This window comes from Bartonella sp. MF74HXZ (assembly GCF_042194445.1).
Taxonomy (GTDB): domain Bacteria; phylum Pseudomonadota; class Alphaproteobacteria; order Rhizobiales; family Rhizobiaceae; genus Bartonella; species Bartonella grahamii.
The window spans coordinates 115344-219512 of the sequence record NZ_JBHIMW010000001.1; the positions used below are offsets into that span (position 1 = coordinate 115344).

A 104169-nucleotide genomic window follows, 5' to 3' on the forward strand; every position below is an offset into this window, starting at 1 on the left:
AATAGCGGATAGGGAAGTATATACAATAATCAAAATAAAACACAAGAAAAACAACAAAAACTTTTATATTTTTTGATTAAAGAACTTATTTAAGAAAATTCTTAGAAAATTTATAAAAATGTATAACCTATTCATGCTCGTTATCAAAGCTGCTCTTAAAAGCATTCCAATAGATTGGCTTCAAACAAAGGGAGGTCTTTCTTGACAAAATGCTTGTCTGTAGTCTTCCTCCTTTTAAAAGGAATATCAGCTGTTTAAAATCCTTTGCAATAACGGCAGCCTTATGCATACTTTTTATGATAATATCTTTATTTAAAGAGAGAACTTTTTTCTTTGAACATCATGTGTATTGCACTCTTATTCATCGAATAAATTACTGAAAGATTACCTCTCTTTACATAATAATTAGCAATAAGTTTATATTAAATTTTATTTATATTCATTATAGATTGTTTCTCAAAACATAACCCGTCATATACGCTATAAAAGATTCAAAAAAATAGAAAAAACGATTGATGCCTAACACCATGAATAGCCAATTAACATCACTTTGCCCAGAACCGCCCAAAAATTGCAATTTATGTCCTAGGCTCCATCAGTTTATCGCTGACTGGCGTGTAAAAGAACCAAGTTGGTACAACGCACCGGTGCGCCCCTTTTTTCCTTATAAAGGAGCAGACACAACGCGCCTGCTTATTGTTGGGCTTGCTCCTGGATTACGCGGTGCAAATCGAACTGGACGTCCATTCACTGGTGATTATGCTGGGCACTTACTTTATTCAACTTTAAAAAAATTTGGTTTTGCCCAAGGAACCTTTGAAGAAAGAGCAGACGATACTCTTGAACTGATTGATGCAGCAATCGTCAACTCTGTTCGTTGTGTTCCCCCAGAAAATAAACCCACCGGTGCAGAAATTAACACATGCCGCTATTTCTTTTCACCTCTTTTAACAAATCTTCCCAAACTTAAAGCCGTTATTACCTTAGGCACCATTGCGCACCATTCAACGATACGTGCCCTTAATGCAAAAGTTTTAGCTCATCCTTTTGGACACGGCGAAATTAATAACATCGGCAGATTACGCATCTTTTCGAGCTATCACTGTTCTCGTTATAATACAAATACTGGACGCTTGACAGACGCCATGTTTCACCAAATTTTTCAAGCAGCAAAAACATACTTAGACCAATGCTAAAACTGTTTTAAACCAGCGCTATAAATAAAGGATATCTAAATCGCATCCGTCATCCATATCTTTTTAAAAGTCTTGCTTTTTCACGTCCCCAATCGCGTTTTTTTTCCGTTTCGCGCTTATCATGAAGCTTTTTTCCCCGCGCTAGAGCAATCTCCAACTTAACACGCCCTCGTTCATTAAAATAAAGTTTAAGAGGAACAAGTGTCATTCCTTCACGAGACGTTGCATTAAAAAAACGTGCCATCTCACGTTTTGAAAGTAATAACTTGCGCAAACGTCGCGGTTCATGATTAAAACGATTAGCCTGCGTATATTCAGGAATATAGCTGTTTACTAACCATAATTCCCCATTCTCAAAACTCGCATAGCTTTCAGCAATATTGGCATGATTAGAACGTAAGGACTTTACTTCCGCTCCCTGAAGGACAAGACCGGCCTCGAGATTATTAAGGATTTCAAAATTAAAACGTGCTTTACGATTGTCAGCAATTATTTTCCGTACGGGCGCGTTCTTTTTTTTATTCATGGCTTTGTCAATATCATTTTATGCTTTTAAAATACCAGCATGACTGAGGGCTGCATCAATAATCTTCTTTGTTCTTTCTGTTAATGGAACAATCGGAGAACGCACAGTATCACCACAAAATCCTAATTTTGCAGCAGCATATTTAATACCCGCTGGACTAGGCTCAATAAACACAGCACGATTAAGAGGCATCAAGCGATCATTTAATTCTCGTGCTGTTTTATAATCACCACGAAAACAAGCAGCTTGAAGCTCTGCACACAGCTTTGGAGCAACATTGGAGGAAACTGAAATACACCCCATACCTCCATGTGCATTAAAACCTAACGCTGTACAATCATCACCGGAAAGCTGTACAAAATCCTTCCCACACTTTTCACGTTGTTCACTAACGCGTTCAATTCTGCTCGTTGCATCTTTTACACCAATGATATTTTTAAAATCTTGATAAAGGTCTTTCATCGTTTCCACAGCCATATCGATAACAGAACGACCAGGAATATTATAAATTATAATCGGAATAGAAACAGCTTTGGCAATGGAAGAAAAATGTTTGTATAAACCAGATTGATTTGGTCTATTATAATAGGGAGTGACAACCAAAACTGCATCTGCACCAGCTTTTTGCGCGTATTGTGCAAGCTCTACAGCCTCACTTGTGCTATTTGATCCCGCTCCAGCAACAACAGGAACACGCTTTGCGACCTGCTCAACACACAATTCTATAATCCGCTTATGTTCTTCATGACTTAACGTTGCTGATTCACCGGTTGTCCCAACTGGGCTTACACCGTTAATCCCTTGTGTGATCTGCCATTCAATAAAATCACAAAACGCCTTCTCATCAATTGCGCCCTTATTATCAAACGGTGTAATAAGCGCAGTTATAGCTCCCTTGAGCATGATAAACTCCCTATAATATTCGCTTTTATTTTTTTAATAATCGCCTTTTATAAATTTTAAATAGAGCATAATCTTGCTCTATCATTGAAGCAAGATGAATTTCAAAAAAAGCCCTCATAAGATGAAAATGTCCCTCCTTAAATGTTGCACATTTGTTTAAAATAAACCGTCTATATTAACGCGTTTTTCATGCTTGTGTTCTATAAATCCTTAAGTTTTTACAAAAAGCAAGGTCTCAAGGTCTTTTCTCTATGCGTGTATTTTCCACCTCTCTTTTCGTATCAACCTTTACTGCACTTATACTGGCAATAAGCATTTTATTTTCAAGTGCATCCGCGCAAACACCTCTTTTGCACGGGAAAGCGCCAATCCCTTTGGTGCGCCCTACTCCCTTTCCCGAAAAAAGAGCTCAAGAGCCTCTTCAACAGATACACACGACATCACACAATACTGCTACACTTCAGCAACTGAAAGCTGGGCTAGATGCACTAGCAAACAACAATATTGCAAAAACAATAAACCTTCGTAATTCAATGGAAAAAAATAGCCTTGATCGTCATATTTTGACATGGGCGCTGGGGATATCAAACCAAGCTAATATACCAAGTTCTGAAATATTTAATGCAATCAACATGCTAAAAGGATGGCCCGGTATAGAAACGATGCAACGCAATGCTGAACGTGCTTTTCTTAACGAAACCAACCTCACACGCGCAATCATCCAAAAATTTTCTCATCACCCGCCCCAAACAGCGCAAGGAATGGCTCTCTTCGCTAAAGCACTTATTGCAACGGGACAAACCACTCGTGCTCGACACGTTATTGCGCCATGGTGGCATAAAACACAGCTTAATGCAAAAGAAGAAATATTTGTTCTTAAAAATGCAAGCGCTGCATTAAAACCTATTGATCATCTGAAACGCATGCAGTTTATGCTGTATGCATATCGTTTTGATTCAGCAGCACGCGTTGCAAAATTAGCCCATGCTCAATCTCTTTTTGATGCTTTTGTGGCCGTTGAAAAAAATGATCCTAGAGCTACACAAAAATTAAAAGCTGTAGAAAGATCATGGCAAAAAGATCCTCTTTTTCAGTTTGCTCGAATACGCCATCTTCGACGAACAGAGCAATATAATGCAGCTGCAGCACTCATGATGAAAACATCAAAAGATGCATTCCGCCTTATGAACCCTCATTCTTTGTGGAAAGAACAACGCGCCCTTTCTCGTGAAATGCTCGATTTAAACAAACCAAAAATTGCTTATCAACTCGTTGCAATGCACACTGGTATAACATCTGCATTAGCTATCGATGCTGAGTTTCATGCAGGATGGTACGCACTACGGTTTCTTCATAACCCTAAATTGGCAATGCAGCATTTTTCACGTATTCCTCAACTCTCTTCTTTACCTTTTTCTGCATCACGTGGATATTACTGGATGGGACGAACAGCAGAAACGCTAGAAGAACATAAAAATGCCCAGCAATACTTTCATCGCGCAGCTCATTTTGGTGCAACTTACTACGGTCAATTAGCCGCTGCACGACTCAACCAAAAAAAGCTTAAAGTTTCCTTTCCCAAACCAACAACTGCTGAGCGACAACATTTTAGTGCACGAAAAGCGATCAAAGCAATTCAACGTCTTGAAGCAGCCGGCTATGCTGATTTTGCTAAAATTTTTTATAGAGAGCTCGGAAAAAAAATAGAAAGCCCCGGCGAATTAGCCCTTCTGGCTGTTATGGCAGAAAAAAATGGAGACTATTATACCAGCCTCAAAATTGGGAAAATGGCTGTCTTTCAGGGAAAAAATGTCGGTGCACTCTCTCATCCTCTGGGAGCTATACCAGCTTCTACTAATATTTCTGTAGAAGAAAAATCGCTTATCTATGCCATTGCACGCCAAGAAAGCGAATTTAATCCAACAGCCATATCAAAAGCAGGTGCACAAGGTATACTCCAATTGCTTCCTACAACAGCAAAAGCATTGGCAAAAAAATACTCAATCGCATGGTCTCCTAAAAAATTTAGCAGTGATGCTCATTATAATGCAACATTAGGTGCCCATTTTCTCAATGAACAATTGGAACGTTTTAATGGATCCTATATACTAACTCTTATTGGCTATAATGCGGGTCCCCGTCGTGTCAATGAATGGATAAAACGTTATGGCGATCCTCGAGGACAATCTCTCGATAACGTCATTGATTGGGTTGAGCGTATTCCTTATACAGAAACACGTAATTACGTGATGCGTGTCATGGAAAATTATGGTGTCTACAAAGCAAGACTCACTGGGAAAATAGATATAAAAACCGACCTGCTTTCTGGTCGACGAAAATAATATGCCTTAACTTCCCATATAGTATTTGAAAGCGTTCATAAGAAGTATTTTTATTCCTTTTTAAATAGTATCCACATACCAACCTGCTTATGATGTATAAACAAGTAATTTTAATTGATTCAGTATCAATAAATTCAAAATGAGAAAACCCTACGCTATTAGGGTCTTTTATTTCAAATACAAAATGATGAATTATCATTATAAATCAACATGTCGTACAAATAGTTCATTTCTTCCCAACATAAACGACAATATCATAGATGATTACAAATATAAGAGAAGAGTGAAACAAATAGGTCATTCTTTTACTGTTGCTTATTAGTATCAATATTCAAATCTTGTACAATAGCATAAGCATATTTTAAGACTATTTTGTTCTGCTTATAACATTTCTATACCAAATAAGAGTACGTTATTATGTATATCGTTTGGATTATCTCTGATAACAGAAAGACAGACTCATTGAGTTAGAAAGCCTTAAAGACAAACAATTCCCTTCTACCCCTTCCCTTTTCATTCGGGTTTACGACTTTTAAATATGTCAATATCTTTTAATGATGAAGATAAAGCTTTGCTTTTTTTTCCCATTTTTACATATAAGCTCACATCCTTCACACAAAACAGAGCATCTCAAAATAGTATGTTTTTCTTATTTATATTCTTGTTTTATTTTAATGTTTCTAAGTCCATTTCACAACGGTGTATCTGAAAAGTATTTACGAAAATCCTCTCACGAATGGTATAAAAATCGATGAGACACGATTAACCTTTACTGAATAAAAGCTATAGCTCTATCATCCCTTAACTCCCAATGTTGCAACAGCCCTTTCATTTAGAACATTCATAAGAAGTATATTCACTGCTTTTTAGAAGTTTTTTACCCATACTCCCCCTTCAACTTGTGTCATAAGTAAGCGGATGGTTTTGATTGACACAACGTCAAAAAAATCGAACGAACTATATTTTAACTTTTATTCAAACTGTAAATAATTATTATAAATCAATATATTATAAGAATAAACGCCCTATATAAAAAATCAGCTAAATATCAGGGATACTCTGATTATTTTATTCACTTTTGATGGTGGTGGTGGTGGAAAAGAACCAACGCGTTGAAGTGCCGCCATCGCTAATCGATCAAGTTCCGGATTACCAGCAGAGACTGCTACACGACTAGAAAAAATACTCCCCTGCTTATGCACCATAAATTCTAACTTCACCGTTCCTTTTGCACGACTGGTACGCTGTCCCACAATATAATTTTTTTGCCTTTCTAATTGTGACTGTACCTTTGCTAACCACTCCATTAACAACATATCTTCAAGCCCTGCTGTACTGACGCCCTTGTTGGTGGAAGAAGAACGTACCGCCTTTGCATTGGAGCGCTTTACTACAGCCTTTGGCATCGGTATTGTTTTTTTGATAAACGCTTTATGCTCCACTTTTTGAGGAAGGGGTTCTTCCAAAGACTTTAAGTCATCTTGTTCTACCATATGCTGAGGCTCTTCCGATTGAACTTCATCCACGGATTCCAATTCCTCTGACTCCTTCTCTAAAAGATCAGACTGTAATACTTTTGGCTCTGTATTAATATCCGACTCTGCATGAATATCTGATAAGTCTGTATCAACATCCGGATAGATAGTTTCTTGCACAAAAGTCAGCATAATCTCCGACGAGAGCAAGCCATTACTTACACCCGTACTTTGAAAATAAAACTGCGCTCCCAATAATACATGCAAAAATAAAGCTCCAACAAATGCACCAATCCAAAGAGTTAATAATTGCGTCGTATTTTCAAAATTCATCGTTTCTTCTGCCGCTATTTTAAGCTTAATATTGGTGTGAATCTCATTAAAACAGGCTATTTTGAAATTGCAACTTTTTTCTTGACTGATTTTGTCATGTTTAATATGGTTTTCTAGTGATTTTGTCTTGTTGGCAAAATCATTTCTGCTTGGCTGGCAAGTTTTAATCAGCGGGTCCAGCCTTTTTGTATGTAAATAAAATTTCAAAACAGAGAGGGGATGTTTAAAAAGGTTGTGATGTGTTATGCAAATAAGACGAAAAAATATCTATAAAAGCTGTGTGATTTTAAGTGCATTATCGGTCTGTATACCTTCATTTGTTTTTGCACGAAATAAAGATGGAGGTGCTGTCACTGAACTCAAACCAATTGTTATTGAAGAGAAAAAAATAGGGACGGCCTTGGATTCGGTCACTATTCTGACAGATCGGAAAACCGCGAAGGATATTCGTGAGAAACAAATAACTGATGCCTATGATATTAGTCGTCTTTATCCAACCGTGGGGTATAGCCCAAGCAATAACAGTTTTGTCATTCGTGGTTTAGAAGCAAACCGTGTTCTCACAACAGTGGATGGTATTGTTCTTCCATGGTTCAATGATATATTGCGTAATAACAGTGGTAACACAATGTTTGACTTTAGTGCGCTTTCCACACTTGATGTGATTCAGGGACCGGATTCTAGTCTTTATGGATCTGGTGCACTGGGAGGAGTTGTTGCGTTGCGTACCCTTGATCCTGAAGATCTTATCACAGAAGGAAAAAATTGGGGTGGTCTTATAAGAAGTGGTTATCATTCTGTTGATAATAGTTGGCACGTAGATCAAGCTGTTGCAATGCGTGCTCAACAAACGTTTTTGCTTTTCCAAGGTTCTTATGCGGAAGGTCATGAGCGCAAAAATATGGGAACCCTAGAAGGCTATGAAGAGCGCACACGTAAAAACCCTGCTCATTTTGACCAAAACAATTTGCTCTTTAAAATTCACCAATACCTTGATGACAATCACCGACTTGGTTTTACAGCAGAGCGTTTTGGTCACAATATTGATACACATTCATTGAATGCTTCTGAAAGATATTATGCCCGTGGTTCCGTTTATGACAAGGACGACAAACTCCGTGAACGCCTTTCTCTTTCTTATGACTATAACGGCAATGAAGATGCTATTTTTGATGCGTTTCGTGGACAGATTTATTGGCAAAGACAGTCAAGTCATGATATTAGGACTTCATTTCGTGTTCGGGCACCCAAAGGGGATTTTTTGAGAGATAATTTTTTGCGTAATACCAATTATGGTTTCAATGCTGATGCTCTCAAGAAAGTTCATATTGGCACTGTAGATCATACGTTAAAGCTTGCCGCTAATGTCTTGTCATCTAAGTTTCATCATTATTTGTTCGGGAAAGATAATTGTCACTTGCCGGAAAATGCACGGGGGTGCCTCTTTGTGCCCGCTAATCGGTCAGATTCACCAGATACAAATGGCTATAATTTGGGTTTTGTTTTCGAAGATGAAATTGGCTTTGCTGATAACCATTTCCGTATCACACCTGGAATTCGTTATGATTGGTATAAGTATGTCCCTCAGAAAACGTCTTCTTATGAGAAAACTCTGCTTTCTGACAAATTTCCTCCAGAAAGAAATGGTTCACGTTTTTCTCCCAAATTACGTGTGGAGTGGGATGTTCGTGATCAAGTAACACTTTATGCTCAATGGGCACAGGCTTTTCGCGCACCACGTATTGCAGAACTTTACGTCTCTTATATGAAACCTCCTGCTTATTACTCGAAGGGCAACCCTGATCTAAAAGCAGAAACGAGCAATGGGTATGATGTTGGCATAAGGTATGGAAATGGAAATTTTGGTGGTTCACTCAGTGCCTTTTTTAATCAATACAAGGACTTCATAGATACTGTGGATATAGGGCCATCAGAGGAATACAAATTGAAACGTCGCCATTATAGAAATCTTGCAAATGTGCGTATTTATGGTGCTGAAGCAAAAATACATTTGGCTCTTAATGATGGATTCCATAGCAATTTTTCTCTTACCTATTCGCAAGGAAAGGATCTTGATAAAGATGAATATCTTAACTCAATTCCAGCTTTAAAAGTGATTGCTGGGATCGGATATGCAAAAGAAATTTGGGGAGCAGACGTCGTGCTTACCTCATCTGCCAAACGTGATAAAGTTGCTAAGGAATCGGACTATCAAAAAATTCCAGGTTATAATATTATTGATGTGTCAGGTTGGTTGAAGCCATTTGGTGAAAAGGGTCCTGTTATAAGGGCTGGTGTTTATAATCTGTTCAATCAAAAATATTGGAATGTATCAGATCTTCCTTCCGATGACGGCTCAACACCGAAGGATTATTATAGTCAGCCTGGTCGCAACTTTAAAGTTTCGTTCGTGCAAAAATTTTAGTCACTTTTGTTAATCATTAGATCAATTAAAAAGGTTATATCGATAAAAAATAAATTATTGCGTTTCTGTTCTCATTGTTCTTTAAACAACAAATTTTGAAGTTTGCGCTTTAACTCTTTGTAATTTATCGATTTTTATTGTTCTATTGTTGATAAAATAAGGGCTTTTTTGGTGGTGAGTTGAACCATTAGTTGATAGTGGTTCAACTCACTGTTTTTGAGTTTTAAAATTAAACAATTAACCTTTAAACAGGTAACATAAGGATAAGCCCATGTCATACACAGCCGAAATGATTATTCGCTTGCGTGAAGAAAAAAAAGAAATGCGTAACCGCGATTTCGCGGACTCTATTGGTATATCCGAAGCAGAACTCATTGCGGCTTATTGTACGATTGGAAAAGCAAAAAAACTACGCGCTGATGTCGCTACTCTCTTGGAAAGTGCTCCTAAACTTGGAATAGTCATGGCATTAACACGGAATGAAAATGCTGTCCATGAAATAACAGGATGTTTTGAGAAGATTGTTCAAAGTCAGCATATTCCGATAACACTCGGTGAAATTGACTTGCGTATTTTTTCAAAACAGTGGAAGTTTGGTTTCGAGCATGACGTGACTATTCTCGGAACACCTATGAAAAGTCTGCAATTTTTTGATCAGTATGGCATTGCTATTTTCAAACTCTATTCTCAAGACGCAACAAATATGGAAGAATGGGCTGCACTTGTTGAAAAGTTGCTTCATGACGATCAATCACCCACACTTGATATTTCTCCCGCTCCTACTCCAGTACAATGTGATACGGCAAAACTAGATGTTGAAAAGTTCCGAGATCGTTGGCGACAGATGACTGATGTGCATCAACTTCATGGAATTATTTCTGAACTGAAAATTAATCGACATAATGCTGTAAAACATGCCGGAGATGAATTTGCCGATGAGTTAAAAATAGAAGCTGTTGAGATGATGCTCAAACAAGTTGCACAAGAAGAGTTACCAATTATGTGTTTTGTTGGAAATAAAGGATGTATCCAAATTTTCACTGGGCAAGTAAAGAATATTAAGCAAATGGGACCTTGGCTTAATGTTCTCGATCAGAAATTTCACCTCCATTTACTCGTTTCTGGAATCAAGAAGGTATGGCGTGTTCGCAAACCTACAATTGATGGGTATGTCAACTCACTTGAAGTTTTCGATAAAGATGATGAGATGATTATTCAATTCTTTGGCGTACGCAAGGAGGGCCAAAAAGAACGTGAAGATTGGCGCTCTTTATTGAATGGTTTACCATCGTGCCAAGAAAACAGCAGTAACTAAGATAAGGTAAGGTCAGACATGTTCATATCTCTTTTGCATAGGTTATCAAACCTTTTTCTTATATGTTTACTGCTCTCTCTTACCTGTTTTTCTAAACAAGTGATTGCTGAACCCACAACCCGTTTTCCTGAAAATGCTCGTATTGTTTCTATCGGCGGAGCACTTACAGAAATTGTCTATGCATTGGGAGCCCAAGATCAACTTGTCGCCCGTGATAGTACAAGCGTCTACCCACAAGAAGCGCTCAAGCTTCCTGTGCTTGGATATATGCGTGCTCTTTCACCTGAGGGTGTTTTATCACTTGCCCCAGAGGGCATATTGCTTGTTGAAGGAAGCGGTCCCGCTTCAACAATTGATATTCTCAAAAAAACATCAATACCTCTGGTGATCATACCAGAAGACTACTCCCGTGAAAATGTGATAGAAAAGATTCGCCTCGTTGGCCAAGCTATTCATCGAGAAGTGCAAGCGGCTGCGTTAATTGAAAAATTGAAGCGTAATTTTTTAGAAAACGATGCGCTTTTGGCGAAAGTAACAACACCAAAGCGTGTTCTTTTTGTTTTCTCTGTGCAAAATGGACGCGTCATGGCATCTGGAACAGGTACTGCAGCTGATAGTATGATAAAACTTTCAGGTGCTATCAATGCTATCACCGATTATAAAGGATATAAACTTCTCAACGGCGAAGCGTTATTGAAATCAGATCCTGATGTTATCTTACTTGTAAAACATGGTGCAAGATCAACCAGCATTGATAAGATTTTAGCCATACCGGCAGTTCAAGCAACAACAGCAGCAAAAAATCATGCCATAAAACAGATGGATGCTATGTATTTTTTAGGATTTGGTCCACGCACTGCAGACGCATCAAGAGAGCTTATTGAGATACTTTATGGTGCAAATCAAAACGGTAAGAGCTGATAAAAATGGTAGACGGTACATCCATGATGCATTTGCCTGAAGCAAAAGAAGGTAAAAAAATAAACCGTTCAAAGCAGGGAAAGATTTTATTATTAAGCTTAATAATATTCCTTATCTTTAGTATTTTTGGTGGGCTCTTGAATGGTGCCGCAAAGGTTTCTTTCGTTGATCTCCTCCATGTAATGCTTACACAAGATTTTTCAGTAAGTAGTAAAACGCGTGATTACCTCGTGCTTATCGACATAAGGCTTCCCCGTGTTATCTTTGGATTGTTGATTGGAGCAGCTTTAGCTGTCTCCGGTGTTCTTATGCAAGGGCTTTTCCGTAATCCTCTTGCAGATCCTGGAATTATAGGTGTATCAGCAGGTGCTGGACTTGGAGCAGTCTTAGCAATTGTTGTCGGTATTGCTTTTCCTATTTCATTTGCACCTTTTCTAGAGCCTTACAAAGTTATCATAGGTGCTTTTTTTGGTGGACTTTTATCAACGATTATTCTCTACATAATAGCAACGCATAATAGCTTTACCTCTATTGCAACCATGCTGCTTGCTGGTATTGCTCTTGGTGCATTAAGCAGTGCAGTTGTTGGAACATTGATTTTTATCGCAAATGACCAACAACTCCGTGATATCACTTTTTGGAGTCTTGGCTCTCTTGCGGGCGCTACGTGGTTGAAAGTATGGCTCGTTCTCCCTTTCATCGTTATTGGTCTTCTTTTCTCTCCCTTTTTATCACGAGCACTTAATGCCCTTGCTCTTGGAGAAGCTGTTGCTGGCCATATTGGTTTCCATATTCAACGCGTTAAAAATATTGCTATTCCCCTTGTTGCTCTTATGTGTGGTAGTGCTGTTGCTGTCAGTGGTGGTATTGGTTTTATTGGTATTATTGTTCCTCATATTTTACGTCAACTCATTGGTCCTGATCATCGCTATCTCATTCCTTGCTCTGCTCTCTTGGGAGCAGCATTACTTATTTTTGCTGATACGTTTGCACGCTTAATTGTTGCCCCCGCAGAATTGCCAATTGGAATTGTAACAGCACTTTTTGGTGCACCTTTCTTTCTATGGATCCTTATATGCAAACGAGGAACAGACTTTTCATGATTGAAGCGACAAATATTTGTGTTCAGCGCGGAAAGAAGCAAATTCTTAAACACATTAATCTTCAAGCTAAAAGTGGTGCTTTTACCATTATTATTGGTCCTAATGGATCAGGAAAAAGTACTTTTATCAAAGCTCTGAGTGGTGAAATTCCTTACAGTGGAAAAATAACCTTAAATGGTTATAATGTATGCCAAACAAAAACTCATGAAATGGCCAAAATGCGCGCTGTACTACCACAATCAACAACGCTCGTATTTCCATTCTTAGTCCATGAAGTTGTAGGGCTTGGCCTTTCTGTAAACCAATTTACCATTGCCAAAGCCGAAGTGCAAAATCTTATCCAAAAAGCTTTAGAGTGCGTTGACCTTGCTGATTATGGCAACCTATATTATCACCAATTATCAGGCGGAGAACAAGCTAGAGTACAACTTGCCCGTGTACTTTGCCAAATCTGGAAACCTGTTCATAATGGAATTCCTCGCTGGATGATATTAGATGAACCTATTGCTAGCCTCGATATTCAACATCAAATCATCGTTATGGATATTGCCAAAAATTTTGCCCATTCTGGTGGCGGCGTTCTTGCTGTTCTTCATGACCTCAATCTCGCAGCACATTATGCAGATAACATGATTTTGCTCAAGGAAGGAGAGATTTATTGCGAAGGAAATGCAACTAACGTTTTGACAACACAAAATCTCCGCGATGTTTATCATTGTTCTTTAAACGTTTCTGAATTACCTAAAGAAGATATCCCATTTATACTCCCTCAAACGGCATCCTCCTATGAAATTAGATCTCTAAGCTATCGGTTTCAATCTAAAAACTAAAGTCCATAGAAAAATAAAACATGCAAATATTCAAGAATTTTTTTATTTTTATATGAGCTTTTTTTGTCATCTGCCATTTTAAAAAATTGTTTTTTTGACTCTCTCAAGTATCATATTAACAGTATAGATTTCCTCTTCATATGCTAGAAAATAACGCGGAATTGCTCCGCGTTAACAAAATTATCAGGGTGGATGGATTATTATTACTCAAACATACTCATGATTTTATAGCATAGACAACGGTTGCATTAACAGGGCGCGTTTCTGCCTCACCCGTATGGGAAAGAGTTACCTTGTGTGTATGTGCACCAGCAGAACCTGTTCTCCCTTTCAGGGTCGCATTATAGGTATAATGATTTGGTAGTCTCCCAATATCACCAACTGGCCATCCTACCCCTTGATACTCAAAATTATGCGTATGCTCGCCTGCATTTTCAATACTCCCAATATGCGTATGCGATTTTATGCTATCTTGTTGTTTATCTGCAAATTTTCTACCACTATCTAAACCCCGACCATTATCAAAGCCGCGTAAAAACATGCCTCTAAAATCAGGAACTTTAAAAGTTTTATTGCTGTCTTTTCCCCATTTATCACCTATTGCGTTGAATAACTGCGGATAATCTTCACGCTTATAGGCCTTACCATCACACAAAAGCCAACCATTTGGCACATTTTGCATAGCAAATGTTGCAATAAATCCAGAGGGAAAACTTTCTATCTTTGGTGGTGTAGGATTTAATAAGTACCACCCCTCATGCTCTTTTATTAAAACACCATTATTGTATACCATTTCATAAATGCCATCTGTTTGAAATTCTCCACCTTCTAATGGTATAACTCCCGCATCAGTTGCTTTATAGATAAGCTTTTCTCCTATATTATTAACAGTTATTTTTGTCGAGCCAATATTTACACCACAAGCTTTAAAACGTATGACGATATCATTGTTGTATTTCTTTATAGGCGAAACTGTCTTTAAGGTAATTAATGTTGTTTTATCTTCCACATTTACTATAAAGCTTGAATTAATAGATCCACCATTATCTGCAAGATATTCACGCACGCGCTGCATCATCGCCCGTGCACTATCATTAACAGAACTAGGCGGCTGACCTTCTGCCCAATTAATGATACTATCTGAATAAGCATTTTCATCAGCCTTTAGAGACCAATCGTAAATATTAGACATTATAAATCCCCCATTGTTTTCATAGTTTTTTTAACAAATTCTCGTTCTGTGCACTAAAATGTGCTGCCGCTGTTGATTGGTACATCATAATTACTGCACCATCCGTATTTACGCATTTTACCTCTCTTCACTCCTTACAATTTAATAACCTAAATTCACCAGATGCTTTTCATAACATTAGTATTAATGTTTTCTCTTCTAATGTGTAATGTAACTACCTCATCTGATGTTACTTAATATCTTGTTTTGTTGCTTTGCTGTTGTTATATAATTATTTTTTAAATCTTGCATCTTGTTGCAAAATTTATAAATACTGTTCAAAATTTTCCTTATTATGGATTTCATACAACCATTATCGAATGTAATAACTTATCATCCACATAGAAAGTTTCTGATTTAAACATTATCTTTTTTTATTTTTTTCAATAGTTTAAATCTATCGCGTCGATATTTTAAAACAAAGAAACTCTATCTTTTAGCTATCACTTATATTAAAATTTTAAAAGTTAGCTTCAACTTCGTTGCATGCTTCATTATGTTTTTATTCACATGCAGATGCTTTGTTCTATTTTATTCAATTTATTCCTGAAATTGTGTTACAAGGTCAGCACCAATGTTTTTTTGAACAAGCTTTTGTCTAATCTAAATGCACCATAGAAAATATATTCAATATGGACACTTCTTCACGCTTTCATTGAACTGGAAATGAAATACTTTGAAATACTAAAGAAACACCACACACCCTCACCAAATCTGAAGGTTGTATCCAATCCGGAAAATATTAAAAAACATAACCTAGCACCCTCCCCCAATTTTTATGAACAATACGCTTGTTTTTTAAACGCCCTGTAATCAAATTCTCCCCTCCCGCACTTAGCATATCTCTATATATATTATTATATGTATATTTTTTTTGCAAGAATAATAAATCATTCTCAACAACATCTTGCAATTATTGGTGCTCTTCTCTATTCTTTCCGGCGTTTACCTCATTATTTAGTATAAGTGCACTACTTAAAAATGATTTTTTTAACAAGATCTAAAAGATAAACTGTTTTTTATATCTTTCATAATGTTCATAACCAGTTTTATGGTATTAGTGGGACAATGCAAAGCGATTATAGAATGCTATAATAGTGTAGATAAAGAATTCACTAACGAATTTACCTATGAGTCTCTTGTTAACACATTTGTCTATCTCTGGAGTATACCAATCATCTTTTCCTGTATAGCTGCAGCTTTTATATGGCTACCAATTGTAACATTGCTAATAATAGCAATATTAGTGGGAATTTGGTTACTCCTCCTCATAATTCCCTACTTATTCCAAAATTAGTTTTTGGCTTTGTTAATCATTATCATAATAATTCTTTGTTTGCGTTTGTTTTATTTATTACCTATTTTAGTGTTTAAAAAAATTTTGACGCAAATTTACTCAATTTTTCTCTTGTTGTCTTATAATAATAAGAACACTTCATTATAATTAGAAAGCTTTTTGTATATAATTAGTGATTTCTTATCTGTAATATTGTTGCACGATATCACATGACTCTTGAATAACTTTACCTTGAAAACAAAGAGTTTTATGTCTCAGAAAATGAATTTTTGCCTCGTCTTAAGCTAAAACACAGCGCTTTGTGCGCATTTCTATTGCAAACTAATTAATGAATTTACGTAGTACTTTATGCTGAGATACATCCTTTTGCTTTCCTCTCTCTTCCAACTCTTTAAAAGTGTTGATGAAATTTCAAGATGAAAAGCCTTTGTTCATTTTCATCATCATTTTTTAATTCCGCTTGACGATTTTTAAAACATTCAAGGCAATTTATTTTTAATAATGAAGATTAGGTATTGTTTCACGCTTTTGTTTATTGCATTCTTAATGGGAACACCCCCTCATGAAAAATAGAATGCCCCACACAAAATATAATGGTATTGCATATCACGCACTTTTTAAAGAAATATTGCTTAAAATATACTCCGTTCATTTTACGACAGCGCACGTCAATGATACAATGGTAAGCCATTACAGATCATCATCTTTAAGCTTTTGAAGATACAAGCTGGAACCCATTATACATTTTGTAGGTCCCCACATTGCGATAGTCCTCGCATCTGAGAATCTTCATGAATGACTTTTGGCTTCCTTTCTTCAAATGTTTTGTCCCATATGCTCCCACGGATGACGTGCAAGAAGTAATTTTATATGAAAAGATGTATGATGAAAGAATCTTATGGTATTCTGAGTTATTATTTTAATATGAAAAAAATCTCGATCAGAGCTATAAACTATCTAATTTTTCCTTGATAATCCGTTTTTAACTTTATTCTTGTTTATAAAAGCTTCAGTATCATAGTTTATCACTTCATAATATCTATTTTCATTCTTAAAAAACACACCAAAATCGTTTAAATATATTTTTATGATTGACAATATAGATATTTAAGCCAACCATATTCGTATTAACAAAAATACTTTAAGTGGGAGGAGGCATGCAAATATTAGAATAGATATTGTATCAATTTTTTTAAATAAATTTTCTTAAGCTTTATTGGGTTTGCTTTGCTATAAAGCAATACTATTTCTATTCATCCGAATGCTCGTGATTGATAATTTGAATACATCCCCATTAACATAGCAACCTGTTTTTGAACTCTGTGTCTATAAGGAAAAAGTTTGTGCAGAAAAATACTCCATCAATCAGTTGTAATCCCTTTCCCGCTTCACGCAAAATTTATCAACAAAGTCCTATCTTTTCTGATGTGCGCGTACCATTGCGTGAAATTTCACTGACTGATGGCAGTGGTGAGAAACCTTTAAACGTTTACGATACTTCTGGCCCCTACACAGATAAAGATATGATCATTGATATTACAAAAGGCTTGCCAGCGATTAGCTTGCCTTGGCTCTCTAAGCGGGATGATACTGAAACTTATCCTGCACGATTAGTGAAACCTGAAGATAATGGATTGGCTTCTGATAAAAACCTTACACCAACCTTTAAACAAAAACGTCCCATTTTACGAGCAAAAAATGGCAAAGCAATTACACAAATGGCTTACGCGCGCGCAGGCATTATTACCGAAGAAATGGAATATGTGGCTATACGAGAAAATGAAGGATTAGCAGTAAAAGAACGGCAAAATGTACCATCAAATGAAACATTTGCTGGATCAATACCAGAAGTTTATACTGCCGAATTTGTTCGCAATGAAATTGCTTGTGGACGCGCCATTATTCCACAAAACATTAATCATCCAGAGTGCGAACCCATGATTATTGGGCGTAATTTTCGTGTTAAAATTAATGCCAATATTGGCAATTCAGCAGTGACTTCATCTATGGAAGAAGAAGTTGATAAAATGGTTTGGGCCATTCGCTGGGGAGCAGATACAGTTATGGATCTCTCAACAGGTCGAAATATTCATAATATTCGTGAGTGGATTATTCGAAATGCCCCTGTTCCCATCGGGACTGTTCCACTTTATCAAGCACTTGAAAAAGTACAGGGTATTGCTGAAAACTTAACATGGGATATTTTCCGTGATACCCTTATTGAGCAAGCAGAGCAAGGTGTTGATTATTTTACCATTCATGCGGGATTAAGACTACCTTTTATCCCTTTAACCGTTGATCGGGTAACAGGTATTGTTTCACGAGGTGGTTCTATTATGGCAAAATGGTGCTTGCATCATCACAAAGAAAGTTTTCTTTATGAACATTTTGATGAAATTTGTGATATTGCACGCACGTATGACATCTCTCTTTCCTTGGGGGATGGATTGCGCCCTGGCTCTATTGCCGATGCCAATGATGAAGCCCAATTTGCAGAGCTTAAAACTTTGGGAGAATTGACAAAAATTGCTTGGGAAAAAGATGTACAGGTTATGATTGAAGGTCCTGGGCATGTCCCAATGCACAAAATTAAAGAAAATATGGAGCAACAATTAGATCTCTGTCATGAGGCGCCTTTTTATACTTTGGGACCTCTTACAACCGACATTGCTCCTGGTTATGATCATATTACATCAGCAATTGGTGCCGCTATGATTGGATGGTTTGGAACAGCTATGTTGTGTTATGTAACACCTAAAGAACACCTAGGACTCCCCGATAGGAATGACGTAAAAACTGGTGTGATCACTTATAAAATTGCTGCTCATGCCGCTGACCTTGCCAAAGGTTTGCCTAGAGCACAATTGCGCGATAATGCTCTTTCGCGTGCACGATTTGATTTTAGATGGCATGATCAATTCAACCTTTCTCTTGATCCGGAAACAGCTTGTGCCTTTCATGATGAGACAATGCCTAAAGAAGCCCATAAATTGGTACATTTTTGTTCCATGTGTGGACCAAAATTCTGTTCTATGCGTATTTCTCATGATATTCGTGAGGCAGCAGCAATAAGAAAAACAAAAGGGGAAGGTATGATCGCCATGGCCGAGAAATATCAAAAAAATGGTGATCTTTATATGGAAATCGTTTCTCCTCAAAAAGAGAAAGTAAACAGTTGAAGAACATTCTTATCAAAGGTGCGGGTGTAGGCGGCTTAACGGTTGCCTTTATGTTACAGCAAAAAGGTGTTTCTGTTACTATATCGGCTCCCCCTCATTCTCCTATAGGAAGTGCTAGTTGGTATGCAGGAGGAATGCTCGCACCTTACTGTGAGAGAGAAAATGCGGAACAGATTGTTGAAGATCTTGGTATACGAGCTATACAGTGGTGGCGTAAAACACTCCCCAACCTTGTCATACAAAAAGGCACTTTAGTGGTTGCACCTACACGAGATAGAGGAGAGCTTGAACGATTTTCTGGGCGCACGCATAATCACAAAACCATAGATAATATAGAAATAGCTCATCTTGAACCAGATCTTGCGGAACGTTTTAACTGTGCGCTCTTTTATGAAAATGAGGCCCATATTGATCCTCGCAAAGCACTTATGGCTTTAAAAGAAAAACTTCTCAACAATGGAGCGTGTTTTGTTGATGTAGAGACAGCTGAAACAAATTTTGATATTGTTATTGATGCGACAGGAATAGCACGTTTAGGAAAAGATAAAAATATACGGGGCGTACGCGGCGAAATGCTTCTCGTGCGCTGCACCGATGTTAAAATTTCGCGTCCAATTCGTCTTCTTCATCCACGGTTTCCTCTCTACATTGTACCTCGACAAGATAATATTTTTATGATTGGCGCAACAATGATTGAAAGTGACTTTGATGGTGCAATCTCAGTGAGATCAATGATGGAACTGCTCAACGCGGCTTATACTTTACATCCTGCTTTTGCTGAAGCAGAAATTATTGAATCTGGCGTTGGTGTTCGTCCATGTTATCCTGATAACTTCCCTTCTGTGCATAAAGATGGTAATTGTATTTCTATTAATGGATTTTATAGACATGGTTTTCTTTTATCTCCAGAAATGGCGAAACGAGCAATGAAATTGGCATTGGAATAAAGCATGCAAATATTTGTTAATGGTGAAACAGTCCAAACAGAAGTTATGACTCTCGGTCTCTTACTTGAAGAATTGGGGTATGAAGGAAATTGGCTTGCAACCGCTGTTAACGCTGAAGTTGTTTCCATAGGTGCACGAAGCCAATTTGTCTTGCATGAAGGAGATAAAATTGAAATTTTAAGCCCAATGCAAGGAGGCTAAAATTATGCTGAATCTTTATGGACGACAATTCTCTTCCCGTCTTCTATTAGGTACAGCGCAATATCCTTCACCAGCAATCCTTCGTGATGCTATTTATAAATCGAATACGGAAATTGTGACTGTTTCCTTACGCCGTGAAACGGCAGGTGGAAAACAAGGTGGACAATTTTGGCAATTTCTTCAAGAACTTGGGGTAACAGTGCTTCCTAATACTGCTGGTTGTTATACTGTTAAAGAGGCCGTAACCACAGCGCAATTAGCAAGAGATCTCTTTAAAACAGCTTGGATTAAACTCGAAGTGATAGGAAACCCAGACACCTTACAGCCAAATATTTTTTCCTTAATCGAAGCAGCGCAAATTTTAAACAATGAAGGTTTCAAAATTTTTGCTTACACAACGGATGATCTCATTGTTGCTGAAAAACTTTTCGACATTGGTTGCCGTGTTATTATGCCTTGGTGTGCTCCTATTGGTTCTGCCAAAGGACCTCATAATACTGATGGACTGCGTTCTATCCGTGCTTACCTTCCTGACGCTACTCTTGTTATTGATGCCGGCATTGGACGCCCATCACATGCCGCCATTGCGATGGAACTCGGTTATGATGCAGTACTGCTTAATACCGCAGTTGCTAAAGCAGGTGATCCTGTCTTAATGGCTGAAGCATTTTCTAAAGCTGTTCAAGCAGGACGTATGGGATATAAAGCTGGCATGATCGAAGCACGCAATGTAGCAGTCCCTTCAACGCCAGTCATTGGAAAAGCAGTATTTTCATGAAACTGGATCCATTTTACCTCATCGTTGATAACGCTGATTGGATTGAACGTTTGCTCCCTCTTGGCATTAAGCTCGTACAATTGCGTATGAAACATGAAAATCAACAAATAATCCGTCAACATATCAAGCGCGCAAAAAACATATGCAATAAATTGGGAGCACAATTAATTATTAATGATCATTGGGAAATAGCAATTGATGAAAAGTGCAATTTTATTCATCTGGGACAAGAAGATCTAAGCAATGCTGATCTTCACGCAATTCGTAAAAGTGGTATAAAAGTTGGTCTTAGTACACATGATGAACATGAATTGGATATCGCACTCTCTGTTAATCCTGAGTATATTGCACTTGGTCCTATTTATCCGACAATCTTAAAAAAAATGAAATGGATGCCGCAAGGACTAGAAAAAATCAAACAATGGAGAAAGCGGATTGGTGCTTTACCTTTGGTGGGCATTGGTGGTTTAACACCAGAACGCGCAGTTGGTGTTTTAAAAGCGGGAGCAAATAGTGCTGCTGTTGTGACTGATATTATCCTCCATAAAAAACCTGAAGAGCGTGTCCAACAGTGGATAAAAGTGACACAAATATGGCGTTGATACCTTCCATTCTTATTGTTGCGGGCACGGATCCAACAGGAGGTGCCGGTATTGTTCGTGATATAGAAACCGCTGCATATTTTCAAATAAAAGCAAATTTAGCAATCACTTGTGTTAACGTACAAGATGATAATCGCGTTGCTGAAATCATTCCAATGCGTGAAGACCTCGTCGCTGCGCAAATGCGTGCTGCCCTAGAAGCAAATCCTATAAGCGCAATAAAAATCGGTATGACGGGGACAAAAGCAATTATAGAAGCAATCTGTAACGTACTCAAAGACTATCCCCATATCCCAGTTATTTTGGACCCCGTACTTGTCGCTTCATCAGGAGGAAAACTAACAACGGAAACAATCATCGACACCATGATCGATAAACTGCTTCCTCATGTTGATCTTTTAACACCAAATAGAGAAGAACTTGCTCTTCTTAGCCAAAGTCCATTGGCATCTCATGATAAGCAAACGATACAACAAGCAAAAAAACTTTTGTCATTGGGAGCTCGATCTATTTTAATAAAAGGGGGACATGCAGAGGGTCCTCTTGCAATTGATAGCTTCATTGACAAAACTGAAGTCATAAATATTTCTACGCCACGTTTAAAAGGAACAATGCGAGGAACAGGTTGCATTCTCTCAAGCGCTATTGCTGCGCATTTAGCATTAAATGAACCTCTCATTTCAGCTGTAAAAAAAGCAAAAGCATATATCTACACATTGCTTTTAACCCATTGCAAAAACAGTTTGTAAAGTCTTAGTATTTTCTCATATATCTAATATTTTCTCATATAAAAGTAATATTTATATATCTCATTAATATATTTAATATTTTTAATAAAAATTATTAAAAAAAAGATAAAAATATAATAATAAAAAATTTATACTTAATTTTACAAATAAAATACTATAAAAATCACTTTCATTAATTATTAAATATAGAATATAATGATCAAAAATGTTATCATGCCACTTGCATTCAGTAGAGAATTCTTTTATTATAAAGAGCTTAGTCTGTTTAAAAATTTAAAATAGCGTAATTTAAACAAATTGTACATTTAAAGATGTATATAATCGCGAACACTCGCATTTTACGATTTGCCTTTTTTGTGAAAAGAGAGAATCCTATCAGCGTTCTTGTACATTAATGGCTAGCGAATACATTTATAAAACTTGAAGGATAATTTTGTTTGATCTATAGTTGCTAGATCATTAGAAAAAATAAAATGTTAAATCAAACGCCGTGCTCAATTTCCTATGAAGAACTCTTAAACTTTTATAAAGAAAGTGGTGCGGATGCTGTTCTGACAGATTTCCCTATTAATCGTTTTAAGCAGTCTGCTTGTTCAGAGAGCAAATTAATATCTGTCGTGAACATTTCTCATAATCAACAAACATCTCCCAAAACATCTCCCACCGTAAAATCAGATCATCGTCCGCTGCATAACTCTAGCGGGGCTATACAAAATGAACCCACAGCTATAGAGAGTGCAAACAATGCAAAAACACTTGATGAATTAAAATCTGCGCTCCTTGCATTTAATGGCTGTTCACTAAAATTGACAGCAAAAAATACCTGCTTTTCAGATGGAACAGCAGGAAGCCCCCTGATGCTTATAGGCGAAGCACCAGGACGAGAAGAGGATATACAAGGAATTCCTTTTGTGGGAAAAGCAGGGATGTTGCTTAATAAAATCCTCGCATCAATTGGCTTAACAAGAAATAATGTTTACATTGCCAACACTATTCCTTGGCGTCCACCAGGAAATCGTACACCAACACCAAGAGAAGTTGCCTTGTGCCGCCCTTTTATTGAACGGCACATTTATTTAGCGCGTCCTCGTGTGCTTATAGCACTGGGAGGCATTGCTGCACAGCTTCTTACGGGATCTCAAAATGGGATTATCCGAACACGAGGGAAATGGCATATTTATGAAAGTGAGGATAATATTAAAATACCTGTTATGCCAACTTTCCACCCTGCCTACCTTCTCCGAACCCCTAGTCAAAAAAAACTTACATGGATAGACTTCTTAGAAGTAAAAAATCGCCTCGATAGCCTTTTGTAATTCTGTAATCTTCTTTGACTCTAAAATTAAACACCTTCTTTAACTCTTAAAATACGAATGGGAAAAACTATGGAACAGCCAACAACATCTATTTATCGTTTGGAAGACTATCAGCCAACCCCTTACGCTATCCCTAAAACACAACTTTCCTTCCAATTGGCACCAACAAAAACCTATGTTACAGCCATATTGTCTATTGAATCCCGTCACAATACAAAAGAATTAACACCTCTTGTTCTTTCTGGTGATGATCTTACTTTAATTTCCGTTTCTATCAATGATGAGATGTTAGCCCCAAACACTTATAAAGTGACGCCTTCACGTTTAGAAATTACAAACCCACCAGCGGCTCCTTTTACATTGAAATTGGTTACGGAACTAAATCCTGAAAGCAACCGCCAACTTATGGGACTTTATCTTTCAAATGGTGTTTATTGTACACAATGCGAATCGGAAGGTTTTCGTCGTATTACTTATTTTTACGACCGCCCAGATGTTCTTTCTACCTATAGAGTGAAAATTGAAGCAGATTCCCAAACAATCCCAATCTTGCTTTCAAATGGTAATCTGGTGGAAAGAGGAACTTTAGAGAATAATCGCCATTTTGCCATTTGGGAAGATCCTTATCCCAAACCATCTTATCTCTTTGCTTTAGTAGGTGGAGATCTTGATAAGTTAGAAGACCATTTTACAACTGTATCTGGACGACGTATCGAGCTTGGTATCTATGTGGAAAAAGGAAAAACCAAACGCGCAACCTATGCAATGGATGCTCTTAAACGTTCCATGCGTTGGGATGAACAATGTTTTGGGCGCGAATATGATCTTGATGTTTTTAATATTGTTGCTGTCTCCGATTTTAACATGGGAGCAATGGAAAACAAGGGACTTAACATTTTTAATGATAAATATGTTCTCGCAGATCCTGAAACAGCAACCGATCAGGATTATAGAAATGTTGAACGTGTCATTGCACATGAATATTTCCATAATTGGAGTGGTAATCGTATTACCTGTCGCGATTGGTTTCAACTCTGTTTAAAAGAAGGATTCACTGTTTATCGTGATCAGGAGTTTTCATCAGATCAAAATGTACGCAGCCTACAGCGAATTGAAAATATAAAAACATTAAAAGCTACTCAATTTGCCGAAGACGCTGGTCCCCTCGCTCATCCTGTACGTCCTCGTCAATATAGCCAAATTAACAATTTTTACACCACAACTGTTTATGAAAAAGGTGCTGAGGTTGTTCGCATGATACGGACTATTTTAGAACCCTCTCTATTTCGTAAAGGTACTGATCTTTATTTTCAACGTCATGATGGACAAGCTTGTACAATTGAAGATTTTATCGCCTGTTTTGCTGAAGTATCTGGTCAAGACTTTTCCCAATTCATGTTGTGGTATGAACAAGCTGGAACACCAAATGTAGAAATCGATAGTCATTATAACGATGGTGTTTTAACAATTCATGCAAAACAACATATTCCGGCAACCCCACAACAAAATACAAAAAAGCCCATGCTTATCCCTATATTATTTGGCTTGTTAGGACCTAATGGAGAAAACCTCACCTATGAAGCGGATACAGATATTCAATCAAACGTTATGCTTTTATCCAAGGAAAACCAAACGTTTACATTAAAGGGTCTGCGTGAAAAACCTGTTTTATCACTACTTAGAGACTTCTCTGCGCCAATCAATCTACAAACTCCATTCAATGAAAGCGAACTTATTTTTCTTGCACAACATGATGACAATCACATCAATCGCTGGCAATCTCTTAATCATTTAATGACGCAAGCTTTGATTCAAAGCATTCAAGATGAAACAAAAGTAAAAGAGGGTATGCCCTCTGCTTTGATAAAATTGATTGAAGCTATCATTACAGATGAAAGTCTTGAACCTGAGTTTCGTGCATTTTGTTTAAGTTTACCGAGCGAAGTTGAACTTGCCCATACACTTAGTAAAAATGTTGATCCAGAGCGTATTCATCATGTGCGCAATCAGTTTTTAGCTTCGCTCGCGCATACACATCAAGGGCTCTTCACAAAATTTTATGTGCAAATGCAAACCAAAGAGCCCTATTCATCAAACACTGTACAAGCTGGAAAGCGAGCATTAAAGAATATAATACTGGATTATCTTTCCATTACTGAGGCCAATCCAAATCGTGCTGCCACACAATATGCAACAGCTGATAATATGACTGACCGTATGGCTAGTATCGCTGTTCTCGTGAAGCGTTTTAATGAAAGTGAGCAGGCGCAAAATGCCTTAAATGATTTTGAAAACCGCTATCACCATGATCCTTTGGTCATGGATAAATGGTTCTCCATTCAAGCAATGGTTGCAGGGGCATCAACGCTCGAGAATGTTCAAAAGCTCATGCAACACCCGCTCTTTTCAAAAGATAATCCCAATCGTGTGCGTTCCCTAATCGGTGTCTTTGCCTCTAACAATCTCACGGGCTTTAACAGAATGGATGGAGCATCTTATCATTTTCTTTGCCAAATTATTTTGGAAATTGACAAAACAAATCCACAGCTCGCTTCATGGTTATTAACAACGATGCGCTCTTGGCGACAATTAGAACCCATTCGACAACAAAAACTTGAAACTGAATTAAAAATGATTGCTGCTGCGCCAAAGTTATCAAGCGATGTCGCTGATATCATCAACCGTCTGCTCACTTGAAACAAAAAATTATTTTAAATCAATATTCTATAATATTTTTTAAATAAATTCTACAGACTATTCGATCATCATTAAATCTATAAACAGGCAATCTAAGCCTGTTTATAGATCATGTTTAAAGTGCCTTTTCCTTTTCATATTCCACGTTCATAGAAGTAAAATTATTTTTTTTAAAAAAAAGACTGGACAGAAGACTCCTGTTTTGATTCATTGCACTCGATGGGGTTACTATGAATATCGAAGCAGTTTTTAAATCACATTATTCCATAATTAAAGGAACTGGAAATGGCTAAATTGGACGCATATCATGCGCCAACGGAGGTGTATGCTGATTCAAAATCGAGCGCTCCAAGTCATAAAGCGCAGAAAAAACGTATTCATCTGCTTTCTGGCTCCGCCTATCAAAAGCTTCTCTTTATTGAACCTTGGTTGCGTCGCTCACTTCCGTTTGTTATTTTAGCATTTCTTATTGTACTTGCATCAATTCGTTTTATATCACTCTATGATTGGCGTAACACGATTGATAAGAACACGCGTTCTACCATCACTCTCTTAGCTTCTCATATTACCAATACAATTAATCATGACTTACTGGCTGTTTCTCAGAAAGGAAAAGTCTCTGCCCTTTCTCATAGTCATTTGCAAAATATCCTCACCACTTTTCGTAATCAAGATCTTATTAATCCTAGCACTCTGATCGCCATTATTGATCAAAAAGGAAATGTCTTAGCTTCATCCAGTTCAGAGATTTCTTTAGGAAAACCTTTGCAAGATTTTATCTCTGACAGCATTGCTTTACAATCTCTTGGACAGCACGTTGGAATTATGAAAATCACAATAGGAAAAGATGCCCCTGCTCTTGCTTCATTTCAGCAAACAGAAAATGGGCAATATGGCGTATTCATTAGCGAAAAAATGCAAGATAGCGCCATGGAATGGCGGAAAATTCTCTCGTTAAATATAACCCTGTTCATTGGAACTAGTGGCGTTATCCTCGCTCTTCTTTATGCTTATTACAACCAAATTGTACGAGCACGCAAAACGGATCTTGTCTCAGAAAAAATTCAAAACCGTATTGATATGGCAATGATGCGTGGACGCTGTGGACTATGGGATTGGAATATGGCAAGTGGACGCGTCTACTGGTCACGAGCAATGTACGAAATGCTGGGCTATGTCCCTCAAGATGCATTGCTCTCAATTTCCCAAATTAGCGCCATTATCAATCCAAATGATGCGAATTTTTTTGATCTTGCTCAGGAATTAATGAGCGGTAAAAAAAAGCATATCGATATTAACGTTCCCATGCGCCATGCCGATGGCCATTATGTCTGGATGCGCATTCGTGCTGAAGTTACTGAAGAAGAAGAACCCCATTTGGTTGGTATTTCCTTCGATATTAGTGAACAGCAACAATTGGCTGAACAAACAGCGCAAGCCGACCTTCGTATCCGTGATGCAATTGAAAACATTTCAGAATCTTTCGTCTTGTGGGATTCAGAAGGACGTTTAGTCATGTCCAACAGCAAATTTTGCGAATATGCTGCTATTCCTAAACAAATTCTACAATCCGGTATCCAACGTGCAACCGTCGAAGCCATGGCACGCCCTGCTATCAGTGAATATCCCCTTAAAGATGATGGTACTGGTAACTTAACCAGTATTCGCCAAACGGCAGATGGTTGTTGGCTCAAAATTAACGAACGGCGAACCCAAGACGGAGGATTGGTTTGTATTGGTACTGACATTTCTGAGCTTAAACAACAACAGGAAAAATTTGAAGACAGTGAAAGGCGTCTTTTTTCTTTTATTCAAGAACTCAAACGTGCTCGAGGAAGTGCTCAACAACGTGCCTCAGAAGTTGAAAAACTTAATAAAAGTCTCAAGGCAGAAAAAGAGCGTGCTGAAAGTGCTAACAAAGCTAAATCAGAGTTTTTGGCTAATATGTCCCATGAATTGCGCACGCCTCTTAACGCTATTCTAGGCTTTTCAGATATCATGTTGCAATCGACTTTTGGACCTCTTGGCTCACAACGCTATAAGGAATATATGCATGATATTTACAATTCGGGAACCCATCTTCTAACCCTTATCAATGACATCCTTGATATGTCAAAAATTGAAGCTGGAAGATTTTCGCTTGATTGTAAAAATACCGATCTTGAGCCCATCATTAGTGAAGCTGTACGGACACTAACGCCTCAAGCTCAAGAAAAAAATATTGTTGTTACAACAAACATTACGCCAGAACTTCATGCTGAAGTTGATGGTCGTGCAATGAAACAGATTTTCCTTAATCTCATCTCTAATGCCGTTAAATTTACGCCTTCTGGCGGAAATATTGATGTCTGTGCTTTCAAGAAAAAAAACAACCTTATTTTTAAAATTACAGATACAGGTGTTGGTATTCCCCAATCAGCAATTAAAAAACTTGGGCAACCTTTTGAACAAGTTGAAAATCAGCTTACTAAATCTCACACGGGCTCAGGTCTTGGCTTAGCCATTTCACGCTCCTTGCTAGAACTCCACAAAGGAAAACTTGAAATTACCTCAAAAGAAATGAAAGGGACAACTGTAACGATTATAATGCCCATCACACAAAATTAAATTCCTCCATTTTGTTCTCGTTGTAGCAAAATCTGTTTCCGTTTGGATCCCCAACGATACCCTGAAATAAAACCATTTTTACGCACAACACGATGACAAGGAATGATAACAGCCAATTCGTTACGTGCACACGCATTAGCAACGGCACGAAAAGCGTTCGGTATACCAATACGGCATGCTAAGACTTCATATGAAATTGTTTCACCACATGGTATATCACATAATACTGCCCATACTTGTCGTTGAAAAACTGTACCATTTATATCTAAGGGAAAATTATATTTTTTGACCAACTTAGGTGTTTCTATCATGGCTATAATATGAGCAACTTCTCTCTTAAATGTATTGTCACCTACAACTTGTTGTGTATTGCCAAATCGTATCGTAAACTCCTGTAATAATTGCTCTATAGTATCTCCTAACGCTATATAACAAATCCCTTTTTGAGACCTAGCCACCAAAAGCTTTCCTATTGATACATCTTTCAGACAGAATATTCTCGTTTGGGAAATGTTCAGCATTTTAGCCTTCTTTATATTTTTAAATATTTTTGAACATCATCCATAAAGTAAAGAGAGAGTATTCACTATCTTTTAACAGCAAACAAAATCATTCTGAAATTATCTCCTTAGCCATTGTATTAAAATACACTGTCACCCTTTTATGAAATGGAAACATACATCTATTGACTTTCTTCCTACCCTAAAACGGAAAGTTCGACCAGAACCGATCTATCAACAATCTTGCTTTTTATCTAACAGATTCCAACTAAGACCATTTCATATGGTTTATTTCATAAGCTCTCTAAAAACAAATCCCGCCCTGGATTCTATCATATACTCTAACAAAAAACACCTTAATGTAGTAAATTTTCATACCTTATATCACAGCTCTAAACGGTAGTACTTTACGGAACAACAAGATAAACTTCCCATTTCATTTTACGAAATCCCATCGAACCATAAATAATGGCTTATGTTTTACAAGCAACAGAAAAAGTGCGCACCCTCTTTAGGAAAACAACGTCATAAAAACACAAAATATGCCTGCAATGGACTGGAAAGATGTTCCGGCTTTTTATTCTCCACAGTATGCTTAAATATTCTAATTTGTTGGAGCACTATTATTATTTTTTATCAAAGATCATACTTTTGATATACTGACGAGATGATTCAGCTCAAAAAAGAAATTTATCTTCAATTTTATGAAAAAAAGCATGGAAAAGGTATTTTAGTGCTTACTTTCTTTGTCACTTAACTTATAAAATGACTGTAGCCTCAGAACTGAAATATTTTACCCGCAACAATCGCGCACAGATATTTGTCATAGGAAAAAGCCATGCCCAAACGCACAGATATAAAATCTATTCTTATCATCGGAGCAGGACCTATTATCATTGGTCAGGCATGTGAATTTGATTATTCAGGCACACAAGCCTGTAAAGCATTAAAAGAAGAAGGTTATCGAATTATTTTGGTAAATTCTAATCCTGCCACGATTATGACAGATCCAGATCTAGCTGATGCAACGTATATAGAGCCCATTACTCCTGAAATAGTTGCCAAAATTATTGCCCACGAACGTCCCGATGCCCTTTTGCCCACTATGGGAGGACAAACAGCCCTCAACACTGCTTTATCATTAAAGCGTATGGGTATTTTAGACCGCTATCATGTTGAAATGATAGGGGCCAATGCTGATGCTATTGATAAAGCTGAAGATCGTGCTTTATTCCGCCAAGCGATGGCAAAAATCGGTTTAGAAACGCCACGCTCTATGTTAGCCAATGCAACAGAACTAAAAGAAGAAAATCGCCGACAGCACGCAAAAACGCGTGCTGAGCTTAAAGCAAAACTTTCTGGTGCTGCACTTGACAAAGCACTCGAAGAACTTGAGCGCAACTGGCGACATACCGAAACTGATCGCAAACAACATTATATCGCCCATGCAACAGCAAAAGCAGTTCAAGCTCTTGATGTTGTTGGACTTCCAGCTATTATTCGTCCTTCATTTACCCTTGGTGGAACCGGTGGTGGAATCGCTTACAATCGTTCTGAGTTTTATGAAATTATCGAACGCGGTCTTGAAGCTTCGCCTACAACAGAAGTTTTAATTGAAGAAAGTGTTTTAGGGTGGAAAGAATATGAGATGGAAGTTGTTCGTGATAAGAACGACAACTGTATCATTGTTTGTTCTATTGAAAACATTGATCCAATGGGGATTCATACCGGTGATTCGATCACTGTAGCGCCTGCTCTCACCTTAACAGATAAAGAATATCAATGTATGCGTAATGCTTCGATTGCTGTTTTGCGTGAAATTGGTGTTGAAACGGGGGGATCCAATGTACAGTTTGCTGTCAATCCTGAAAATGGGCGCCTCATTGTTATTGAAATGAATCCGCGTGTTTCTCGCTCTTCAGCGCTTGCCTCAAAAGCAACGGGGTTTCCCATTGCCAAAGTAGCCGCTAAACTGGCTGTTGGTTATACTCTTGATGAATTAAAAAATGATATAACGGGTGGTGCAACACCAGCATCATTTGAACCTTCTATTGACTATATTGTGACAAAAATTCCTCGTTTTGCTTTCGAAAAATTTCCCGGTTCATCACCTGTCCTCACAACTGCGATGAAATCTGTAGGAGAAGTCATGGCAATTGGACGCACTTTTCAAGAATCGTTACAAAAAGCACTCCGTGGACTTGAAACAGGACTTACGGGTCTTGATGAAATTGTTATTCCAGAGCATGCTGAAGGTGATGAAAAAAGTTCTATACGCTCCGCCATTGCAATACCAAGCCCTGATCGTCTACGCTATATTGCTCAAGCCATGCGTACAGGCTTACCCATAGATGAGATTCACCAAATTAGCAAAATTGATCCGTGGTTTTTAGAACAAATAGCCTCCATCATTGAAATGGAGCAGCGTATCCGCGTTCATGGATTACCCCAAGATGCAGATAACTTACGTATGTTAAAAGCTATGGGATTTTCAGATGCGCGATTAGCCTCCCTTACTGGAAAAGAACCCGATGATATCGCAGCTTTACGCAAATCACTGAATGTTAGACACGTCTTCAAACGGATTGACACTTGTGCCGCTGAATTTTCTTCTCCTACAGCCTATATGTATTCAACATATGAAGTTCCCTTTGCAGGTATAGAGCACTCGGAAGCACACATTTCTGAACGCAAAAAAATTGCTATTTTAGGCGGTGGACCAAACCGCATTGGACAAGGTATTGAATTTGATTACTGTTGCTGCCACGCTGCTTTTGCACTGCGTGATGCAGGCTTTGAAGCGATTATGATTAACTGTAATCCTGAAACAGTTTCAACCGACTATGATACCTCTGATCGCCTTTACTTTGAATCTTTAACAACAGAAGATGTTATCGCTATTTTAGAAGCAGAACAGGAAAAAGGAGATTTGGTTGGAGTCATCGTCCAATTTGGCGGACAAACACCCTTGAAATTGGCAAGCGCTCTAGAAAAACACAACATTCCCATCTTGGGTACTTCACCTGACGCTATCGACTTAGCAGAAGATAGAGATCGCTTTCAAAAACTGTTATTTAAACTTAACTTAACACAACCTCAAAATGGTATTGCTCACTCCATCGAACAAGCACGCCTCATTGCCCACGAACTAGGCTTCCCATTGGTTGTACGTCCCTCTTATGTTTTAGGAGGACGTGCTATGCAAATTATCCGTGATGAACGTAGCTTACAAAATTATTTACTTGAGAGTGTCCCAGAATTAATTTCAGAAGATATCAAAGTCCGTTATCCTAACGACACAACAGGACAAATCAATATATTGCTTGGTAAAAATCCGCTTCTCTTTGATACCTATTTAACAGAAGCAATTGAAGTAGACGTTGATTGTCTATGTGATGGCAACGAAACACTGATTGTTGGTATTATGGAACACATTGAAGAAGCTGGTATCCACTCTGGTGATTCAGCATGTTCTTTACCAGTCCGTACGCTCTCAAATAAAATAGTTACTGAATTAGAGCGCCAAACCAAAGCATTAGCACAAGCACTTCATGTTCGCGGCTTCATGAATGTACAATATGCTATAAAAGATGACACCATTTATGTCTTAGAAGTCAATCCCCGTGCTTCACGTACTGTCCCATTTGTTGCAAAAACGATTGGTCGCCCTATTGCTAAAATGGCTGCACGTATTATGGCAGGAGAAACACTTCATGATGCTCTTCAAGCTTATGGTGGATTACCTTCCTTGCAGAAAAAACAACATATTGCCGTCAAGGAAGCAGTGTTTCCTTTTGCTCGTTTTTCAGGTGTTGATACACTTCTTGGTCCAGAAATGCGCTCAACCGGTGAAGTTATGGGACTTGACTATGAATTTTCGCTTGCTTTTGCTAAAGCCCAACTTGGAGCTGGTGTAAAACTCCCTAAAGAGGGAACTTTGTTCGTTTCTGTAAGAGATGAAGATAAAAAACGCATCTTAAATCCTGTAAAACGTTTAGCTGAGCTTGGCTTTTCTGTTGTCGCCACAAGTGGAACACATAAATTTCTTACCGAACACCACGTTGAAGCAACAAAAATCAACAAAGTCCTAGAAGGGCATCCTCATATTGAAGATGCCATTCGTAATCGCCAAATTCAATTGATTTTTAATACAACTAGCACTGCCAGTGCCATCTCAGACTCAAAATCATTACGTTATGCAGCACTCATGCAAAATGTTCCCTATTATACAACAATAGCTGGGGCCGAAGCCGTCGTAGAAGCGATCAAAGCACTCAAAAAAAGGCGCCTTGAAGTACGTTCACTACAAAGTTATTTCAGTTGAATTTTTTCTACTCAGCAAAAGGTACACTGCTTTCTTATTTTTTTTATATAAAAATTGATTAAGACTTGCTTTTTGTTCTAAAGACTTTTATAGAGGTTTCATCGAATTTTCGGTTACGTGACTTTCTTTCCTGTGCGATCTGCACTTTTGACGAAACTTCTCCCACCTAATTTCGATCTACAACCGTATTGAAGGAATGAAAGCTTCAATACTCAATATAATTATATATTCTAAGGAGTTTCCTATGTCTACAGGAACAGTTAAGTGGTTTAATACAACAAAAGGTTTCGGATTCATTCAGCCTAGTGATGGTAGTGCAGATGTATTTGTGCACATTTCTGCTGTTGAGCGTTCTGGTCTAAACAGTCTTAATGAAGGGCAAAAAATTTCTTATGATGTTCTTCAAGATCGTCGTTCAGGAAAATTTGCCGCTGGCAACCTTGCAGCTCTTTAAGGTTTAAATTCTGCAATATTTTATTTAAAAATCTTCGTCTGAAACGACGAAGATTTTTTTATTTTGTATAAAGCATCATTTTACCTTGTTAAAATAAAAAGCTGCTTATCTCCTTTGCACAATTTATCACCCCCCCCTTATACTTCCTCTAAAACTTTCATAAAATCTAAGAATAGATTATCTTGTAAAAATCTCAAAAAAGAAGAATGTAAAGCCCGTGTAAGAGTATTTTGGAAGTTTTTTATTGCATACAATATAATCTCTTATAGAATATCCTTAAAGCAATAACTATTTGTTGATATAATATAAGGATTTAAAATTATGGCTTTTATTGCCGACAAACTGTCTCGTATCAAACCTTCTGCAACAATTGCTGCTTCCCAAAAAGCCCGTCATTTAAAAACATTAGGGCGCAACGTTATTGCTTTAAGCGCTGGAGAGCCAGACTTTGATACCCCAGACAATATCAAAAACGCGGCCATTGAAGCTATTCGAAGAGGAGAAACAAAATACCCTCCCATATCTGGAATTCCAGAATTGCGCCAAGCAATTTCTGCAAAGTTTAAAAGGGAAAATAATCTCAATTATGAACCAGAGCAAATTATTGTTGGTACCGGTGGAAAACAAATTCTCTTTAATGCATTGATGGCAACTTTGAATAAAGGGGATGAAGTCATCATTCCATCTCCTTATTGGGTAAGTTATCCAGAAATGGTTGCACTCAACGATGGTACGCCTGTCTTTTTAGAAACAAAAGCCGAATTTTCTTATAAACTCCAACCACAAGAGCTAGAAGCTGCCATTACCCCCAAAACCAAATGGTTCATCTTTAACTCTCCTTCAAATCCATCAGGTGCCGCTTATACACATAATGAATTGAAAAAACTCACAGATGTTTTAGTAAAATATCCTCATGTTTATATTCTTTCCGATGATATATATGAACATCTCACATATGAGGGTTTTACCTTTGTTACTCCAGCTCAAGTAGAACCAGCGCTTTATGAGCGTACACTCACAATGAATGGTGTTTCCAAAGCATATGCGATGACGGGATGGAGAATCGGCTATGCAGGGGGACCACAAGAATTAATTAAAGCTATGGATACCATTCAAGGTCAGCAAACATCTGGAACAAGTGTCATTTCACAATGGGCTGCTGTTGAAGCACTCAATGGGCCACAAGACTTTATCGCTAAAAATAAAAGTATTTTTCAAGCACGCCGTGATCTCGTTGTTTCCATGCTAAACCAAGCTCCTGGCATTCACTGTCCAACGCCCGAAGGTGCTTTTTATGTTTATCCTTCTTGCACAGGACTTATTGGAAAGAAAACACCCAACGGTCAATGTATTACGAATGATGAAGACTTTGCCATAGCGCTTCTAGAAACAGAAGCTGTTGCTGTCGTCCAAGGATCTGCTTTTGGACTTGGATCAGCTTTTCGTATTTCTTATGCAACATCAGAAGAATTACTTGAAGAAGCTTGTATACGTATACAGCGCTTTTGCAACAGTTTAATTTAAAATTTTTAATATCATCTATTGTGATCGTTTTTTTGCCGAATGTCAGTATATCCGAGAAAATATCGGAAACTGTATCATGGTCTGAATCAATCGATTCAGCAAAAATATCCATGAATAAACACAACAATAGAGGCTGTAGATAAAGATCAAAAAAATCTAGCGATCAAATAAATGAATCGGTTTATTATCATGAGATGATAAAAAAACTATTCTGCTTTCTCTATTCAATTTATAACTCTAAAAAAGATCGAGCGCTTTTAAACCCAATTGCCCTTACAATCAAATCTTTTCTATTTCTCGGCTTCTTCTTCGTCCTAAAATGAAGAAGAAGCCACTTCCCGTCGTTATGTAAACAATCCAGTTTCCTTTAAGTTCTATCTAATAACGACTTGATTTACTTCATAGGCTTTATGAACAAGACCTGCCTTAAATATTCACCTCTCACTCTAATAAAAAGCACCTCAATGTATAAAGTTTTAAATATTTTATATCATGCCCCTAAAAGACAGACTTTTATGCTACAACAGAATAAATCTCTCTCAAACTCCTTATTGAATTTTAGTATTCTTAAAAAATTGTTGGATATCCACAAGTTTCGAAATTTTTTCCTTATCATCCTCCCATATATTGCAATTTCTAGGAGCTCTTTCAAAAATAAAAAAAAAGCCGGACATATGTCCGGCAAATTTGGAAAATCCTCAGAGATAAAATCAATCTGATAGATCTTCGTAAGGGAACACTCAAGAAAATGCACTGGGAGGCAACATAATCAAGAGATAGCATTCTATGTCATTTTATAAGAAAAAGTACAATAAAGACTTAAGCGTATCTGCTATGCAATAAACACATAGCTTTAAATTTGTCTCCATCATGTACCACTCTTTATTAATTAAATATAAAAATGTAAGCTACACCATCACACGATTGTCCAGTTTTCAATATATAATAACTCTCACATTTGCTAGAATTCATAAAAAACATTTATCCCTTTTTTCAAAAGTATTTTTCCACACGGACTCCATCCACTTTTAATGTGCAACGAATAGTTTTAATTGATTCAATATGGGCAAATTTAAAACGAAAGAATATTAGGGGAGTCTCAAATTGTAAAACGGTTAATTATTCCTTATAAATTAAGGCATTAACATTAAAAAGACCACTGACGGGCTTTTAAAAAAATATAATCTCGAAAAGCATTTAACCTTGCCAAATTCTTTAAATTATAAGGATAACAAAAAAAAGTATCAAAAGAAGGAATATCAACCATATCAGGAAAAAGACGCACCAAATGCTCATCATTATTGACGATATAATCAGGCAGCACAGCAATCCCAAGATCACGCATAAGCGCATTCTTTATTGAGATGATATTGTTGATTTGTAGAACTGAAACGCGCAATGATCCATCACTTCTACCAGCCTTTTCCAACCAATTTAAACCAGACAAATAAGGTGGGACAGGTTCACCGAACGAAATAATACGATGCTCATCGAGATCAGACAATTTTTCCGGCTTTCCATAATTTGCAATATACTTTTCCGAAGCATAAACATGCATATGAATTGTAAAGAGTTTTCTTTGTATAAGATCAGGTTGTTGGGGTTGATGTAAGCGAACAGCACAATCCGCATGACACATTGTCAAATCAAGCTCTTCATCGGAAAGCAAAAGCTGAACCTGCATATCAGGATAAAGACTAAGAAATTCTGGCATACGCTCTGCAATCCACCCTGCCCCCATTCCAAAGGTCGAGGTCACACGCAAGTGCCCCGTTGGTTTTGCATAGCTTTCACTTAGTTGCAAACGTACACTTTCAAGCTTCATCAAAACATCATGAGCTGTACGATAAAGAGTTTCTCCCTGTTCTGTAAGAATCAAACCACGCGCATGACGTTGAAATAAGGATACCCCAACCTCTTGTTCTAAAGCCGAAACCTGTCGTGAAACTGCTGACTGAGATAAATGAAGCTTTTGAGCAGCATGCGTAAAAGATCCCGCTTCTGCGGCAGCGTGGAAAACCCTTAACTTATCCCAATCCAACGGTGGCGCCACAATTAATTCTACCTCTAGATTCTTTATGTTCTCAATGAGTTACTAACGCTTAGATATATCCAAAAACCGTTCTGCTTCCAACGCTGCCATACATCCTCTTCCCGCAGCTGTTACAGCTTGACGGAATATTTCATCTGTTACATCCCCAGCAGCAAAAACACCAGCAATGCTTGTTGCTGTTGAGTCCGGTGCTGTCCATAAATAACCGCCTCGTTTTTGTTTCAGCTGTCCTTCAAACAGAGAAACAGCAGGATCATGCCCAATAGCAATAAATATTCCCTCTGCATTCACTGTCATCTTGTGACCTGTCTTAACATTTTTCAGACGTGCCCCTGTTACAACAGCGCCCACTGCCCCCTGTGCTGGCAGCCCCACAATTTCTTCCACCACATGATCCCAAATGATACGTACGTTCTTGCAAGCAAGCAACCTATCTTGCAAAATTTTTTCTGCCCGAAACTGCCCCCGCCTGTGAACCACGCTTACACTTTTAGCCAAATGCGATAAATAAAGTGCTTCTTCAACAGCGGTATTTCCTCCTCCCACGACAATAACGTCCTTATCACGGTAAAAAAAGCCATCACATGTAGCACAAGCGGACACACCACCGCCCATAAAGGTTTGTTCACTTTCTAAACCAAGCCAGCGCGCTTGAGCTCCTGTTGCAATAATCAGTGCATCACAAGAATATTGTGTTCCTGAATCCCCATATAAGACAAAAGGATACTTCAACAAATCAGCCTTTATAATTGTATCATAGACAATTTTTGTCCCCATATTCTCAGCTTGTTTCGCCATTTGTTCCATCAACCACGGTCCTTGAATGGGATCTGCAAAACCTGGATAATTTTCAACATCAGTTGTAATTGTCAATTGTCCACCCTGCTGCAAGCCCGTCACCAAAACCGGCTTAAGCATTGCTCTTGCTGCATAGACCGCCGCTGTATAACCAGCTGGACCTGAGCCAATAATCAGCAGACGAATATGCGATTGTACCATTAAATCCCCTTCACTTTATTATAACTTAATTATTCTATAAATGATAACGGAATGCAGCCTTTTAAAAAAATATTTTTCAAGAACTCCAATTATGTTATATGTACTTCATTTTCAAGTTTTATGAAAAGGTCTGATTACCAATTTCATCAAGGCATCCTAATGTTAAGAATTAATCTTTATCCTATAAAGAGAAAAACGTAAATTCTTATGAGCACAAAACCATAATAAAAAGAGATACAAAGATAGGGAACGGTCATTTTTCAGTTTATTATCAATGTCTGTGCACGTTTTGCGTTAATCATGGCAGGAGCAATGCTTTTGCCAATTTTTGTGGATCTGCACGACAACAATCGTAATTGGATAACCTTTCTCTATTCTTGTGCCATAACCACAATGTTAGCAACGCTGATTCTTTTAGCAACTAAGGGAGCTACTTGTCGTTTTTCAGCACGGCTTGGCTTTATGCTCACTGTTTGTCTTTGGCTAACAGGAAGCATCGTAGGTGCCTTACCTCTTTATCTTTCTCCTCTTCCCATTTCTCTAGCAGGAGCCATTTTTGAATCTGTTTCTGGAATTACAACAACAGGTTCCACAGTCCTTTCTGATCTTGATAATTTATCGCGAAGTATTTTGTTATGGCGTTCTCTTATATGCTGGATTGGGGGCATTGGTTTTATCGGTTTAGCCCTCTTACTTTTGCCTTCACTGCGTGTGGGTGGCGTACGACTTTTTCATATGGAATCATCTGATAAATCTGAAAAAATATTGCCTCGCATCAACCAAATTGCTAACGGAATTATCATCGCTTATGTTGGTCTCACATTGGCTTGTATGCTTTCTTATTTTGCTGCAGGCATGAATTTATTTGATGCCATTAACCATGCAATGAGTACAGTCGCAACAGCTGGTTTTTCAACGCATGATGCTTCTTTTGGTTATTTTTTAGATAAACCAGCCATCTTAATTATTTCAACAATCTTCATGTTGCTTTCTGCTTTGCCCTTCGTACTTTATGTCAAATTAGTCCTTCCTGGACACTCCAAACGCTTCCTTGACCCACAAGTGATTGTTTTTCTCCATATCGTTCTCCTTTTCAGCTTTGCTTTAGCGGCATGGCTACGGTTTTATGATCATCGCGCGTTCCACTTAATTTTCCTTGATGTCATTTTTCACCTTTCATCCATTATTAGCACCACAGGTTACAGCGCTGAAGATTATCAACTTTGGGGACCATTTGCGCTTGGAATTTTCTTCATTGTTTCTTTTACAGGCGGATGTGCTGGTTCTACTTCTGGTGGCATGAAAATCAATCGCCTCATTATTCTTTGGCGTATTACACAAACAAATATAGAAAAACTTCTTTCTCCTAATGTCGTTGTAAAGGCGCGCTACGATCACTCAAATATATCAAACGATGTTGCTCAAGCCGTTTTGTTTTTTGTCTGTCTTTATATGTTTTGCCTTGTTATCGGCACTGCACTTTTGCTTACAACCGGTCTTGACTTTACCTCTGCCTTTACAGGGGTCTTAACCGCACTTTCAAATGTTGGTCCAGGCTTTGGAGATATTATTGGCCCCACTGGTAATTTCTCTACAATCAACGATAATGCTTTATGGATTTTAAGTTTTCTAATGTTAGCTGGACGCCTTGAAATCATAACAATATTCGTCCTTTTTATTCCCGCTTTCTGGCGTGAACAATTCTAATGCATAAAGCATTTTATTCTACCATGATAAAAAATTTACAACATAAAAAGGTGTGAACAGTATGAGTCATAATATTCACCCCTCACTCAATCCACTGAAGATTTCCTAAAATTTCATACAAATCATCATATCAACGATATAAATGTTGATATAAAAATAATTCGACAAGAGCAATCAAATACCAAGAGCCTTCAAATCCAGAACATATAAAACTTCACTTTATTAATCTTCTTTATCAAATAAAGTGGGCACATAGAACATCCTTTTTTTACGAATAATCTCTCATGCAAAAAATATGAATATTTGCTGATAAAAGTGCTTTTTCTCTTTAATAGAGTTCCCTCCTTATAGAAAATAAAATGCTATTATATTACGAATTCACAAGCTTGTTTGTAAAAAAACATCTCACAATACTCATCACCCCCATTTCACGACAGCTCTCATGAAAGATATAAAATGGGCACCATCATTTTTACTTAAATAATAATAAGGTGCAAGGCGGTACCACAAAATAAGATATAAATTAGTACCACCATACTATTTTCTTTCTGTTAATGTCGTAACAGCCTGTATTTCAGACAATTTATAAGAAATTTCTTTATACCCTGTCTTCAATAGTTTTTATCCACCACATGCTTTCTTCCAATTGTGGTGTGCAAGAGGATAGCTCTTATTCAAATTAAAAAGGTAAATTATCTATAGAAATCATATATATATATATTGATCTTAGATCCATCTTATTATGAATTTATTGAAAATATGTACGACTATTTTACCCATGGAGACACCATAAATATCTTTTTAAAGACAAGAAAACGTTTTTTCTATCTATTTAAGTCTTCCAAAACGAACAATATCAGTACGACACCGTATATCTAGACTTGAGTTAAAGCATTATTTTCTTATTCTAAAATATCACTGAATAAAAATAATTTTTCTCTCTCCTAGTATGCTTCATCATAAAGCACATATTGCTCTCAAGCGTATACATTTTTAATCTTTTATCCAAAATTTTGAGAACTTCTTATAGCGTTCTACCAAAGACAATATAAATTTTGTAAAATAACATTTATATCATTGAGCTGTTTTCTTGATGACTATGAAAAACCTTTAAGGAAAACACTTTTTATCACTCCTCAAAAAGATTTTTGATATAATAATCAAAGTGTTTTTTCCGCAAACAGTTCTTTGTAAACACGCTCAATCTCGGTTGTCTCCTTTTCCAAAGGAAAGTGTGTACGAACATGGGTTAAAGCTTTCTTTCCGGCGACCAATGTTTTTTCTACATCAGAAAAATAAGGTTCAATTGCTGCTGTTAAAGCCGCTCTATCTCCTGCTTTTACAACTGTTCCTGTTCCCTCGACCACCAATTCTTTATAAGCTCCTGCATCACTCGTTACAACCGCAACCTGTGATGCCATTGCTTCTAATGGTGTTAAACCGAAACCTTCTGTACGAGAAGGTGCAACATAAAGCGATAAACGACGATACCACAAAGGGATATCCAGAATCTCACCAAGAAAAATAATGCGATCATCCAGACCAGCCTTAGCAATCTTTTGGTGTAATTCTTTTTCAAAATGATAATATTGCTCTGTCGTACGACCAGCAATAAGTGCTGTCCATTCAGGATAGTCAGGCAATAACGCTATCATGGCATCAACAAATAAATCTGTTCCCTTTGAGTAACGCAGACGCCCAAAACACCCTACCGCATATTTTCCTGGAAATCCTGTCGAAGAAAAGTAATCATCAAGAGTCTGTGGTGGAGTAAAACGCCTCACATCCACCCCATGCATAATAACCTTATGAGGCACTTCCAGATAAGCGCCCGTATGTGTACTGGTAGCGATAACCCTATCCATACAGCGAATCAACCATTTGGTAAAAGGTTTATGATGGCGTTGTGAAGCCGATGTAAAGATAAGTTTCAGCTTCATTTTCAAGATATCGCGCAAAAAGATCCCAAAAAGCATCTCAATATTGCGTCGTGCATGCCAAATACGAAATGGCTTCCCTTTCGGACTTTTCCAAAGTCCGAAAAGGTCCTTAAAGGCAAGAGCCGGCAAAGTTTGTGGTAAACCAAACCCCAAAGTGGATATACGCACCCCCTGTTCGCGTTGCAGTGGAATAAGCTGAATAATCGTAGATGTTACTCCCGATAAACGCCTTTTAAAGTGAGGCGCAATAATCTCAGTTTCATCCAAAGATACACGCATAATAATCCATATGTTATTTAGATGTACTGAACCTTAATGATCTCGTAATTATGCGCACCACCGGGTGCATTCACCTCAATCACATCACCTTCTTGTTTGCCAATGAGTGCACGTGCAATAGGCGAAGAAATAGAGATTTTACCAACCTTTACATCAGCTTCTTGATCTCCTACGATCTGATACACTTTTTTTTCTTCAGTATCCTCATCCAAGAGTTTAATGGTTGCTCCAAATTTTATTTTGTCGCCTGAAAGACGCGTAACATCTATAACTTCTGCTCGTGCGATATAATCTTCAAGCTCATTTATACGCCCCTCATTATGGCTTTGCGCTTCTTTAGCTGCATGATACTCAGCATTTTCTGATAAATCACCATGTGCACGCGCCTCAGAAATTGCTTCAATAATTCGCGGACGCTCCTGTTGTTGACGCCAACGCAACTCTTCTTTAAGACTCTCAAAACCAGCTGTAGTCATCGGAACTTTTTCCATAATCCGTCCCTTTCTATTACACGGAAGGTTTAATAAAAATACAAAAAACGGCTTCCAAAATTACTTTTGGAATCCGAAAACTACGATCTTTTTCATTATATAGTACAGTATCGCTATTTTCCATACAAAAATAAATAAAGGAAACAAAACATGCACAAATAGTGATTAAAACATCTCATTTTGGTGTTTAAACCGTTAAACTTCACTCTTCTCTTTAAAATCTCCTAAAGAAGAAAGAATTGTATTTTTTTCTGTTTTATCATAATCTAGCAAAAGAAATCATATGGGATACAAAGAGAGAAGGATAGAAAATCTCTAAAGAAATTCTTTACAGAAGAATGAAAAAAATCGTCATTTTTTTTATGTTTGGCTCTTTCTTTTTCGCCACAGCAGTATCTGAAGCTGCGGATGCTTTTGTTACGAGAAATCTTAATTTTAGAACAGGTCCTAGCACTCAGTATGCACTTTGCGGCTTAATCTCTGCTGGAGAATTGGTTTTTGTTAAAAACTGTGAAGGCAATTGGTGCCATATCCGATATAACACTCAAATAGGTTGGGTGTCATCTCGTTATCTTTCATTTAAAGATGGAAATGATCTTTATCACACATACACGATGTCTTTAGTGCCCAAACGTACCGATTATTCTCCATAACAGCCATAATAACTTATGCCATTTTAAATATCATCATGGCAAAAATGCAATAGTGTCCACGAACAACCACAATATGCCCCCTCCAAAGAAACACTTCGAAGAATTCGTCTCATAGAAAAAACTTGATCAATATCCTAATGAAAGCTCCAATAAACCAAAATAAATCTGTTCAATAACGTTTTGCTGTTGTCGTAATGAAATTGTAAAAATTAGTATTTTCTTTAAAATCACCAGCACTTTTCTATTAAAGGATACAACAATGAAAAATGGTGTTACAGCAACAGTTGAGGCTCTTTCTGCTCTGATTTCCTCAGGCAATCCTCTTTTTAAGAATGGCGCGTTATGGACACCTCACCGCCCTGTTCGTCCTGAAAAATCTGAAGGTGGCATTCCATTTCAACTCGAAACACCCTTTGAACCTGCAGGAGATCAACCTCAAGCAATTAAAACTCTGGTTGAGGGAATTCAAAAAGATGAACGTACACAAGTGCTTTTGGGTGTTACCGGCTCAGGAAAAACCTATACAATGGCCAAAATCATTGAAGAAACACAGCGTCCAGCTTTAATCTTAGCACCAAATAAAACTCTAGCAGCGCAGCTTTACGGAGAGTTTAAAAGTTTTTTTCCCCACAATGCCGTCGAATATTTTGTTTCCTATTATGACTATTATCAGCCAGAAGCCTACGTTGCACGCTCTGATACCTATATTGAAAAAGAATCCTCAATTAATGAACAAATCGACCGTATGCGCCATGCAGCAACACGTGCTGTCCTTGAACGTGATGACGTCATTATTGTCGCGTCTGTATCGTGTATTTACGGGATTGGTTCAGTAGAAACTTATACTGCTATGACCTTCAAAATAGAAAAAGGGGATAAACTCAATCAACGAAAACTCTTGGCTGATTTAGTCTCTCAACAGTATTATCGACAAGATATCAATTTCATTCGTGGTTCCTTTCGTGTTCGAGGGGATACAATTGAAATTTTCCCTGCCCACCTCGAAGATCGTGCTTGGCGTATTTCGCTCTTTGGCGATGAAGTGGAAACAATTACGGAATTTGATCCTCTAACGGGACAAAAAACAGGCGATCTTCAATCGATTAAAATTTATGCCAACTCACACTACGTAACACCACGCCCAACACTCAATCAAGCGATGAAATCGATCAAAATGGAACTCGCTCAACGCCTTGATGAGTTGAACGCAGCTGGACGTCTTTTAGAAGCACAACGTTTAGAACAACGTACAATTTTTGATTTGGAAATGTTGGAAACCACCGGCTCATGCTCTGGAATCGAAAATTATTCACGCTATTTAACAGGACGAAAACCCGGAGAACCACCACCAACCTTGTTTGAATACATTCCAAACAATGCTCTTGTTTTTATCGATGAAAGTCACGTAACCATTCCCCAAATTGGAGGCATGTACCGAGGTGATTTTCGAAGAAAAGCAACCCTAGCAGAATATGGGTTTCGCCTACCTTCCTGTATGGACAATCGCCCTTTACGCTTTGAAGAATGGGATGCCATGCGCCCACAAACTATTGCCGTCTCTGCAACACCAGGACGCTGGGAAATAGAACAATCTCATGGCACTTTTGCAGAACAAATTATTCGTCCAACAGGGCTCATTGATCCGCCAACAGAGGTTCGTCCAGCCAGCAATCAAGTCGATGATGTTGTAAATGAAATTCGTAAAACAATTCAAAAAGGCTACCGTACATTGGTGACAGTTCTCACAAAGCGTATGGCCGAGGACTTAACTGAATATCTCCACGAACAAGATATTCGCGTACGCTATATGCATTCTGACATTGATACATTAGAACGCATTGAAATTCTACGCGATCTGCGGCTTGGCACCTTTGATGTCCTCATCGGTATCAACTTGCTCCGAGAAGGCTTAGATATTCCAGAATGTGGTTTTGTTGCCATTCTAGATGCTGATAAGGAGGGCTTTTTGCGCTCTGAAACTTCCCTCATACAAACAATCGGACGTGCTGCACGTAACGTAGATGGCCACGTTATCCTCTATGCAGATACAATCACAGGCTCCATAGAACGAGCCTTACAGGAGACACAAAGACGTCGACAAAAACAAATAGCCTATAATGAAGAACACCATATCATACCCAAAAGTATCAAAAAAAATATCGGAGATATTCTCAATTCAGGCTATGAAAACAACCATATTCGCACAAATATCCCTGATGTTATCGAGAAAAAAAAATATGGTTGGCAACAATTTAGCATCTCATATTAAATACCTTGAAAAATTAATGCATGAAGCAGCTGCTGATCTCAACTTTGAAGAAGCAGCGCGACTTCGCGATGAAATCAAACAATTACAAAAGATAGAACTAGAAATCGCTGAGAACCCCTTAACACATCATAGCGAACAATCCACCCTTGAGCCCGTGTTACAACCAAGTCTTTTCTCCAAACCAGACCTTGCACACATGGGACCAACCATGGACACTGGTATTTTGGAAAATCGAAAAGGGAAATCTGGTAAAAACACCCCTAATCAAGCAACAATAAAACGAAAAAAAACGCAATCAACAAAGGAGTAAGAAATTTCAAACCGCCTAAAATAATCTTCAGCTCTTCTAAAAAAACGACTAAAGCTCAAAAGCAAACAGCATTATCCGCAAAATAGACAACCTCAAACATCAAGGGAGCTCCAATTTATCTAAAACACCATGAGAGAGAACATTTTACAAAAAATGCCTAAACTTTATTGACTTTTTAAGTAATTTTTCTTGTTAAACCGCGTTATAAAAAATCCCTAAAAATGTAAAAAACTTCTAAACTCTAAAAAAGCAGACAAATTTAAAGAGAATGTTTTATATATATCAAAAATATCATAAAATATATTATATTTATACATTTATAATCTGATATAGAACTCAAATATTACTTATCATCATAAGATAATATTAAAAAATGACACTGTTCTATAATACAAATAAAGTAAAAAAAGACTTTATCGTAGAACCATAAGCTTATGATAAAAAATGATAACTTTTATTCATACACCTATTATTCAATTTATATTGTATCAAGTGATGCAAAAAGTATCACTAAATAAAGAGTTTATATTCCATAGTAAAAAATCGGGTACTCTCAATACAAACTTATTAATTAACCTCAAGCATAGTACATTAATTGAAATCAAAATTCTGTCATGATTTTATTTTACTGTATCCGCAATGGGTTTAACTAAATGAATTTTCATTTGTTTTGCCACAATAAAGTCCAAAATTATTCAGGCTCTATTCAGTTTGAAACGTGTAGGATGTGAAAAATACGAATTTACACAAGGAGCATCATTATGAAAAAGGTGATCAGGGTAGCGGTATTATCAGCAATGTCAACTGCAACCGTTTTCATGCCGCTAAATACAACGCTTGCGGATATGGCATGGTATCAAATGAGTGAAATGAAGAGGGAGTCTGGTTTACCGTCTCGCAATTTTAGCTCCCATTCTTTTCATAGTAAACATCACTCTTTTGATGATCCCCACAAGCGTCATTATTTCAGCCAGACATGGAGAGAACAACATCAGCATCACGTTGAAAGCAAGACATATCATTATGTCGAACGCAAAAAGACAAAACACAGTAATATTCAAGGAAATGCTTTAGCATTGGGCATTCTTGCTCTTGCAGCAGGTGCAGTTCTTAGTAAAGTTTTAAAAAAACCAGAACAGCCACAAATTATCTATCAAGACGTACCACAAAATCAGGTGATTTATCAAGTACAGCCAACGGTGGAATATGAGCCAGTACAACAATCATCAGAATCTGATTGGCTTAACTATTGCAAGAAAAAATACCGTTCCTTCAACCCTAAAACAGGGACTTTTCGAGGCAGAGATGGCTTAAATCATGTCTGCTATGCTCCAGTAAATTGAATTAACATTGAGAAAAGCCCGCTCTAAAGCGGGTTTTTTATGCCCTCCCCCCCTCTTAAATCTCTTGAAGAAAAGGATTCCATAGGCATTCATAGCCTATGCTACTTTGGGGGCCATACCCACAGATAAAATAAACGTCGTCGCCTAAGGGCAAAACTTTTTCTCGAAGGGATTTTATCAATTTCTCATGGAAACAGAATGGGTTGCCATGCGCCCACAAACGACTGCTGTCTCTGCAACACCAAGACGCTTGGAAATAGAACAATCTCATGGCACTTTTGCAGAACAAATTATTCGTCCAACAGGGCTCATTGATCCGCCAACAGAGGTTCGTCCAGCCAGCAATCAAGTCGATGATGTTGTAAATGAAATTCGTAAAACAATTCAAAAAGGCTACCGTACATTGGTGACAGTTCTCACAAAGCGTATGGCCGAGGACTTAACTGAATATCTCCACGAACAAGATATTCGCGTACGCTATATGCATTCTGACATTGATACATTAGAACGCATTGAAATTCTACGCGATCTGCGGCTTGGCACCTTTGATGTCCTCATCGGTATCAACTTGCTCCGAGAAGGCTTAGATATTCCAGAATGTGGTTTTGTTGCCATTCTAGATGCTGATAAGGAGGGCTTTTTGCGCTCTGAAACTTCCCTCATACAAACAATCGGACGTGCTGCACGTAACGTAGATGGCCACGTTATCCTCTATGCAGATACAATCACAGGCTCCATAGAACGAGCCTTACAGGAGACACAAAGACGTCGACAAAAACAAATAGCCTATAATGAAGAACACCATATCATACCCAAAAGTATCAAAAAAAATATCGGAGATATTCTCAATTCAGGCTATGAAAACAACCATATTCGCACAAATATCCCTGATGTTATCGAGAAAAAAAAATATGGTTGGCAACAATTTAGCATCTCATATTAAATACCTTGAAAAATTAATGCATGAAGCAGCTGCTGATCTCAACTTTGAAGAAGCAGCGCGACTTCGCGATGAAATCAAACAATTACAAAAGATAGAACTAGAAATCGCTGAGAACCCCTTAACACATCATAGCGAACAATCCACCCTTGAGCCCGTGTTACAACCAAGTCTTTTCTCCAAACCAGACCTTGCACACATGGGACCAACCATGGACACTGGTATTTTGGAAAATCGAAAAGGGAAATCTGGTAAAAACACCCCTAATCAAGCAACAATAAAACGAAAAAAAACGCAATCAACAAAGGAGTAAGAAATTTCAAACCGCCTAAAATAATCTTCAGCTCTTCTAAAAAAACGACTAAAGCTCAAAAGCAAACAGCATTATCCGCAAAATAGACAACCTCAAACATCAAGGGAGCTCCAATTTATCTAAAACACCATGAGAGAGAACATTTTACAAAAAATGCCTAAACTTTATTGACTTTTTAAGTAATTTTTCTTGTTAAACCGCGTTATAAAAAATACCTAAAAATATAAAAAATTTCCAAACTCTAAAAAAGCAGACAAATTTAAAGAAAATGTCTTATATATATCAAAAATATCATAAAATATATTATATTTATACATTTATAATCTGATATAGAACTCAAATATTATTTATCATTACAAGAGAATATTCAAATAGGACACTGTTCTATAAAACAAATAAAGTAAAACAAGACTTTATCATAGCACCATAAGCTTATGATAAAAAATGATAACTTTTATTCATACACCTATTATTCAATTTATATTGTATCAAGTGATACAAAACGTATCCCTAAATAAAGAGTTTATATTCCATAGTAAAAAATCGGGGACTCTTACTACAAACTTATTAATTAACCTCAAGCAGAGTACATTAATTGAAATCAAAATTCTGTCATGATTTTATTTTACTGTACTCACGATAGGTTTAACTAAATGAATTTTCATTTGTTTTGTCACAATAAAGTCCAAAATTATTCAGGCTCTATTCAGTTTGAAACGTATAGGATGTGAAAAATACGGATTTACACAAGGAGCATCATTATGAAAAAGGTGATCAAGCTAGCGGTATTATCAGCAATGTCAACTGCAACCGTTTTCATGCCGCTAAATGCAACGCTTGCGGATATGGCATGGAACTTTACTCACTCTATCACGAGAGAAACAGATGATATGATGAGGAAGATGCGTAAAGAAGCAGATGATGCGATAAGGGAAATGGATAAGGAAATTGATATCTTGCGTTCCAGTTTTTCTCGCTCCCGTTGTTCTGATAGAAAACGTGGCTTTTTTCCTGATGATTTCCAAAAATTTATGGATGATTTCGACGGCTGTTCTAATGACAACGACAAAAGCAAGAAACAACAACAACAACATCATCATCATCATCATCATCAACATCATCATCATCATCATCATCATCATGTTGAAAACAAAACATATCATCACATTGAGCGCGAAAAAACAAAACACAGTAATATTCATATAGACAACTCAGGTGATGCTTTAGCGGTGGGTATTCTTGGTACAATTTTAAAAAAATCAGAACAGCCACAGGTGGTTTATCAAATAGTACCACAAAATCAGGTAGTTTATCAAAAAGTTCCGCAAAATCAAAGAGTTTATCAAGTGCAGCAAACGGTGGCATATAAGCCACTCCAGCAATCATTAGAATCTGATTGGCTTAACTATTGCAAGAAAAAATACCGTTCCTTCAATCCTAAAACAGGAACTTTTCGAGACCGTAATGGTTTGGAACACATTTGTTATGCCCCAATAAATTAACTTCTCTTCTACTAAAAAAGTCTTAAATGGCACAAAAAAACGCTTCAAAGCGTTTTTTTGTTTGCTCATATATTAAAATCTTGAAGAAAAGGATTATTTTGGCGCTCATAGCCTATGCTACTTTTAGGACCATGCCCACAGATAAAACAAACATCATCGCCTAAGGGTAAAACTTTTTCTCGAAGAGATTGCATCAATTTTTCATGAGAACAGAAGGGGAAATCAGTGCGTCCAATAGAACCACGAAAGAGCACATCACCCAAGAGAGCTAAGCGTTCTTTTTCATTGAAATAAATAACATGACCAGGAGAATGTCCTGGGGTGTGAAAAACCTTAAACACATGTCCAGCAAAATGAACGCACTCACCATCTTCTAACCATTGGTCAGGAATACAGATGCATGCATCAGTGATGCCGTAATTTTTTGCGCTTTCGCTCACGGCATCCATCACAGGCTTATCATCGCGATGTGAACCGATAATTTTTACATTAAGCGCCTCTTTCGCTTGCATTGCTGCTCCCACATGATCAAAATGACCATGTGTTATCCAAATAGCCTCAACGATAACGCCATTCTTTTCGATTACGTCTTGAATCCGCGGCCAATCACCACCGGGATCAACGAGAACCCCCGTTTTACATTCACTATCAAAAAGCAAAGTGCAATTTTGTTGGAATGTCGTAACTGGAATAATATGTATATTAAGACTACCCATAATATCCTTTTCAAAAATAACTTTTTTAAATTTATAAATAAAACTTTCTCTCCTTTAAGGTAAAGGTGCTGCTCGACAGCTTTATACAACTTATGTAAACTTGCATTTTGTGTAAACTAAATTTTTGTCAAGGTTTTTAAGAATGTCCGATCATGTTCAAGTTTTGTGTGATGACGCACCTCACCTTCTTGTGATTGATGACGACACTCGTATCCGCAATCTTTTATTTCAGTTTCTCATTAAAAATGGATTTCGTGTTTCAGTTTCAGCCAATGCTAATGAAGCAAGACGACTGTTGGCAAGTTTAGATTTTGATCTTCTTATTGTTGATGTCATGATGCCTGGTGAAAACGGTATTGATCTTACTCATTCACTCCGCCAAACAAAGGATGTTCCTATCTTCATGCTAACAGCTTTATCAGAAATAGACAATCGTATCCATGGCTTAGAAGCAGGTGCAGATGATTATCTTGCTAAGCCTTTTGATCCTCGTGAGCTTCTCCTTCGTATCAATGCCATTTTACGGCGTGGCTTTCCCCCTCACCAACCAAAAATCGAGCAAATCGTTTTTGGACCTTATATATTTTCAATTTCACGGCGCGAACTCAAAAAAGGGGGAGAAGTTATTAAATTAACAGATAAAGAACAAGAAATGATGGTCATTTTTGCCGAAAATGCAGGCGATACAATTCCGCGCCATAAATTCGCGGCCGATGACAGCAATATAAATGAACGTGCCATTGATGTACAGATCAACCGCCTTCGTCGTAAAATCGAAAAAAACCCAGCACTGCCTATATGGCTCCAAACCGTGCGAGGAATAGGGTACAAACTCTCTATTGAATAGGCACAAGAATGATCAAGCCTTTAAGATTTTTTCTTCGATGGTTAACGAAAAAAATGCCTAAACGGCTTTATGCTCGCTCTTTGATCATTATTATCGCTCCCATGGTACTTCTGCAAACAGTCATTGCTTATGTCTTTATGGAACGCCATTGGCAAATGGTAACCGAGCGTCTTTCAATGGCTGTCGTGCATGACATTTCAGCCATTATTGATATTCTTGAAACATATCCACAACAAGATAACTATGAAGATATCAAGCGTATTGCACAACAACGCATGGGATTAAACATTTCTATCCTACCCCCTTCCCCTCTTCCCCCTCCAGGACCTAAGCCATTTTTTGCAATTCTTGACTATTTTTTAAGTGAAGAAATCACCCGCCAAATTAACCGTCCCTTCTGGATCGATACCGTAGGAGATTCTGATCTTGTTGAAATCCGTATCCACCTTGGTCACAACATCTTACGCGTCTTTGCTCCACGCAGCCAAGCCTACGCTTCCAATACTGCTATTTTTTTAAGCTGGATGGTAGGAACAGCTCTTGTTTTATTGCTGATAGCAATATACTTTTTGCGCAATCAAATTAAACCTATTCAACAATTAGCTGAAGCAGCAGAAAGCTTTGGACGCGGTCGTCCTTTACCAAAAGGATTTCAACCACAAGGAGCTGATGAAGTCCGTCGTGCTGGCATTGCTTTTTTACGTATGCGAGAACGTATTGAACGCCAAATCGAACAACGCACCATGATGCTCTCAGGAGTAAGTCATGATTTAAGAACCATTCTTACACGCTTTAAACTTCAGCTAGCATTAGTAAATACTGACTTTGATATTAAACCGCTTGAGCAAGATGTAAGTGACATGCAAAATATGTTAGAAGATTATCTTGCTTTTGCTCGTGGTGAAGGAAGTGAAAGTGTCAAGACTTTTGATTTAAATGCTCTTATGCAAAAATTCTCCGCCGATGCTCATCTTCACAAACGTCAATTTTCTTACACCATTGAAGGTCCTACAGAAATACAAGTACGTCCCCGTGCTTTCACACGCTTGGTCAGCAATCTTGTATCAAATGCATTTTGTTACGGCACAACCGTTAAACTAACAGCTAACTCTCAACAAGAATCTTTTATATTGATAATCGATGATAATGGACCTGGAATTCATGAAAATATGCGTACAGAAGTTTTTAAGCCATTCTTTCGACTTGATAAAGCGCGAAATCAAGATGCAAGTGGAACAGGACTTGGTCTTTCTATTGCTCAAGACATAGCACGCAGCCATGGTGGCAATATACAATTAGATGAAAGCCCACTTGGGGGATTACGCGCTATCATCGATATCCCCCTATGAGCAATATTTCAGCAAACCATCTGTAAAAATAACAGACTGTGTATTTTAGGCATTCCCTACAGTTTCAAACAAAGTGTACTGCAGTGCCTTGTAAGCACTTTCTCCCGACAAAGCAACCATCTGAAATGCAACATAATGGCTTTCACAGACTTTAAGTGCATGTATCAACAATGTTTCAACCTGTATATGAGATGGATGCATCCCACCAGCCAAAAGAAGACCTTGCCGATAAATAACTGAATTATTCCTTTGCCAGTAATCAAAATGTCCCAACAACAACTTTTCATTAATTGCTAGCAATAAGCGCTGTATTTCAGCTGTTCGAGCATTTTTAATAGAGAGATCAAACGAACAAGCCAAATGAAGTGCTTCATGCTCTTCCATCCATGAAAAAGCAAGACGATAATTTGCGCGCTTTCCTTCCACACAAACGCTAATTTCATCTTGCGCATCCCGCTCAAACGACCAATCATATTCACAGGCAATCTGTTCGATAAAGTCAACAGGGTGCTCTTTTCTCTCTGTGGCGCAAAATGCAAGCCTCATCACAATCCTCAATCATCTTAAAAACATTGTCAACAGAATATAAACCGCCTAAACTGTAACAATATTTTGCTACAATCAGGACCTTTACAACAAACAAATACACATAAAAACATCGACAGTACACAAACACCCAGAACACAATCGCGCTGTTTAGGGCAACCTGATAGTCATAAAACGAATCATCAAGTCTTTTCAGTGTATTGATACAATTTCATAGCGCCAGCCCCCCTGATTCAAAAAAATGTATTTTACCCAAAAAAAAATCAAAAATAAACAAATGCTCCGCCCTAACAGACTCAAGATTAAGCATTTTTTATTTTCACGCATCATATTGAAAAATTGGGGATATTTTTTTGAAGATTCTTTTTTTAAGAAACTATCTTACTTTTTTGTGTCTGCGTTTTTTAAATCATCTTTTTTTAAATCATCAAGGCGCCTTTTCAAATCAGCATTATCAGCATGGATTTTCAGCACCATCTCCTTAAAAGTCTCAAACTCTTCGCGAGAAACAAGATCAAGTTTGTTTGCTATCTTTTCAGCCTGCACACGAAAAGCTGTTCCAGCTTCACGTCGTATACCTTGCGCGACGTCAGCAGCATCTGTTGCTAATTTTGCTAATTCATCAAGAATACGATTTGATCCATTACGCATAACATTTTTCCTTAAATTTTAATTATTGACGCACGCATTATAGCGTATTCTCATAACATTTAGATACTGTAATTTGTTCCTTTTACCCTATATTTTATATACTGTGCAGATTTTTCATGACGATTTTTTAAGATTTTTTAATATTTCTTTTATCACCATTTTTTTACCGCGATAAACCAGTGGAAATCTATCCCCCTTTCTGACTAGCCTCCCTACTGACTTGACCATTGCGCATTCATCTGTCATTTCTGACCATTAGAGTCACTTCATATTCATCTCGTATAATGTAAGATGCTTAATTCATGAACAATCTGTCTTGTCCAGCCATTGCTTTTCCGTCTTTTCTTGATCCTGTCATTATCCAGCTAGGTCCCATAGCACTTCATTGGTATGGACTTGGTTACGTGGTGGGTATTCTTTTTGCTTGGTGGTATGCGCAAAAATTATTAAAAAAAACATCTCTATGGTATAGAGACCACCCTCCTATGGATAAAGAAAAGATCGGAGATTTTGTTGTCTGGTCTGCCATAAGTGTTGTTGTCGGAGGGCGTTTAGGACAAGTTCTTGTATGGGATCCCATTTACTATTTTAACCATCCAAGTGCTATCATTGCCGTATGGGATGGGGGAATGTCCTTTCATGGCGGACTTATTGGTATTATCATTGCTATGATCTGGTTTGCCCGTAAAAATCATATTAACATACGGGCCATGTTTGATATCATTGCTGCAGGTGCTCCTATTGGTATCGGCATTGTACGAATTTGCAACTTCATTAACCAAGAGTTATGGGGCAATATTACTACACGTCCTTGGGCTGTTTGTTTTCCTCTCGATCCTCACTATCTACCGCGCCATCCAAGCCAACTTTACGAAGCTTTCATGGAAGGATTTCTTCTCTTCATCATCTTATGCCTTATCACTTTTGCCTTCAAAGCATTAAAGCGCCCTGGAGCTGTTGCAGGAACATTTATTATAGGCTACGCAGTAGCGCGCAGCATTTCTGAAGTTTACCGTGCGCCTCAAGAAGATCCAGAATGGTTTTCGACTCTTTTCCATTCTACTGGTTTTACCTATGGCATGGCTTTATCTCTTCCCATGCTTCTTTTAGGGTTTTATCTTCTTCTCCATGCCTTTAAATATAAATCGACAGAAAATGGCCAATCTAAAAGAAAAAATTAAAGAAATTATTGCCCTTAATGGACCAATCACTGTTAGCCAATATATGACGTTGGCACTTACAGATCCTCAATTTGGTTATTATCAAACACAAACACCTTTTGGACGTACCGGTGATTTCATTACAGCACCTGAAATAAGCCAATTATTTGGAGAAATGATCGGGATTTGGGCTCTCGCAAGCTGGAACGCTCATGGTTCTCCTCGCCCTTTTATCCTCGCTGAAATAGGTCCAGGACGTGGAACTCTCATGGATGATGTTTTGCGTACCATTCAAAAATTATCCACGACAGCATTTGAATCTGCTGAAGTTTTTCTCCTTGAAATAAGTAAAAAGCTTGCAGAAGAACAAAAAAAGCGCCTTTCCTCCTATCAAAAACAAATCCATAGCATTGAAAGTTTTGATCAAATCCCCCCAAAACCACTCTTCTTAATAGCTAATGAATTTCTCGATACACTCCCTATCAACCAATATATTAAAGTCAATGGAGAATGGAAAGAGCGCTGCATTACAGTCAATCAAGATGGAGATCTCATCTTTATTGCTGCCCCGCATAAACTTCCCTCTTCTTATCTACAAACCTATTGTTCTAAAGTGCCTGACGGAACAATTTTTGAATATGCCCCCTTACGGCATCAATTCATGCAACAAATCAGCCACCATTTAGTGCAAGTGACAGGTTCTGCTTTGCTCATTGATTATGGTGCTGCTGATCTTGCATTTGGCGATACCTTGCAAGCACTGTCAAAACATAGATTTCGTGATATTTTTGATGCCCCTGGTGAACATGATTTAACATCCCATGTTGATTTTTCTTTTTTAAAAAACATAGCCCTTGAACAAGGTTGTTTTGCTGAAATCTTCGAGCAAGGAGATTTTCTTTTAAAAATGGGGCTACTGGAGCGCGCAAAACAGCTTGGAGTTGGCAAAAGTGCTCCTTTGCAAGACAAAATCCGCCAGGACATCGAACGGCTCGCTGGTCAAGATCAAATGGGAAAATTATTTAAAGTTTTACATTTCAGTGATAAAAACATCTCCATACCTCCCCAATTTTGATGATCGGCGCTTTTGTCAATAAGCACATCATTATCTGAAATATTCATTGACAAATATGAACATCTCCACCCTCACTTCAAATAATCTCCATAAGGAACTTTTATGAAATCTATCCCTCATCCCATTCTTGCAAAAAATCTTTCTACTTTACAACCCCATGGGATAGAACATGGTTTTTTTACTCGTCAAGGTGGTGTTTCAAAAAGCCTTTACCAAAGCCTTAATGTTGGCCAAAGCTCAAATGATCACCCTGAACATATTACACAAAACCGCACTTTGGTCGCTCATTATTTTGATGTTGAGGTACAAAATTTAGTCACTGTCAATCAAATACACTCTTGTGAAGTCGTTGTCGTTGATAAAGCTTTTATCGGCTCCCCTCCTAAAGCCGATGCTCTCGTTACCACCACACAAGAACTCGTAATCGGCATTCTTACAGCAGATTGCGGACCCATTCTGTTTGCTGATCCACAAGCAGGTGTCATCGCTGCAACTCATGCTGGCTGGCGCGGAAGTTTAAATGGAATTATCGAGAAAACAATTGCTGTTATGGAAAAACAAGGAGCCAAAAGACAATCAATAACAGCAGTCCTTGGACCTTGTATTGGTCCTTATCACTACGAAGTAACAAGTGAATTTTACGACCAATTTATTGATTGCCACTGCAAATACCAAAAATATTTTATAAAAACAGACAAAATAAATCACTTTTACTTTAATCTGTGGGCATTCATTATGAATCAACTCATCGAAGCAGGCGTTAATGCTTCTTGTGTAGAGCTTTGCACCTACAAGGATGAAAAGCGTTTTTTCTCCTATCGCCGTGCAATACACCGCAGCGAACCTGATTACGGACGGCAAATTTCTGCTATTATGCTAAAAAATAAAAGATGATCCTCTTTTATGCTTTAAAACAATACCAAAACTGCAAAACTAAACTTTTTACCCAAATGTAAAAATAAATCCCATTGTACTTTGCTTTGCTTTTTTACAAAATTATTTACCAGCCCATAAAATATGATAGCTTTTGCTCTGAATCATTTTCAATGTTTGGTTATAATGATTGAAGGCAAGATGATACTCCTCTTTATTTACTCCCCTTCATTCATCTTAAATATGAAACATTCCCCATATTGAAAGCATTTTTTTATAAAGTAATAACCAAAAAGCTTAATCAATACGTATTTCTTTGCCTCATGGAGAAAAAACTTTGCTCTAAAAGAAACAAACTTTTGGAAAAAGAGAAAACATACCGCATAGCTCTTTAACAATAATCGATAAAATTGTAAGGCTTTTGTAATTGTTCTCTTGCAATTTAATAAAAAGAAATTAAAAACCGTGTCGCATTCCCACCATGATAATTCAGAGGTTCTACTATGAAACTTTTCTGCGGAAATTCTAATCCACGCCTAGCTGAAGATGTTGCAAATTATTTGAACATCCCCTTAGGAAAAGCCACCGTAAAACGTTTCGCTGATCAAGAGATTTTCGTAGAATTGCATGAAAATGTGCGTGGACAGGATGTGTTTGTTTTGCAATCTACATCCTATCCAGCCAATGATCACTTGATGGAATTACTCATCATGATTGATGCGCTTCGTCGTTCTTCGGCACGTCGCATCACAGCTGTTATCCCTTATTTTGGCTATGCCCGCCAAGACCGTAAACCTGGTCCGCGTACTCCCATTTCCGCAAAACTTGTTGCCAACCTGATTACTGAAGCAGGGGCCCATCGTGTTTTAACATTGGACCTTCATGCAGGACAAATTCAAGGTTTTTTTGATATCCCTACGGATAATCTTTATGCTGTTCCCGTCATTTCTCGCGATGTCAAAGTGCATTATTCTCTTGAAAATGTTATTGTTGTTTCACCTGATGTGGGTGGTGTTGTACGCGCACGCTCGCTCGCCAAGCGTTTGAACAGTTTGCTTGCTATTGTAGATAAACGTCGTGAACGTCCCGGTGAATCAGAGGTTATGAATATCATTGGAGATGTATCGGGAAAAGATTGCCTTTTGCTTGATGATATTGTTGATTCAGGTGGAACTTTATGCAATGCAGCAAGTGCTCTGCTTAAACATGGTGCCAATAGTGTCACGGCTTATATCACGCACGGTGTTCTTTCTGGTAATGCAATCGAACGAATTACCAATTCAGAGATGAAAGAATTGGTTATTACAGATTCAATTATGCCAACACAAGCTATTGAGAAAGCCCATAATATTCGTGTTTTGCCCATTGCCGACCTTATTGGGGAAGCAATTGCAAGGACAGCAGCAGAACAATCGGTTTCCAGCTTATTTGGTTAAAGGGGTTCCTTGGGATCTCCTGGTGCTGTTTCAACACCAAGATTAGGAAATGCAACAATACGTTGGCCACTAAAATGCGTATGAATAACAATAAGGCCACGCTCTTCAAAGTAGGTTAAAAGTCGGCGTGCACGGCTTAAAGAATGAGTCCCATAAAGACGTGCTAAAAATGCATCGGATGGACATGGCTTTCCCCCTAATGCAGCCTGTGCTACATTCAAGAAGACTCCTTGGACATCTTCTTCTAAACTTTCTGATATCTGCAAAATATGTTTCCAATGTTCACTGACAGCCGTTTGTTCATCAACAAAAGCCTGAGCAATAGCCAATTTACGCCGAAATTGTGAAAGATTAAAAGGAACCTTTGACATACCATGGATACGACAACGAACTGAAAAATCTTGATAAAGCACCGCTGTTGAACGATAAAAAGCCTCAGAATCCTCAAGAATTTCCCGAATAATATGTTCTGCTTGGCCGTCACACTCAACATCAGAAAGTTCAGGAAATAAACTCGGGGTTTCTTCCAACAACTCTTGTTTTTTATGCACTACCTCCTCTAACATCTCGTGCATTGATTTTTCCCTCATCGGCTCTCGTGTTTGTTTAAATGGCTTTAAAATTTCCTCTGGTGAAGCAGTAAAAACGAGCTCTTGCACATCATCCCGCTCTGTTGGAAGTGGCATTAATTTAGGGCTAGAAGAGCGTGCCAAAGTTTCAACAGAACCGATAATGATTGGTAAGGGACGTCGTGATAAAGCGGGACCTAAAGCTATAAAATTCCCCCGCTCAAGATCTCTAAACATTTCCGCTTGGCGGCGCTCCATTCCCAAAAGATCAGCAGCGCGCACCATATCAATATCTAAAAAAGTCCGCCCTATTAAGAAGTTTGAAGCTTCAGCAGCAACATTTTTGGCCAACTTAGCCAAACGTTGTGTCGCAATAACACCAGCAAGACCACGTTTACGCCCTCGACACATAAGATTGGTCATAGCACTAAGAGAAATCTTACGTGCTTCATCAGAAACTTCTCCTGCCGCAGTTGGAGCAAACAATTGTGCTTCATCGACAACGACAAGCATAGGATACCAATAATCACGTTCCACATCAAACAGTGCCCCAAGAAAAGCCCCTACAGCACGCATCTGTTGTTCAGTATCCAAACCTTCAAGATTAAATACCACTGAAACCCGATGTTGTCGAATGCGATGGGCAATACGAGTCAATTCTAATTCACTACGTTGAGCCTCTACAATAACATGACCAAATTTATCTGCCAAAGTTACAAAATCGCCTTCTGGATCAATTACACAATGCTGCACCCACTTAGCACTTTGCTCCAAAAGACGGCGTAAAAGATGTGATTTCCCTGAACCGGAATTACCTTGTACAAGAAGACGTGTCGCCAATAATTCTTCCAGATCAAGAAGTGCTGGCATCGATTTATGCAAAGCACGACTCTCTGACATCTCACCCAAGGCAATCTCAACCTTCATAACATCTCCAGTGTTTGATTTTGAACATATCAGTGTCAGCGCATATTGGCTGATTCTCCATCCACACCGTAATTTGTAACATTTCCTCCTTTTTAACGGTAGAAATCATCGATTTTTCCCACAACTCTTGCATCTATGAATAGTTTGAATTATAGAACAAACTTCTGTGTAGACACCCTTGGAGGCAACGCAGAATGGAGCGATCGCTGTTGATTAGCGCATATCTTCATATCCATGCAAAAACTATTACTGTTTTTGAAGGATCTCCAATCATGTAAAAAGGACTTAAATTATGAGCAAAAGCTACACTCTTAAGGCCGAAAAACGCGAGCGGGTTGGTAAGGGGTCCTCCCGTGAACTTCGCCGCAACGGTCTTATTCCTGCTGTCATTTATGGTGAAAAACAACCTCCTTTGGCAATAACAGTTCCCTATAAAGAAATTTTCTACAAAATTCATGCCGGTGGCTTTCGTACCACCATTGCAACGATTATTCTTGACAAGCAAAAAATTATGGTTTTGCCAAAAGATTATCAATTAGATCCCGTGCGTGACTTTCCCCTCCATGTAGATTTCTTACGCATTTCAGCAAAATCCGTTGTAGAAGTGAATATTCCTGTCCACTTCCTCAATGAAGATACAGCACCTGGACTTAAAAAGGGTGGTGTCCTCAATATTGTTCGGCACGAAATTGAATGTACGGCTCCAGCAAGTGCTATTCCTGAAGCTATTGAAATTGATCTCGCCAGCTACTCTATTGGTGATTCTATTCACATTTCAGCAGTGCAACTGCCAAAAGATGTGACTCCCATCATCCAAGATCGAGATTTTACCATTGCAACCATTGCAGCTCCTGCTGGCATGGATGTCAGTGATGAAACTTCTGAACAAGAAGATGATGAAGAAGACACGCAAACTTCATAAAACTCAAAAGGCGGGAATTTTTTCCGCCTTAATTTATGAGACATTACCCTTACTCATACTTTGACTGAAGATACACATGTGGCTTATTGCTGGTCTTGGCAATCCTGGTTTACAATATCAAAATAACCGCCATAATATCGGTTTTATGGCTGTTGATGCCATCTATCAGTCCTTCTCTTTTTCTCCATGGTCGAAGAAGTTTCAAGCAGAAATCTCTAATGGTTTCATAAATAATGAGAAAATTTTTCTTATAAAACCGCAAACTTTCATGAATCTCTCTGGTCAAGCTATCGGTGAAGCTTTGCGATTTTATAAATTAGATCTGAAGAATTTGATCATCATTTATGATGAGTTAGACCTGTCACCAGGAAAAGTTCGTATAAAAATTGGTGGAGGAAATAATGGGCATAATGGTATTAAGTCTATTGATGCCCATTGTGGTACTAACTATTGTCGTATACGCATAGGAATTGGTCATCCTGGAAGCAAAGAACTTGTTCATCAACATGTTCTGGGAAATTTTGCCAAATCTGATCAAGAATGGTTATCCCCTCTCTTAGAGACAATTGCAAAAAATATCGCTCTCCTTATAAAAGATGATAAATCCCTCTTTATGAATGAAATTTCACAAACGATAAAAAACAATCAAAACCATTGACTTGCGTATCACAGTCGCGTGAAGCATATGGATAAGAACTCTTGAAAAAAGAAAAAAATGCCTCTTATACACTTTCTCAAAGGCAAAATCTGTTGGCAACCTGAGAAGATAGAAAAAAATAAGAATACAAGCTTGTATACACTTTTGAAAAAGAAAGGCTTATATTCTCTTTTGAGAGAAAGAGAAGATTGAACAGCAAACCAAAATACTCAAACGGCTCTCTCCAATCTTCTCCCCCAAATTAAAAAAATTCATTTGGCTGAATGGTCGACTGTAGCGGATCATAGCCATTTGATTGTTGACTATAAACTGTAGGAATACTCCTATTGTTTTGTAAGACCACAACACGCGAACCAACGGGAACACGATCATAAAGATCAATAATATCTTGATTAAGCAAACGAATACATCCACTTGAAATAGCACGCCCAATTGACCACGATTCGTGTGAGCCATGAATACGGAAAAGTGTATCTTTCCCATTTTTGAACAAATAAAGTGCCCGCGCACCTAATGGATTATCGGGTCCTGGTGGCATTCCTTTCCCAAGATGACCATAACGTTCTGGTTCTCGAGCCATCATAGCTGCAGTAGGAGCCCAATTTGGCCACCGACGCTTGCGCTGTACAACCCCTTCACCTTCAAATGCTAAACCTTCCTTACCGACCCCAATCCCATAACGCAAAGCCTTTCCATTTTCACCAATAAGGTAAAGAAAACACTCTTGCGTATCTATAACCAATGTTCCAGGTGGATAAGATGTATAATAAATCACTTCTTGTCGCCAAAACTTTGGATCAATTGTCGCAAGATCAACAGCAGGTAACAAATAGGTTTCATTCGTTACAGGACCATACAAAGCCTGTATTTCTGGTGGAATGTATCGAACTTGTTGAAAAGGAACCGATGACATATCTGACTGATGCGTAGCACATCCAGCTAAAGCCAAAAGTGCTGCAATTAAAAAGGCACAACGAGATAACACTCTTCTATTTTCTCCGATTAATTATTTATGCAGATTTGCATACCATGAAAAACTTAGCACATTATTAACATTAATTCGAAGTTTTCTTATCCTTGAGACTAAGGAGAGCATTAAGATAAGAAGAACTAAGGTAAAAAAGCAGATTATCTGTTACTTTAGACTTTTTTCTCACTTATCGCAACACAAAGACTATAACTCTTCTGAAAATATGCTATAAAAAAGGAGCTATCTTGACTATAAAATCAAAAGAAAAGAAAGACTCTCATGGGCTTTAAATGCGGTATTGTCGGATTACCTAATGTTGGGAAATCAACTCTTTTTAATGCATTAACAAAAACAGCCACTGCACAGGCTGCCAATTATCCTTTTTGTACCATTGAACCCAATACCGGTGAAGTTGCCGTTCCAGATTTACGAATGGAAAAAATTGCATCAATCGCTGGTTCAAAAGAAATAATTCCTACACGCATTAACTTCGTCGATATTGCGGGGCTTGTACGAGGAGCTTCAAAAGGCGAAGGTTTAGGAAACAAATTTTTAGCCAATATTCGCGAAGTCGATGCCATTGTTCACGTTTTACGCTGTTTTCAAAATGAAGATATTACCCATGTAGAAGGACGTATTGATCCTGTTTCTGATGCCACAACCGTGGAAACCGAACTCATGCTTGCCGATCTTGAGAGCCTTGAGCGACGAATCGTACAAATCCGTAAACGTGCAACCGGAAAAGACAAAGAAGCTCTCACAATTTTACCCATTATGGAAAAAGCATTAAACATACTGCAACAGGGAGCCCCTGTCCGGTTATTACTCAAAGATATCTCTTCCGATGAACACCACATTCTTAAGAGTTTAAATCTTTTAACCTCCAAGCCTGTACTTTATGTTTGTAACGTAAGCGAAAATGACGCCGCTCATGGAAATAGCTTTACCCAAACAGTTGAAAAAATGGCAACAGAGCAAAATGCGCAAAGCATTATCATTTCTGCTTCTATCGAAGCGGAAATCACACAACTGAGCGATGCTGAAGCATCAGAATATCTCAATGCTCTAGGACTCTTTGAACCAAGTTTAAATCGCCTTATTCGTGCTGGTTACCATTTACTTGATCTCATCACTTACTTCACCTGTGGGCCTAAGGAAACACGAGCATGGACAATTACGCGTGGTACAAAAGCTCCCCAAGCAGCTGGCGTTATTCACTCAGATTTTGAGCGCGGTTTCATTCGTGCCCAAACCATCAGCTACAATGACTATATTGCTCTGGGTGGAGAAAGCGGTGCAAAAGAAGCAGGAAAAGCCCGCGATGAAGGAAAAGAATACATTGTGCAAGATGGCGATGTCATGTTATTTAAACATAATACTTAAATCCTCACTCTGTCTTAATAGTTTATCTTGAAAACTTTGTAATAGGTCCTTGGAATCTTGTCGCAAAAGCTCCCAAGTATTTTTTGAACAAAAAAATGTTGCTAGCATATTATTATGATAGCAACAGTTTTATCCATTAAAGAATGGGAATATAAAATTAGCGTGTCCAACGCCCTTCGTATTTAAATGTTGGAGCGTCCTTTAAAGAATCCTTTGTCGCATTTGTAATGAGTTTCCATTTACCATAATCATTTGTCATCTGGATTGTTTCTGGAGAAACGACCACATAACTCTCACCTATGCCAAGAAAACCACCAACAGCAACAACAAACCCTGCAATATTATTTTCACGTAAAATAATATCTTTTACTTCACCAATATTTTCATCTTCTATATTATATACATTGGCGCCTATAAGGCTGGAAGCAACAAAATCCGTTGCTAAAGGTGTCACATAACGCACAGACTTATCTACCCCCACCTGTACAATACCCGTCGAAGAGATCATTTCAGGTTTTGAAGGCACTTCAAAAGACTGGGCGTAAGTACTAGAAACCATCAAAATTGACATAAGAGTAGTACATGCAATTTTTTTCATTTTAACATCTCCGTTTTTACTTTGCTTTTACTTTATAAAACCTCAATGCATCATAAACAGATTTGTTCCTTATGCTCTTTATACTCTATGCTCTTTCAAGCCTTGTCGCTTTATCATTTTCTCTTTATTTCGTCTTTTGTTTCTTTCTCTAACTCTTCTTCTAAACCACACCAAATACGATTTTTTAAAATATAAACAAGCCCTGCAAAAACGATTAAAAATAAAATAACACGAAAACCGGTTTTTTTACGAATTTCCATATGAGGATCGGCAGCCCACATCAAAAAAGCAGAAACATCGCGCGCGTAATGTTCAATGATTTCTGGAGTTCCATCTTCATAAGCAACCATACCATCACTCAAAGGAGGAGCCATAGTTAAAGAATTACCGGCAATAAAATAAGGATTATACCAAGAACCCTCAGCAATTTTCATATTTTCTGGCGCCTTCTGATATCCTGTTAAAAGAGCTGTAATATAATCTGGACCCGCTGTATCATAATGAGATAATACATCAGTAATTAAAGCAGGAAACGGCAAAGATACACCACGTGCACGTGCCATCAATGACAAATCTGGAGGATAAGCACTATTTAAAATAAATCTTGCTTCTTCTTCATGTGCAAAGGGAGAAGGGAAATAATCCGTTGCAACCCCAGCACGTTTAAAAAATTTTCCTTCTCGATTAGGACCATCGCGCACTTCATATTGCCCCGCCAAAGCTTTAATCTGTTCTTGATCATACCCAAGAGCTCTTAAATTGCGAAAAGCCACATATTTTAACCCATGGCAGCTGGAACAAACTTGTTTATAAACCTTTAATCCACGCCTCAATTGCGCCTTATCATAAAGCCCAAATGGACCTGAGAAACTCCATTCTTGTTTTTTAGGAATCCTTAAAGGAAAAGAAGTAAATTCCTCCTCCTGATCAGAGGCATCTCTCGCTAAACTCTGAGCAGAAAAGCTCATAGCAACGATAACAATCAGTCCGACAAAAACATTTACCATAGTCTCTTTTTTTTCTGTTTTAAATCTTGCATAATTGAAGAAGGAAGAGAACATTTTTTTTCAAAGGCTGGCAAAGTCGGCAAAATAACCAAAAAGAATATAAAATAATAAACCGTAGCCAATTGCGTCCATAAAAGGATTTTGTCATTTATTTCTCTTGACCCCAACCAACCAAGGAAAACGACATCAATAACCAACGCCCAAAAGAAAATTTTATAAACAGGTCGATATCTTGCTGAACATATTTTAGAGCGGTCTAACCATGGCACAAAAATTAAAATGCAAATCGAACTGACGAATAAAACAAAGCCCACAAAAGTGGAAGGGAAAATACCAATATCAAAAGTTATAGCACGAAGTATCGCATAAAAAGGCAAAAAATACCATTCTGGAACCACACGAAGAGGTGCTTTTAAAGGATCTGCCACATTATAATTTTCAGCCTGCCCCATATAATCGGGCATATAAAACAAAAACCAGGCAAAGAAGATCAGAAAAACAGTAATAGCAAAAATATCTTTGATAAGCGCATAAGGTGAAAATGGAACCGTTTCCTTATCTGATTGTATAGCAAGACCCGTTGGATTGCCTTGCCCAACACAATGGATTGCCCAAATATGCAGCCCCACAAAAAGAAGCAAAACAAATGATAAAACATAATGGAAAACATAAAAACGATTCAACGTTGGTTGTCCTACGCCATAACCACCCAGAAGTGTCTCATGCAACCATGTCCCCACCAAAGGTATCGTTTTTAAAAGCCCTGCAATCACTGAAGCCGCTGAAATAGACATCATCCCCCAAACAAGCACATAACCAAAAAATGCTATTGCCATCATGATGATATAAATAAAAATACCTGTAACCCATACCATTTCTCGCATATTTTTATAAGAACCATAATAAAGTCCACGTGCCAAATGGATATAAACAGCAATAAAAAAAAACGAAGAGCCTACAGAATGCCATGGACGAAAAAGCCAACCAAACTGCCCTTCACGTCGAAATCGTTCACTAGTTTCAAAAGCCAAATGAATATCTGGAACATAATGCATAGCCAAGACAATACCAGTCAAAAGCTGTGATAAAAGCATAATGGTCAAAATACCGCCAAATGTGTAAAAGTAATTAAGATTACGCGGAACAGGAAAAATAACAAATGTATTATAAAAAAAACGAGGAAGAGGAAAACGCTTATCAAACCAACGAGCAAGAGCATTTTTAGGATAATAAGGAGGAAACCTTGTCATAACCTTATCCTATTTTGAGCAAAGTATCAGAAAGAAATTGGTAAGGTGGAATAGCCAAATTATAGTTAGCTGGACCTGACCGCACTCTTCCAGCGGTATCATAAACAGACCCATGACAGGGACACAACCATCCTCCAAATTTACCCGATTGCCCAAGTGTTACACAGCCTAGATGCGTACAAAGATTAATAACAATAAGCCAATTTTCACGTCCTTTACCTGCTGAACGCGCAAAATCTGTTGCTTCTTTTTCACCTTCAAGATTAGGATTGCGCGCTTGACGATCTTTTAGAAGACTCAATTCAGTAGCGCGCGCATCAGCAATTTCTTTTGTCGTACGATTTCGAATAACAACAGGCTGTCCTCGCCACTTTACTGTCACCGACATCCCCTCTTCAATACCAGAAAGATCAACCTCAACAGAGGAAGATGCCAAAATAGCTTCATCTGGACGCAACTGACGGATAAAAGGCCACGCAACCGCTCCCATTCCAACTGCTCCTGCAACAGCTGTTACCAAAAACAGAAAATCCCGCCTCGTTTGCTCACTCATGGCCTTAACTTAAAGAGACTATTTGCTAAAACATTCTTCTACCATACCCTCTCCCATTGTACAATGCTTGATCACTCAGTTGCCTCAACCATGAAACCATCCCCGTAAAAAACTCCTGCCATTTGTATGGTCTATACAAAAACTGTTTTGTAATGATAATTCATCGTTTTACAGAATAAATGAAATCCTGAAACACCGTAAGTTTCTTTCATTTCAAACCTATTCATATTAATCAATCAAAATTACTCCCCTTCCTGTGAAAAACGGAGATAGTGTGTAAATAAACACTCCTAAAGAAAGAAACATAGTCTTGTTATGACCAGGTCTCAGTAAATAAGTTGAGCTTATCGATTATTTCTTTAACACATTTACAGCATCTCTCCCTCCCTCAATTCCAACTGGTTGAATGAGTATTTTTTCCGCTTCTGCTTTTGCATAAAAAGCATATTTTGTTGATTTTCATTAAAATGGATGATCTAACCTTATTAAATATCCCACTTTTCAACATAATGAGCCAATCCATTTCATGTATCGCTCAATATAAAGGAAGTCCCTAATAGGGAGCTTCTCTCTTATCCCAAACAAACCTGTGTACATAACTTTTTCCCTGAAATTTAAAGTGAATAAAAATTAAACCTAAAAAACATGTATTTCTCAAAGCATATTTTTCGAATAAATTGTGGTGCTTCTTTACAAAGTCGAAAGAAAAATCATATTACAGAGAACATGACACTTCATATAGCTCTTTTCCAACCTGATATCGCTGGTAATACTGGAACGATTTTACGTCTTAGCGCTTGTTTTGGTTTACATGTGCACATTATTGAACCCGCAGGCTTTAATCTGTCGGATCGTAATCTCAAACGCGCAGGATTGGATTATCTCGAATATGCTTCCTTAGAACGACACATTGATTGGCAACATTTTATAAGCTCCATGAAACACTTTAACCGCCGTCTGTTGCTTTTAAGTACAAAAGCAAAAACATGCTATACGCAGATATGCTATCAAAAAAATGATGTTTTACTTTTTGGTCGTGAAACAGCTGGGGCTCCCGATTATGTTCATGAAGCTGCCGATTACACATTGAAAATTCCCATGCAACCACAGGCACGCTCTCTAAATCTCGCCATGTGCGTAGCCATAACAACGGGAGAAGCATTACGCCAAATTGGTTATCATGAAAGAAACTGTAATCTATAAAAACACAACAATTCCCTTAAAATAATTAATAGGACAATAAAAATCCATGAAATATGGTTTTAAATAATTAAAAAATCTTTTTATAGAATATAAAGTGCATAAAGTTCACTAATACTTTTGGAACAACTTACAGAATGCCTATAAAAACCCATAAATTATCACGAAAAACAATATAAACATATAAAGAACAGTTAGAGCATATAACGCTTATCATTTTCCAACAATCAGGTGCTGATAAAATAAACATTTCTTAGTGCCCATAACATCCATTTCACATCACCACCTATGAATAATTAAATACTCCTCATAGTAAAAATCCATTGGACATCCCCCTCTTTATTCTCATACAAAATGCAAACCGCTATCATTATTCTCTTTATTCGTTTTCACTTTCGAGAATCCTTATCTTTAAGATGGTTCATAAAAGACATTTTTTCTCTCTGTAATCATTTTTCCTCACACGGCTTCCCCCACTTGTGACGTGTAAGGCAATAATTTTGATTGATGTGATATGAACAGGTTTGAAATAACCTTACAATATTCGGAGCTCTTGTTTCACATGACGAATAATGAATTATTATTATAAATCAATTTTTTCTAATAATGCATGACGATCCATTAAAAATCCGCTTTCGACCCATATCATTTCTAACTCTTTAAGCTTTTTTCCTAAAAGCACACCTTTAGCAAAACCTTTCTTTATTAAATCGTTACCATTAATGGGAAAAGTTGGAATCTGCCATTTTTTGGCAAGCTGATGAAGCTTGACATAATCCTCTGCTTTTTGCAAAGCATCACTTTTTTCCAGGTTATCGAGATGTGATGCAGCGACAGACAACGATAATTGATCTAAAACTGGCTGTCGTCCATGAAAATAAATCAGTTTTTGCACAAAATGATCAGAACAGTTTTGGTTTATTATTTCTAACTCTGCCCATTCTTTTAATCGTGTTGTTTCTTTATGGGAAAAATGCAAGCGCTGTGCCATTTCATGAAGACGTATGGGGTCAGGAGGAAGAATGCTTTCTAGCCGTAACAATGGATCAACTTTCCAACCAAGAGCCTGTTCTGTCTTCACCAATGCGTGAATTGCATCAATACCCCATCGTTCTGTTTCAGGAAAAATGAGTGCCAAAATTCTGCTTTGTCGCATCCATAAAAGAGCACGCGTTGGATCAAACGCCGCAAGAAGCTTTTTCATTTCTGCCCAAATACGTTCAGAAGAAAGTTTTTTTAAACCGTGTTTTAAACTAACACATGCCTTCAATCCTTGTACATCAGGTCGCCCTGCTCCATACCATGCAAAAAAGCGAAAAAAACGTAAAATACGCAAATAATCTTCGCAAATACGATCTTCTGCAATCCCAATAAAACGAACTGTTTGGCTAGCAATATCACTCAAACCTCCCACATCATCATAAAGATTGCCAGCAGCATCACAATAAAGCGCATTTATCGTGAAATCCCGCCGTTCAGCATCTTTTTTCCAATCACGACCAAATGCCACTTTTGCATGACGACCATCTGTTTCAATATCGCAGCGAAGCGTTGTAACCTCATAAGAACATGAATGAGCAACTACTGTTATTGTACCAAAAGCAATCCCTGTAGGAATAGCTTTAAATCCTGCTTCTTCTACACGTGCAATAACCTGTTGCGGCAAACAGGTTGTTGCAATATCAATATCACTAATAGGCTGCCCTAGCAGTTGATTGCGCACTGCTCCCCCTACAATACGCGCCTCTTCTCCCTCCAAAGACAAAACACGAAGAAGTGTTTGGATATCCCTTTGTTGTAACCACGCAACCTGTTTGAAGTCCTGTCTTATATTCACCCTTTAACCTTTCAAAAAAGTTGTCTTCATTGCTTTAAAGATCTCTCTTCATACAACAAAATTTTTAAGACATCCCTTATAAAACACGTCTATTCCTTCCAAAAAAACTTTTCTCTTCTTGTATACGAATATGAAAAAAATGGCATATGATACTTCATTTCTTCTCATTTTCTGTTACAAACAATAAGATATCCATTATCATGCAGAGAAAATTACCATTTTTGCGACAAACGCCTTAAGGAAGAAATATGAGTCAACATGATCCATCATCCAATTCTGTAAAAAAGGTCAATATCAATCATGATGCTCAAGTCATTATTGATGATATTGATACGGCACACAAAGAATTGGATATTTTACAACAAGAAATTGACAAAGTTATTTTTGGGCAAAGTCAGGTAATCGAATATGCTTTAATCGCTATTTTTGCTGGTGGTCACGCCCTTCTTGTCGGTGCTCCAGGACTTGCAAAAACACGTCTTGTTGAAACATTGGGAACAGTCTTAGGACTTGATGAAAAACGCATCCAATTTACTCCTGACTTAATGCCATCGGATATTATTGGTTCTGAAATTATGGATTCCGATAAAGACGGTAAACGTTCTTTTCGATACATTCAAGGTCCTATTTTCACGCAACTTCTCATGGCCGATGAAATCAATCGTGCTTCTCCACGGACACAGTCAGCCCTTTTACAAGCTATGCAAGAATATCATGTTACTGTTGCAGGTAACCGTTATGATTTGCCAAAACCTTTTCATGTTCTTGCAACGCAAAATCCTCTCGAACAAGAAGGGACCTATCCACTTCCTGAAGCACAACTGGATCGCTTTTTGATGCAAATCGATATTGACTATCCTGACCTCACAACAGAGCGACGGATCATTTTAGAAACAACAAAAGAAAAGAAATCAAATGCAAAACCAATTTTGTCCGCCAAAAAATTGCAAAAAATTCAAAATATCGTTCGCAAAATGCCTCTTTCAGAAAATGTGATCGAAGCTATTTTAAAAATTGTCCGCTCAACTCGCCCTCATAAAGACAATAGCCTTGCTAATACTTATGTTTCTTGGGGACCTGGTCCACGGGCATCACAAGCCCTTTCACTTTGTGTTCGCGCCCGTGCTCTTTATTATGGACGATTAGCCCCCTCACTTGATGATGTTGAAGCATTGGCCTATCCCGTATTACAACACCGCATGGCTCTTAATTTTTCTGCCCGTGCTGAAGATGTAACTGTAAAAGATATTATCAATAACCTTGTGAAAGATGTTCTTTGAATGGCTATTGGCAAAAAAGTTTTACAAAAGCCTCCATTGTCGCTGGCAAATGAACTGCATAAGGATACTGGCAAAATGCCATATTTCCTTTTACAAGCACGTCATATCGCTAATACACTGATAACCGGATGGCATGGACAACGCAAACGCGGTAATGGGGAAAACTTTTGGCAATTTCGTCCCTATGTTGAAGGAGAATCCATTACCCGCATTGATTGGCGTCGCTCAGCGCGTGATGAAAATACATATCTCCGCGAACACGAATGGCAAATGACACAAACCGTTTGGCTCTGTCCTGATCAAAGCGCATCAATGCATTACTGTTCGCGCTTTTCTAAAATCTCTAAAGGTAATCATGCCATTATTCTTACCCTTACCCTAGCATCACTTCTTGCTCGCAGTGGCGAACATATTGCTATTCCAAACTTAATGTCCCCCACAATGACATCCAATGTCGTAGAGCGAATAGCCTTTGCTTTAGAAAATCATTCAGATGAAAATTCATTTCCGGATTTTTCAACGATTACACGCTTTTCACATGTCGTTATAATGAGTGATTTTCTCGACTATCCTGAAAAAATCATCCAACATTTAACCGTTTTAACTACAAAACAGGTGACAGCTCATTTAATTGAAATTTCTGATCCCGCAGAAGAAAGCTTTCCCTACGCAGGTCACACAGAATTTTTTGATCCTGAAACGAAAGAGAAACATGTTTCCACAAAAGCAGAAGATCTTCGTAAGAGCTATTGTAAAATATATCACGCAAGGCGACAAGAGTTGGCAAATTTTTGTGCACGTCAAGGATGGTCTTATCACGTTAGTACAACGGATCAACCTTTAACAGAGACCATTTTTCATCTTGCAAATACAATGGGCGACTTTCCATTGCAAAAAAGGAGGGCCCTTTGAGTTTTGCTGCTCCCTTTCTGTTACTAGGGCTTTTGTTCCTACCGGTTATTTGGTGGCTGTTGCGGGTAACTCCTCCATCTCCGCGTAAAGAGCTTTTTCCTCCGTTACGCTTCTTACCCAAACCAACTCATCATCAGGAAACAGCAAAACATACACCTTGGTGGTTGCTCTTGTTGCGTTTAACCATAGCAGCACTTGTTATCATAGCGTTAGCGCGCCCCACGTGGAATCAAAAACCAATCAGCTTTTCCGGATCTCAACCCCTTGCACTCATTATTGATAATGGTTGGGCTTCTGTAAAAGAATGGAAAAAGCGCATCTCTATCGCTGAAATGCTCCTTGCTCAGGCAGAAAAACAGCAAAAAAATATTTATCTTATTGCAACGGCTGAAAATGATATCTCCAATATAGAGCCGCAACCCGCCAAGATTATAAAACAGCATTTAATGCATTTGCAACCGCGTCCTTGGCCTGTCAACCGTGTGCACGCACTGAAAAAACTCAGAAAAATAACCAAAGGAAAACCTCTTGATGTTGCTTATTTAAGTGATGGATTACAAACAAATGAAGATGAGCAGGCTTTTGCTTTGCTTGAAGAATTAAAACCTGAAAAACTCTTATGGTATTTGGCTGATATTTCCGATTTAATCGGCATAACATCCGTAGAAAATAACGATGGAAGCATGGTCGCGCGTATTATCCGCTCAACAACACACGGCAAAACTTCCGCTACACTCAACCTCTACGATTCAAACAATCAACTTCTCGGTCAATTTACGAAAAATTTCTCTGAAGGAGAAACAACAGCTCTTGTTCCTTTTGATGTACCACTTGAACTACGCAATGATATCGCTTGGATAAAAATGAATAATCAAAACCATGCTGCTGCAACCTTCTTGGTAGACAGCCATAACAAGATAAGCCGTGTTGCTCTTCTATCACCCGATACCAATGAAATGGCACAGCCTTTACTTTCTCCATTTTATTACATTATCAAAGCATTACAGGAATATACACAGCTTATAACCGCCGGTGGAAGAGAGCTTTCAACGGATATTGATTATTTGCTTAAACAAAATCCATCTGTTTTCATTATGAGCGACATGGTTAACATGCCTGAAAAAGCAGAAAAAAAACTTTCTGATTTTGTGAATAAAGGGGGAACACTCATCCGCTTTGCAGGAGAAAAACTCAGTAGTGCAGAACATTATGATAGTCTCCTTCCGATACCGCTACGTCAGGGGCAACGTTTCCTTGGAAGTATTATGTCTTGGACGAAACCACAAAAGCTTGCCCCTTTTGCAAAAAATAGCTTTTTCTTTGATCTTCCTTTCCCAGAAGATGTCACTGTCTCGCGCCAAATCCTCGCAGAACCAACCCCAGATCTTTTTGAAAAAACGTGGCTTAGCCTTTCGGATGGAACCCCTCTTATTACCGCAGCAAAACGTGGTAAAGGAACCCTCATTCTCATTCATGTTGCTCCTGACCCCACATGGTCTAATCTTCCTCTTTCTGGCTTTTTTGCACAAATGTTGCAAAAACTAATCACATTAGGGTCTAACGAAAACACAAACCTAACACACAGAGAAAAAAGAACAATGGTACAAAACCCGTGGCGAACCATAACCGCTGACGGACAATTACAAGTACCGCCCTCTCATGTTGTTCCACTGGTCTTTGACTCTCAAAATCCACCCCATCCTTCCTATAATACTCCCCCAGGACTTTATGGTGTCAAAAGCGATTTTTATGCACTCAATCTCTTAACTCATTCGTCGCACTTGATGAAACAATCATCATTGCCAACTTCTCTTAATAAAAGCCCTTTATCTTACGATACAAAAGAAAAAAATCTTATCGGTCCACTTTTAGGATTAGCCATCTTATTATTCGCCTTTGACAATTTTCTCATTTTATGGATGGGAGATATTTTTTCTTTCATGAAACGGCGTAATATGTTTCTCCTCCCTTTTATAAGTCTTATTGCCTTGTTTTCATATGATCCAACTCTTCATGCACAAACGAAAGAAAATCATCATGATAGTGTACAAGCTGCTGGTGCAACACATCTTGCCTATGTTATAACCAATAATCATGAAATTGATACAACGAGTAAACGTGGTCTAGAAGCGTTAAGTCAATTTATCGCAGAGCGCACAATGCTTACCCCAGGCTCTGTTACAGCACTTGATCTCGATAAAGATGAACTCTCTTTTTATCCTCTTATTTACTGGCCAATTGATGTTAAGAGTCCTATACCTACCCCAAAAAGTCTTGAAAAAATAAATAACTTTATGAAACATGGGGGAACAATTTTATTTGATACACGCGATCAGATAAAGAGTAATCTTAATCTTGAAGGAGATGCCACTCCAGAAACGCAACGATTACGAGATATCTTAAAAGAGTTAAATATTCCATCCATTGAGCCAGCATCAACGGATCATGTTGTTGCACGTTCTTTTTATATTATGCCAGATTTTCCTGGTCTCTACCGTGGTTCACCTTTATGGATTGAATCCTCATCAACAAACAAAAAAAATAAAAATTCTCTTGCTAGCGGTGATAATGTAAGTTCTCTTCTCATCACCGCCAATAACTTTGCCGGTGCTTGGGCACTCGATGAAAAAGGGACATGGAAATATCCCCTTGTTCCCAATGATCCAATGCAACGTCTATGGGCATTTCGTGCAGGTTTAAATATTGTCCTTTATGTTCTTACAGGAAACTATAAAGCGGACCAAGTTCATGTTCCAGCACTCTTGGAACGCTTTAAAAGAGAAAGAAGGCAATGATATCATTTTTCACTTTTCAGCCTTTTTTACCACTCATTTGGATTCTGTTCTTAAGTGGAATATCGATGCTTTTTGTCGTTGTTGGTCTTGTTACGCAACGTCAAGGTTCTTTATTTCGTCTGATGGCATTAAGCGCCCTCATCCTTGCTTTGCTCAATCCAATGATCATAAAAGAACAGCGCGAACCACTGAAAAGCACAGTAGGTATTGTCATTGACCGCAGCAAAAGCCAAACATTTGGAACACGTACAAACGACAGTGATGAAGCGCGCGCGCAATTAACGCAAGCATTGGCGCATTATCCACAATTTGAACCACGCTTTATTGAAGCTGGAAAACTTGCTGATAATCAGTATGCGCCCTCAACGAATTTGTTTGATGCTTTAACACAAGCAGTATCTGATGTGCCGCCCTCTCGTTATGCAGGAACCATTTTTATCACCGATGGACAAGTACATGACATCCCTGACCTATCAGACCTTCATCATAAAGCACCTCTCAATGCTCTGATTACAGGACACTCAGATGAATTTGATCGCCAAATCAAGTTTATTTCTCCTCCACGCTTTGCCCTTGTCAACAAACCACAAACGCTCTCCATTTTGGTAGAAGATAAAGGCCCCACCAAAAAAACAATACCACAGAAAGCAAATATTACACTAAGCGTCAATGGACAAGACATTGGCCATTATTCTGTAACTCCTGGCGTGATTTTTCAAACTGAAATTACCCTTCCTCATGCTGAAAAAAATATTATCCAAGTGATAACCGATCCACACAAAGGTGAACTAAGCTTTGAAAACAACCGCGCCATAACAATCATTGAAGGAATCAGAGAAAATTTACGCGTTCTTCTTATTTCAGGTGCTCCTTATAATGGAGAACGGACATGGCGAGACCTTTTGAAAGGTGACTCCAATATTGATCTTGTTCACTTTACTATTTTACGTCCTCCCACCAAAGCAGATAATACGCCCTTAAGCCAATTATCCTTGGTGGTCTTTCCGACAAGAAAACTCTTTGTTGAAGAGATTAATAACTTTGATCTCATCATCCTTGATGGCTACCAGCACTCTGCTGCTCTACCCTTAATCTATTATGATTATATCGCCCAATATGTACAAAAGGGGGGGGCATTGCTGATGGTAACAGGACCTGAATTTACAAAAAACAACTCACTTGCGAAAACACCTTTAATCAGCATTCTACCTGCATTGCCCAATGGAACTATTATTGAAAAGCCTTTTCGCCCCACATTAACCAAAGAAGGTGAGCGCCATCCTGTCACAAGGGGCCTTGCAACACTTAACCTTCCAGCTTCTCAATGGGGGCAATGGTTGCGACAAATTGCTATTCAAAACATAAATAACGGAATCGCTCTCATGAAAGGAGCCGATGAACAACCACTTTTACTTCTCGCGCATGTTGATAAAGGACGTGTAGGCATGTTGCTCTCCGATGAAAGTTGGCTTTGGGCACGAGGTTTCGAAGGCGGCGGTCCTTATGCAGCTCTTTATCGTCGTATTGCCCATTGGCTCATGAAAGAACCAGAGCTTGAGGAAGAAAAATTAAGTGCAACCAGCAACCATCATCATTTAACAATTCGCCGCCAAACTCTAAAAGATCATCCAGAACCCGCTGAAATAACCTTTCCCTCTGGAAAAAAAGAACATATCACTCTCACCAAAGAGCAAGAAGGTCTCTTCAGCGCAACTGGGACCACTGATGAAACAGGAATTTTTACCATTAAAAATGGCGATTTAACAATACTTTCTTCTGTAGGGATGCTCGATAATCTTGAATTGTTTGACTTAATTTCAACACAAGAAAAACTAGCCCCCATTATTAAACACACCGGTGGTTATATCGGACGGTTACATCCTGAGGGAAAAGAAAACATTCATCTTCCTCCATTCAAGCTGATTCAATCAAAAATAAACCCGTCTTCTTCTCCAGCACATTCAATTGTTCTGAAAGAAGCGACAGAAACCCGTTTAATTAATACCTTTTATTTTTCGATATTTTCTGGTTTCTTGGCGCTGCTTGCTTGCCTTTTACTGTTGAGCAGCATGTGGTATCGTGAAAGCCGTTGAAAAATCTGAAATTTCATATAATAGTCTTAAAATTCAGCTTATTTTTTTGTGTATTTTCTTGTCTTTTACAATTAGATAAAAACATTGATCTATAATGATAATTTATCATTATTGTCATATTGAGTTATTATTCTCTGTAGGATTTTTCTTTTTTGTAATACTTTCTATATTAAATTAATTAAAATCACTCGCTTGCACATCATTAAAAGAGATCTGTATGAATAAACACCTTTGAAGAAAAGAGTAAAGTACCTCTTATGAATCCTCTTAAAGCAAGGATTTTCACAAAATTTGGAGGGAATAGTATGATGGTTTTACTTTGCACCTTGTATAAATGTAAAATGGTGGCGCATAATAAGCCTTATAAACGAGGCTTTTCATAGCATTGAGAACTTTCGTGAAATGGGATCAAGCGCACTGGAAAATATTTCTTCAAAACAAATATATGAATGTACAACACAATGATACTTTATTTGGGATATTCCTCTTGAATCGTTCTGTTTTGCGTGAAAAAATCTCCCATTAAAAGCAATACATGGCAGCGCAAAACCGTAAAAACTCCTCATAAACACAATACGTTCTTTTGCATTTTATACTGAATAATTAGATTTTTTATGATAATGTGTGGTCGTATGAAAGCTGTTTAAAAGTCTTAAAACTTTATGACCATCATTTTAAAGTCTATCCCATCATAGAAAAAACATATCGGCTGCCAAGAATGATATGTTGTATTATGTTGTTCTTTTCATAAAAAATACAATACAGCGTTAATTCTTCAAAGAATTTTCTCATATTTTCAACAAGCTATTTTTCATTTTACAATCCTTCTTGCCTTTAAGTATCAACTTATCTTATGCTTATTCTCTAAATCATTTTTAATACTCTACGAGCTTTTATGTTTTATCTTGCCCATATATCGGATGTACATCTTTCCCCTCTCCCGCAACCTTCCCTTTTTGAACTTTCTGGGAAGCGTCTTACCGGTTATCTGAATTGGCAAAGAAAACGTAAGAGTCAAATGGTAACAAATGTCCTAGAAACTTTAATAGATGCCTTAAACAAAAAAAAACCTGATCATCTTGTGATCTCTGGTGATCTTGTTAATCTTGCTCTAGATAAGGAATTTGAACAAGCACATCGTTGGCTACTTAACTTAGGACAACCTCAAGATATTTCCTTGACATTTGGAAATCATGACGCCTATGTCCGCGGTGCTTTCCAAAAAGCATGTACTCTTTTTAAACCTTGGATCACAGGTGACGTCCCTCAAAAAAGCGCCTTTCTTTTTCCTTATATGCGCATTCGCAAAAATGTCGCCATCATAGCAACTTCTTCAGCCATCGCGACACCACCTTTTCAAGCTTCTGGTTATTTTGGTAAAATGCAAGCGCAAACTTTACCGCTCTTTTTAAAGGAAGCAGCACAGCGTAACCTTTTTCGTGTCGTCATGATTCACCATCCCCCCTTTCCCAAGGCAACATCTTGGCATAAAAAACTACGAGATATAAAACGTTTTCTAGACGTTATCAAATATCACGGTTGCGAACTTATTCTTCACGGACATACTCATTTACCCACATTGAATTACATTGAAGGACCAATTAAAAAAATTCCTATTGTTGGTGTTCCTTCCGCATCACAAGCTTTTGGTGATAAAAAACCACCCGCAGGCTTTAATTTATTTTCCATTGAACGCTTACAAAATCAATGGCACTGCCAATTGCAACGTTATAGCATTATCAACCCCCAAAACGAGATTGCATGTACTGAAACAATTAATCTTTAAACACCTTCATAGTTGCCAAAACAACCAAAAACGAAAATATTTTTATTTCATATCCCTTTGGAAATCATAATTTTTATTTCCCTTTTTCTCCTTAAAAGACAAAGTTTCACTTTCTCTGTCGATAAATCAATTTCTCTCAGAGAATTCCATCTGCTACCCCTCTTATATAACTGGCTTTACAAACTCATTGGTCTACTTCCTTCCCGTCCTAAAGGACGAAAATTTCTACCACACCTGATCTATAAATAATCCAGATTCTTGTCGCACGGATTCCACCTGCTAATTGTGCATGTAATTTACTTCACAAAGCTCTACACACAAATCATGCCTTGAATTTTATCATACACTCCTCCAAAAGCATCTAATGCGTAAAATCCTTATATCACTACAGTGATGGTATTTTATAGAATAATAGAGAAGTTCATTCAGCTTCTATACCTGAAAATCAATGACTAAAAAATCACAATAGTAACTAAAATATATAATTTCAATAACCCAACCTACTTGTAATTCACAAACAAACGATGCTGATTGATTTATCGTAAATAGATTTGAAATTATTCCCTCCTATTTCACTCGACATTTATTATTGTACATTTACAAGATTTATAAAAAATAATAGATTCTATTTCGATAACAGGCATAGGTAAGAATGTTTTTTATGCCTCGATAAATTTCTAATTTGCTATCTATTTTTCCTATAAATTACTTTATAATACTCTTTATAATTATTTTATTACTATAAATTATTATTTATAACATCACATAAAATATCTAGTAATAATAAAAATTATAATACGAATTTTCATTATTATTGAGTTATATTGAGGATGTAATTTTACGTACTTTAGAATTTTTTTTGCGATTTTTTTGTTATTAAATAAAATATTTTACGATAACGAAAAACAGAAAAGTCAATTGTATGAAAGGTATTTCAAATAAAACAAAACGCCATTAAGTTGCCAATTCATGGTTTGTTAAAAAACCATCCTTTCAAGCACCCAAATCCATTTCCCCACGGCACCTATGAATGATGTAATGATAAGTCCATTTAGTAGCACCATCTTTACATTTATGAAAAAACAAACTAGTATCAAACCTCACACTTCTCCCCCAATCTAGCGACAGCCTTTGGCACTTGAGATGGTTCATAAGAGGCATTTTTATTCTTTCTTTAATGTTTTTTATCTCACAGCTCTCCCTTCTTTGACGTACAAAAAACATGCTTTTGATTGGTTCAACATGGTATAGGTTTAAAATGAGCAAATCTTATGATACTTGAGGCTCCCACTTAACATGAAAAAAGTAAATTATATTTACAAATCAAATTATTGTTCGAATAAAATAGTAGCTCTTTTGAGTGAAGGATTTTTTCCAGAACATATCTAAACAATAAAAGCCTCATTCGAAAATGAGACTTTTGAATTTTTAATTCTGCAAAAAATTAAAATTTATAAGCTACACCCACGCGGAAATCGTTTGTTTTGTAGCCCATTTCAAATTTATCATGCACGAACTTCTTTTTACCAAAATCTGAATAACGGTATTCTGCACGCACAATAACATTATCAGTCATTGCAAAATCAACACCACCTCCGAGGGTATAACCAATCATGGTCTTTTTTTCATCATGCAACCAATCAGAAAAATTAACTGCTCTGTTGTTGCTGTCAGCAACTAACCCAAAAATATTCTGAAGCTGCGTATAAGCAATCCCTCCAGAAACATAAGGCATCACACGCTCAATCGCAAAACCAACTTTCACCCGCGTAGCACCAGCCCATTTTTGTTTTAAAGTATGGCGTACAGCTTCAATAGGTATTGTCGAATCCTCCTCATGAGAATCTCTTGTTAGATTTGTTTCTTCTGAAGAATCTTCTTCAGTTTGACTTTTTTTTGGTCGATTAATATCTTTTGTACTCTTTTTATCAGACCACATAATATCCGTATCAATACCTATAATAAAACCATTATCGATATCAATATTGGAACCTGCATAAACTCCCCCTATAAAACCAGAAAGTTTAGGTAAATCCTCCTTTCCAATTGGATTCCATATCCCCGTCTCATCTTTTAAATAACTTGCAGTTGTTTTACCTGAAAAGCTACCAATCTGTCCTCCAAGATAAAATCCTGTCCAAGAAAAAGCAGGAGCTGCAATAACAGGAACAGGCTGTTCAGGAGTAACGATATCCGCCGCCTGTACTACAGAAATTGAAATTAAAGAAAAGATAGATGTTGAGACTAAATACTTAGTAATCATAATTGCTCCTTTAAAAGCTAATGTGATACATAAATAATAGTAAATAGTTTCACAGTTTTTTTTTAAAATCTATAGCAAAAATGACACAGTTATAAAAAAATAAAAGTAGTTTTAATAAATAATATTATAAAAAAAATTAAATATGCTTTATATTTCCATTAATTATTACATATTAGCTTTTATATCTTCATATTAATCATGATTATCCACAATTATACAAATAATTATAATGTAAATTTTTTGAAAAAATGAGATATGTAATCAATAAAGATTTTTATCATATTGATTTTAATATTTTGGTATTATTAGTGTAATGAGACATAATCTCTATAAGTTTTTATATAAATATGTACGATAAAAACACTCTTGCATATATTCTTGTGTTGAATATCCCTTAATTCATAAATGTATCTGATATACCGCTGCTTAATAAATGACCCATATGCTTTTATCATATACAGGAGATAAGATTCATAAAGAATATCATTCACTAAACTCATCACTCATCGCTTTTTGTATAAAGAATGACACCTAGAATAGCACATTTAACAGAGAATTTTTTTCATCACACTTGAGAAACAAGTAGAGAACTTCACTCTAACCCTCTCAAGCGTTTAATGAAATAAAAGACAAAAATTAATATATAAAAATCGAATTAATAATTTTTATTATTCTTATAGAATTATTTTAATGTTTCAGGATTTTTGTAAAAACTGAACAGACCAATTGCCCAGTTTCTGCAATTAATTTTTCAACACGAAGCAAATCAGGTTCCCCAACACTATTTAACAAAAGGTCACTTAATCCAGGTGGCATATCATTGGGATCAAGAGAATCATTTAAGCAAAGCCGTATAATTTGACTCAAATTTGTATAAAGATGATAGGCATAATGTAAATCAGCAATACATGACTGATTAAGAAAACTGTTTGGTAAGTGATCTAAAATATCAGCTGTTGTTGCTCCAATTTGAAACTCAATGACATGCGTAATAAGAGAAAATTGAGCAATAAACTCCAAATCCATAATACCACCAGACATCGTTTTTAAATCCCATTGATTTTTTGGCGGCTTTTCTTTTGCAATCAAGGAACGCATTTCACATACTTCTTTTGCAACTTCCTTCTTATCACGAGAAATAGCAATAATTGCACACACTTCATTTTCTAGCTTTTGTAAAAAATCAGGATCTCCTGCAATGCCTCGAGCCCTTGTTAAAGCAAGATATTCCCATATCCATGCTTCTTGGCGATAATACTTTTTAAAAAATGGAAAAGAAACAGCAACAGGTCCTTTATTGCCTAACGGCCGTAACCTTAAATCAACGACATAAAGAACACCTTGGCTTGTAAGAGTGGATAAAGCAGAAATGAGGCGCTGTGCTAAACGCGTATAATATTGAGAGATATAAAGAGGCTTTTCTCCATCAGATATTTCTGCATCATCATCGTGTTCATAAAGCAAAACGAGGTCAACATCGGAATCTGCTGTTAATTCGCGACTTCCAAGCTTCCCCATACCCAATATGCCAACACGCCCCCCTTTAATACTACCATGAAGACGAGAAAATTCCTCTTGAACGGCAGCAAATGTTTTTGTAATCATAAGATCAGCAAGCGCAGTAAAAGCAAAACCCGCTCTTTCTCCTGTAATTGCACCATTCAAAATTCGAATACCAATTAAAAAACGTTGTTCATCTGCAAAAATTCTTAAATGGTCGAGAATTTCCTCATAAGAAAGAATATTTTCCAGAAAATATTCAAGCCGTTTTTCTAAATACGCTTTTGTTGGTAATTCTGAAAGAATATTCGGATCTAACATTCCATCAAAAACATGGGATCTGCGTGTAATAATTTCTGCAAGACGTGGAGCAGCACCCATAATAAGGACAAGCATATCCAAAAGAGAGGGATTAGACTGTAAAAGACTAAAAAGCTGAATTCCTGAAGGTAAGCCCTGTAAAAAACTATCAAAACGCAACATCGCCTCATCAGCTCGTTTTGTCCCACCAAAAGCTTTCAAAAGAGCTGGTGTTAATTCCGTTAATCTCTCGCGTGCTTCGGCTGATTGCGTTGCTTTATAACGACCACAATGGAGAGTACGCATAATACGACAAATATCACTTGCTCTTTCAAAGCCTAAACGGCTTAACGTTATTAATGTCTCCGGATCATCTTCTTCACCTGTAAAAACTAAATTACCAATTTCTAAACCAAGTTCTTGCTCATTCTCAAACAGTGCTGCATAATGTTTTTCAACAACCTGCAGTGTTTTTAATAAATCACGGATAAAACTGCTACTGTCCTGATAACCCATTAAATAGGCAACACTCGTGAATTGAGCAATATCATTTGGAAGAAGGTGTGTTTGTTCATCGCAAAGCATCTGAATACGATGTTCCACATTTCGAAGAAAAGCATAACTTTTTATAAGGCTATTTCTTGTTTTCTCACTGATCCAACCAAGCGTGTGAAGTTCTGCTAACATTGCCACTGTCTGACGTCCACGTAATTGAGGAAAACGCCCACCGGCAATGAGCTGTTGTGTCTGAACAAAAAACTCAATCTCACGAATACCGCCACGACCTAACTTTATATTATGCCCATAAGCTGCAATTTGACCGTAATTTTTATGCGCATGAATTTGACGTTTGATCGAATGAATATCAGCAATAGCAGCGTAATCTAAATATTTCCGCCACACATAGGGAAAAAGCTCTTTAAGAAAGTTAAAACCTGCCCTCTTATCGCCAGCAACTGGACGTGCTTTAATCATGGCTGCTCGTTCCCAATTTTGCCCACGCCCTTCGTAATACCGCAAGGCAGTCCTTACTGGTAAGGCCAAAGGAGTTGATCCTGGATCTGGACGAAGCCGAAAATCAAGACGAAAAACATATCCTTCCGCAGTGCGTTCTTGAATGATACGGATTAATCGGCGTACCATTTTAGAAAATACGTCAACACTTTCAGAAAGATTACCAATATGAGGTGATGTTTCATCAATGAAAACAATAAGATCAATATCAGAAGAATAATTAAGTTCCCCTGCTCCTAATTTTCCCATCCCTAAAATAATTAAACCACAGTCTTTTTCTGGATTCTCACGGCTTAATAAATTGATCTTACCATGATCATGCGCTTCTCTTAATAGAAAACGCAGCGCTACACTTAATGCAGCTTCACCCAAACGTGTCAACCAAGCACATGAAACTTCGTAAGTAAAAACACCACTCAAATCAGCTAAAGCAATGAGAACATGCGCTTCTCGTTTTTTGCGCCTTAAAGCAGCCATCAATGAAGTTTCATTTATAGTTTCATCCTTATCAATAGCCGTAATATCATCTATAATTTCGCTCAGCCTTGTTTCTATATCAACATTCAATAAAGCACTAAGATATGATGGATTGGCAATTAAAACCTCACGCAAAAAAGGAGATAAGGTCATAACTGAACTGATAAAATCAATCTGCGTTCCACTCTCTGAAATAAGGGAAACAAGCGATTCTAAACCTTCTTTCCTTGCTTGTTCTTCCATGTCTTTTAACCATTGGGAACCACTTTTATCGAGAGGGCGTAAAGGGAGAAGCTGTGTTTTTAAAAAAGCTTGTTTCGTCTGCGCTCCCTTGAAAAGCATTTTGCCTTCCTTTCTATTGCTTTATACTTTTAAAATAGTTGTTACGTATGAAAAGAGAAAAGTGAAGAAAAATATTTTTAAGGAAATAACAAAACAGCCCTAAGCCCTGGATTTGCATTTTCAAGTAACAATTCACCCCCGTGAAGCTTCATAACTGCTTTTGCTATGCTTAAACCAATCCCAAACCCAGGTTGTGTGCGGCTTTCTTCAAGACGAACAAATCGTTCTGTCACTTTTTCAAGTTTATCCTCTGCTATTCCTGGTCCATTATCGCTCACAACAACTAATAAATGTTCATCACGATATTCCATTGATAAGCAAACCTCCGCTTTCCTTTCACCTTTAGACGCATATTTAATAGCATTATCTATAAGGTTAAAAATTGATTGTGCAACAAGCTCACGATTCAACTTAAGCTCTTTATCAAATATATTCCCCAACCGAAGTAAAACACCTGACTCTTCAGCAAAAGGTTCGTAAATCTCAACAGCATCTTCAAGGATCAGTTTCATGTTCATCATTTCAAGATGCTCAATTGCACTGCTGGCCTCAATACGTGAAATCATTAAAATCGCATTGAACGTACAAATAAGTTGATCTGATTCTGCAATAACCCTATCAAGGACCTGACGATATTCAAGCTTTGTCTTATTTCCTGAAAGCGCCTCTTCAGCGCGATTTCTAAGACGCGTTAACGGCGTTTTCAGATCATGAGCAATATTATCTGATACTTGACGTAAACCAATATTTAACTCTTCAATGCGGTCTAACATAACATTAAGATTAGTTGACAATCGATCAAACTCATCCCCTACTCCAGAAACAGGTAAACGCCCACTAAAATCACCATCCATCAGGCGTTGTGATGCAGCCGTTACATGATCAATCCTTTGTAAAGCTCTCCTTCCAACAAAAAACCATATAAGTAAAGCGCCTCCAACCATTGCAGCAAGTGCAATGATCACAGCTTTACGAATAACCACTGCAAAACGTTCTGGCTCATCCAAATCGCGTCCTATAAGAATCTTCATAGCATTAGGTAAATCAACAATAACCGCCAAAGCGCGATGTTCACTTGTTTTGCCATGTTCTCCAAAACGGGAATACAAAAAAGAGGTAGAAATAAAACCACTCTGATTCAAAAGACCTAATTCAATACGTGCTACATTTCCTGCTAAAATACGCCCCATAGAATCCGTGACAAGATAAAGAAATGCTCCTGGTTGTCTTGAACGATAATCAATAGTGCGCATTAATAAGGATAATCCCCCATAATTATAAGCATTTTCAATATACTTTAATTCTTCATGTAAAGCCTGTTCAGTTTGCTCTGTTAACAATGAAGCAGAAAATGCCGTCATATAAATAGAAAGCCCTGTTGCCACCAATCCAAACAATAAAATATAAAGTGCTGAAAGCCTTAGCGCCGTCGTGCGCATTATATTAATCAAACGATTCATGCTTTGTTATCTGGTGCTTTCAGCATATATCCAGCTCCACGCACAGTATGGAGAAGGGGAACATCAAAATCTTTTTCAATTTTGGCTCTCAAACGGGAGATATGGACATCAATGACATTCGTTTGTGGATCAAAGTGGTAATCCCAAACATTTTCCAAAAGCATAGTGCGTGTAACAACCTGCCCCGCATAGCGCATCAAATATTCGAGTAAACGAAACTCTCGTGGTTGCAATAGGATGTTTCGATCACCCCGCTTTACCGTATGTGCTAACCGATCAAGTTCAAGATTACCTACACAATACACAGTTTCTGCTTCTTTAGGATTTTTCCGCCGTTGTAAAACTTCAACACGCGCAAGAAGTTCAGAAAAAGCATAAGGCTTTGTCAAATAATCATCTCCCCCTGCACGCAATCCCGTTACACGATCATTAACTTGCCCTAAAGCCGACAGGATAAGAACCGGTGTTTCATTGCCTTTAGCGCGCAATTCAGCAATAATAGAAAGACCATCACGATGCAAAAGCATTCGGTCAACAACCATAACGTCATAATTTTCCGTGGTCGCTAAAGCGTACCCCGTATCCCCATCATAAGCAACATCAACAGAATGCCCTACTTCTAAAAAAGCCTTTTCGAGATAATGCCCCGTCTCATGATCATCTTCAATAACGAGTATCTTCATAAAACGTATCTCCATTATTTTATTATGTTGTAGGACAAACATTTAATAAACATTTGTCCTACAACTAAAGCCTTATTTTTTCAAAATTGGAAGAGCAACAAAACGATTTTGATCATTTGTTCGCACTTGTAAGAGTATAGCCTTTCGTCCTAACTGCTGAGCATTTTTGATTGTGCTAACAATATCAGAGACTTTTTTAACCGGTTTATTATTTACTGTCACAATGGTATCACCAGGGCGTATCCCTTTATCTGCAGCATCTGAATCGGTATCGACATCCGTTACGACAACCCCTATACCATCATCAGAAGGTATAACAATCAGACCATAATCTTCTAATGTTTCATCTAAATCACCCCGTTCATTTGAATGTTTTGAAGCCTCCTTCTTACTTTCATCTTCAGACATTGAAGCGAGTTTAACCTTGATACTTTCCTCCTTACCTGATCTCCAAATCCCTATGGTTACCGTTTCTCCTGGTTTAATATTTGCAATACGTTTCGCCAAATCACGTGCATCAGCAACCTTTTCATTATTCACTGAAATAATTACATCACCCGCTTTAATACCAGCCTTTTCTGCCGGTCCTTTTAACGGATCAGTGACCAAAGCACCTTTGGCTTCTTTCAAACCTATTGAATCGGAAATCTCCTTTGTTACCGGCTGAATCTGAACACCTAACCAACCACGTTGAACTGAACCTTTTTCAATAAGTTGTTGTACAACCTGTTTTACAGTCGCTGCCGGAATAGCAAAAGCAATCCCAACATTTCCTCCAGAAGGAGTAAAAATTGCTGTATTAACCCCAACAACCTTTCCATTAAGATCAAACGTTGGACCACCAGAGTTTCCTCTATTAACAGCAGCATCAATCTGAATAAAATCATCATACACACCAGTGCCAATATCACGTCCACGTGCAGAAACAATACCTGCTGTCACAGTTCCACCAAGGCCAAATGGATTCCCAATGGCAACAACCCAATCCCCAACACGAAGCTTTGAATCATCACCAAAATCAACATAGGAAAATTTTCTTTTATCACTTACTTTTAATACGGCAAGGTCGGTTTTGGGATCTTTCCCAATAAGCTTTGCGTTCAATTCTGTACCATCATCAAGAACAACAGTATAACTTGTTCCGTCAGAAATCACATGATCATTGGTTACAATGTAACCATCAGACGAAATAAAAAAACCCGATCCAAAAGCAATAGGACGGAGTCTCCGTGATTGGTGAGGAAATTTATTTTTAGGTTTATCAAAATCATAAAACTCTTTAAAAAATCTTTTCAAAGGATGCTGGTCTGGTAATTGATCAAACCCTGGACCACTAAAAAAGTTGCTAAAGAACCTATCTTCTTTCTTTTTATTGCTCTTTACTTGTACTGCTACAACTGCTGGTTTCACTTGAGCAACAATATCGGCAAATCCCTGTTGTTGCATTAACGAAGTAAATACAGAACTTGCATGAGCCTTTGTCATCAACAAGCTTGATGTACATCCACTAAAAAACAGTGCACTTTCCAATATCGCAGAAAAACTCACTGCGACAAACGTTTTAAAGAAAGCCTTTTTAACCATTTACTCTATGCTCCTATTCAATCATACCTTTATTCCAATTGCGATCACTTATAAAATACTAGACCTTACCGTTTTCTGTCTAAATTATTAAAGTTTTGTAAGGTTTCAGTATACCCTAATATAATTATAATAAGATTGTATGCTCATTGCAGATGAGCCGATTTTTTCTTTTATGTAATATCTTTTTTAATGCAATGGCATTTTTGACTGTTCTTTTTCATTCAGATAACTCATTATTTTCTCATGATTATTCCGTTTTAAGTGAAAAAATATGATATTTGCGCCAATGATGATAATAATCAAAGGCGAAAACCATAAAAACCAAGTTATTTTATTCAATGGTGGTTTCAAGAGAATAAATTCACCATATCGTTCAACAAGAAAGTCAGTGACTTGCTGATTACTATAGCCCATTTTTAGCCTTTCCCGAATTAAAAGCCGTAAATCACGTGCTAGAGCAGCATCTGAATCATCAATTGATTGATTTTGACAAACCGGACAACGTAAATGTGATGAAATATGGCGTGCTCTCGCTTCAAGAACCTTATCCTTTAAAATCTCATCCGGCTCTACTGCTATTGCTAATCGAAAAGGAAATGTTGCAATTAAAAAAAATAAAATCCAAAGATTTTTTTTCATCTCAATGTTTTTTCCAAAAATTTAAAGCAAGCAGTACCCTATTGTACATGCCAATGCGAAACCAATATCCCAGAAGAGAAAGACATCCGCCTATAGCCATCATGAATGCCCCTAACCAAATACATATTACATAAGGCTTCCACCATATGTGTACAACAAGACCCCGATTATCGGTATGTCCTGGTACAATATATAGCTGCGATAAGCCATAATTTTGAAGACCAACTTCTGTTGTTGATGTATTTTGGCTTGAATAAAATCGCTTTGAGGCTGTTACATGACCCACAATGTTTTTATTTTCATATATTTTAAAATAAAACTCCATTGCCGAATAATTCGAACCAACACCATCATACACTGCATCAAAATGAAGCGTTTTATCCGCTATCGTCACCCTATCCCCTACGTTCATGATTAAAATACGTTCTTGCCCAAAACTTGCCACACAAACAATACCAAATAATGTAACACCTAATCCCATATGTGCTATTGCTGCACCAAAAGTAGACCATGGCAATCCAAGAAATCTCTTAACGCGTACTGAAAAAGCTCTCTTGCCATATCCACTCTTTCCCCATAGATCCGCTAAACTGCCTAAAAAAACAAATGCTGAAAGCCCAATCCCTAAAACTGCAAAAATATCACGCAAAGATGTCGCATAAAATATTATAAAACAGACGATACCAACCAATACAAAAACAAACCATAACCGTTCAAAAACTGCAAGAAAATCACCGCGTTTCCATGCCATCATTGTCCCAAACGGAACAAACAACAACAACAAAACCATTAGCGGTCCACAGGTAAGGTTAAAAAAAGCAGCCCCTACAGAAATTTTTTGTCCTGTTAATATCTCAATAAAATAAGGATAAAGCGTACCAATCAATACTGTTGCTGTTATTGTTGTAAGTAACAAGTTATTTAAAACAATAAACCCTTCACGTGAAATTGGTTGAAAAAAAATTCCTGTTTTTAAAATAGGAGTGCGCAAAGCAAAAAGAAGAAAAGCCGCTCCCGTAAAAAAAAATAAAAGCGCAAGAATTGCTTGCCCCCGTGCTGGATCAACAGCAAAACTATGAACAGAAACTAAAAGCCCCGAACGCACAAGAAAAGTTCCCATCAGAGAAAGGGAAAAAGTAAGCAGCGCTAAAAACAAAGTCCAACTTTTCAATATTTCTCGTTTTTCGAGAACAAGAGCAGAATGTAAAAGAGCCGTTCCTGAAAGCCAAGGCATAAACGAAACATTTTCAACAGGATCCCAAAACCAATAGCCCCCCCATCCTAGCTCATAATAAGCCCAATAGGAGCCAACCATAATACCCAATGTCAAAAAACACCAAGAAAGTAAAAGCCATGGACGAATCCCACGCGCCCAAATTCTATCAACATGTCCCATAATCAATGCCGCAACGGCAAAAGAAAAACAAAGTGAAAAACCGACATAACCTAAATAAAGTAGCGGTGGATGAATTGCTAATGCGATATCTTGTAAAAGAGGATTGAGACCATTTCCCTGTAATGCTGGTGGATTCACACGTAAAAATGGGTTGGATACAAAAAGAATAAATAAAAGAAAAGCACTTGTAATCCAACTTTGGCAAATTAAAACAAGCGTCTTAAAATCTTCTGGAAAATGTTGGCTAAAAAAGGCCATCAATGCACTAAAAAAAGCAAGACTTAAAACCCATAACAACATAGAGCCTTCGTGGTTGCTCCAAACACCTGTAATTTTATAGAGCATCGGTTTTTCTGAATGAGAATTTTCAACAACGTTCAAAACAGAAAAATCAGATACGACATAAGCATAAATTATCACTAAAAAAGATAAAAGCAGTAATGTAAAAGTGATATATGCTAGAGGAACAGCTGTTTGCATTAACAAACGCTCTCTCCACCAAACACCTAAAGCAGGTAAGAACGCCCCTAATAAGCTTACTGAAAATGCTGCAGCTAAAAAAATATGACCCAGTTCGACAAGCACAATCGAATTATTTCTCCATACCGTAATGTTTTTTCAAACGATCAGCTGTTTCTTTAGGCATATAAGTTTCATCATGTTTTGCTAAAATACGTGTCCCTATAAAAAAACCCTGTTTATCGAAATGCCCTTCTACAATCACCCCCTGACCTTCCCGAAAAAGATCCGGTAAGGCACCGTTGAAAACCACTTTTTCATGTTTTTTATTATCCGTTACAAAAAAAATAATGCCTCTCTCTCCAACATATTGAACAGTTTCCTTTTCAACAAAACCACCCAAACGCAAAGGGCGCCCTGTTAAAATATCTTCTCTTGTAATTTCAGAGGGCATTCTAAAAAAACTGACCGCATGACGCATTGCATATACTATAAGACTTGCTGCAATTGTCATAACCAAACAACATAATAATATGATCAGCAAGCGCCTTTTTTTTCGCTGCTCTAAAATAACCTTCAACGAAGAAGAATTCTTTAAAGATTGACTTTTCATAGACACTCTACGAAAAAAATTTAAATACGTTATAATTAAGTATCAATATTTTATTTTTTTTAAGAGCTTTGCACATCTTCTACATAGGTGCAACTTTTTATCCAATACCTCACCTTTGCTAACAAACTTATCAATATCTTTCTTCCTTTTTTAGTTTTACAACCAATTTTTATTTAACCTATAACCACTTATATCGCGCTCTTTACATTCTTCATTTCTATTCCTTAATCTTCTTCACAAACACCTACTTCTAAGAGATTACTTCTCTTGTCTTTCTAAACAGCACTTCCCTTTATATTTCATCATCTCAATTGGCGATGATTGCTTTTCTTTGTATGCTCACTCGATAAATCACGTAACTGAATCATCATTTTTTTCACACGTGATTGTCCTGAAAAATTTTCAGGCATTGTATCAAGAAAGCTTTGTAAAAATTGCACTGCCTGCGCAGTTTTTCCTGCTTGATGCAATGCATCGGCCAACAATAAACGTGGATAAAAATCTGTTGGCGCTAAATCTGCTGCTTTTTGAAAAGCATTTTGTGCTTCTTGTGTTATCACTCCCCCTTCATAACCAACCAATGCTAAACCATATCCTACAAGCCTTGGAGCTGTTTCTCCATTCAAACGAAGTGCGTCTAAATAAGTATTCACAGCCTCTTGAAAAAGGCTTTCTTCGAGATACCCTACCGCTAACGCATCTGCTAGCTTGCCATCATGAGGTGCACGGAAAAAAAGCACTTGTAAACGAATAAGCTTTTCTTGCTTACTAAGAGTTTTAGGATCCTTATCCATTAATTCGCTAAAAAAATAACTTTTCACTTCTGGACTGCCTGTCAGACCATAAATATTCCATGTCATAAGAAGAACAAATAAAATACTTAAAGCCTTAAGAATATTTCTTTTTTTATAATGCATATAAAGCTTGTTAAACTCAATCGTATGCTTATGACTTCTATAGCCATCCACGGTTTGAACTTTCCATTCTTTCTTTATATCATCGTCAAAACGTAGTGAAAGAAAAAGAATACTTGCCAGAAAAGTCAGAAAAAATGCTGCAAAAATTAATAAGAGCATATCATTTTTTTCCAATACGCACAGAGAATGACTCGCTTACATTTTACCATCTTCATGAGAAGAGTGATGTGAATTGATAAAAATTCATTTTTTCATGGAAAATATTATAAAATCTATTGTCCATTTTTCTTATATATATATCAATTAAACAAAGGAACTAAAAACAATGTTTCCCTACTCTTTATGTATTATCTGAAAATACTGCTTTACAAACTTTATAGACATTTCTTGCTTAAGGCGAAAATATGTTATTCTCCCATCTTAGGTAATAAAACTTTTGCATACAACCCACCCAAATCAGAACGTGATAAAAAGAGCTTGCCACCATATTCACTGACCATATCTGAAACAATTGCTAGCCCTAAACCTGCCCCTAGTTTACTTTCATTAAACCGCCGCCCTCTTTTTAATGCTTCCTCCATTTTGTCTTCTGTTAAACCAGGGCCATCATCTTCTACAAAGATACTAAAATATTCTGTTTCTTCAACATTTTCTTCTAAACAACAAGAGATCAAAACCTTTGCTCGAGACCACTGAGTAGCATTTTCAATCAAATTCCCTATAATTTCTTCTAAATCTTCCTTCTCTCCAGAAAAAACAATATCATCAACATCCATAATAAATTGAATTTGTTTTTCAGGATTAAGCTTTTTCATAACCCGCACTAAACGTTCAAGCACACTGCGAACAGACGTATGATAGACAATACTATCGCATTGTGCTGCAATCCGCGCACGCTGAAGATAATGATTGATTTGAGCTTGCATTATTTGCGTTTGCTCTCTCAACAAACAAGCCTTTTCTCCGCGCATCTTATCTGTCTCATTCATAATCACGGATAGAGGCGTTTTCAATGAATGCGCAAGATTACCAACCTGTGTGCGAAATCGCTCAATAATACGCTGATTATTATTAATGAGAGCATTCATCTCTTGTACAAGCGGCATTACTTCGCTTACTAAATCCGTATTCACATAGTGAACTTTTCCTTCGCGAATATCATTCAATGCGCGTCGAATAAGCTTCAACGGTTGAAAACTAAAGAAAATAATAGCAATATTAATAAGGACACTCCCGATACCAAAACTCCAAAGAAAAATTTGCAAAGTTCGCTTAAATTCCTTTACCTGGGCATGAGCTTCATCGATATTCCCAACAAGCCGAAAACGTGCAATATGATTTTCATTATCAAGAACAACATCACTCTCAATCACTTGTAGCTTTTGACCATTGTTCCCCTTTATCCGATAAGAGCGAAAGAACTTATTGTCAAAAGGTATATCAACATCACTTGGTGTAAATATCTCGCCTGTTCCCAATGAGGGGGATGTCAATCTTCCTTTTAAATTATGGGATATCGCAACAACTTCCCAATACCATCCTGTTGTTGGATCAGAATAACGAATATCATCAATCCCAGCCCCTCCTCTCAAAGTACCTTCCGATGACACCGTCACTGTTGCAATAAGACTGTAGAGTTGAGCAGAAAGAATACGCTCTAGGCTTTGTTCAGTTGAACGTTTATAAAATAAAATACTTACTGCAGAAATCGATAAAAGAGAAATAACAACCCATAATGTTGATAAGACCATAACACGTAAACTGAGAGATCGAGTAATTACAAAAAAGAACCTCCTACACCAATTATTCTCTTCGAAAGTATTCATTAATCACCTAGCGTTCTCACGCGATACCCCATTCCTCGAATAGTTTCAATCAAATCCACTCCAAGCTTTTTCCGTAACCGACCTACAAAGACTTCCACCGTATTCGAGTCCTTATCAAAATCCTGATCATAAAGATGTTCAGTAAGCTCTGTTCTTGAAATGACCCTGTCACAATGATGCATGAGATACGAAAGCAGTCTGAATTCATAAGATGTTAGTTTAATCAACTGACCATCCACAAAAACACGAGACGTCTTCGTATCCAACAAAACATTTCCGCAACATAATGCACTTGTCGCATGTCCCGTAGCGCGACGAATTAATGCTCGTAAACGCGCCATCACTTCCTCCAAATGAAATGGCTTCACAACATAATCGTCAGCCCCAGCATCAATACCGTGCACCTTATCAGACCAACGGTCTCGCGCCGTTAGCATTAAAACAGGCATGGTGTGCCCTTCTTGACGCCATTTTTCAACAACACGAATACCATCAATATACGGTAAACCTATATCAAGTATCACCGCGTCGTAAGACTCTGTGCTCCCTAAAAAATAAGCCTCTTCACCATCGAAAGCACTATCGGAAACATATCCTGCACGTCTTACAGCTTCTGCTAATTGATGATGAAGATTCCGATCATCTTCAACGATTAAGATACGCATCACAACACCATCTGCCAAAGACTAATCAGCAGGAACAAAAAACTCAACACGACGTAACTTTTCCCCATTACGGGCTGGTACAACAATCACAATTGCACACATGCCCTTTCCATCCTGAACAACTGGGTTTGAACGGACGAGAACCCCGCTCTCTTGCGCAGCAACCTTCTTACCTACTTCAGCACACCCAGAAGCTAGAACAGAATCTGCTCCTAAAAAAGCTGCTATTATTACGAACAAGAATTTTTTTTTCATCATAAATATTTCAATAACCCACCTCTTCTCTTCCTTGATAAAGGATAAAAGAAATAATGGTTTTTTTGGGTCGATTTAAAAATCACAAATGGAAATAATTTATCCTCTATCTTACAGAAGAATGCATTAACATTACTTTAAATTTTAAAAAACTCAAAATAAAATATTTTTAATAATGAGAATAAAGTTTATTAGATAAAATAATAAAATCTTAATACACTACCTTACGAAAAATGAATAATTCTAAAATCAACTCTTTCTCTGTTAGCACTATAGCAAAAAAATACTTCTACTCCATATAATTATTGTAGATTTGTTTGGTTGTATTTCTTTGCCATAGGCTCTCTTTAAATGTTTGATTTTTTTAAAAAAAAGAAAAGGCAACACCGTAAGCCATTTCACAGTCCTGCTCTCATTGAATTAGACGCACGATTAGATACAGCGCTTTATCACATTCGTTCTGCTAACAGTTTTTTCTGGAAAAAGGCAAAAATCATCTCACAAAATTTTCATCTTCAAGGATGGAAACGTTTTATCGTTGAAGTTCTCGATGAAATACTGACATTAGGGTTGATGGGATTTACTCTTTTCACTATTTTGGGCATTTCTGTTTTTGAACTGACCAAAACAGATTGGTCTTCTCCTAAAAACTTTTCCATTCTTTTTCTAGATCGCTATGGAAATTCCATTGGACACCGTGGTGCACTGCCGGCGATCTCTGTCCCCGTTGAAGAAATGCCTGACACTGTCATTAAAGCGGTTCTTGCTACAGAAGACCGTCGTTTTTTCGATCATTGGGGTATTGATTTTCAAGGACTTACACGGGCAATTTCACAAAATATGCAAGCTAAAGGTGTAGTGCAAGGTGGTTCAACTCTCACACAACAATTGGCTAAAAATTTATTCTTAACAAACGAGAGAACCATAACACGTAAAATCAAAGAAGCTTATCTTGCTCTTTGGCTAGAAGCAAATTTTAGCAAAAAACAGATTTTGCAACTTTATCTTGACCGCGCCTATATGGGAGGAAACAATTTTGGTATTGCAGCAGCTGCAAAATTTTATTTTGGAAAAAACATACGTCATGTATCTTTAAGTGAATCTGCTATGTTAGCAGGACTCTTTAAAGCTCCAACAAAATATGCTCCTCATAGTCATCTCTTTGCTGCTCAAACACGTGCCAATGTAGTCCTTTCTAATCTTGTTAATAGTGGCTTTATGACGAAGAGCCAGATTATCAATGCGCATCGCCACCCTGCTAGGGCACTTCCCCAAATAGAAAATAATCAGGCTGATTATTTTCTTGATTGGGCATTCGAGGAAGTCAAAAAAATGCGTAATCAACTTCCAAGCCATAGTTTAATTATTCAAACGACCCTTGATCCGAATATTCAAAAAGCAGCAGAAGAATCAATTGCATATCATTTACATCAATATGGTCAACAATATCGCGTAACACAAGCTGCCACTGTTATACTCGATAATAACGGTGCCGTATGCGCAATTGTTGGAGGACTAGATTATAAAAGGAGCCAATTTAACAGAGCGACACAAGGCGGACGGCAAACTGGTTCTTCATTCAAACCTTATGTTTACGCAACCGCACTGGAACACGGACTGTCTCCCTCAACAATCGTTTTAGATGCTCCCATCAATTGGGGGGGGTGGACACCAAAAAATAATTCTGGTCGTTATTTGGGGAAAATTGATTTAGCAACAGCTTTAGCTTTTTCCATTAATACAGTCCCTGTGTATCTCACCTATCAATATCTTCACCGCGATACCCAACCCATTATAGATCTCATCAAGAATATGGGGATTAACGCGCATATTTTATCACACAAAACGATGGTTCTTGGCACTTCCAACATGACCCCCATGGATCAAGCAACTGGCTTTAATGTCTTTGCGAATGGCGGGATAGCTGGTAATCGTCATGGGTTCACGCAAATCAGAACAATCGATGGACATGTGGTATGGGATTTCGAGCATAACGGAAATAAGTTACACCGAGTTCTCAGCAGACAATCAGCTGCCTATATGAACCAAATGATGGTGGGTGTCACAACACGAGGGTCTGGTAAGCGTGCTGCTCTGCCTATGACTCTTGTCGCTGGGAAAACTGGAACATCACAATCCTATCGTGATGCTTGGTTTGTTGGCTTTACAGGCAATTATACTGGAGCGGTATGGATGGGAAATGATAACTTTTCACCGATGAATCGTGCTTTTGGGGGTGGAGTTCCTGCCATGATATGGCATCGCATCATGCTTGCTGCACACCAAAATATTATGCTCAAACAACTCTATGGTGTTAAAGATTCTCTTCTTCCTTATCATCCCCCAATACTTTCCTCCCATGTAGATTCTGAATTTTTTCCCCCAACACCCTCTACGCTTTCTTCTGAAACATTGAATATTGTGCGATTGATTAACAAAGATCTGAAAAAACCATCTGCAATTTCTTTGAAGATGAAAACAACTGGAGATTCAACATTTTGAATTCAAAATATTCTATGATGTTTTTTAATATCACCATTTTCTTTTTTATCTTCGCTTTTTCTATTTTATGTGGAAAATTGAGTGTCGATTATGTACTCAATTCCTTTCATCATTTTGGACTCTTTAGAATTGGAAAATGGAGTGCTTATCCACAAATGGGAACCGCCAATATGGATCCTTATACCCGCGCCCGCACCGCTAAACAAGGCATTGTTTCACTCGGACGTACTGAAGGTATTCAATTCCAGATTTGGCAAGATAACCAAGGGCGTCCACTCCACCCTCGCTGTCATTATTTGCTCAAAGGCACCATCCCTGAAACCCGTTTTTTTACCCTTTATACAGCTGACAAATCGCTAAAGCCCTATATTTCATCCAAAGAAATACCTTTTGAACTCCACACGAACGCTATTACTTATGAGCATGATGGCTCATTGCACATCAATATTTCACCTACACCGCAAGCCGGCAATTGGCTTGCAACAGTTAGTCAAAAAGAATTCGGGCTTATTCTTACCTTATACGATACCTCAATCATCTCTGCAACGGCATTACAAAAGCTTACAATGCCATCAATAGAACAAATTCCATCAGGAAAAATAAATTGTGACTAGATTCATTTATATCGCACTTCTTGCAATCATTGGCGCTATTATCGTTCATATTTGCGTTCTCTTTCTGATCCCCTATTGGGCACAAAATAATATATGGACAGCACTTAAAAAATCCGGCGCCCCTTATCAATTTGTTGCTTTTACTCCCGATAATCCTATTCAACAATCTGCTGATCCACTCTTTCTTCTTAAAGTCTGCAGATTTAATCTTGAAAATGGGCCTGTTCATTTAAAAGCTTTGAAAACACGACAATTTTGGTCATTAGCAGCCTACACACACAACGGAATTATTTTCTATAGCCTTAATGACCGAACAGCCCCTGATAATACACTCGATCTTATTATTGGAAAACCAATACAAATAATAGAACTCCAAAAATCAAAACCTAAAAAAAATGCTAATTCAGTTTTGGTTGCTAAAAATTTGAATGAAGGTTTTGTCATTTTACGTATTTTTGCCCCTTCTTCACTTGCAAAAAAGGAAAGTGAATCTTTCCTTTCATCTGCAACCTGCCACATATTTTATGAATAAAAACGGTCTAACCTCTCATTTGTACAACACCTTACTTTCTATACAAAATAAATGAAGCCTATTAAAATGATTGTCTTTTTCCTCTATTAATCGAATATTCGAATTCAGGTTTGTCTGATTGTAGATCCCTAAATTTTTTATTGAAGTAGTATGAAATCTCTATTGCACATCATCATATCCTATTTGATACGCATTATCTGACAGAAAATACTCTCCGCAATCAGAAGAGAAAAATCAAAATTCTAAATAAATATGCTACTAACAACCGTAAAACTTGTTATTTGAGTTTATTTCTTTTTATTTACAAACGTTTCCATAAAGTTCGCATCAATGACATGATAAACTATAGAAGAAATACTGATTACCTTCAATAAAGTGCGAATATAATCGCTGGAAACTTATAAGACATTACGCATCCTTGACCTCAAAAATAAGTGCTTTATTTTTCTCTTGTAAGCAGAAGCTTTTTGCAAGATATGCACTCTGAAAAAACTTGGCTTATAGTTTACAATTGAGGGGAAAAAACTTCATGAAGAAGAGATATGTTCGGTTCGTTGCAAGAGCAGCAGTATGGTCCCCTCGATTTGGTGGATTGGCGTTCTTTATTTTATTATTTTCAGTCATTTTACAACGTTTTTCCGTCATTAACGTAACCGACTTCATAATTTTGATAGGTATCTCTACTGGCTGTGTGATTATTTCTCTTTTTCTTGCTGTAAAAGCACTTTACAGCTTATGGGTCTATGGAGCCCTAGGGGGAATGAAAGCTTTAAAAGGAATCATTTATTCATTAATAACTGCTACACCATTGATGTTATTTTTTGGACTTTGGTTTACCTTACCGGCTCTTTACGATATTTCTACCGATACACAAAGCCCGCCAGCTTTTTTTCGCACAATACGTCCCAGCGATGCTTTACCGCTCAAGAGTGTATTGACTGAACAAGCAGCAATACAGATCTCACAATGGCCAGAAATGTCAGGGCGCCGTTATGATGGTTCACCTGATCGTATTCGCGAATCTGTTCTCAATGTTTTAGCAGCCTATGATTGGCCTGTTGTGGCTCAAAGAAAGTTTCAAGGTGAAGAAGATGCACTTTATATTGAAACAATGGCAAAAACTTTTTACCTTGGCTTTATTTCGGACATTGTCATTCGTTTAACTGATGAAGGGGATACAACTTTTGTTGATATGCGTTCTGCTTCGCGTTATTTGCCAAGAGATTTAGGAACGAATGCTGCTTTTATTATCGATTTTATGGATGCACTTGATACAGAAATCGCCTCACTTCCTCTTTCTGAAGATAATGAGTAGAGGTTAGAAGTATAGTAAGTTACATTTACTAAATGAGCTTATTTCAAAAATAAATTATTATTGCAATTTCATAAAAATTTATAATTACAAATAATAGAAACTTATTTAAATGAAAATCATTTTTTATAAAACATAATTTAAATATAAATGCTAATATCTAATATATTTAAACGCAACATAAATAAAACAAAACGTCAAAAATAACAAAAAGAACCACCCAAATGTCTTAATCGCTTCCTTTATACTATTTTTCCAACTGTCACCACTGTATCTATAAATTAATAAAAATGAAAATATAAAAACAAATACTGAAAATAAAATATCAAAAACATTATTATATAAAGATAATAAATAATCACTTTTCATATAAATAACGTATACAAATAAAAAATGTTATAGAAAGTAATATAATAAATATAATGAACAAAAATGTGCTTAATAACATTTTTTTCACAATTTCTTTGTTACTATAACCTTTAAATTTATACCGTAAAAACATTGCATAGAAAAATATAAATAAAGCACATGTATAAGATAATAATTCTGCAATAATACGAATAATATCACTCATAAAAAAATCCAAATTAAATATATATAAAAACAATAAACATTAACATATATTAATTCATACAAAAATTAATAAATTAAAATAATATAAAAAAATAATTTATTATTATTTAATTATTTTTTTCATTAAATACTTTATATACATAATACAATTTAAATAAATATACTTAAACAAAAAAATGCAAAAAACAATTCATAAAATATATTAAAAATATAGATAACAAATAAAATTTCCAAATTAATCTATAATTATAAATTAATAATGAATAATCATCGTTCATAGAAATAACGTATATAAATAAAAAATGTTATAAAAAATAATATAACGAAAAAAAATATTCTTAACAAAATTTTTTTCCAAATTTCTTTTCTATTATAACCTTTATATTTATAATATGAAAACAATGTATAGAAAAATATAAATAAAGCACCTATAGAAAATAATAATTCTATAATAATACTAATAAGCTCATTCATAAAAAAAATCCAAATTAAATATATAATTTTGTAAAATTATGCACCTAAACCTTCCTGTCAAGTTTGTAGACACATAATTATGCCTACAAGCTTGTTCATTGCTTTACCGCTCAAAAGTGTTTTGACTGAACAAGCAACATTACAGATGTCACAATGGCCAGAAATATCGGGGCGCCGTTATGATGGCTCACCTGATCGTATTCGCGAATCCGTTCTCAATGTTTTAGCAGCCTATGATTGGCCTATTGTAGCGCAAAGAGAATTCAAAGGCGAAGAAAATGAAGTTTATATTGAAACGAGAGCTAAAACTTTTTACCTTGGTTTTATTTCAGACATTGTGATACGCTTAACCAATGAAGGGGATACCACTTTTGTTGATATGCGCTCTGCTTCTCGTTATTTTCCAAGAGATTTGGGAACGAATGCTGCTTTTATTATCAATTTTATGGATGCACTTGATACAGAAATCGCCTCACTTCCTCTCTCACAAGACGATGAATAACAATCTAAGAGAAATAAGGCATTTTGTGTCCATAACAATTGCCTATTTTTCAATAAATATGATACATAAGCAAGCAATCACTTTTCAAAAACTATAAACTGATAATCCTTATACAAAAGATAATAATCTCAAAACAACCCATGCTTGAAATAATTAAAAAGATTTAAAATAGGAAATAAAAAACAGAATTCTTGATGATAATACTGATTTTAAAGTATCTATCCCAATGTAATCAGTAAACATTTTTTTAAAGATAAATAGTATATAAAAAGAATAACTTATTTTTTATAAATAACTCTACAAATAACACCTTATAATTATATTATTTTAAAATTCCCATATATTTAACTAATAAACTTCCAAAATAATATAATATAAAAAACGTAATTGTTGATAATATTTTCCTTTTTATACTCCAGTTCTTACCTTTAGATCTATTGTAAAAAAAATTGAAAATCCATATATAAACGTTACCAATAAGGCGCCAGTAAAATTATTCATAACAAAAAAATCCAAAATAAAATATCTATTGTCTTAAACAAAAATATTCCTGAAATCAATTACCATAGCTTTAAAGTATGTTTACAATATCACTGATCTCAGAAATATCTTTATCGTTATTTTCTAAATAAATTAGAAACAGTGTTCTTCCACTTTACGGATGACATTGATTGTACTTATCTTTTAAACCGCTAGCAGCTCCTCCTAATCCGCCTACTATTGCTAAAGGGACAACGCTAACACCTCCGACTGCACCAGCAATACCTCCTATTACTTCTCCTATGATGCCGCCTGCACCTTCTGCTTGGGAATGAGCGCCTGCGCTACAATTATCTTCTTCTGGAAAAAGCAAAATTTTTAGATGTGAGTTAATAATTGAATCATGTAATGAGCATGCTATTTAGCAAAAAATCAAATATAATTTGTAAAAATATATAACTCATAATAAATAATAAAATAATGATAATAACGTAATTCTATATTATTTTAAAATTCCTATATATTTAACTAATAAAATTCCAAAATAATATAATATAAAAAACGTAATTGTTGATAATATTTTCCTTTTTATACTCCAGTTCTTACCTTTAGATCTATTGTAAAAAAAATTGAAAATCCATATATAAACGTTACCAATAAGGCGCCAGTAAAATTATTCATAACAAAAAAATCCAAAATAAAATATCTATTGTCTTAAACAAAAATATTCCTGAAATCAATTACCATAGCTTTAAAGTATGTTTACAATATCACTGATCTCAGAAATATCTTTATCGTTATTTTCTAAATAAATTAGAAA

General features: G+C 37.2%; 75 protein-coding genes and 4 pseudogenes. 45 read left to right on the forward strand and 34 right to left on the reverse strand.

What is annotated here, in order from left to right:
* Positions 1-527: 527 nt before the first annotated feature.
* Positions 528-1196 (forward strand): uracil-DNA glycosylase, encoded by a 669-nt coding sequence (locus tag ACFIJ8_RS00505; protein ID WP_026500323.1) that lies wholly within the window; start codon positions 528-530, stop codon positions 1194-1196.
* A gap of 49 nt (positions 1197-1245) precedes the next feature.
* Here ACFIJ8_RS00505 and smpB read toward each other — a convergent pair whose 3' ends face one another.
* Both smpB and dapA read right to left on the reverse strand, forming a co-directional pair.
* Positions 1246-1722 carry an SsrA-binding protein SmpB gene (smpB, locus tag ACFIJ8_RS00510; RefSeq protein WP_012231306.1) on the reverse strand — a complete coding sequence of 159 codons (477 nt, stop codon included), beginning with the start codon at positions 1720-1722 and terminating at the stop codon, positions 1246-1248.
* A gap of 18 nt (positions 1723-1740) precedes the next feature.
* Positions 1741-2625: a 4-hydroxy-tetrahydrodipicolinate synthase gene (gene dapA / locus ACFIJ8_RS00515; protein WP_273788431.1), complete on the reverse strand. Its 885-nt coding sequence runs from the start codon at positions 2623-2625 to the stop codon at positions 1741-1743.
* 251 nt (positions 2626-2876) lie between these two features.
* Here dapA and ACFIJ8_RS00520 point away from each other — a divergent pair, with 251 nt between their 5' ends.
* Positions 2877-4967 carry a lytic transglycosylase domain-containing protein gene (locus ACFIJ8_RS00520; RefSeq protein WP_375638601.1) on the forward strand — a complete coding sequence of 697 codons (2091 nt, stop codon included), beginning with the start codon at positions 2877-2879 and terminating at the stop codon, positions 4965-4967.
* 1037 nt (positions 4968-6004) lie between these two features.
* On the opposite strand, the gene ACFIJ8_RS00525 is transcribed toward ACFIJ8_RS00520, so the two are convergent.
* The gene (locus ACFIJ8_RS00525; RefSeq protein WP_273788429.1) at positions 6005-6775 is read right to left on the reverse strand and encodes a TonB family protein; all 771 of its coding nucleotides are present in this window, start codon (positions 6773-6775) and stop codon (positions 6005-6007) included.
* Between the two features lie 244 nt (positions 6776-7019).
* Here ACFIJ8_RS00525 and ACFIJ8_RS00530 point away from each other — a divergent pair, with 244 nt between their 5' ends.
* From ACFIJ8_RS00530 to ACFIJ8_RS00550, 5 genes are all read left to right on the forward strand, one after another.
* A complete protein-coding gene (locus ACFIJ8_RS00530; protein ID WP_375638603.1) occupies positions 7020-9200 on the forward strand; it encodes a TonB-dependent hemoglobin/transferrin/lactoferrin family receptor in 2181 nt (726 codons plus the stop codon).
* A 271-nt stretch (positions 9201-9471) separates the two neighbouring features.
* Positions 9472-10515, forward strand: coding sequence for a hemin-degrading factor (locus tag ACFIJ8_RS00535; protein WP_273788427.1), 1044 nt, complete (start codon positions 9472-9474; stop codon positions 10513-10515).
* An 18-nt stretch (positions 10516-10533) separates the two neighbouring features.
* Positions 10534-11436 (forward strand): hemin ABC transporter substrate-binding protein, encoded by a 903-nt coding sequence (locus ACFIJ8_RS00540; RefSeq protein WP_273788426.1) that lies wholly within the window; start codon positions 10534-10536, stop codon positions 11434-11436.
* Between the two features lie 5 nt (positions 11437-11441).
* Complete coding sequence (locus ACFIJ8_RS00545; protein ID WP_273788425.1) at positions 11442-12539, forward strand: iron ABC transporter permease; 1098 nt, start codon at positions 11442-11444, stop codon at positions 12537-12539.
* A complete protein-coding gene (locus ACFIJ8_RS00550) occupies positions 12536-13369 on the forward strand; it encodes a heme ABC transporter ATP-binding protein (protein WP_273788424.1) in 834 nt (277 codons plus the stop codon). Before ACFIJ8_RS00545 ends, ACFIJ8_RS00550 begins: the two co-directional genes overlap by 4 nt.
* Before the next feature lie 217 nt (positions 13370-13586).
* Here the strand turns inward: ACFIJ8_RS00550 and ACFIJ8_RS00555 are convergent, their stop codons facing one another.
* Together ACFIJ8_RS00555 and ACFIJ8_RS00560 are read right to left on the reverse strand one after the other, a co-directional pair.
* Positions 13587-14561 (reverse strand): tail fiber protein, encoded by a 975-nt coding sequence (locus ACFIJ8_RS00555; protein WP_273788423.1) that lies wholly within the window; start codon positions 14559-14561, stop codon positions 13587-13589.
* Between the two features lie 781 nt (positions 14562-15342).
* Positions 15343-15513, reverse strand: a complete 171-nt coding sequence (locus ACFIJ8_RS00560; protein WP_273788422.1) for a hypothetical protein — start codon at positions 15511-15513, stop codon at positions 15343-15345.
* A gap of 1727 nt (positions 15514-17240) precedes the next feature.
* Here ACFIJ8_RS00560 and thiC point away from each other — a divergent pair.
* From thiC to ACFIJ8_RS00605, 9 genes are all read left to right on the forward strand, one after another.
* Positions 17241-19076 carry a phosphomethylpyrimidine synthase ThiC gene (gene thiC, locus ACFIJ8_RS00565; protein ID WP_375638606.1) on the forward strand — a complete coding sequence of 612 codons (1836 nt, stop codon included), beginning with the start codon at positions 17241-17243 and terminating at the stop codon, positions 19074-19076.
* The gene (thiO, locus tag ACFIJ8_RS00570; protein WP_375638608.1) at positions 19073-20023 is read left to right on the forward strand and encodes a glycine oxidase ThiO; all 951 of its coding nucleotides are present in this window, start codon (positions 19073-19075) and stop codon (positions 20021-20023) included. The genes thiC and thiO overlap by 4 nt, the downstream gene beginning before the upstream one ends.
* Before the next feature lie 3 nt (positions 20024-20026).
* The gene (gene thiS / locus ACFIJ8_RS00575; RefSeq protein ID WP_375638610.1) at positions 20027-20224 is read left to right on the forward strand and encodes a sulfur carrier protein ThiS; all 198 of its coding nucleotides are present in this window, start codon (positions 20027-20029) and stop codon (positions 20222-20224) included.
* 4 nt (positions 20225-20228) lie between these two features.
* Complete coding sequence (locus tag ACFIJ8_RS00580) at positions 20229-21002, forward strand: thiazole synthase (RefSeq protein WP_375638612.1); 774 nt, start codon at positions 20229-20231, stop codon at positions 21000-21002.
* Positions 20999-21604, forward strand: a complete 606-nt coding sequence (locus tag ACFIJ8_RS00585) for a thiamine phosphate synthase (protein ID WP_273788418.1) — start codon at positions 20999-21001, stop codon at positions 21602-21604. The genes ACFIJ8_RS00580 and ACFIJ8_RS00585 overlap by 4 nt, the downstream gene beginning before the upstream one ends.
* Positions 21595-22353 carry a hydroxymethylpyrimidine/phosphomethylpyrimidine kinase gene (locus ACFIJ8_RS00590; protein WP_375638778.1) on the forward strand — a complete coding sequence of 253 codons (759 nt, stop codon included), beginning with the start codon at positions 21595-21597 and terminating at the stop codon, positions 22351-22353. Before ACFIJ8_RS00585 ends, ACFIJ8_RS00590 begins: the two co-directional genes overlap by 10 nt.
* Before the next feature lie 473 nt (positions 22354-22826).
* A complete protein-coding gene (locus ACFIJ8_RS00595; RefSeq protein ID WP_375638614.1) occupies positions 22827-23669 on the forward strand; it encodes a uracil-DNA glycosylase family protein in 843 nt (280 codons plus the stop codon).
* A gap of 69 nt (positions 23670-23738) precedes the next feature.
* Entirely contained in the window at positions 23739-26366 is a 2628-nt protein-coding gene (pepN, locus tag ACFIJ8_RS00600; protein WP_375638616.1) for an aminopeptidase N, read from the forward strand.
* Between the two features lie 285 nt (positions 26367-26651).
* Complete coding sequence (locus ACFIJ8_RS00605) at positions 26652-28973, forward strand: ATP-binding protein (protein ID WP_375628737.1); 2322 nt, start codon at positions 26652-26654, stop codon at positions 28971-28973.
* Here the strand turns inward: ACFIJ8_RS00605 and ACFIJ8_RS00610 are convergent.
* Complete coding sequence (locus tag ACFIJ8_RS00610) at positions 28970-29494, reverse strand: methylated-DNA--[protein]-cysteine S-methyltransferase (protein ID WP_375638618.1); 525 nt, start codon at positions 29492-29494, stop codon at positions 28970-28972. The two genes, ACFIJ8_RS00605 and ACFIJ8_RS00610, sit on opposite strands and share 4 nt — an antisense overlap.
* 817 nt (positions 29495-30311) lie before the next feature.
* Here ACFIJ8_RS00610 and carB point away from each other — a divergent pair.
* The 3 genes from carB to ACFIJ8_RS00625 all read left to right on the forward strand — a co-directional run bounded on the left by carB (position 30312) and on the right by ACFIJ8_RS00625 (position 35775).
* The gene (gene carB, locus ACFIJ8_RS00615) at positions 30312-33797 is read left to right on the forward strand and encodes a carbamoyl-phosphate synthase large subunit (protein ID WP_375638620.1); all 3486 of its coding nucleotides are present in this window, start codon (positions 30312-30314) and stop codon (positions 33795-33797) included.
* Between the two features lie 244 nt (positions 33798-34041).
* Complete coding sequence (locus ACFIJ8_RS00620) at positions 34042-34251, forward strand: cold-shock protein (RefSeq protein ID WP_012754908.1); 210 nt, start codon at positions 34042-34044, stop codon at positions 34249-34251.
* A gap of 321 nt (positions 34252-34572) precedes the next feature.
* Positions 34573-35775: a pyridoxal phosphate-dependent aminotransferase gene (locus ACFIJ8_RS00625; RefSeq protein ID WP_012754907.1), complete on the forward strand. Its 1203-nt coding sequence runs from the start codon at positions 34573-34575 to the stop codon at positions 35773-35775.
* Positions 35776-36922: 1147 nt separating this feature from the next.
* Here ACFIJ8_RS00625 and ACFIJ8_RS00630 read toward each other — a convergent pair.
* On the reverse strand, positions 36923-37828 hold the full coding sequence (locus tag ACFIJ8_RS00630; RefSeq protein WP_012754906.1) for a LysR family transcriptional regulator: 906 nt from the start codon (positions 37826-37828) through the stop codon (positions 36923-36925).
* 42 nt (positions 37829-37870) lie between these two features.
* Entirely contained in the window at positions 37871-38827 is a 957-nt protein-coding gene (trxB, locus tag ACFIJ8_RS00635) for a thioredoxin-disulfide reductase (protein ID WP_375638623.1), read from the reverse strand.
* A gap of 312 nt (positions 38828-39139) precedes the next feature.
* On the opposite strand from trxB, the gene ACFIJ8_RS00640 reads away from it, so the two are divergent.
* A complete protein-coding gene (locus ACFIJ8_RS00640; protein WP_273788411.1) occupies positions 39140-40534 on the forward strand; it encodes a TrkH family potassium uptake protein in 1395 nt (464 codons plus the stop codon).
* Positions 40535-41694: 1160 nt separating this feature from the next.
* On the opposite strand, the gene ACFIJ8_RS00645 is transcribed toward ACFIJ8_RS00640, so the two are convergent.
* A complete protein-coding gene (locus ACFIJ8_RS00645) occupies positions 41695-42753 on the reverse strand; it encodes a glycosyltransferase family 4 protein (RefSeq protein ID WP_273788410.1) in 1059 nt (352 codons plus the stop codon).
* A gap of 17 nt (positions 42754-42770) precedes the next feature.
* Positions 42771-43244 (reverse strand): transcription elongation factor GreA, encoded by a 474-nt coding sequence (gene greA / locus ACFIJ8_RS00650; RefSeq protein WP_012754902.1) that lies wholly within the window; start codon positions 43242-43244, stop codon positions 42771-42773.
* Positions 43245-43582: 338 nt separating this feature from the next.
* Here greA and ACFIJ8_RS00655 point away from each other — a divergent pair, with 338 nt between their 5' ends.
* The 3 genes and pseudogenes from ACFIJ8_RS00655 (at position 43583) to ACFIJ8_RS00665 (ending at position 47819) form a co-directional block, all read left to right on the forward strand.
* Positions 43583-43897: an SH3 domain-containing protein gene (locus tag ACFIJ8_RS00655; protein ID WP_375638625.1), complete on the forward strand. Its 315-nt coding sequence runs from the start codon at positions 43583-43585 to the stop codon at positions 43895-43897.
* A gap of 259 nt (positions 43898-44156) precedes the next feature.
* Positions 44157-46476, forward strand: a pseudogene (gene uvrB / locus ACFIJ8_RS00660) (excinuclease ABC subunit UvrB).
* Positions 46477-47237: 761 nt separating this feature from the next.
* The gene (locus tag ACFIJ8_RS00665; RefSeq protein WP_273788370.1) at positions 47238-47819 is read left to right on the forward strand and encodes a BA14K family protein; all 582 of its coding nucleotides are present in this window, start codon (positions 47238-47240) and stop codon (positions 47817-47819) included.
* 55 nt (positions 47820-47874) lie between these two features.
* On the opposite strand, the pseudogene ACFIJ8_RS00670 reads toward ACFIJ8_RS00665, so the two are convergent.
* Positions 47875-48021, reverse strand: a pseudogene (locus ACFIJ8_RS00670) (MBL fold metallo-hydrolase); the annotation flags it as partial.
* Here ACFIJ8_RS00670 and ACFIJ8_RS00675 point away from each other — a divergent pair.
* Positions 48016-49072, forward strand: a pseudogene (locus ACFIJ8_RS00675) (helicase-related protein); the annotation flags it as partial. The pseudogenes ACFIJ8_RS00670 and ACFIJ8_RS00675 overlap by 6 nt on opposite strands.
* Before the next feature lie 761 nt (positions 49073-49833).
* Positions 49834-50574 carry a BA14K family protein gene (locus ACFIJ8_RS00680; RefSeq protein ID WP_375638627.1) on the forward strand — a complete coding sequence of 247 codons (741 nt, stop codon included), beginning with the start codon at positions 49834-49836 and terminating at the stop codon, positions 50572-50574.
* Between the two features lie 65 nt (positions 50575-50639).
* Here the strand turns inward: ACFIJ8_RS00680 and ACFIJ8_RS00685 are convergent, their stop codons facing one another.
* A complete protein-coding gene (locus ACFIJ8_RS00685) occupies positions 50640-51290 on the reverse strand; it encodes an MBL fold metallo-hydrolase (RefSeq protein ID WP_375638629.1) in 651 nt (216 codons plus the stop codon).
* A 142-nt stretch (positions 51291-51432) separates the two neighbouring features.
* On the opposite strand from ACFIJ8_RS00685, the gene ACFIJ8_RS00690 reads away from it, so the two are divergent.
* On the forward strand, positions 51433-52137 hold the full coding sequence (locus ACFIJ8_RS00690) for a response regulator (protein WP_273788373.1): 705 nt from the start codon (positions 51433-51435) through the stop codon (positions 52135-52137).
* An 8-nt stretch (positions 52138-52145) separates the two neighbouring features.
* On the forward strand, positions 52146-53486 hold the full coding sequence (locus tag ACFIJ8_RS00695) for an ATP-binding protein (protein WP_375628147.1): 1341 nt from the start codon (positions 52146-52148) through the stop codon (positions 53484-53486).
* A 45-nt stretch (positions 53487-53531) separates the two neighbouring features.
* Here the strand turns inward: ACFIJ8_RS00695 and ACFIJ8_RS00700 are convergent, their stop codons facing one another.
* Both ACFIJ8_RS00700 and ACFIJ8_RS00705 read right to left on the reverse strand, forming a co-directional pair.
* Complete coding sequence (locus ACFIJ8_RS00700) at positions 53532-54032, reverse strand: YbjN domain-containing protein (RefSeq protein WP_012754893.1); 501 nt, start codon at positions 54030-54032, stop codon at positions 53532-53534.
* A 381-nt stretch (positions 54033-54413) separates the two neighbouring features.
* Positions 54414-54683: an accessory factor UbiK family protein gene (locus ACFIJ8_RS00705; RefSeq protein ID WP_012754892.1), complete on the reverse strand. Its 270-nt coding sequence runs from the start codon at positions 54681-54683 to the stop codon at positions 54414-54416.
* 302 nt (positions 54684-54985) lie between these two features.
* Here ACFIJ8_RS00705 and lgt point away from each other — a divergent pair, with 302 nt between their 5' ends.
* From lgt to ACFIJ8_RS00725, 4 genes are all read left to right on the forward strand, one after another.
* Positions 54986-55864, forward strand: a complete 879-nt coding sequence (gene lgt / locus ACFIJ8_RS00710) for a prolipoprotein diacylglyceryl transferase (protein WP_273788375.1) — start codon at positions 54986-54988, stop codon at positions 55862-55864.
* A complete protein-coding gene (locus tag ACFIJ8_RS00715; RefSeq protein WP_375638632.1) occupies positions 55839-56918 on the forward strand; it encodes a class I SAM-dependent methyltransferase in 1080 nt (359 codons plus the stop codon). The genes lgt and ACFIJ8_RS00715 overlap by 26 nt, the downstream gene beginning before the upstream one ends.
* A gap of 102 nt (positions 56919-57020) precedes the next feature.
* Positions 57021-57812 (forward strand): peptidoglycan editing factor PgeF, encoded by a 792-nt coding sequence (gene pgeF / locus ACFIJ8_RS00720; protein ID WP_375638634.1) that lies wholly within the window; start codon positions 57021-57023, stop codon positions 57810-57812.
* A gap of 482 nt (positions 57813-58294) precedes the next feature.
* Positions 58295-59227: a ribose-phosphate pyrophosphokinase gene (locus tag ACFIJ8_RS00725; RefSeq protein WP_012754888.1), complete on the forward strand. Its 933-nt coding sequence runs from the start codon at positions 58295-58297 to the stop codon at positions 59225-59227.
* Here the strand turns inward: ACFIJ8_RS00725 and ACFIJ8_RS00730 are convergent.
* The gene (locus ACFIJ8_RS00730) at positions 59224-60723 is read right to left on the reverse strand and encodes a helicase HerA domain-containing protein (RefSeq protein WP_375638636.1); all 1500 of its coding nucleotides are present in this window, start codon (positions 60721-60723) and stop codon (positions 59224-59226) included. The genes ACFIJ8_RS00725 and ACFIJ8_RS00730 overlap by 4 nt on opposite strands.
* Positions 60724-61015: 292 nt before the next feature.
* On the opposite strand from ACFIJ8_RS00730, the gene ACFIJ8_RS00735 reads away from it, so the two are divergent.
* Together ACFIJ8_RS00735 and pth are read left to right on the forward strand one after the other, a co-directional pair.
* On the forward strand, positions 61016-61645 hold the full coding sequence (locus tag ACFIJ8_RS00735; protein WP_273788379.1) for a 50S ribosomal protein L25/general stress protein Ctc: 630 nt from the start codon (positions 61016-61018) through the stop codon (positions 61643-61645).
* A gap of 76 nt (positions 61646-61721) precedes the next feature.
* Positions 61722-62303: an aminoacyl-tRNA hydrolase gene (gene pth / locus ACFIJ8_RS00740; protein ID WP_012754885.1), complete on the forward strand. Its 582-nt coding sequence runs from the start codon at positions 61722-61724 to the stop codon at positions 62301-62303.
* A 241-nt stretch (positions 62304-62544) separates the two neighbouring features.
* Here pth and ACFIJ8_RS00745 read toward each other — a convergent pair whose 3' ends face one another.
* Positions 62545-63288 carry a L,D-transpeptidase gene (locus tag ACFIJ8_RS00745; RefSeq protein WP_375638638.1) on the reverse strand — a complete coding sequence of 248 codons (744 nt, stop codon included), beginning with the start codon at positions 63286-63288 and terminating at the stop codon, positions 62545-62547.
* 264 nt (positions 63289-63552) lie between these two features.
* Between ACFIJ8_RS00745 and ychF the strand changes: the two genes are divergently transcribed.
* Positions 63553-64656: a redox-regulated ATPase YchF gene (gene ychF, locus ACFIJ8_RS00750; protein WP_375638640.1), complete on the forward strand. Its 1104-nt coding sequence runs from the start codon at positions 63553-63555 to the stop codon at positions 64654-64656.
* A 157-nt stretch (positions 64657-64813) separates the two neighbouring features.
* On the opposite strand, the gene ACFIJ8_RS00755 is transcribed toward ychF, so the two are convergent.
* From ACFIJ8_RS00755 to petA, 4 genes are all read right to left on the reverse strand, one after another.
* Positions 64814-65254, reverse strand: coding sequence for a PRC-barrel domain-containing protein (locus ACFIJ8_RS00755; protein WP_012754882.1), 441 nt, complete (start codon positions 65252-65254; stop codon positions 64814-64816).
* 113 nt (positions 65255-65367) lie between these two features.
* A complete protein-coding gene (locus ACFIJ8_RS00760; RefSeq protein ID WP_375628158.1) occupies positions 65368-66261 on the reverse strand; it encodes a cytochrome c1 in 894 nt (297 codons plus the stop codon).
* Complete coding sequence (locus tag ACFIJ8_RS00765; protein ID WP_375638642.1) at positions 66255-67511, reverse strand: cytochrome bc complex cytochrome b subunit; 1257 nt, start codon at positions 67509-67511, stop codon at positions 66255-66257. Before ACFIJ8_RS00765 ends, ACFIJ8_RS00760 begins: the two co-directional genes overlap by 7 nt.
* Positions 67512-67515: 4 nt before the next feature.
* On the reverse strand, positions 67516-68064 hold the full coding sequence (gene petA / locus ACFIJ8_RS00770; protein ID WP_273788383.1) for a ubiquinol-cytochrome c reductase iron-sulfur subunit: 549 nt from the start codon (positions 68062-68064) through the stop codon (positions 67516-67518).
* A gap of 726 nt (positions 68065-68790) precedes the next feature.
* On the opposite strand from petA, the gene ACFIJ8_RS00775 reads away from it, so the two are divergent.
* The gene (locus tag ACFIJ8_RS00775; protein ID WP_273788384.1) at positions 68791-69267 is read left to right on the forward strand and encodes a tRNA (cytidine(34)-2'-O)-methyltransferase; all 477 of its coding nucleotides are present in this window, start codon (positions 68791-68793) and stop codon (positions 69265-69267) included.
* Positions 69268-69847: 580 nt separating this feature from the next.
* Here ACFIJ8_RS00775 and ACFIJ8_RS00780 read toward each other — a convergent pair.
* Positions 69848-71101: a CCA tRNA nucleotidyltransferase gene (locus ACFIJ8_RS00780; RefSeq protein ID WP_375638645.1), complete on the reverse strand. Its 1254-nt coding sequence runs from the start codon at positions 71099-71101 to the stop codon at positions 69848-69850.
* Between the two features lie 248 nt (positions 71102-71349).
* On the opposite strand from ACFIJ8_RS00780, the gene ACFIJ8_RS00785 reads away from it, so the two are divergent.
* The 5 genes from ACFIJ8_RS00785 to ACFIJ8_RS00805 all read left to right on the forward strand — a co-directional run bounded on the left by ACFIJ8_RS00785 (position 71350) and on the right by ACFIJ8_RS00805 (position 79967).
* Positions 71350-72381 (forward strand): AAA family ATPase, encoded by a 1032-nt coding sequence (locus ACFIJ8_RS00785; RefSeq protein ID WP_375638647.1) that lies wholly within the window; start codon positions 71350-71352, stop codon positions 72379-72381.
* Positions 72382-73293, forward strand: coding sequence for a DUF58 domain-containing protein (locus tag ACFIJ8_RS00790; RefSeq protein ID WP_375638649.1), 912 nt, complete (start codon positions 72382-72384; stop codon positions 73291-73293). It abuts the gene before it with no gap.
* Positions 73290-76088, forward strand: a complete 2799-nt coding sequence (locus tag ACFIJ8_RS00795) for a DUF4159 domain-containing protein (RefSeq protein WP_375638651.1) — start codon at positions 73290-73292, stop codon at positions 76086-76088. Before ACFIJ8_RS00790 ends, ACFIJ8_RS00795 begins: the two co-directional genes overlap by 4 nt.
* Positions 76085-78181, forward strand: coding sequence for a glutamine amidotransferase (locus ACFIJ8_RS00800; RefSeq protein ID WP_375638653.1), 2097 nt, complete (start codon positions 76085-76087; stop codon positions 78179-78181). The genes ACFIJ8_RS00795 and ACFIJ8_RS00800 overlap by 4 nt, the downstream gene beginning before the upstream one ends.
* Before the next feature lie 895 nt (positions 78182-79076).
* Positions 79077-79967, forward strand: a complete 891-nt coding sequence (locus ACFIJ8_RS00805; protein ID WP_012754872.1) for a metallophosphoesterase — start codon at positions 79077-79079, stop codon at positions 79965-79967.
* Positions 79968-81411: 1444 nt separating this feature from the next.
* Here ACFIJ8_RS00805 and ACFIJ8_RS00810 read toward each other — a convergent pair.
* The 12 genes from ACFIJ8_RS00810 to ACFIJ8_RS00865 form a co-directional block, all read right to left on the reverse strand.
* Positions 81412-82230, reverse strand: coding sequence for an outer membrane protein (locus tag ACFIJ8_RS00810; protein ID WP_273788391.1), 819 nt, complete (start codon positions 82228-82230; stop codon positions 81412-81414).
* Positions 82231-82917: 687 nt separating this feature from the next.
* On the reverse strand, positions 82918-85863 hold the full coding sequence (locus tag ACFIJ8_RS00815; RefSeq protein WP_375638656.1) for a bifunctional [glutamine synthetase] adenylyltransferase/[glutamine synthetase]-adenylyl-L-tyrosine phosphorylase: 2946 nt from the start codon (positions 85861-85863) through the stop codon (positions 82918-82920).
* Positions 85864-85940: 77 nt separating this feature from the next.
* Entirely contained in the window at positions 85941-87323 is a 1383-nt protein-coding gene (locus ACFIJ8_RS00820; RefSeq protein WP_012754869.1) for a HAMP domain-containing sensor histidine kinase, read from the reverse strand.
* On the reverse strand, positions 87320-88006 hold the full coding sequence (locus ACFIJ8_RS00825) for a response regulator transcription factor (RefSeq protein WP_012754868.1): 687 nt from the start codon (positions 88004-88006) through the stop codon (positions 87320-87322). Before ACFIJ8_RS00825 ends, ACFIJ8_RS00820 begins: the two co-directional genes overlap by 4 nt.
* A gap of 72 nt (positions 88007-88078) precedes the next feature.
* Complete coding sequence (locus ACFIJ8_RS00830) at positions 88079-89590, reverse strand: Do family serine endopeptidase (RefSeq protein ID WP_273788393.1); 1512 nt, start codon at positions 89588-89590, stop codon at positions 88079-88081.
* A 186-nt stretch (positions 89591-89776) separates the two neighbouring features.
* On the reverse strand, positions 89777-90229 hold the full coding sequence (locus ACFIJ8_RS00835; RefSeq protein ID WP_273788394.1) for a cytochrome c-type biogenesis protein: 453 nt from the start codon (positions 90227-90229) through the stop codon (positions 89777-89779).
* A gap of 1 nt (position 90230) precedes the next feature.
* Complete coding sequence (locus tag ACFIJ8_RS00840; RefSeq protein WP_273788395.1) at positions 90231-92210, reverse strand: heme lyase CcmF/NrfE family subunit; 1980 nt, start codon at positions 92208-92210, stop codon at positions 90231-90233.
* Positions 92211-92217: 7 nt separating this feature from the next.
* Positions 92218-92697: a cytochrome c maturation protein CcmE gene (gene ccmE, locus ACFIJ8_RS00845; protein ID WP_375638660.1), complete on the reverse strand. Its 480-nt coding sequence runs from the start codon at positions 92695-92697 to the stop codon at positions 92218-92220.
* Between the two features lie 302 nt (positions 92698-92999).
* The gene (locus tag ACFIJ8_RS00850) at positions 93000-93773 is read right to left on the reverse strand and encodes a tetratricopeptide repeat protein (RefSeq protein WP_273788397.1); all 774 of its coding nucleotides are present in this window, start codon (positions 93771-93773) and stop codon (positions 93000-93002) included.
* 248 nt (positions 93774-94021) lie between these two features.
* Positions 94022-95440 carry an ATP-binding protein gene (locus ACFIJ8_RS00855; protein ID WP_375625099.1) on the reverse strand — a complete coding sequence of 473 codons (1419 nt, stop codon included), beginning with the start codon at positions 95438-95440 and terminating at the stop codon, positions 94022-94024.
* Positions 95440-96105, reverse strand: a complete 666-nt coding sequence (locus ACFIJ8_RS00860; protein WP_273788399.1) for a response regulator transcription factor — start codon at positions 96103-96105, stop codon at positions 95440-95442. The genes ACFIJ8_RS00855 and ACFIJ8_RS00860 overlap by 1 nt, the downstream gene beginning before the upstream one ends.
* A gap of 21 nt (positions 96106-96126) precedes the next feature.
* A complete protein-coding gene (locus tag ACFIJ8_RS00865; RefSeq protein WP_375628179.1) occupies positions 96127-96363 on the reverse strand; it encodes a hypothetical protein in 237 nt (78 codons plus the stop codon).
* A gap of 348 nt (positions 96364-96711) precedes the next feature.
* Between ACFIJ8_RS00865 and ACFIJ8_RS00870 the strand changes: the two genes are divergently transcribed.
* The 5 genes and pseudogenes from ACFIJ8_RS00870 to ACFIJ8_RS00890 form a co-directional block, all read left to right on the forward strand.
* Positions 96712-98862: a transglycosylase domain-containing protein gene (locus ACFIJ8_RS00870; RefSeq protein WP_375638662.1), complete on the forward strand. Its 2151-nt coding sequence runs from the start codon at positions 96712-96714 to the stop codon at positions 98860-98862.
* 17 nt (positions 98863-98879) lie between these two features.
* Entirely contained in the window at positions 98880-99476 is a 597-nt protein-coding gene (locus tag ACFIJ8_RS00875) for a DUF1214 domain-containing protein (RefSeq protein WP_375638780.1), read from the forward strand.
* Positions 99469-100008, forward strand: coding sequence for a hypothetical protein (locus tag ACFIJ8_RS00880; RefSeq protein ID WP_273788402.1), 540 nt, complete (start codon positions 99469-99471; stop codon positions 100006-100008). The genes ACFIJ8_RS00875 and ACFIJ8_RS00880 overlap by 8 nt, the downstream gene beginning before the upstream one ends.
* A gap of 529 nt (positions 100009-100537) precedes the next feature.
* Entirely contained in the window at positions 100538-101323 is a 786-nt protein-coding gene (locus ACFIJ8_RS00885) for a DUF1499 domain-containing protein (RefSeq protein ID WP_375638664.1), read from the forward strand.
* Between the two features lie 1144 nt (positions 101324-102467).
* Positions 102468-102869, forward strand: a pseudogene (locus tag ACFIJ8_RS00890) (DUF1499 domain-containing protein); the annotation flags it as partial.
* A 655-nt stretch (positions 102870-103524) separates the two neighbouring features.
* Here the strand turns inward: ACFIJ8_RS00890 and ACFIJ8_RS00895 are convergent.
* On the reverse strand, positions 103525-103722 hold the full coding sequence (locus ACFIJ8_RS00895) for a hypothetical protein (protein ID WP_375638665.1): 198 nt from the start codon (positions 103720-103722) through the stop codon (positions 103525-103527).
* Positions 103723-104169 lie beyond the last annotated feature (447 nt).

Bases quoted from the DNA above. Each gene is read 5' to 3' on its own strand.
- ACFIJ8_RS00505 (WP_026500323.1), top strand. From the start codon at position 528: ATGAATAGCCAATTAACATCACTTTGCCCAGAACCGCCCAAAAATTGC.
- smpB (WP_012231306.1), bottom strand. From the start codon at position 1,722: ATGAATAAAAAAAAGAACGCGCCCGTACGGAAAATAATTGCTGACAAT.
- dapA (WP_273788431.1), bottom strand. From the start codon at position 2,625: ATGCTCAAGGGAGCTATAACTGCGCTTATTACACCGTTTGATAATAAG.
- ACFIJ8_RS00520 (WP_375638601.1), top strand. From the start codon at position 2,877: ATGCGTGTATTTTCCACCTCTCTTTTCGTATCAACCTTTACTGCACTT.
- ACFIJ8_RS00525 (WP_273788429.1), bottom strand. From the start codon at position 6,775: ATGAATTTTGAAAATACGACGCAATTATTAACTCTTTGGATTGGTGCA.
- ACFIJ8_RS00530 (WP_375638603.1), top strand. From the start codon at position 7,020: ATGCAAATAAGACGAAAAAATATCTATAAAAGCTGTGTGATTTTAAGT.
- ACFIJ8_RS00535 (WP_273788427.1), top strand. From the start codon at position 9,472: ATGTCATACACAGCCGAAATGATTATTCGCTTGCGTGAAGAAAAAAAA.
- ACFIJ8_RS00540 (WP_273788426.1), top strand. From the start codon at position 10,534: ATGTTCATATCTCTTTTGCATAGGTTATCAAACCTTTTTCTTATATGT.
- ACFIJ8_RS00545 (WP_273788425.1), top strand. From the start codon at position 11,442: ATGGTAGACGGTACATCCATGATGCATTTGCCTGAAGCAAAAGAAGGT.
- ACFIJ8_RS00550 (WP_273788424.1), top strand. From the start codon at position 12,536: ATGATTGAAGCGACAAATATTTGTGTTCAGCGCGGAAAGAAGCAAATT.
- ACFIJ8_RS00555 (WP_273788423.1), bottom strand. From the start codon at position 14,561: ATGTCTAATATTTACGATTGGTCTCTAAAGGCTGATGAAAATGCTTAT.
- thiS (WP_375638610.1), top strand. From the start codon at position 20,027: ATGCAAATATTTGTTAATGGTGAAACAGTCCAAACAGAAGTTATGACT.
- ACFIJ8_RS00580 (WP_375638612.1), top strand. From the start codon at position 20,229: ATGCTGAATCTTTATGGACGACAATTCTCTTCCCGTCTTCTATTAGGT.
- ACFIJ8_RS00585 (WP_273788418.1), top strand. From the start codon at position 20,999: ATGAAACTGGATCCATTTTACCTCATCGTTGATAACGCTGATTGGATT.
- ACFIJ8_RS00590 (WP_375638778.1), top strand. From the start codon at position 21,595: ATGGCGTTGATACCTTCCATTCTTATTGTTGCGGGCACGGATCCAACA.
- ACFIJ8_RS00595 (WP_375638614.1), top strand. From the start codon at position 22,827: ATGTTAAATCAAACGCCGTGCTCAATTTCCTATGAAGAACTCTTAAAC.
- pepN (WP_375638616.1), top strand. From the start codon at position 23,739: ATGGAACAGCCAACAACATCTATTTATCGTTTGGAAGACTATCAGCCA.
- ACFIJ8_RS00605 (WP_375628737.1), top strand. From the start codon at position 26,652: ATGGCTAAATTGGACGCATATCATGCGCCAACGGAGGTGTATGCTGAT.
- ACFIJ8_RS00610 (WP_375638618.1), bottom strand. From the start codon at position 29,494: ATGCTGAACATTTCCCAAACGAGAATATTCTGTCTGAAAGATGTATCA.
- carB (WP_375638620.1), top strand. From the start codon at position 30,312: ATGCCCAAACGCACAGATATAAAATCTATTCTTATCATCGGAGCAGGA.
- ACFIJ8_RS00620 (WP_012754908.1), top strand. From the start codon at position 34,042: ATGTCTACAGGAACAGTTAAGTGGTTTAATACAACAAAAGGTTTCGGA.
- ACFIJ8_RS00625 (WP_012754907.1), top strand. From the start codon at position 34,573: ATGGCTTTTATTGCCGACAAACTGTCTCGTATCAAACCTTCTGCAACA.
- trxB (WP_375638623.1), bottom strand. From the start codon at position 38,827: ATGGTACAATCGCATATTCGTCTGCTGATTATTGGCTCAGGTCCAGCT.
- ACFIJ8_RS00640 (WP_273788411.1), top strand. From the start codon at position 39,140: ATGCTTTTGCCAATTTTTGTGGATCTGCACGACAACAATCGTAATTGG.
- ACFIJ8_RS00645 (WP_273788410.1), bottom strand. From the start codon at position 42,753: ATGCGTGTATCTTTGGATGAAACTGAGATTATTGCGCCTCACTTTAAA.
- greA (WP_012754902.1), bottom strand. From the start codon at position 43,244: ATGGAAAAAGTTCCGATGACTACAGCTGGTTTTGAGAGTCTTAAAGAA.
- ACFIJ8_RS00655 (WP_375638625.1), top strand. From the start codon at position 43,583: ATGAAAAAAATCGTCATTTTTTTTATGTTTGGCTCTTTCTTTTTCGCC.
- ACFIJ8_RS00665 (WP_273788370.1), top strand. From the start codon at position 47,238: ATGAAAAAGGTGATCAGGGTAGCGGTATTATCAGCAATGTCAACTGCA.
- ACFIJ8_RS00680 (WP_375638627.1), top strand. From the start codon at position 49,834: ATGAAAAAGGTGATCAAGCTAGCGGTATTATCAGCAATGTCAACTGCA.
- ACFIJ8_RS00685 (WP_375638629.1), bottom strand. From the start codon at position 51,290: ATGGGTAGTCTTAATATACATATTATTCCAGTTACGACATTCCAACAA.
- ACFIJ8_RS00690 (WP_273788373.1), top strand. From the start codon at position 51,433: ATGTCCGATCATGTTCAAGTTTTGTGTGATGACGCACCTCACCTTCTT.
- ACFIJ8_RS00695 (WP_375628147.1), top strand. From the start codon at position 52,146: ATGATCAAGCCTTTAAGATTTTTTCTTCGATGGTTAACGAAAAAAATG.
- ACFIJ8_RS00700 (WP_012754893.1), bottom strand. From the start codon at position 54,032: ATGAGGCTTGCATTTTGCGCCACAGAGAGAAAAGAGCACCCTGTTGAC.
- ACFIJ8_RS00705 (WP_012754892.1), bottom strand. From the start codon at position 54,683: ATGCGTAATGGATCAAATCGTATTCTTGATGAATTAGCAAAATTAGCA.
- lgt (WP_273788375.1), top strand. From the start codon at position 54,986: ATGAACAATCTGTCTTGTCCAGCCATTGCTTTTCCGTCTTTTCTTGAT.
- ACFIJ8_RS00715 (WP_375638632.1), top strand. From the start codon at position 55,839: ATGGCCAATCTAAAAGAAAAAATTAAAGAAATTATTGCCCTTAATGGA.
- pgeF (WP_375638634.1), top strand. From the start codon at position 57,021: ATGAAATCTATCCCTCATCCCATTCTTGCAAAAAATCTTTCTACTTTA.
- ACFIJ8_RS00725 (WP_012754888.1), top strand. From the start codon at position 58,295: ATGAAACTTTTCTGCGGAAATTCTAATCCACGCCTAGCTGAAGATGTT.
- ACFIJ8_RS00730 (WP_375638636.1), bottom strand. From the start codon at position 60,723: ATGAAGGTTGAGATTGCCTTGGGTGAGATGTCAGAGAGTCGTGCTTTG.
- ACFIJ8_RS00735 (WP_273788379.1), top strand. From the start codon at position 61,016: ATGAGCAAAAGCTACACTCTTAAGGCCGAAAAACGCGAGCGGGTTGGT.
- pth (WP_012754885.1), top strand. From the start codon at position 61,722: ATGTGGCTTATTGCTGGTCTTGGCAATCCTGGTTTACAATATCAAAAT.
- ychF (WP_375638640.1), top strand. From the start codon at position 63,553: ATGGGCTTTAAATGCGGTATTGTCGGATTACCTAATGTTGGGAAATCA.
- ACFIJ8_RS00755 (WP_012754882.1), bottom strand. From the start codon at position 65,254: ATGAAAAAAATTGCATGTACTACTCTTATGTCAATTTTGATGGTTTCT.
- ACFIJ8_RS00760 (WP_375628158.1), bottom strand. From the start codon at position 66,261: ATGGTAAATGTTTTTGTCGGACTGATTGTTATCGTTGCTATGAGCTTT.
- ACFIJ8_RS00765 (WP_375638642.1), bottom strand. From the start codon at position 67,511: ATGACAAGGTTTCCTCCTTATTATCCTAAAAATGCTCTTGCTCGTTGG.
- petA (WP_273788383.1), bottom strand. From the start codon at position 68,064: ATGAGTGAGCAAACGAGGCGGGATTTTCTGTTTTTGGTAACAGCTGTT.
- ACFIJ8_RS00775 (WP_273788384.1), top strand. From the start codon at position 68,791: ATGACACTTCATATAGCTCTTTTCCAACCTGATATCGCTGGTAATACT.
- ACFIJ8_RS00785 (WP_375638647.1), top strand. From the start codon at position 71,350: ATGAGTCAACATGATCCATCATCCAATTCTGTAAAAAAGGTCAATATC.
- ACFIJ8_RS00790 (WP_375638649.1), top strand. From the start codon at position 72,382: ATGGCTATTGGCAAAAAAGTTTTACAAAAGCCTCCATTGTCGCTGGCA.
- ACFIJ8_RS00800 (WP_375638653.1), top strand. From the start codon at position 76,085: ATGATATCATTTTTCACTTTTCAGCCTTTTTTACCACTCATTTGGATT.
- ACFIJ8_RS00805 (WP_012754872.1), top strand. From the start codon at position 79,077: ATGTTTTATCTTGCCCATATATCGGATGTACATCTTTCCCCTCTCCCG.
- ACFIJ8_RS00810 (WP_273788391.1), bottom strand. From the start codon at position 82,230: ATGATTACTAAGTATTTAGTCTCAACATCTATCTTTTCTTTAATTTCA.
- ACFIJ8_RS00815 (WP_375638656.1), bottom strand. From the start codon at position 85,863: ATGCTTTTCAAGGGAGCGCAGACGAAACAAGCTTTTTTAAAAACACAG.
- ACFIJ8_RS00820 (WP_012754869.1), bottom strand. From the start codon at position 87,323: ATGAATCGTTTGATTAATATAATGCGCACGACGGCGCTAAGGCTTTCA.
- ACFIJ8_RS00825 (WP_012754868.1), bottom strand. From the start codon at position 88,006: ATGAAGATACTCGTTATTGAAGATGATCATGAGACGGGGCATTATCTC.
- ACFIJ8_RS00830 (WP_273788393.1), bottom strand. From the start codon at position 89,590: ATGGTTAAAAAGGCTTTCTTTAAAACGTTTGTCGCAGTGAGTTTTTCT.
- ACFIJ8_RS00835 (WP_273788394.1), bottom strand. From the start codon at position 90,229: ATGAAAAAAAATCTTTGGATTTTATTTTTTTTAATTGCAACATTTCCT.
- ccmE (WP_375638660.1), bottom strand. From the start codon at position 92,697: ATGAAAAGTCAATCTTTAAAGAATTCTTCTTCGTTGAAGGTTATTTTA.
- ACFIJ8_RS00850 (WP_273788397.1), bottom strand. From the start codon at position 93,773: ATGCTCTTATTAATTTTTGCAGCATTTTTTCTGACTTTTCTGGCAAGT.
- ACFIJ8_RS00855 (WP_375625099.1), bottom strand. From the start codon at position 95,440: ATGAATACTTTCGAAGAGAATAATTGGTGTAGGAGGTTCTTTTTTGTA.
- ACFIJ8_RS00860 (WP_273788399.1), bottom strand. From the start codon at position 96,105: ATGCGTATCTTAATCGTTGAAGATGATCGGAATCTTCATCATCAATTA.
- ACFIJ8_RS00865 (WP_375628179.1), bottom strand. From the start codon at position 96,363: ATGATGAAAAAAAAATTCTTGTTCGTAATAATAGCAGCTTTTTTAGGA.
- ACFIJ8_RS00870 (WP_375638662.1), top strand. From the start codon at position 96,712: ATGTTTGATTTTTTTAAAAAAAAGAAAAGGCAACACCGTAAGCCATTT.
- ACFIJ8_RS00875 (WP_375638780.1), top strand. From the start codon at position 98,880: ATGTTTTTTAATATCACCATTTTCTTTTTTATCTTCGCTTTTTCTATT.
- ACFIJ8_RS00885 (WP_375638664.1), top strand. From the start codon at position 100,538: ATGAAGAAGAGATATGTTCGGTTCGTTGCAAGAGCAGCAGTATGGTCC.